105 protein-coding genes and 1 other RNA gene are annotated in these 108403 nt (G+C 67.3%); 54 read left to right on the forward strand and 52 right to left on the reverse strand.

Going from position 1 to position 108403, the window contains the following annotated elements; translation table 11 throughout:
• Positions 1-154: 154 nt before the first annotated feature.
• The 4 genes from ACP159_RS09545 to ACP159_RS09560 are packed head-to-tail and all read left to right on the forward strand — an operon-like array spanning position 155 to position 4653.
• Positions 155-1102: an ABC transporter permease gene (locus ACP159_RS09545; RefSeq protein ID WP_425099447.1), complete on the forward strand. Its 948-nt coding sequence runs from the start codon at positions 155-157 to the stop codon at positions 1100-1102.
• A complete protein-coding gene (locus ACP159_RS09550) occupies positions 1099-2967 on the forward strand; it encodes a dipeptide/oligopeptide/nickel ABC transporter permease/ATP-binding protein (protein ID WP_425099448.1) in 1869 nt (622 codons plus the stop codon). The genes ACP159_RS09545 and ACP159_RS09550 overlap by 4 nt, the downstream gene beginning before the upstream one ends.
• Positions 2964-3920 (forward strand): ABC transporter ATP-binding protein, encoded by a 957-nt coding sequence (locus tag ACP159_RS09555; RefSeq protein WP_425099449.1) that lies wholly within the window; start codon positions 2964-2966, stop codon positions 3918-3920. The genes ACP159_RS09550 and ACP159_RS09555 overlap by 4 nt, the downstream gene beginning before the upstream one ends.
• Complete coding sequence (locus ACP159_RS09560; protein WP_425099450.1) at positions 3889-4653, forward strand: FadR/GntR family transcriptional regulator; 765 nt, start codon at positions 3889-3891, stop codon at positions 4651-4653. Before ACP159_RS09555 ends, ACP159_RS09560 begins: the two co-directional genes overlap by 32 nt.
• Before the next feature lie 91 nt (positions 4654-4744).
• Here the strand turns inward: ACP159_RS09560 and ACP159_RS09565 are convergent, their stop codons facing one another.
• The 9 genes from ACP159_RS09565 to ACP159_RS09605 all read right to left on the reverse strand — a co-directional run bounded on the left by ACP159_RS09565 (position 4745) and on the right by ACP159_RS09605 (position 13493).
• Positions 4745-4870 (reverse strand): hypothetical protein, encoded by a 126-nt coding sequence (locus ACP159_RS09565; RefSeq protein WP_425099451.1) that lies wholly within the window; start codon positions 4868-4870, stop codon positions 4745-4747.
• 13 nt (positions 4871-4883) lie between these two features.
• Positions 4884-6152, reverse strand: coding sequence for a c-type cytochrome (locus ACP159_RS09570; protein WP_425099452.1), 1269 nt, complete (start codon positions 6150-6152; stop codon positions 4884-4886).
• Positions 6153-6156: 4 nt separating this feature from the next.
• The gene (locus tag ACP159_RS09575) at positions 6157-7377 is read right to left on the reverse strand and encodes a formate dehydrogenase subunit gamma (RefSeq protein ID WP_425099453.1); all 1221 of its coding nucleotides are present in this window, start codon (positions 7375-7377) and stop codon (positions 6157-6159) included.
• Positions 7378-7517: 140 nt separating this feature from the next.
• Positions 7518-8111 carry a formate dehydrogenase FDH3 subunit beta gene (fdh3B, locus tag ACP159_RS09580; protein WP_425099454.1) on the reverse strand — a complete coding sequence of 198 codons (594 nt, stop codon included), beginning with the start codon at positions 8109-8111 and terminating at the stop codon, positions 7518-7520.
• 12 nt (positions 8112-8123) lie between these two features.
• Positions 8124-11111, reverse strand: coding sequence for a formate dehydrogenase subunit alpha (locus tag ACP159_RS09585; RefSeq protein WP_425099455.1), 2988 nt, complete (start codon positions 11109-11111; stop codon positions 8124-8126).
• 146 nt (positions 11112-11257) lie between these two features.
• Positions 11258-11443: a twin-arginine translocation pathway signal protein gene (locus tag ACP159_RS09590; RefSeq protein WP_425099456.1), complete on the reverse strand. Its 186-nt coding sequence runs from the start codon at positions 11441-11443 to the stop codon at positions 11258-11260.
• A gap of 78 nt (positions 11444-11521) precedes the next feature.
• Complete coding sequence (locus tag ACP159_RS09595) at positions 11522-12130, reverse strand: TorD/DmsD family molecular chaperone (protein ID WP_425099678.1); 609 nt, start codon at positions 12128-12130, stop codon at positions 11522-11524.
• A 26-nt stretch (positions 12131-12156) separates the two neighbouring features.
• Positions 12157-12780, reverse strand: a complete 624-nt coding sequence (locus ACP159_RS09600; RefSeq protein ID WP_425099457.1) for a DUF3306 domain-containing protein — start codon at positions 12778-12780, stop codon at positions 12157-12159.
• A gap of 176 nt (positions 12781-12956) precedes the next feature.
• Positions 12957-13493, reverse strand: a complete 537-nt coding sequence (locus tag ACP159_RS09605; protein ID WP_425099679.1) for a DUF3305 domain-containing protein — start codon at positions 13491-13493, stop codon at positions 12957-12959.
• Positions 13494-13720: 227 nt separating this feature from the next.
• On the opposite strand from ACP159_RS09605, the gene ACP159_RS09610 reads away from it, so the two are divergent.
• The gene (locus ACP159_RS09610; RefSeq protein WP_425099458.1) at positions 13721-15655 is read left to right on the forward strand and encodes a 4Fe-4S binding protein; all 1935 of its coding nucleotides are present in this window, start codon (positions 13721-13723) and stop codon (positions 15653-15655) included.
• Positions 15656-15946: 291 nt separating this feature from the next.
• Here ACP159_RS09610 and scpA read toward each other — a convergent pair whose 3' ends face one another.
• Together scpA and ACP159_RS09620 are read right to left on the reverse strand one after the other, a co-directional pair.
• Positions 15947-18079: a methylmalonyl-CoA mutase gene (gene scpA / locus ACP159_RS09615; protein WP_425099459.1), complete on the reverse strand. Its 2133-nt coding sequence runs from the start codon at positions 18077-18079 to the stop codon at positions 15947-15949.
• A complete protein-coding gene (locus ACP159_RS09620) occupies positions 18042-18977 on the reverse strand; it encodes a hypothetical protein (RefSeq protein ID WP_425099460.1) in 936 nt (311 codons plus the stop codon). The genes scpA and ACP159_RS09620 overlap by 38 nt, the downstream gene beginning before the upstream one ends.
• A 166-nt stretch (positions 18978-19143) precedes the next feature.
• Between ACP159_RS09620 and ACP159_RS09625 the strand changes: the two genes are divergently transcribed.
• Positions 19144-19614: a DUF4174 domain-containing protein gene (locus ACP159_RS09625; RefSeq protein ID WP_425099461.1), complete on the forward strand. Its 471-nt coding sequence runs from the start codon at positions 19144-19146 to the stop codon at positions 19612-19614.
• A gap of 1 nt (position 19615) precedes the next feature.
• On the opposite strand, the gene ACP159_RS09630 is transcribed toward ACP159_RS09625, so the two are convergent.
• The 9 genes from ACP159_RS09630 to ACP159_RS09670 form a co-directional block, all read right to left on the reverse strand.
• Complete coding sequence (locus ACP159_RS09630) at positions 19616-20137, reverse strand: hypothetical protein (RefSeq protein WP_425099462.1); 522 nt, start codon at positions 20135-20137, stop codon at positions 19616-19618.
• Positions 20138-20212: 75 nt separating this feature from the next.
• Positions 20213-20608: a hypothetical protein gene (locus tag ACP159_RS09635; RefSeq protein WP_425099463.1), complete on the reverse strand. Its 396-nt coding sequence runs from the start codon at positions 20606-20608 to the stop codon at positions 20213-20215.
• Positions 20608-22611, reverse strand: a complete 2004-nt coding sequence (locus ACP159_RS09640) for an acetyl-CoA carboxylase biotin carboxylase subunit (protein ID WP_425099464.1) — start codon at positions 22609-22611, stop codon at positions 20608-20610. Before ACP159_RS09640 ends, ACP159_RS09635 begins: the two co-directional genes overlap by 1 nt.
• Before the next feature lie 143 nt (positions 22612-22754).
• Complete coding sequence (locus ACP159_RS09645) at positions 22755-22967, reverse strand: hypothetical protein (protein WP_425099465.1); 213 nt, start codon at positions 22965-22967, stop codon at positions 22755-22757.
• 355 nt (positions 22968-23322) lie between these two features.
• The gene (locus ACP159_RS09650; protein ID WP_425099466.1) at positions 23323-23733 is read right to left on the reverse strand and encodes a hypothetical protein; all 411 of its coding nucleotides are present in this window, start codon (positions 23731-23733) and stop codon (positions 23323-23325) included.
• Between the two features lie 111 nt (positions 23734-23844).
• Entirely contained in the window at positions 23845-23985 is a 141-nt protein-coding gene (locus tag ACP159_RS09655; RefSeq protein ID WP_425099467.1) for a hypothetical protein, read from the reverse strand.
• 214 nt (positions 23986-24199) lie between these two features.
• A complete protein-coding gene (locus ACP159_RS09660) occupies positions 24200-24565 on the reverse strand; it encodes a DUF6497 family protein (protein WP_425099469.1) in 366 nt (121 codons plus the stop codon).
• A gap of 110 nt (positions 24566-24675) precedes the next feature.
• Positions 24676-25074, reverse strand: a complete 399-nt coding sequence (locus ACP159_RS09665; protein ID WP_425099470.1) for a hypothetical protein — start codon at positions 25072-25074, stop codon at positions 24676-24678.
• A gap of 21 nt (positions 25075-25095) precedes the next feature.
• Positions 25096-26628 carry an acyl-CoA carboxylase subunit beta gene (locus ACP159_RS09670; RefSeq protein WP_425099471.1) on the reverse strand — a complete coding sequence of 511 codons (1533 nt, stop codon included), beginning with the start codon at positions 26626-26628 and terminating at the stop codon, positions 25096-25098.
• A gap of 272 nt (positions 26629-26900) precedes the next feature.
• On the opposite strand from ACP159_RS09670, the gene ACP159_RS09675 reads away from it, so the two are divergent.
• Together ACP159_RS09675 and ACP159_RS09680 are read left to right on the forward strand one after the other, a co-directional pair.
• Positions 26901-28127, forward strand: coding sequence for a multidrug effflux MFS transporter (locus ACP159_RS09675; protein ID WP_425099472.1), 1227 nt, complete (start codon positions 26901-26903; stop codon positions 28125-28127).
• Positions 28128-28178: 51 nt separating this feature from the next.
• Positions 28179-29579: a helix-turn-helix domain-containing protein gene (locus ACP159_RS09680; protein WP_425099473.1), complete on the forward strand. Its 1401-nt coding sequence runs from the start codon at positions 28179-28181 to the stop codon at positions 29577-29579.
• Positions 29580-29681: 102 nt separating this feature from the next.
• On the opposite strand, the gene ACP159_RS09685 is transcribed toward ACP159_RS09680, so the two are convergent.
• The 5 genes from ACP159_RS09685 to ACP159_RS09705 all read right to left on the reverse strand — a co-directional run bounded on the left by ACP159_RS09685 (position 29682) and on the right by ACP159_RS09705 (position 33808).
• The gene (locus ACP159_RS09685) at positions 29682-30356 is read right to left on the reverse strand and encodes an N-acetylmuramoyl-L-alanine amidase (RefSeq protein ID WP_425099474.1); all 675 of its coding nucleotides are present in this window, start codon (positions 30354-30356) and stop codon (positions 29682-29684) included.
• A gap of 7 nt (positions 30357-30363) precedes the next feature.
• Positions 30364-31041 carry a hypothetical protein gene (locus tag ACP159_RS09690; protein ID WP_425099475.1) on the reverse strand — a complete coding sequence of 226 codons (678 nt, stop codon included), beginning with the start codon at positions 31039-31041 and terminating at the stop codon, positions 30364-30366.
• Positions 31042-31073: 32 nt separating this feature from the next.
• Positions 31074-32561 (reverse strand): Asp-tRNA(Asn)/Glu-tRNA(Gln) amidotransferase subunit GatA, encoded by a 1488-nt coding sequence (gene gatA, locus ACP159_RS09695; protein ID WP_425099476.1) that lies wholly within the window; start codon positions 32559-32561, stop codon positions 31074-31076.
• Complete coding sequence (gatC, locus tag ACP159_RS09700; protein WP_425099477.1) at positions 32561-32848, reverse strand: Asp-tRNA(Asn)/Glu-tRNA(Gln) amidotransferase subunit GatC; 288 nt, start codon at positions 32846-32848, stop codon at positions 32561-32563. The genes gatA and gatC overlap by 1 nt, the downstream gene beginning before the upstream one ends.
• Positions 32849-33034: 186 nt before the next feature.
• Positions 33035-33808, reverse strand: coding sequence for a hypothetical protein (locus ACP159_RS09705; RefSeq protein ID WP_425099478.1), 774 nt, complete (start codon positions 33806-33808; stop codon positions 33035-33037).
• A 126-nt stretch (positions 33809-33934) separates the two neighbouring features.
• Between ACP159_RS09705 and ACP159_RS09710 the strand changes: the two genes are divergently transcribed.
• A complete protein-coding gene (locus ACP159_RS09710; protein ID WP_425099479.1) occupies positions 33935-34627 on the forward strand; it encodes a metal-dependent hydrolase in 693 nt (230 codons plus the stop codon).
• A gap of 191 nt (positions 34628-34818) precedes the next feature.
• Here the strand turns inward: ACP159_RS09710 and ACP159_RS09715 are convergent, their stop codons facing one another.
• On the reverse strand, positions 34819-36111 hold the full coding sequence (locus ACP159_RS09715) for an O-acetylhomoserine aminocarboxypropyltransferase/cysteine synthase family protein (RefSeq protein ID WP_425099480.1): 1293 nt from the start codon (positions 36109-36111) through the stop codon (positions 34819-34821).
• Positions 36112-36338: 227 nt separating this feature from the next.
• On the opposite strand from ACP159_RS09715, the gene ACP159_RS09720 reads away from it, so the two are divergent.
• Complete coding sequence (locus ACP159_RS09720) at positions 36339-37187, forward strand: hypothetical protein (protein ID WP_425099481.1); 849 nt, start codon at positions 36339-36341, stop codon at positions 37185-37187.
• 120 nt (positions 37188-37307) lie between these two features.
• On the opposite strand, the gene ACP159_RS09725 is transcribed toward ACP159_RS09720, so the two are convergent.
• Together ACP159_RS09725 and ACP159_RS09730 are read right to left on the reverse strand one after the other, a co-directional pair.
• Positions 37308-38459 (reverse strand): exo-alpha-sialidase, encoded by a 1152-nt coding sequence (locus ACP159_RS09725; protein WP_425099482.1) that lies wholly within the window; start codon positions 38457-38459, stop codon positions 37308-37310.
• Positions 38460-38635: 176 nt separating this feature from the next.
• Positions 38636-39661, reverse strand: a complete 1026-nt coding sequence (locus ACP159_RS09730) for a hypothetical protein (RefSeq protein ID WP_425099483.1) — start codon at positions 39659-39661, stop codon at positions 38636-38638.
• A gap of 80 nt (positions 39662-39741) precedes the next feature.
• Between ACP159_RS09730 and ACP159_RS09735 the strand changes: the two genes are divergently transcribed.
• Entirely contained in the window at positions 39742-40293 is a 552-nt protein-coding gene (locus tag ACP159_RS09735; protein ID WP_425099484.1) for a hypothetical protein, read from the forward strand.
• An 86-nt stretch (positions 40294-40379) separates the two neighbouring features.
• Complete coding sequence (locus ACP159_RS09740) at positions 40380-40913, forward strand: VPLPA-CTERM sorting domain-containing protein (protein WP_425099485.1); 534 nt, start codon at positions 40380-40382, stop codon at positions 40911-40913.
• Between the two features lie 76 nt (positions 40914-40989).
• Here ACP159_RS09740 and ACP159_RS09745 read toward each other — a convergent pair whose 3' ends face one another.
• Positions 40990-41736, reverse strand: coding sequence for a hypothetical protein (locus ACP159_RS09745; RefSeq protein ID WP_425099486.1), 747 nt, complete (start codon positions 41734-41736; stop codon positions 40990-40992).
• A gap of 59 nt (positions 41737-41795) precedes the next feature.
• Here ACP159_RS09745 and ACP159_RS09750 point away from each other — a divergent pair, with 59 nt between their 5' ends.
• From ACP159_RS09750 to ACP159_RS09785, 8 genes are all read left to right on the forward strand, one after another.
• Positions 41796-41987: a DUF6494 family protein gene (locus tag ACP159_RS09750; RefSeq protein ID WP_425099487.1), complete on the forward strand. Its 192-nt coding sequence runs from the start codon at positions 41796-41798 to the stop codon at positions 41985-41987.
• 3 nt (positions 41988-41990) lie between these two features.
• The gene (locus ACP159_RS09755) at positions 41991-43046 is read left to right on the forward strand and encodes a P-loop NTPase (RefSeq protein WP_425099488.1); all 1056 of its coding nucleotides are present in this window, start codon (positions 41991-41993) and stop codon (positions 43044-43046) included.
• The gene (locus tag ACP159_RS09760) at positions 43046-43768 is read left to right on the forward strand and encodes a DUF4444 domain-containing protein (RefSeq protein WP_425099489.1); all 723 of its coding nucleotides are present in this window, start codon (positions 43046-43048) and stop codon (positions 43766-43768) included. The genes ACP159_RS09755 and ACP159_RS09760 overlap by 1 nt, the downstream gene beginning before the upstream one ends.
• Positions 43765-44244 carry a DUF6505 family protein gene (locus ACP159_RS09765; protein ID WP_425099490.1) on the forward strand — a complete coding sequence of 160 codons (480 nt, stop codon included), beginning with the start codon at positions 43765-43767 and terminating at the stop codon, positions 44242-44244. Before ACP159_RS09760 ends, ACP159_RS09765 begins: the two co-directional genes overlap by 4 nt.
• Before the next feature lie 247 nt (positions 44245-44491).
• Positions 44492-45397, forward strand: a complete 906-nt coding sequence (gene yghX / locus ACP159_RS09770; protein WP_425099491.1) for a YghX family hydrolase — start codon at positions 44492-44494, stop codon at positions 45395-45397.
• Between the two features lie 108 nt (positions 45398-45505).
• Positions 45506-46321: an ABC transporter substrate-binding protein gene (locus ACP159_RS09775; RefSeq protein ID WP_425099492.1), complete on the forward strand. Its 816-nt coding sequence runs from the start codon at positions 45506-45508 to the stop codon at positions 46319-46321.
• Positions 46322-46436: 115 nt separating this feature from the next.
• On the forward strand, positions 46437-47255 hold the full coding sequence (locus ACP159_RS09780; RefSeq protein WP_425099493.1) for an amino acid ABC transporter permease: 819 nt from the start codon (positions 46437-46439) through the stop codon (positions 47253-47255).
• Positions 47255-48016 (forward strand): amino acid ABC transporter ATP-binding protein, encoded by a 762-nt coding sequence (locus ACP159_RS09785; protein ID WP_425099494.1) that lies wholly within the window; start codon positions 47255-47257, stop codon positions 48014-48016. Before ACP159_RS09780 ends, ACP159_RS09785 begins: the two co-directional genes overlap by 1 nt.
• 195 nt (positions 48017-48211) lie before the next feature.
• Here the strand turns inward: ACP159_RS09785 and ACP159_RS09790 are convergent, their stop codons facing one another.
• From ACP159_RS09790 to ACP159_RS09810, 5 genes are all read right to left on the reverse strand, one after another.
• The gene (locus tag ACP159_RS09790; RefSeq protein ID WP_425099495.1) at positions 48212-49609 is read right to left on the reverse strand and encodes an FAD-binding oxidoreductase; all 1398 of its coding nucleotides are present in this window, start codon (positions 49607-49609) and stop codon (positions 48212-48214) included.
• On the reverse strand, positions 49606-50409 hold the full coding sequence (locus ACP159_RS09795) for a DUF4198 domain-containing protein (RefSeq protein WP_425099496.1): 804 nt from the start codon (positions 50407-50409) through the stop codon (positions 49606-49608). The genes ACP159_RS09790 and ACP159_RS09795 overlap by 4 nt, the downstream gene beginning before the upstream one ends.
• Positions 50410-50822: 413 nt before the next feature.
• Entirely contained in the window at positions 50823-51332 is a 510-nt protein-coding gene (locus ACP159_RS09800) for a protein-tyrosine phosphatase family protein (protein ID WP_425099680.1), read from the reverse strand.
• Positions 51333-51336: 4 nt separating this feature from the next.
• On the reverse strand, positions 51337-52182 hold the full coding sequence (gene ypfJ / locus ACP159_RS09805; protein ID WP_425099497.1) for a KPN_02809 family neutral zinc metallopeptidase: 846 nt from the start codon (positions 52180-52182) through the stop codon (positions 51337-51339).
• 206 nt (positions 52183-52388) lie between these two features.
• The gene (locus tag ACP159_RS09810; protein WP_425099498.1) at positions 52389-53915 is read right to left on the reverse strand and encodes an ankyrin repeat domain-containing protein; all 1527 of its coding nucleotides are present in this window, start codon (positions 53913-53915) and stop codon (positions 52389-52391) included.
• A 367-nt stretch (positions 53916-54282) separates the two neighbouring features.
• On the opposite strand from ACP159_RS09810, the gene ACP159_RS09815 reads away from it, so the two are divergent.
• On the forward strand, positions 54283-56046 hold the full coding sequence (locus ACP159_RS09815) for a DNA polymerase III subunit gamma/tau (protein WP_425099499.1): 1764 nt from the start codon (positions 54283-54285) through the stop codon (positions 56044-56046).
• 76 nt (positions 56047-56122) lie between these two features.
• Here the strand turns inward: ACP159_RS09815 and ACP159_RS09820 are convergent, their stop codons facing one another.
• Positions 56123-56509 carry an MAPEG family protein gene (locus tag ACP159_RS09820; RefSeq protein ID WP_425099500.1) on the reverse strand — a complete coding sequence of 129 codons (387 nt, stop codon included), beginning with the start codon at positions 56507-56509 and terminating at the stop codon, positions 56123-56125.
• Between the two features lie 157 nt (positions 56510-56666).
• Between ACP159_RS09820 and ACP159_RS09825 the strand changes: the two genes are divergently transcribed.
• The 9 genes from ACP159_RS09825 to ACP159_RS09865 all read left to right on the forward strand — a co-directional run bounded on the left by ACP159_RS09825 (position 56667) and on the right by ACP159_RS09865 (position 63336).
• Complete coding sequence (locus ACP159_RS09825) at positions 56667-57011, forward strand: YbaB/EbfC family nucleoid-associated protein (protein ID WP_425099501.1); 345 nt, start codon at positions 56667-56669, stop codon at positions 57009-57011.
• A 253-nt stretch (positions 57012-57264) separates the two neighbouring features.
• Positions 57265-57861, forward strand: a complete 597-nt coding sequence (gene recR / locus ACP159_RS09830) for a recombination mediator RecR (RefSeq protein WP_425099502.1) — start codon at positions 57265-57267, stop codon at positions 57859-57861.
• Positions 57862-58079: 218 nt separating this feature from the next.
• Positions 58080-58421 (forward strand): Lin0512 family protein, encoded by a 342-nt coding sequence (locus tag ACP159_RS09835; protein ID WP_425099503.1) that lies wholly within the window; start codon positions 58080-58082, stop codon positions 58419-58421.
• 1 nt (position 58422) lies between these two features.
• Positions 58423-58761: a Lin0512 family protein gene (locus tag ACP159_RS09840; RefSeq protein WP_425099504.1), complete on the forward strand. Its 339-nt coding sequence runs from the start codon at positions 58423-58425 to the stop codon at positions 58759-58761.
• A 3-nt stretch (positions 58762-58764) separates the two neighbouring features.
• Positions 58765-59376, forward strand: a complete 612-nt coding sequence (locus ACP159_RS09845) for an HAD family hydrolase (RefSeq protein WP_425099505.1) — start codon at positions 58765-58767, stop codon at positions 59374-59376.
• Positions 59373-60821: a cobyric acid synthase gene (locus ACP159_RS09850; protein ID WP_425099506.1), complete on the forward strand. Its 1449-nt coding sequence runs from the start codon at positions 59373-59375 to the stop codon at positions 60819-60821. Before ACP159_RS09845 ends, ACP159_RS09850 begins: the two co-directional genes overlap by 4 nt.
• Positions 60822-61072: 251 nt before the next feature.
• Positions 61073-61957, forward strand: a complete 885-nt coding sequence (locus tag ACP159_RS09855) for a carbon-nitrogen hydrolase family protein (protein WP_425099507.1) — start codon at positions 61073-61075, stop codon at positions 61955-61957.
• A 98-nt stretch (positions 61958-62055) separates the two neighbouring features.
• A complete protein-coding gene (infA, locus tag ACP159_RS09860; protein ID WP_005978431.1) occupies positions 62056-62274 on the forward strand; it encodes a translation initiation factor IF-1 in 219 nt (72 codons plus the stop codon).
• A 372-nt stretch (positions 62275-62646) separates the two neighbouring features.
• A complete protein-coding gene (locus tag ACP159_RS09865) occupies positions 62647-63336 on the forward strand; it encodes a hypothetical protein (protein WP_425099511.1) in 690 nt (229 codons plus the stop codon).
• An 88-nt stretch (positions 63337-63424) separates the two neighbouring features.
• Here ACP159_RS09865 and ACP159_RS09870 read toward each other — a convergent pair whose 3' ends face one another.
• Positions 63425-65050, reverse strand: a complete 1626-nt coding sequence (locus ACP159_RS09870; RefSeq protein ID WP_425099512.1) for an AMP-binding protein — start codon at positions 65048-65050, stop codon at positions 63425-63427.
• Positions 65051-65133: 83 nt separating this feature from the next.
• Here ACP159_RS09870 and ACP159_RS09875 point away from each other — a divergent pair, with 83 nt between their 5' ends.
• Positions 65134-65781: a sulfotransferase family 2 domain-containing protein gene (locus ACP159_RS09875; RefSeq protein ID WP_425099513.1), complete on the forward strand. Its 648-nt coding sequence runs from the start codon at positions 65134-65136 to the stop codon at positions 65779-65781.
• 315 nt (positions 65782-66096) lie between these two features.
• Here ACP159_RS09875 and ACP159_RS09880 read toward each other — a convergent pair whose 3' ends face one another.
• Positions 66097-66732: a ribonuclease T2 family protein gene (locus ACP159_RS09880; RefSeq protein ID WP_425099514.1), complete on the reverse strand. Its 636-nt coding sequence runs from the start codon at positions 66730-66732 to the stop codon at positions 66097-66099.
• A gap of 165 nt (positions 66733-66897) precedes the next feature.
• Between ACP159_RS09880 and ACP159_RS09885 the strand changes: the two genes are divergently transcribed.
• Positions 66898-67671, forward strand: a complete 774-nt coding sequence (locus ACP159_RS09885; protein WP_425099515.1) for a DUF1013 domain-containing protein — start codon at positions 66898-66900, stop codon at positions 67669-67671.
• Between the two features lie 66 nt (positions 67672-67737).
• Here the strand turns inward: ACP159_RS09885 and ACP159_RS09890 are convergent, their stop codons facing one another.
• Together ACP159_RS09890 and ACP159_RS09895 are read right to left on the reverse strand one after the other, a co-directional pair.
• Complete coding sequence (locus tag ACP159_RS09890) at positions 67738-68184, reverse strand: hypothetical protein (protein ID WP_425099516.1); 447 nt, start codon at positions 68182-68184, stop codon at positions 67738-67740.
• Positions 68181-68477 (reverse strand): YrhB domain-containing protein, encoded by a 297-nt coding sequence (locus ACP159_RS09895; RefSeq protein ID WP_425099517.1) that lies wholly within the window; start codon positions 68475-68477, stop codon positions 68181-68183. Before ACP159_RS09895 ends, ACP159_RS09890 begins: the two co-directional genes overlap by 4 nt.
• Positions 68478-68597: 120 nt before the next feature.
• Here ACP159_RS09895 and ACP159_RS09900 point away from each other — a divergent pair, with 120 nt between their 5' ends.
• Positions 68598-69623: a hypothetical protein gene (locus ACP159_RS09900; protein WP_425099518.1), complete on the forward strand. Its 1026-nt coding sequence runs from the start codon at positions 68598-68600 to the stop codon at positions 69621-69623.
• Positions 69624-69678: 55 nt separating this feature from the next.
• On the opposite strand, the gene ACP159_RS09905 is transcribed toward ACP159_RS09900, so the two are convergent.
• Together ACP159_RS09905 and ffs are read right to left on the reverse strand one after the other, a co-directional pair.
• Positions 69679-70335 carry a hypothetical protein gene (locus ACP159_RS09905; protein ID WP_425099519.1) on the reverse strand — a complete coding sequence of 219 codons (657 nt, stop codon included), beginning with the start codon at positions 70333-70335 and terminating at the stop codon, positions 69679-69681.
• Positions 70336-70870: 535 nt separating this feature from the next.
• Positions 70871-70969, reverse strand: an RNA gene (ffs, locus tag ACP159_RS09910) — signal recognition particle sRNA small type.
• A 150-nt stretch (positions 70970-71119) separates the two neighbouring features.
• Between ffs and ACP159_RS09915 the strand changes: the two genes are divergently transcribed.
• The 4 genes from ACP159_RS09915 to ACP159_RS09930 all read left to right on the forward strand — a co-directional run bounded on the left by ACP159_RS09915 (position 71120) and on the right by ACP159_RS09930 (position 74895).
• On the forward strand, positions 71120-72106 hold the full coding sequence (locus tag ACP159_RS09915) for an OmpA family protein (protein WP_425099520.1): 987 nt from the start codon (positions 71120-71122) through the stop codon (positions 72104-72106).
• Between the two features lie 42 nt (positions 72107-72148).
• Positions 72149-73252 (forward strand): THUMP domain-containing class I SAM-dependent RNA methyltransferase, encoded by a 1104-nt coding sequence (locus tag ACP159_RS09920; protein WP_425099521.1) that lies wholly within the window; start codon positions 72149-72151, stop codon positions 73250-73252.
• 133 nt (positions 73253-73385) lie between these two features.
• A complete protein-coding gene (nudC, locus tag ACP159_RS09925; protein WP_425099522.1) occupies positions 73386-74354 on the forward strand; it encodes an NAD(+) diphosphatase in 969 nt (322 codons plus the stop codon).
• A 73-nt stretch (positions 74355-74427) separates the two neighbouring features.
• Positions 74428-74895 (forward strand): SRPBCC family protein, encoded by a 468-nt coding sequence (locus ACP159_RS09930; protein ID WP_425099523.1) that lies wholly within the window; start codon positions 74428-74430, stop codon positions 74893-74895.
• A 190-nt stretch (positions 74896-75085) separates the two neighbouring features.
• Here ACP159_RS09930 and ACP159_RS09935 read toward each other — a convergent pair whose 3' ends face one another.
• The 7 genes from ACP159_RS09935 to ACP159_RS09965 form a co-directional block, all read right to left on the reverse strand.
• Positions 75086-76381 carry an SPOR domain-containing protein gene (locus ACP159_RS09935; protein ID WP_425099524.1) on the reverse strand — a complete coding sequence of 432 codons (1296 nt, stop codon included), beginning with the start codon at positions 76379-76381 and terminating at the stop codon, positions 75086-75088.
• A gap of 240 nt (positions 76382-76621) precedes the next feature.
• Positions 76622-77254, reverse strand: coding sequence for a uracil phosphoribosyltransferase (gene upp / locus ACP159_RS09940; RefSeq protein ID WP_425099681.1), 633 nt, complete (start codon positions 77252-77254; stop codon positions 76622-76624).
• Positions 77255-77265: 11 nt separating this feature from the next.
• Positions 77266-78303 (reverse strand): adenosine deaminase, encoded by a 1038-nt coding sequence (locus tag ACP159_RS09945; RefSeq protein ID WP_425099525.1) that lies wholly within the window; start codon positions 78301-78303, stop codon positions 77266-77268.
• 238 nt (positions 78304-78541) lie between these two features.
• A complete protein-coding gene (locus ACP159_RS09950) occupies positions 78542-79744 on the reverse strand; it encodes a phosphopentomutase (protein ID WP_425099526.1) in 1203 nt (400 codons plus the stop codon).
• Positions 79741-81033: a thymidine phosphorylase gene (locus ACP159_RS09955; protein WP_425099527.1), complete on the reverse strand. Its 1293-nt coding sequence runs from the start codon at positions 81031-81033 to the stop codon at positions 79741-79743. Before ACP159_RS09955 ends, ACP159_RS09950 begins: the two co-directional genes overlap by 4 nt.
• Positions 81030-81422, reverse strand: a complete 393-nt coding sequence (locus tag ACP159_RS09960) for a cytidine deaminase (protein ID WP_425099529.1) — start codon at positions 81420-81422, stop codon at positions 81030-81032. Before ACP159_RS09960 ends, ACP159_RS09955 begins: the two co-directional genes overlap by 4 nt.
• A gap of 174 nt (positions 81423-81596) precedes the next feature.
• Entirely contained in the window at positions 81597-82622 is a 1026-nt protein-coding gene (locus ACP159_RS09965; protein WP_425099530.1) for a LacI family DNA-binding transcriptional regulator, read from the reverse strand.
• Positions 82623-82820: 198 nt separating this feature from the next.
• On the opposite strand from ACP159_RS09965, the gene ACP159_RS09970 reads away from it, so the two are divergent.
• From ACP159_RS09970 to ACP159_RS10025, 12 genes are all read left to right on the forward strand, one after another.
• Positions 82821-84053, forward strand: coding sequence for an ABC transporter substrate-binding protein (locus ACP159_RS09970; protein ID WP_425099531.1), 1233 nt, complete (start codon positions 82821-82823; stop codon positions 84051-84053).
• 84 nt (positions 84054-84137) lie between these two features.
• On the forward strand, positions 84138-85028 hold the full coding sequence (locus ACP159_RS09975) for a carbohydrate ABC transporter permease (RefSeq protein ID WP_425099534.1): 891 nt from the start codon (positions 84138-84140) through the stop codon (positions 85026-85028).
• A 22-nt stretch (positions 85029-85050) separates the two neighbouring features.
• A complete protein-coding gene (locus ACP159_RS09980; RefSeq protein ID WP_425099682.1) occupies positions 85051-85962 on the forward strand; it encodes a carbohydrate ABC transporter permease in 912 nt (303 codons plus the stop codon).
• A 305-nt stretch (positions 85963-86267) separates the two neighbouring features.
• Positions 86268-87353: an ABC transporter ATP-binding protein gene (locus tag ACP159_RS09985; RefSeq protein WP_425099535.1), complete on the forward strand. Its 1086-nt coding sequence runs from the start codon at positions 86268-86270 to the stop codon at positions 87351-87353.
• Between the two features lie 21 nt (positions 87354-87374).
• Entirely contained in the window at positions 87375-88118 is a 744-nt protein-coding gene (locus ACP159_RS09990) for a sugar phosphate isomerase/epimerase family protein (protein ID WP_425099536.1), read from the forward strand.
• Positions 88119-88121: 3 nt separating this feature from the next.
• Entirely contained in the window at positions 88122-89252 is a 1131-nt protein-coding gene (locus ACP159_RS09995) for a Gfo/Idh/MocA family protein (RefSeq protein ID WP_425099537.1), read from the forward strand.
• A gap of 114 nt (positions 89253-89366) precedes the next feature.
• A complete protein-coding gene (locus ACP159_RS10000) occupies positions 89367-90974 on the forward strand; it encodes a glycoside hydrolase family 43 protein (protein WP_425099538.1) in 1608 nt (535 codons plus the stop codon).
• A complete protein-coding gene (locus ACP159_RS10005) occupies positions 90971-91807 on the forward strand; it encodes a TolB family protein (RefSeq protein WP_425099539.1) in 837 nt (278 codons plus the stop codon). The genes ACP159_RS10000 and ACP159_RS10005 overlap by 4 nt, the downstream gene beginning before the upstream one ends.
• 3 nt (positions 91808-91810) lie before the next feature.
• Positions 91811-92872 (forward strand): sugar phosphate isomerase/epimerase family protein, encoded by a 1062-nt coding sequence (locus ACP159_RS10010; RefSeq protein WP_425099540.1) that lies wholly within the window; start codon positions 91811-91813, stop codon positions 92870-92872.
• Positions 92869-94008 (forward strand): Gfo/Idh/MocA family protein, encoded by a 1140-nt coding sequence (locus tag ACP159_RS10015; RefSeq protein WP_425099541.1) that lies wholly within the window; start codon positions 92869-92871, stop codon positions 94006-94008. The genes ACP159_RS10010 and ACP159_RS10015 overlap by 4 nt, the downstream gene beginning before the upstream one ends.
• Positions 94009-94198: 190 nt before the next feature.
• Positions 94199-96478 carry an NADP-dependent malic enzyme gene (locus tag ACP159_RS10020; protein ID WP_425099542.1) on the forward strand — a complete coding sequence of 760 codons (2280 nt, stop codon included), beginning with the start codon at positions 94199-94201 and terminating at the stop codon, positions 96476-96478.
• 94 nt (positions 96479-96572) lie between these two features.
• A complete protein-coding gene (locus ACP159_RS10025; RefSeq protein ID WP_425099543.1) occupies positions 96573-97187 on the forward strand; it encodes a VPLPA-CTERM sorting domain-containing protein in 615 nt (204 codons plus the stop codon).
• A gap of 59 nt (positions 97188-97246) precedes the next feature.
• Here the strand turns inward: ACP159_RS10025 and ACP159_RS10030 are convergent, their stop codons facing one another.
• Positions 97247-97918 carry a hypothetical protein gene (locus ACP159_RS10030; RefSeq protein ID WP_425099544.1) on the reverse strand — a complete coding sequence of 224 codons (672 nt, stop codon included), beginning with the start codon at positions 97916-97918 and terminating at the stop codon, positions 97247-97249.
• Between the two features lie 351 nt (positions 97919-98269).
• Here ACP159_RS10030 and prpE point away from each other — a divergent pair, with 351 nt between their 5' ends.
• Together prpE and ACP159_RS10040 are read left to right on the forward strand one after the other, a co-directional pair.
• On the forward strand, positions 98270-100162 hold the full coding sequence (prpE, locus tag ACP159_RS10035) for a propionate-CoA ligase PrpE (protein WP_425099545.1): 1893 nt from the start codon (positions 98270-98272) through the stop codon (positions 100160-100162).
• A 458-nt stretch (positions 100163-100620) separates the two neighbouring features.
• A complete protein-coding gene (locus tag ACP159_RS10040) occupies positions 100621-101316 on the forward strand; it encodes a Crp/Fnr family transcriptional regulator (protein ID WP_425099546.1) in 696 nt (231 codons plus the stop codon).
• Positions 101317-101322: 6 nt separating this feature from the next.
• Here ACP159_RS10040 and ACP159_RS10045 read toward each other — a convergent pair whose 3' ends face one another.
• The 3 genes from ACP159_RS10045 to ACP159_RS10055 all read right to left on the reverse strand — a co-directional run bounded on the left by ACP159_RS10045 (position 101323) and on the right by ACP159_RS10055 (position 103822).
• Complete coding sequence (locus ACP159_RS10045; protein ID WP_425099547.1) at positions 101323-102024, reverse strand: DUF4396 domain-containing protein; 702 nt, start codon at positions 102022-102024, stop codon at positions 101323-101325.
• A 75-nt stretch (positions 102025-102099) separates the two neighbouring features.
• Complete coding sequence (locus tag ACP159_RS10050; RefSeq protein WP_425099548.1) at positions 102100-102891, reverse strand: hypothetical protein; 792 nt, start codon at positions 102889-102891, stop codon at positions 102100-102102.
• Positions 102892-103060: 169 nt separating this feature from the next.
• Positions 103061-103822: an NAD kinase gene (locus tag ACP159_RS10055; protein ID WP_425099549.1), complete on the reverse strand. Its 762-nt coding sequence runs from the start codon at positions 103820-103822 to the stop codon at positions 103061-103063.
• Positions 103823-103987: 165 nt separating this feature from the next.
• Here ACP159_RS10055 and glyA point away from each other — a divergent pair, with 165 nt between their 5' ends.
• The 3 genes from glyA (at position 103988) to ACP159_RS10070 (ending at position 108295) form a co-directional block, all read left to right on the forward strand.
• Positions 103988-105283, forward strand: coding sequence for a serine hydroxymethyltransferase (gene glyA / locus ACP159_RS10060; RefSeq protein WP_425099550.1), 1296 nt, complete (start codon positions 103988-103990; stop codon positions 105281-105283).
• Between the two features lie 121 nt (positions 105284-105404).
• Positions 105405-106016, forward strand: a complete 612-nt coding sequence (locus ACP159_RS10065; protein WP_425099551.1) for a class I SAM-dependent DNA methyltransferase — start codon at positions 105405-105407, stop codon at positions 106014-106016.
• 320 nt (positions 106017-106336) lie between these two features.
• Entirely contained in the window at positions 106337-108295 is a 1959-nt protein-coding gene (locus ACP159_RS10070; RefSeq protein ID WP_425099552.1) for a bifunctional 2',3'-cyclic-nucleotide 2'-phosphodiesterase/3'-nucleotidase, read from the forward strand.
• Positions 108296-108403: the final 108 nt, after the last annotated feature.

Below are 108403 nucleotides of genomic sequence, written 5' to 3' on the forward strand. Positions count from 1 at the left end.
GTGTGGTCACCTCGTGCGGGTTGGGGGGCGCGGCCGCCCCCCCCCGTCCGGGGGTTTCACCCCCGGACCCCCAGGATATTTGGAGCAATTGGAAGATGGGGGCCTCGGCCCGGTCCGATGCCGATTGTCCTGACACGCCATCCGGAGGTGAGCAATGGGTGCGTATATTCTCAAACGCCTGATTTCGGCGATCCCGGTGCTGCTCGGGATCACTGTGATCGTGTTCCTGATCATGGCAATGATCCCGGGCGATCCGGCGACGGCCATCCTCGGCAGCTACGCGACGCCGGACAACGTGGCCAAGATCAACCGGGACCTCGGTTTGGACAAGCCTCTGGTGGCACGATACTTCATCTGGCTCGGCAACATGCTGACCGGGGATTTCGGCCGCTCGTTCAGCCTCAACAGGCCGGTGCTGGACGAGATCCTCGAGCGGTTCTCCGCCACGCTGGTGCTTGCCGGGACGGCCTTTGTCCTCTGCTCCGTGCTGGGCATCCTTGCCGGTGTGGTCTCCGCCGCGCGCCAGTACAGCTGGGCCGACAAGGCCATCACCTTCACGGTGCTGATCGGCATCTCCGTCCCGTCCTTCTTCCTCGGCATGATGATGATCCTGCTCTTCGCGGTGAACCTCAAATGGCTGCCGGTCTCCGGCATGTACGCGATCTACGGCGGTGGCGACCTGCCCGATCTGGCAAAACACCTCGTCATGCCGGCGCTGGCATTGGCCGCCGTGGCCACTGGCGTTGTCGCACGGCTCTCGCGCTCCGCCATGCTCGAAGTCCTCAGGCAGGATTTCATCCGCACCGCCCGCGCCAAGGGAGTGCCGGAACGGCGCGTGCTCTATGGCCATGCCCTCAGGGCCGCCATGGTCAGCATCATCCCGGTGCTGGGCATCCAGGCGGGGTTCGTGCTCTCCGGCGCGGTCTATATCGAGATGGTCTTCCAGTGGCCCGGTGTCGGGCGGATGCTCGTCGATGCGATCCTGAAACGCGACATCCTGCTGGTGCAGGGCGGCGTTGTCTTCGTCGCGGCCTGCTATGTGCTGTTCAACATCGCGGTGGACGTGGCGCAGAGCCTGCTCGACCCGAGGATCAAGACATGAGCTTCCTGCGTCTCCTCTTCCGCAACCGCCTGGCCGCGCTCGGCGCCGTGGTGCTCGCCGTCATCCTCCTGCTGGCCATCGTCACGCCGCTGCTGCCGCTGGCCGACCCGGACGTGACCGACACCGCGAACAAGTTCGCCCTGCCCTTCGCCGAGGCGGGCCTCCTCGGCACGGATCACCTTGGCCGCGACCTCCTCGCCCGCCTGCTTTACGGCACCCGCCTCAGCCTTGCGGTCGGCATTGCCGCCGCCGTCATCGCCGCCACCATCGGCAGCGCCATCGGCATCATCGCGGGCTACTACGGCGGACGCACCGACAACATCATCATGCGCATCGTGGACATGCTGATGGCCTTTCCCTACATCCTGCTGGCCCTCGCCATCGTCGCCGCCCTTGGCCCCGGCCTGATGAACGCGCTCATCGCCGTGGCCGCCGTCAATGTCCCGTTCTTTGCCCGCAACATCCGCGGCGTGACCGTGTCCCTGGCCGGCCGCGAGTTCGTCGATGCGGCGCGGCTGGCGGGCATGGGCAACACCCGGATCATCCTGTCGGAAGTCCTGCCCAACGTGCTTCCTGTCATCGTCATCGCCATGTCCACCACCGTCGGCTGGATGATCCTCGAAACCGCGGGCCTCTCCTTCCTCGGTCTCGGCTCGCAGCCGCCGCAGGCCGACCTCGGCTCCATGCTGGGCGAGGCCCGTGCCGCGATGATCCGCGCGCCGCACACCTCCATCGTGCCCGGCGTGATGATCTTCCTCATCGTCATGAGCGTGAACCTGCTGGGTGACGGCGTGCGCGACGCGCTCGACCCACGGCTGAAATCCGGGGCGCTCAGCCGCCCGCTGGCCACCACCCGCGTCGACCGGCGAGGCCCGGTACCGAACGCCCCGTCAAAGGGCCTGCTCGACATCCAGGAGCTGGAGACCCAGTTCCACGTCGGCCCGCGCGTCTACCTCGCCGTCGGCGGGGTCTCCCTGCACGTCAAACCGGGCGAATGCCTCGGCGTGATCGGCGAGAGCGGCTCGGGCAAATCCGTCACCGCGCTCTCCGTCATGGGCCTCGTCGCCTCGCCCCCCGGGGTGATCACCGGCGGCGCGGTGCGCTATGACGGGCAGGACCTGCTTGCGGCCTCCTACAGGGACCTGCGCAGGAAGCGCGGCGAGAATGTCGCCTATATCTTCCAGGACCCGCTCGCCACGCTGCACCCGCTCTACCGTGTCGGCGACCAGTTGATCGAAGCCATCTCCTCCCACCACAGGATCGGCAAGGCGGAAGGCCGGGCCCGCGCCCTAGACCTCCTGAAATCCGTCCGCATTCCGAACCCGGAAAGCCGGCTGAACGGTTTCCCGCACGAGATGTCCGGCGGCATGCGCCAGCGGGTCGGCATCGCCATGGCGCTGGCCAACGATCCCGATGTCATCATCGCCGACGAGCCGACCACGGCGCTCGACGTGACGGTGCAGGCGCAGATCCTCTCCCTGCTGAACGACCTCAGACGCGAGCGCGGGCTTGCCATCCTCTTCATCACCCACGACTTCGGCGTGGTGGCGCAACTCTGCGACCGGGTGGCGGTGATGTACGCGGGCCGCATCGTCGAGGAAGGGCCGACCGAGGCGGTGCTCGACGCCCCCGCGCACCCCTACACCAAACGCCTCATCGCCTGCGTGCCGGAACTCGGCGGCGGGCGGCGCGAACTGGCGGCGATCCCCGGCCTGCCGCCGGTGGTGGACAAGCTGCCCGACGGCTGCGCCTTTGCTCCGCGCTGCGACAAGGCGCAGGACGCCTGCACACGCGGCGAGATCGCGCTCGACGGCACGGGCCCCCGCGCCGTGCGCTGCCTCTTCCCCGAGGAGACCCTGACATGAAAGCCCTCTCGGTAGACGACCTCTCCAAGACCTTCCCGGTCAAGTCCGGCCTCTTCTCCAAAGCCCGCGCCGGTGTGCGCGCCGTGCGCCCCATGACCTTCGACGTGGACAAGGGCGAGACCCTCGGCATCGTCGGCGAAAGCGGCTGTGGCAAATCCACCCTCGCCCGGATGCTCGTCGGCCTTCTGCCGCCCACCACCGGCGGCATCGAGATCGCCGGAAAGGCCCTCGACAACGCCGACCCGGCAGCCTTCGGCAAGCTGATCCAATACGTGTTTCAGGACCCGATCAGCAGCCTGAACCCGCGGAAGACCATCCAGCAGATCATGGAAGCGCCGCTGAAACGGCTGCACGGCATGGGCAAGACCCAGCGCGATGCGCGGATCGCGGAAATCTTCGCCTCGGTGAACCTGCGCGAGGAATTTCTCACCCGCTACCCGCATGAATTCTCCGGCGGCCAGGCACAGCGCATCGGCATTGCCCGGGCGCTGGCCGCCGCGCCGGAAATCATCATCCTCGACGAGCCGGTCTCCGCCCTCGACGTCTCGGTGCAGGCGCAGGTCCTCAACCTGCTCGCGCGGCTCAAGGAGGAATTCGGCCTCACCTACCTCTTCATCAGCCACGACCTCGCGGTGGTAGAAGCGGTCTCGACCCGCGTCATGGTGCTCTACTTCGGTTCCGTGGTGGAGATCGGCCGCGCCGAGACCATCTTCAACGCGCCGAAACACCCCTACACCCGCCTGCTGGCCACCAGTGCCCCGGTTGTCGGCCGCCCCTTGACGCCGCCGGAGCAAAAAGGCACGGAACTGCCCGACCCGCTGAACCCGCCGCCGGGCTGCGCCTTTGCCTCGCGGTGCCCGAAGGCGACCGAGATCTGCCGCACGGAAACACCCCTGCTGGTCACCAGAGGAGAAGATCAGCTTGCTGCCTGTCACCATCCGCTCGAATCCTGACGCCCGGCTCAGCCGCCCGGCCCAGGTGGCCGAGGCGATCAAGGACTGGGTCGTCTCCGAAGGGCTGCGCGCTGGTGACCGCCTGCCCGGCGAGACCGAGTTGATCGCGCGTTTCGGCATGGCCAAGGGCACCATCCGCGAGGCCATGCGCATCCTCGAAGCGCAAGGCCTGATCAAGACGCGCACGGGCCCCGGCGGCGGCAGCTTCGTGCACGAGGTCAGCCGCGAAAGGGCCAAGGCGCTGCTCGGCAACTACTTCTACTTCAAGGACCTGACCATCGACGACATCTACCGAATGCGCGTCATCCTCGAGCCGGAAATGGTCGCGGACCTCGCGGGCAAGCTGTCCGAGGACACCCTCGCCATGCTCGAAGCCAACACCACCGCCTACGAGACACCCGCGCAATCGCCGGACGAGGAGCGCGAACAGCACATCGCCTCGCTGCGCTTCCACGCCATCCTCGCCGAACAGGTCGACAACCCGCTGCTGAGCTTCATCCTCGGCTTCATGGTCAAGCTGCTGTCGGACCTCACGGTCTACCGCCGCCTCTACGCGCCGCACAACGACGAACTCCGCGCCCGCGGCACCGATTATCAGAAACGGCTGATCGTTGCTTTACGGGAGGGCGACGCAGGCGCCGCGCGGGCGATCATGAAAGGCCACATGGACACCGCATGGTCGCTGATGCGCGGCCAGGAAGCCGAAATGGCGCGGCGCTTCATCTCGGAGTGACCCCCAGCTCTTCTTTGGTCCCCAAATACCTCTGGGGCTCCGGGGCAAAGCCCCGCTTGAAAATTTTGCGAAGACAAAATTTTCCCCCGCCTCAGTCGAGCCGCACCGCCGGACCCGACGCCTGTTCCGCACTGGAGAAACCAATCTCGTGCAGCCCGTAATACGCGCCGACGGCAATCAGCACCGCCGCCGCGAACCCTGCCAACATCGCCTTCATCCACCCGTTCCTTTCATTGCGTCGCCTCCTTCAGGAAGGCAATCAGATCCGCCCGGTCCTGCGCCTTCGCGATCACCTGCATCGGCATCTTCGATCCCGGAATGTAGTGATCCGGGCCGGTCTCGAACAGGGCGTCGATGGTCTCGTCCGTCCATTTGAAGCCGAGGCCCGCCACCGTCTCCGAGTAGACATAGCCCGGCACGCTACCGGCGTCCCGCCCGAACACGCCGTGCAGCGAAGGCCCGGCCTTCCGCGACGGCCCCGGCTCCAGCGCGTGGCAGATCGAGCACTTGCGCATGAACTGCCGCTCGCCGTTGCCCATCTCCTGCGGATCACGCAGGAAGCTGCGTTTCCCGTCGATCCCCGGCTCGAATTCATCGAGCAAAGCCACCGGCCAGCCATAGACCACGTCGTCCAGCCCCCCGGCCCAGATCGTCCCGCCATCGGTCGAAAACGCCAAAGCCCAGACCGGCCCCTGCCGCGTCGCCCGGAAATCCCGGGATATGCGCCACTCCGCGGTATCCACCACCATGATGTACCCCTCGCCGTCCCCCACGGCGAGCTGCCCCGTCCCGGCGTGATACGCCAGCGCAAGGATCGGCCGCCGGTCCAGCGTGAAATCGGCGACCTCCATCCCGTCGCGTCGCAGCACGCGCGTGCCGCCATCCACCGCGCCATAGGCGATCCAGTCCGGGGTGACCACGATCTCGTTCACGCCAAAGCCGTGCTGCACCAGAGGCAGAGCGTCGCCCGTCGCCAGATCATACCGCAGGAGCGCCCCCGTCGTCGTCCCGGCCAGCAGCCCGTCAGTGCCATCGAAGGCCACCACGTTCACCCCACCCGGTGCATCGAGCCGCGCGAGGGCGTCCTGCGGCACCGCGCCGTTCAGAGGCCAGAGGCCGATTGTTCCGTCCCAGCTGGCACTCGCGACGAGACCCAGCGGCTCCGAGACCGCAAGGTCCATCACCTTGCCCTTGTGCTGTCCCAGTACCCTCCCCGCATCGCCGTTCCAGACCCGCACGGTGAAATCGTCCCCCGCCGACACCATCCCGTCGGGGGCAAAGGCCACCGCATTCACCGCCGCCTCGTGCCCGTCGAGCCAGCGCGGCGCACGTCCGGACCACAGCCCGACCGCATTGTCGAAACTCGCCGTCGCCACCTGCCCGGCTTCGGACACCGCGATGTCCATGATCGGGCCGCCGTGGCCTTTCAAGGTAGTGAACTCCTGCGCCGCGACACCATCGGCGCAGGTCAGGGCAAGGGCAAGGACCAGCCCCCGCATCCCGCTACTCCGCCGGGGTGGCGCTGCCTTCGGGGGCCTTGGCCGCATCCTCTTTGACCTTGTCGTACCAGATCGAATGGTGCTGATGCGCCCAGGCCTCGTCGACCTCGCCCGAGCCCATGGCGTCGAAGGCGCCCTCCATGCCGATGGAGCCGATGTAGATATGCGCCAGGATGATCGCCATCATCACGAAGGCGACGATGGCATGCCACAGCTGCGCCAGCTGCATCTCCTCCTGCGGCGCAAGCGCCGTCGGAAGGGGCGCCATGTCGACCCAGCCGGGCACGCCGATGTCGTTCAGCACCGCGAAGGTCTTGGCAAAGAGCGGCAGCTCGAACGGAAAGAGCAGCGACAGCCCGGAGACCGAGAGCGAGGCCCCAAGCAGGACAACGGACCAGAAGATGATCTTCTGCCCGCCGTTGAACTTCTTCGCCGGCGGGTGCTTGTTGCCGATGATCCCGCCCGCCTGCGCGAACCACTTGAGGTCGGTCTTGTCCGGAATGTTGTGCCAGACCCAGAGCACGAAGACGAGCACCAGCCCGAGCATGAAGGCCCAGGCGATGTTGTTGTGGATCATCTTGGAGACCACCAGCAGCTGCGCGTTGGCCTCCTTGCCCAGATAGGGCGCGATATACATCCGGCCGAACAGCGTCAGCAGGCCGGTGATCCCGAGCAGGACGAAGGACCCCGCGAGCAGCCAGTGCGAGAAGCGCTCGAAGGCCTGAAAGCGGGTGACGGTGCGGCCGGTCTTCTCGCCGTCGATGCGGATGCGCCCGCGCAACAGGAAGAACACGGCCAGCAATACGATGGTACCGAGCAACAGCCAGCCACCGTAGGTCGCCAAAGGCCCCTGCCGGAAGTGATACCAGGCCATGCCGCCGTCCTGCACGAGCACCTTGCCCACGTCGCCCTGGGTGGTGACGGTCACGTCGGCCTTGTTGTATCGCAGTGCCCGCCAGAGGTCCGGGTCCGAAGACGTGCCCAAGGGGGCGAGGTTCGGCGGCGGCACCGCATCGCCGCCCACGTTATCGGAGCGGAAGCTGTCATCCACCGGAAGCCCCTGCTGGCGGCGCAGGATATCCTCCAGCGTCTGCGCGCCGCCGGTGGCGGAGCGGTCGACCGGGCTGATGACCGTCGCCGGATCGGTGAACACGTCCTGGGCCTGTGCGCCCATCGGAAGGGTCAGCAGGAGGACGGAAAGGAGGAGCGGAAGAAGGCGCAGCATGGGGAAGCTCCGGCATGTCGGGAGGACCGCGCCCCCGGAAGGAAGCGCGGGTCTTTCAAGGGGAATGCGGGGCAAAGCCCCGCCCTACAGGAGTGTAGTGCGCGGGGCGGGGTTATCGACCCCGCCCCACCCGAAGGGCGTCAGCCGCCCTTCTGATCGTAGGCCGTGCCCCAGCCCCAGGCGCCGGAGCCGAAGCCCCGCGCCACGACGCGCTCGCGATAGACGGCGGAGACCACGTCCCCGTCGCCCGCCAGCAGCGCCTTGGTCGAGCACATCTCGGCGCAGATCGGCAGCTTGCCTTCCGCGATCCGGTTGCGGCCGTACTTGGCGAACTCGGCGGTGGAGTTGTTCTCCTCCGGGCCACCGGCACAGAAGGTGCACTTGTCCATCTTGCCGCGCGAGCCGAAGTTGCCCGCCTGCGGGTACTGCGGCGCGCCGAAGGGGCACGCGTAGAAGCAGTAGCCGCAGCCGATGCACAGGTCCTTGGAGTGCAGGACGACGCCTTCCTCGTTCTGGTAGAAGCAGTCCACCGGGCAGACGGCCATGCAGGGCGCGTCCGAACAGTGCATGCAGGCCACCGAGATCGAGCGCTCGCCGGGCATGCCGTCCTGGATCGTCACCACGCGGCGGCGGTTGATCCCCCAGGGCACCTCGTGCTCGTTCTTGCAGGCGGTGACGCAGGCGTTGCATTCGATGCAGCGCTCGGCGTCGCAGAGAAATTTAGCTCTAGCCATTCTGTCTTCTCCTTATGCCGGCATGATCTTGCAGAGGGTGGCCTTGGTCTCCTGCATCTGCGTGACGGAGTCGTAGCCATAGGTCTGCGCGGTGTTGGTGCTCTCGCCCAGCACGATCGGATCGGCCCCGTCCGGGTACTTGGACCGCTGGTCCTCGCCCTGGAAATGGCCGCCGAAGTGGAAGGGCATGAAGGCCACGCCCGTGCCCACCCGTTCGGTGACCATGGCCTTGACCTTGACCTTGCCGCCCTCCGGCCCCTCGACCCAGCACATCGAGCCGTCCCGCACGCCGAGGTTGTTGGCGTCGCGCGGGTTGATCTCGATGAACATGTCCTGCTGCAGTTCGGCCAGCCAGGGGTTGGAGCGCGTCTCGTCGCCCCCGCCCTCGTATTCGACCAGGCGACCGGAGGTCAGGATGATCGGATAGTCCTGGCTGAAGTCGTTCTTCTGGATCGACGCATAGAGCGTCGGAACCCGCCAGAACGTCTTGTCCTCGTAGGTCGGATAATCCGCAACGAGGTCGCGCCGGTTGGTGTAGAGCGGTTCGCGGTGTACCGGGACCGGATCCGGGAAGGTCCAGACCACGGCCCGCGCCTTGGCGTTGCCGAAGGGGGCGCAGCCATGCTTGATCGCGACGCGCTGGATGCCGCCCGACAGGTCGGTCTTCCAGTTGACGCCGCCGATCTTCTCCTGCCAATCGGAAGGATAGGGCCCTTGCTGGTCCTGCTCGCCAACCTCGGCGCCTTCGCCGGTGCGGTTGCCATCGGCGTCACGGTAGCCCGCGACATATTCGATGGACGCCCGCTCTTCCGGGGTCAGGTCGCCGTCCCAGCCGAGATCCTGCAGCATCTGCATGGTGAACTCGGGGTAGCCGTCCTGGATCTCGGAGCCCACGGAATAGACCCCGTCCGCAAGAAGGTTGTCGCCATCCCGCTCCACGCCGAAGCGCGCGCGGAAGGTGAGGCCACCCTCGGCCACCGGCATCGACATGTCATAGAGGTTGGCGGTGCCCGGGTGCTTCATCTCGGGCGTACCCCAGCAGGGCCACGGCATCCCGTAGAAGTCGCCATCGGCGGGGCCACCCACGGCGCGCAGCGTGGTGCGGTCGAAGGTGTGCTGGTTCTCCATGTGCAGCTTCAGCCGTTCCGGGCTTTGCCCGGTGTAGCCCACCGTCCACATGCCGCGGTTGAACTCGCGGGTCAGGTCCTCGACGTTCGGCTCACCATTCTCCACCGCGATGTTGCGGAAGAGGCGGTCGGCAAAGCCGAACTTCTCCGCGAACTTCGCCATGATGACGTGATCCGGCAGCGACTCGAACAGCGGGTCGACCACCTGCTCGCGCCACTGGATCGAGCGGTTGGAGGCGGTCACCGAACCGCGGGTCTCGAACTGGGTCGAGGCCGGCAGCAGGTAGACGCCATCGGTGCGGTCATGCAGCACGGCGGAGACGGTCGGATACGGGTCCACCACGACAAGCATGTCGAGCTTCTCCATCGCGCCCTTCATCTCGACCATGCGGGTCTGCGAGTTGGGGGCGTGCCCCCAGAGCACCATGGCCCGGGTGTTGTCCGGCTGTTCGAGGTTCTCCTTCTTCTCGAGGACGCCGTCGATCCAGCGCGACACCGGGATGCCGGTGAGCTCCATCATCGCCTTGTCCTTGCCGTCCTTGCCTTTCATCGTGGCAAAGCGGCCCTTGAGCCAGTCGAGATCCTCTTCCCAGACCCGCGCCCAGTGGGCCCAGGAGCCCGCCGTCAGGCCGTAGTAGCCCGGCAGCGTATCGGCGAGGACGCCGAGGTCCGTGGCGCCCTGCACGTTGTCATGGCCGCGGAAGATGTTGGTGCCGCCACCGGCGGTGCCCATGTTCCCAAGCGCCAGCTGCAGGATGCAATAGGCCCGGGTGTTGTTGTTGCCGTTGGTGTGCTGCGTGCCGCCCATGCACCAGATCACGGTGCCCGGACGGTTGTTCGCCAGCGTGCGGGCGACGCGCTCCAGCTGCGAGCCCGGCGTGCCGGTGACGCGCTCGACCTCCTCGGGGGTCCACTTCGCGACCTCCTCGCGGATCTGGTCCATCCCCCAGACACGGGTGCGGATGAACTCGCGGTCCTCCCAGCCGTTCTCGAAGATGTGCCACAGGATGCCCCAGACCAGCGCCACGTCCGAACCGGGACGGAACCGCACGTACTCATCCGCGTGCGCGGCGGTGCGGGTAAAGCGCGGATCGCAGACGATCAGCGGCGCGTTGTTCTGCTCCTTGGCCCGCAGGACGTGCAGCAGGGAGACCGGGTGCGCCTCGGCGGGGTTGCCCCCGATGATGAAGATCGCCCGGCTGTTGTGGATGTCGTTGTACGAGTTGGTCATGGCGCCGTAGCCCCATGTGTTCGCAACCCCCGCAACGGTCGTCGAGTGGCAGATCCGCGCCTGGTGATCGACGTTGTTCGTGCCCCAGTAGGCGGCGAACTTGCGGAACAGGTAGGCCTGTTCATTGGAATGCTTGGCGGAGCCGAGCCAGTAGACGCTGTCCGGGCCGCTTTCTTCCCGGATCTTCATCATGCCGTCACCGATCTCGTTGATCGCCTGATCCCAGCTGATGCGCTTCCACTCGCCGCCCTCTTTCTTCATCGGGTACTTGAGGCGGCGCTCGCCGTGGGCGTGCTCGCGGACCGAGGCGCCCTTGGCGCAATGCGCCCCGAGGTTGAACGGGCTGTCCCAGCCGGGCTCCTGCCCGATCCAGACGCCGTCCGAGACCTCCGCGATCACGGTGCAGCCCACGGAACAGTGGGTGCAGACGGATTTCCTGAGTTCCACGGCCGCCTTTCCGGCGGCCTGTGCGCTGGCCTGCTGCACGGTGCCGCCCGTCGCGGCAATCGCCGCGAGGCCCCCGATGGCAAGGCCCGAGCCGCGCAGGAACGCGCGGCGGTCGACCGAAGCGTTCGCCGCCTCGGAAAGGATACTTGTCCGCTGGGGGCGTCGCGCAACCCCGTTGGTCTTTTTCCTGAGCATGGTTTCATCCTCCCCTGACACCGCCGGAGCATGCCACTCCGAAGCGCCTGGATGTTTCTTTGGCCTTTGGCAGTCGGGCGTCACGCAACCAGTCGCCGCAGGCTTTCGGCACGTCCGGGCTCATCCCCGGGCGCCCCGCAGGCGTGTCAGAAGCGCACGCTCTCGAGATAGGCGCGGGTGTGCGCCGTGTCCTGCATCTTGTCCGATGTCAGGTCCGGCTCCGCCGCCTCAGCGGCACCGCCGGAAGTCGCCACCGCCACCGCCGCAATCGGCGCCGTGGTCGCGGCAACTTTCAGAAAGTCACGGCGCGTGGCCCCGTCTTTCTTCTCCATGAGAGTCCTCCTCTCTCTGTTCGGACGGAAACGCCGCCCGGTCGTGCCCCGCCGGTTGCCCGGACAAGGCGGTGAACGTCACGTGCCGCTCAGGCGGAAGGCTTCCGCCTCGATTGCCACGAACAGCTTTCCGATGGTGCCGACCGGCGCGTAGAACACCGAGTTCTTCGCCCCTTCGAGATCGGAAAAGAAGTGACCGGCCCAAGGTCCGATATGCCGGTTAAAGAAGTCTTTCTGCTGGCCCAGCGTCGCGGGTGCGCCGAACCGCCCGACGATCATCGCGCCCATCATCTCCATCAGGCTCGCGATATTGTCCTCCGGCTCGAAGGTGTTCTCCGCCCGCGCCAGCCCCCGCGCCGTCATGTCCTGCCGCAGCAGCGCCAGCGGTTTCTCGTTCAGGAACCCGGTCAGGTAATAGCTCGCATAGGGCAGAAGCTCGCCGCGCCCGAGCCCGATGAACAGCCGGTTGTACTCGCTCTCCACCGTGGCGGGCCGCGTCAGCCGTGCCATCTTCGCCAACGTCGTGATCGCCTGGCCAAGCTCGCTGTCATCCCCGCTCAGCCCGGCGGTCTGATCGAGCAGGCCGCGATCCGGCGGCCGCGCGAGAATCACGCCCATGTAATTGTAGAGATCCGCGCGCAGGCGATCCTCCTCGGGAATCGCGGTCTGTCGGGCGCTGGCTGTCATCTCGGGCCTTTCCTCCGTGGCGCGGCTCATGTCGTCTCGGGTGCATCGAACCGGAACCGCATCCGCCGCGCGGTGCGCGCGGGTTCGTGATCAGCCTCGGCGACGGCCTCGGGCACGTCGGCATCCCCGTCGGGAGACCGCGGCGCGGTGTCGGCAACCGATGATTCTGGTATGCGGTCCGCCTCTGCCGGTGGCTCTTCGGCCTCTTCTCGCTTGGCGGGGACTTCTCCCAATATCTGTGCAGATTGCCCGGTTTCTCCTGTTTCGTCAAGAAGATGCGCCAGCATCCCCTTGCCCACCTGGTACACGGTCTGCACCGGGGGAAAGCCGCCCGCCGGGGTTGTGTAATCGTCGTCGTAGTCGTTCAGACCGTCGAGGTTCGCCAGCACCGGGTTCAGCGTCCAGAGCCGCCGCAGCGCCCGCCGCTTCAGCCGTTGCGGCAATTGCTCGGTCAGGAACCGCTTGATCAGGTCGGGATCGTCCACGGCCTCCGGCTCCGGCAGGCCAAGCTCCGCGAGAAGCTCCTCGTCCGGCCGATCCTGCAGCGCCTGCTCCCGCGCCGCCTGCTCCCGCAGGGCCACCGCCTCGGCATCCGCCTTTGCTTCGGCCTCCACAGCCGCCTTGCGCCTGGCCCAGAAGCCCTCCGCCATCACCGGTTCCCCCCGCAATCGCGGACGCAACACCGGGTCCCACTATTGGTGCGATGGCTCATGCTCTTTCTCCGCAATCGCGGACGCAAAACCGGTTCCCACTTTTGCTGCGATCGCTCATGCTCTTTCTCCGCAATCGCGGACGCAAAACCGGTTCCCACTTTTGCTGCGATCGCTCATTGCAGTCTCCGCTTCTTCAGCGTCGGCGAAGCATAGACATCCGCCGCCGTCCCGATGCGCGGATCGCCGATTCCGTCCTCCTTGAGGTCGATCCGGTCCTTCCGCCGCTGCCGCTTCACGAAGACCTCCTCCTCGTGGAACCTGTCCACGAAGGCCCGGACCCAGGCCGCCAGCCCCGGCGGCATCGGAACCTTCTCGACGATGTCCTCGCCACTGTCGGTGTAATCCTGCGCCTCGTAGGGCGAGGCGGTCACCAGCACCATGGAGAGCGGGCAATCGCCCGTCCCTTCCTTGCGCATCACAACATAGATGCTCGGCTCCGCCGCGCTCAGCCCGTGCAGGTAGGCCTCGGTCTCGGCCCCATGCAACTCCAGCGTCAGGGTGGCGGCGTGGTACTCCACGACCTCGCCCTCCTGCCGCAGCACCCGCCAGTCCGCGTCCGGTGCGCCCGGCACGACCGCCACGGCCTTCCACGCGTGCTTTGCCCAGCGGGTCACCCCGGGCGAGCGCCGCAGAACGATCCCGAGAGGCATGGTCTGATACATGGCCGGATTGTGATACACGCGTGCGGGTCCCTGACGATCTCGACTTGTCCGACATCCTGCGAAACCGGTCCGACAGACGTCAAGCCCGGTGACGACACATCTATGCGATGGAGGTATGCCGTTGCATGCGCCGACCATCTTTGATCACATGGTCAATAACAAGCACAAAGCCGCGACCGATACCTTTGGATGGGTCGCGAGAATCGGGGAAGTTCATGCCGACACGGATCATCACCTGCACCTGCGAAGGCTCGCAATCCATCGACGCGGACGCGCTCTCCCGCGCCCTCGGCGTCGAGGTGGCCGCGCCGTGCCACGCGCTCTGCATGGGCAACGTCGAGGCCGCCGCCGCGGCGATCGGCACCGGCGACGCGCTGCTGTGCTGCACCCAGGAACAGCGCCTGTTCGAAGCCCTCGCAGACGAACTGGGTGCCGAGATCCCGGGCTTCACCGACCTGCGCGACCGCGCCGGATGGAGCGATCAGGGCGCGGACGCGACGCCCAAGATGGCCGCCCTGCTGGCCGACGCCCTGCTCCCCGCCAGCCCGGGCAAGACGCTCGACGTGGTGAGCGAGGGGCTCTGCCTGATCCTCGGTGCACCGGACGTGGCGCTGCCCGCGGCGGAGGCCCTGAAGGATCACCTCGGCGTGACGGTCCTGCTGGAGCGCGCCGAGGACCTGCCGCTGACCCGGGCCTACGACGTGGTTGTCGGACAGCTGCGCTCCGCGACCGGGGCGCTCGGCGGCTTTTCCCTGCGCATCGACGCCCTGCAGATGCTGCAACCCGGCGGACGCGGCGGCTTTGCCCTGTCGGAGCCGCGCGACGGCGGGCGCACGGAGTGCGACATCCTCCTCGACCTGCGCGGCGCGGCGCCCCTGTTCTCCGCCCACGAGAAACGCGAGGGCTACCTGCGCGCCGACCCGAAATCGCCCGGGGCGGTGTCCGCCGCGATCCTCGCCGCCTCGCACCTCACCGGCACCTTCGAAAAGCCGCTCTTCGTCCGGATGGAACCCACCATCTGCGCCCACAGCCGCGCCGAACAGACCGGCTGCACCCGCTGCCTCGACCTCTGCCCCACCGGCGCGATCACCCCCGCAGGCGAGCACGTCACCGTCGATCCGATGATCTGCGCCGGCTGCGGCGCGTGCTCGGCGGCCTGCCCTTCCGGCGCGATCTCTTATGATGCGCCTCCCGTGGACCTGACCATGCGCCGGGTGCAGACCCTGGCGAAGACCTTCACCGAGGCGGGCGGCACCGTCCCGCGCCTGCTGGTGACGACAGAACACGGCTCGGAGATGATCCGCCTCGCCGCCCGCTTCGGCCGCGGCCTGCCCGCCGATGTGATCCCGCTGGAGGTGCCCGCGCTCAACCTCTTCGGCCATGCGGAAATGACCGCCGCCCTCTCCGCCGGCTTCGCCTCCGTCGCGCTGGTGCCCTCCCCCGGCACGGACCGGGACGCACTGGCCTTCCAGACCGCCCTGACAGAGGCCATAGGCGGCCCCGGCACGGCGGTGGTGCTTGACCTCACCGACCCGGAGGCCCTTTCGGAGGCACTTTACACGCAAACCGCTCCGCAGCCTTGCGCGAAACCCGTCCGCCCCATGGGCACCCGCCGCCAGATCACCCGGCAGGCCGCCCGCGCCCTGCACCCGGATCACGGCACCCTGCCGCTGCCCGAAGACGCCCCCTACGGCGCTGTGCTGGTGGATACACAGGCCTGTACGCTCTGCCTCAGCTGCGTCTCCCTCTGCCCCTCCGGTGCCTTGGGCGACAACCCGGACCGCCCGCAACTGCTGTTCCAGGAGGACGCCTGCCTGCAATGCGGCCTCTGCGCCAATATCTGCCCCGAGACGGCCATTACGCTGGAACCACGCCTCGACCTCTCCGACGCGGCGCTGTCCCAGCGCGTGCTGCACGAGGAAGAGCCCTTCGCCTGCATCGAATGCGGCGCATTGTTCGGCGTGAAATCCACCATCGACCGGATCACGGAGAAACTGGCGTCACATTCCATGTTCGCAGGAGGCGAGAAACTGCGGCTGATCCAGATGTGCGACACATGCCGGATCACTGCGCAGTACCATTCCGAGGACAACCCGTTCAAAGGCCCCGACCGGCCGAAACCGCGGTCGACGGACGATTACCTGAACTGAAAAGGCTCTGCTCGAGGGATTTCGACTCGCTCCAGCGCCTTCGGCGCCTGCGCGAGCCGACGAGCGCCCGCTGCGCGGGCGCGTCCGGGGCTCTGCCCCGTACCCCGAGGGTATTTGTGGACCAAAGAAGACGAGGCTCGCGCTCAGGATTTCTCTGGTCTTCAAATACCTCTATCCACCGCCTGCCTACCGCGCGGCGCCCGCGGACGTGTGGCAAGGGGGTTCGGGGGCGGAGCCCCCGCCGGTCGGATCGCAAGAGCGCCGAAGGCGCATGATGCGATCCGAAACACGTCAGCCCTGACGGGTCTCGCGAATGATTCTGAGGATATCCTGCGCCGCATCCGGGATGTTCGTCCCCGGGCCGAAGATCGCCTTCACGCCCGCCTTGTACAGGAACTCGTAATCCTGCTGCGGGATCACCCCGCCGCAGATCACGATGATGTCCCCCGCGCCCTGCGCCTTCAGTTCCTCGACCAGTTGCGGCGCCAGCGTCTTGTGCCCGGCCGCCTGCGACGAGATCCCGATCACATGCACGTCGTTGTCGATCGCATCCTGTGCCGCCTCCGCGGGCGTCTGGAACAGCGGACCCACGTCCACGTCGAATCCGATGTCGGCAAAGGCCGTCGCGATCACCTTCGCGCCGCGGTCGTGGCCGTCCTGGCCCATCTTGACCACCAGCATCCGCGGCCGGCGCCCTTCGTCCTCGGCGAAATCCTCCACCGCCTTCTGGATCGCGGCAAAGCCCGCGTCGCCCTCGTAGGCCGCGCCGTAGACGCCGGCCAGGGTCTTCACCTCGGCGCGGTGCCGCCCGAATTCCTTTTCCATCGCCATGCTGATCTCTCCAACAGAGGCCCGGGCCCGCGCTGCCTCCACAGCCGCCTCGAGCAGGTTCCCCCCTTCCTTCGCCCGCCGCGACAGCTCGTCCAGAGCCGCCTGGCAGACCGCTTCGTCCCGCGTCGCCCGCATCTTCTCCAACCGCGCCACCTGCGCCTCGCGCACCTTGGCATTGTCGATGTCGAGGATGTCGAGCGCGTCCTCCTTCGCCAGACGGTACTTGTTCACGCCCACGATCACATCCGTGCCCCGGTCGATGTCCGCCTGCCGCCGTGCCGCCGTCTCCTCGATCCGCAGCTTCGGCATGCCGCTCTCGACGGCGCGGGTCATGCCGCCCATCTCGTCGACCTCCTCGATGATCTTCCAGGCCGCCTCGGCCAGATCATGCGTCAGTTTTTCGACGTAGTAGGACCCCGCCAGCGGATCGACCACCTTGGTCACGCCGGTCTCCTCCTGCAGGATGAGTTGCGTGTTCCGCGCGATCCGCGCCGAGAATTCCGTCGGCAGGGCAATCGCCTCGTCCAAGGCATTCGTGTGCAGTGACTGTGTGCCGCCCAGCACCGCGCTCATCGCCTCATAGGCGGTGCGGATCACGTTGTTGTACGGGTCCTGCTCGGTCAGCGACACGCCGGAGGTCTGGCAGTGCGTGCGCAGCATCTTCGAGCGGTCGTTCTTCGCGCCAAGATCGGTCATGATCCGGTGCCAGAGCATCCGCGCCGCCCGCAACTTCGCCACCTCCATGAAGAAATTCTTGCCAATCGCGAAGAAGAACGACAGGCGCCCGGCGAACTTGTCCACGTCCATCCCGGCGTCCATCGCCGTCTTCACGTATTCCTTGCCATCCGCAAGCGTGAACGCGAGCTCCTGCACGAGGTTCGCACCCGCCTCCTGCATGTGGTAGCCGGAAATCGAGATGGAGTTGAACTTCGGCATCTCGTTCGAGGTGTACTCGATGATGTCCGCGATGATCCGCATCGAAGGCGCGGGCGGGTAGATATAGGTGTTGCGGACCATGAACTCCTTGAGAATGTCGTTCTGGATGGTCCCCGAGAGCACGGCGCGGTCGTGGCCCTGCTCCTCGCCGGTCACGATGAAATTCGCCAGCACCGGGATCACCGCGCCGTTCATCGTCATCGAGACGGAGACCTGATCGAGCGGAATGCCGTCGAAGAGGATCTTCATGTCCTCGACGCTGTCGATGGCCACACCGGCCTTGCCCACATCACCCACAACGCGCGGATGGTCGCTGTCATAGCCGCGGTGCGTGGCGAGGTCGAAGGCCACCGAGACCCCCTGCTGACCCGCCGCCAGCGCCTTGCGATAGAACGCATTCGATTCCTCGGCGGTCGAAAACCCCGCATACTGCCGGATCGTCCAGGGCCGCCCGGCGTACATCGTCGCCTTCACGCCCCGCGTGAACGGCGCAATCCCGGGCAGCGAGCCCATGTGCGGCAGCCCGTCCACGTCCTCGGCCGTGTAGAGCGGCTTGACCGGGATGCCTTCCAGCGTGTCCCAGGTCAGCGTATCGACGGATTTCCCCCGCAGCTCCTTCTCAGCGAGTTGGCGCCAGTCGTCGCGATTGTCTTTCATGTCGTCGTCCTCTCTTGTCGGGGCCCGCGACCAGCGTGTTCGCCGTTTTCGCGGGCTCAGGGTCCTCTGTCAGTCGGGCCAGACCGTCCGCCCCGGCCCTCAGCCAGAACAGATCGTCGGCATAGGCCTCGCGCAGCCGCGTGGCCTGGTCGTCGGTGAAGGGCATCCAGCGGCCGGTTCCGGCGGGCAGTTGCCCCGGGTCCTCGCCGCGCTCGTCCAGCAGCACCCGCAGTTGCGGCAGCGTCGGACGCTTGTTCAGCCAATAGTCATCGTGTACCGCCGCGAGAGGCCATTTGCGCCCGGTCATTTGTGCGAACAGCAGGTCCGGGCGAGGGCCGAAGGTCTCGAAGGGCGAAACGAGGATCTCGCTCTCCGGGCAGGCGCAGGCCAGATCGGCAATCACATGCCGCCAGCTGCGCGGCGACAGGCTGATCGCCTCGAGCAGCGCCTCGGACGGCAGGGAGCCGCCACGGGGCATCAGGTAGGCGAGGTTGGACGCCCACCATTGCTCCAGCGCGCGGATCTGCACGATCACCCGTTTCACCGGGAAGAAACTGGCGTGCAGCCGCGCGATGCGGATGCCCACGTCCGGATACAGCGCTTTTGCCCGCAGGCACTTGCGCGGCGTGCCCATCATGTTCTCGTCCGAGACGATCAGCACCCGCGCCCCGCGCCGCGCCGCGCCGTTCAGGTTCAGCTTCACCCGGCCCGCGCCGCGCCGCGCCTGCGCCGGGCTTTCCGGATCGTCGGCGATGCCATGCAGCAACCCCTTGCGCGTGCGCCCCGGCCCCCAGTAGCCAAACCCGTGCGCGGCCAGGGCGGTCGCATGGCTGCGCATGCAGTGCTGGAAACTGGTGGTGGCGGTGCGATGCGCGCCGATATGCAAGATGACGTCCATGGGCCTGCCCGTGCGCCATCCGCGCCGGACCCCCATGATCCGGCCGGCAGCGGCACCGCGGGATGATGCGCCGGTCCGTCTCACTGTGGGGTTAAAGTTAAAATTTTCGTGGATGCCGGTGCGACAGGCCTGTGCAGACCGCGCCTTGCACCCTATATCTGGGGACATGAAGCCCCTGTATGCCTTCGTTTTTTCGGCCTTGCTCTGGGCGCTTGCGCCCGCCGCGCAGGCCGCCGAAGATGCGCTCCCCGATCCGCCGGTGCTCACCGCGTCCGAGACCACGCTGGACGAGTGGCTCTGGCTGAAGCGGCCCGTGGTGGTCTTTGCCGACAACCCCGCCGATCCGCGATATGTCGAACAGATGCAGCTGATCCTCGAACGCATGGAGGCGCTGGTGTTGCGCGACGTGGTGGTCATCACCGACACCGATCCCGCCGCCCGCACGTCCGTGCGACAAACGCTGCGCCCGCGCGGTTTCATGCTGGTGGTGCTGGCCAAGGACGGCACCGTTGTGATCCGCAAGCCCGCCCCGTGGGATGTGCGCGAGATCAGCCGCTCCATCGACAAGCTGCCGCTGCGCCAGCAGGAGGTCAAGGACCGCCGCGACGCGCTGCGACGGCAGGGCATACTGGAGTGATCTAGCTCTTCGTCCTGACGAAGAAGGCCTTGTTCATCGGCCGGTACAGCAGCACCAGCGCATAGTTCTGCGGGTCGTAGATCATCGTCGTTTCCGTCGACATCAGCACCGTGAAGGCGTCCTGTGCGAAGACGTCGTCCATGCAGCGCTTGCCCGGGCCGATGAAGCTGCTCAGGAGGCCGAGGCCCTTGAACAGGTTGATCGACATCAGCTGTTCCGAAATCTGGTTCGGCGTCACCCCCGGCATGTCGAAGGCGACAGTGCGCTTCTCCTCCAGGAACGGCACGGCCTCCCGCACGCCGTGGACCACCTTCGGCCCCTTCGTGCCGCGCACCTGCGGCGAGATCGTCGCGAACCGCGCCACGGTGCAGTCCGTCTCGGAATGGAAGACCTCCGTCTCCGCGAGGAAGATCCAGGCCGACACCATGCGCCGCGCCTCCTCTTCCGAATCCAGCTTGCAGCCGACCAGCACCGCCAGGGCAGTCAGCAGCATCAGCAATCGGCGCAGGGCCAGCGGCACCATGAAGGCTCCCTTCGGGAAGGACGCCCAAAGACATAGCAGCCAATCCTTGCCAAACCGTATGCAGACCCCCGGCCGTCATCGGCCGGACCGCACGGCACGGGTGCAGAAGACGCCGCCCGCGATGAACAGCACGAGCGCCATGAGCACCAGCCCTTCGACCGGCGTCACCGTGCCCCGCACCGCCAGCCAGAGCCAGACCGCCGCCGCCGCCACGGCCACGACGACGAAGCCGATCCAGCCCCGTGCCCCGAACCGCAGGCCCAGCACCCGCCGCACCACCGCCGCGTAGGCCAGCATCCCCAGAGGCGCCGCCACGAGGATCAGCGCGAGCAGCTTGCCAAGGGCGCCGACCCAGTCGTCGCCCCCGGAAATCAGCATCTTCGACAACACCGCCAGCGCACCATAGGCCACCCCCGCCCCGGCCAGCATGGCCAGGGCGTGCGTCCCCCATATGCGCGCCAGCGACGGCATCACTCGAATTCCATGATGACGTCGTCGACCGCGAGGCTGTCGCCCGGGCCTGCGTTGATCCTGGACACCACGCCGGTCCTCTCGGCGCGCAGGATGTTCTCCATCTTCATCGCCTCGACCGTGCAGAGCGCCTGCCCCTCCTGAACCGTGTCGCCGACCTCGACGTTGACCTTCACGATCAGACCGGGCATCGGGCAGAGCAGCAGCTTCGACGTATCCGGCGGCAGCTTCTCCGGCATCAGCGCGGCCAGTTCCGCCTGACGCGGGGTGCGCACATGCACCTTGAGGTCCGCCCCGCGCGAGCGAATGCGGAAACCATGGGTGATCTTGTCCACCTTCAGCACCAGCGGCGCGCCGTTCACCGTCATCCGCGCGAGGCTGTCGCCCGGGGTCCAGTCGCCCTCGACGCGCAGCGTGGTGCCGTCCTCGAAGGTCACATCGGAGCCGCTCTTGTCCGCCTTGATGATCAGCGGCCAGGGGATTTCGCCGCCCGCCTGCACCACCCAGTTCTCGCCCACATGGCGCTCGTGGTTGTTGATCGTCCCGGAAATCCGCGCCCGGCGAATCTCGGCCACCCGGTTCATGGCCGCCGCCGCCGCCGCGATCCGCTTGAGCGCGTCCTCGCCCAGATCGACGCCTTCGAACCCCTCGGGATATTCCTCCGCGATGAAGGCGGTGGTCATGTCGCCGGAGATGAACTTCGGATGATCCATCACCGCCGCCACGAAGGGCAGGTTGTGGCCGATGCCTTCGACCTCGAACGAGTCCAGGGCGTTGCGCATGGTCTCGATGGCCTCGGCCCGGGTCTTGCCCCAGGTGCAGAGCTTGGCGATCATCGGGTCGTAATACATCGAGATCTCGCCGCCCTCGTAGACGCCGGTATCGTTGCGCACGATGCCATCCCCGAGCGCCCCTTCCACGGGCGGGCGGTAGCGGGTCAGGCGACCGATGGACGGCAGGAAGCCGCGATAGGGGTCCTCGGCATAGAGGCGGTTCTCGATGGCCCAACCGTTGATCTTCACATCGTCCTGCGTGATCGACAGCGGCTCGCCGTTCGCCACGCGGATCATCTGCTCCACCAGATCGACGCCGGTGATCAGCTCCGTCACCGGATGTTCCACCTGCAGGCGGGTGTTCATTTCGAGGAAGTAGAAGTTGCGCTCCCCGTCCACGATGAATTCCACAGTGCCCGCAGAGGTATAGCCCACCGCCTTCGCCAGCGCGACGGACTGCTCGCCCATCGCCTTGCGGGTCTCGGGATCGAGGAAGGGCGACGGCGCCTCTTCGACGACCTTCTGGTTCCGCCGCTGGATCGAGCATTCGCGCTCGTTGAGGTAGATGCCGTTGCCATGCGCGTCGCAGAGCACCTGGATCTCGATGTGGCGCGGCTGGGTGACGAATTTCTCGATGAAGATGCGGTCGTCGCCGAAGCTGTTCGCCGCCTCGTTCTTCGACGACTGGAAGCCCTCGCGGCATTCGGTGTCGTTCCAGGCGATCCGCATGCCCTTGCCGCCGCCGCCGGCGGAGGCCTTGATCATCACCGGATAACCGATCTCGTTCGAGATCTTCACCGCCTCGTCCGCGTCCACGATCAGCCCCATGTAGCCCGGAACCGTGGACACCCCCGCCTCCTGCGCGATCTTCTTGGAGGTGATCTTGTCGCCCATGGCTTCGATGGCGCCCTTCGGCGGCCCGATAAAGGCGACCTCGGCGCGCTCCAGCGCCTCGGCGAACTTCGCGTTCTCCGACAGGAAGCCATAGCCCGGATGCACCGCCTGCGCGCCGGTCTTCTTGATCGCATCCATGATCTTGTCGATCACGATGTAGGACTGGTTCGCCGGAGGCGGGCCGATGTGCACCGCCTCGTCCGCCATTTCCACATGCAGCGCGTGCTTGTCGGCGTCCGAGTAAACCGCCACGGTCTTGATACCCATCTTGCGGGCGGTCTTGATGACCCGGCAGGCAATCTCGCCCCGGTTGGCGATCAGGATCTTGTCGAACATGTCTGTCCTCTCTTCTTCTCTATTGGCCCTGCAGGGGCGTATGGCGGAGCGCATGCAAAAGCCGCCCGCGGGCAGGGCCCGGGGCGGCTTTGTCATGCTTGGTCAGGCAGGCGCGAAGGCCCGCCCGGTTCAGGTCGGAAAACTCAGCGGTTGGCGCAGACGCCCGGCGTGACGTCGTCGCAGACCACGCCAGCTGCGCCGCCGACGGCCGCGCCGGTGACCGGGTCCTTGCCAAGTGCGGACGCGGTTGCCGCGCCGACACCGGCGCCGATGACGCCGCGTTCGAGGTCACTGCCTTCACAGGCGGCCAGGCCGATGCTGGCGGCAAGGGCAAGGGTAAGGGTCGTGATACGCATGAGAAGGACTCCATCTGTCTCTGGGGTGCGTTATGCACCCTTGTCAGATGATCCAACGCACGCCCGCAAGCATTCGTTCCGCGCAAGGCCGCGCCTGCGCGGCTCCTTGCGCATCGACGGGGGAGGCTGAGCGGCAGTCTGCCTATGGCGCGGGAAAGAAGGGTGCCGGGCAGGCATTCAGGGGACAGAATGCACCGCCCGGCGAGGGATGGGCCTCGGGCGTTTACGCGTGACGCGGTCGGGGACACCCGGGACAAACCCACAGTGTCAAAGGATTTTTGCGCCGCAAGGCTCGGCAAGAAGCCGCGCAGGGTTTGAGCCTTTTTCTGCCCAAACCGGGGGAGACTCGGCAGGATCACGCCCAATCCTCCCCGTCGTCCTCGTCCTGGTGGTCCTCGTCCTCATCATCGAAGCCCTCATCCTCGAAAACCTCCGGATAGGACGCCCGCGCAACCCGCACGTCGATGACCAGCAAGGCCTCGTAATCGGTCGGATCGAAGCCGTCGGGGTCCACCGCCTTCACCTCGCGCCCGAACAGCCAGGACAGCCGCCCGGCGTCGAGATTGCCGCGCTCGAAGGGCTCCTCGCCGAAGTGCTCCCAGAGCGCCTTCATGAAACCCGCATCGGCGCGGCGGTCCGCCGGACGGCGGTCGCGGAACCGCTCGCGGGCGGTCAGCGGCGTGGCGCCCTTGGGATTGGCGCGGCGGAGGGTGAACTGGAAATCGGTGCCGGGCAGACGCCCGGGAAAGCCGCGATGCTTCAGCATGACGTGCCCTCCTGGCCGGATTGGAGGGAACGTGGGGCGCGGTGCTCCGCGCCCCCGCAGCGACAGGGCAATGACGGGACGGACGGCGGGGCCGCCCGTCCCGACGTCTGTTTACTTGTACTTGCCGGTGTAGACGGGTTCGACGCTGATCGGCTCGGGATTGACCACGACGTACTCTTCTTCTTGCTGGCCGCAGGCGGAAAGCGCTGCAAAGAAACCCAGCATGGCAAGAAGCTTGATGCTGTTAGACATGTCTTGCTCCTGTCAGTTATCGCGGGCGACCCGCGACGAGACCGCCGCGTGTAAACCCGCTTCGAGGTACCGATTGCTTGGGTGCAATCGCCGCTCACGATAGCCGCGCTCGCGGTCAAAAGATACGGGGGCGTTCCTATACGGATGGCCTGTGACTCGAAAGCCTCAAAAGCCTGTCCACATGAGGAGTGCGCCGCAAGATATTGTGGATGCATCAAAAAGCCTCCCAAATGCAGGCATTGTCCGCGACACTGAAACTCTCGAAGAACTGCGTGACGTCCGGGGTCATGACGCCGAACTCCACCGGCGCGGACATCAGCGTTATGACGATCCGGCCCGGTTGCGGGCCGATGTCGGCCAGCCGCGGCAGGGCATAGCCGGTGCACAGCGCTTCCATGTCTGCCATCATGGCGTCGAAATCGCCCTCGCCCTCGGCGATGGCCGGAGCGAGGAAGCGAAAGCGGTAGGTCAACCCGCCGCCCGGTTCGTCCCAGATCATGTCATGAAAGCTGACGTCCTGCCCGGAGGGCACCGGCACGGCCTCGTCGCTGCCCGCTTGCGCAGGCAGGGCAGACGTCAACAGAACTGTCAGAATGGTTGACGCGCAGCCCCGACCCCACCACGTGGGTCCTCCCGCCGGGGCCGCGCATGACCCGGGCGCACCCGGGTGATGAACTCGTGTGAGGGCGCTCATTGCACACCCTCCGCCGCCCAGCTGATCCAGCGCGCACGATGCGCCGGGTCGGACAGCAAGGCTTCGATGCGGGGCGCGGTCGTCTGCGGCAGCGGCGTGCCGGTCAGGCACCGTCCACCTGCGGTCAGACAGATTCCATCCCCAAGCGCGGCAACTTGTATCACCGGAGAAAATCCGCGCAACCCTTTTAACACCCTCCACAAATCCTGCCGCACCTGACGCGCCAGCCTGCCGCGGCGCAGCATCGGAAAACCCGCGCTTGCCGCAACGTCAAATCGCGGCGGCCAGTGCCGCGCGAGCACATAGCCGCGGGCACTCCGTGCCTCGTGCCAGCCGCCGCGCAGGGTGCGCACCGGCGCGTCCTCGCGCAGCATCTCTTGCAGACTGTCAGCCATGTGCTCCCCCGGCCCCTCGGCTCAAAGCGGAATGTTGTCGTGCTTCTTCCACGGGTTCTTCAACTGCTTGCCGCGCAGCATGGCAAAGGCCCGGCTCACCCGCTTGCGCGTGGATTTCGGCTGGATCACCTCGTCGATGAACCCGCGTTCCGCCGCCACAAAGGGGTTGGCGAAGCGGTCTTCATACTCCTTCGTATGCGCCGCGATCTTCTCCGCATCGCCCAGGTCGGCGCGGTGGATGATCTCTGTCGCCCCCTTCGCCCCCATCACGGCAATCTCCGCCGTCGGCCAGGCGTAGTTCAGATCGCCCCGCAGGTGCTTGGACGCCATCACGTCATAGGCCCCGCCATAGGCTTTCCGGGTGATCACCGTCACCTTCGGCACCGTCGCCTCGCCATAGGCGAACAGCAGCTTCGCGCCATGCTTGATGACGCCGCCGTATTCCTGGGACGTCCCCGGCAGGAAGCCCGGCACGTCCACGAAGGTCAGGATCGGAATTTCGAAGGCATCGCAGAAACGCACGAACCGCGCGGCCTTGCGCGAGCTGTCGATGTCGAGGCACCCGGCCAGAACCATCGGCTGGTTCGCCACCACGCCCACGGTCTGCCCTTCGAGACGGATGAAGCCGGTGATGATGTTCTTGGCGAAGTTTTCCTGGATCTCGTAGAAATCGCCCTCGTCCGCGACCTTCAGGATCAGTTCCTTCATGTCATAGGGCGTGTTGGCGTTCTCCGGGATCAACGTGTCGAGGCTGCTCTCGATGCGGTCCACGTCGTCGAAGAACGGGCGCACCGGCGGCTTCTGGCGGTTGTTGAGCGGCAGGAAGTCCACCAGACGCCGCACCTCCGCAAGCGCCTCCACGTCGTTCTCGAAGGCACCATCCGCCACGGAGGATTTCTTCGTATGGGTCGAGGCGCCGCCAAGCTCCTCCGCCGTCACCACCTCGTTGGTCACGGTCTTCACCACATCGGGGCCGGTGACGAACATGTAGGACGAATCCTTCACCATGAAGATGAAGTCGGTCATCGCGGGCGAGTAGACCGCGCCGCCAGCGCAGGGCCCCATGATGACGGAAATCTGCGGCACCACCCCGGAGGCCATGATGTTGCGCTGGAAGATCTCCGCGTAGCCCGCGAGCGCGTCCACGCCCTCCTGGATGCGGGCACCGCCGGAATCGTTCAGGCCGATCACCGGTGCCCCGTTCTGCACCGCCATGTCCATGATCTTGCAAATCTTCTGCGCGTGGGTTGCCGACACGGACCCGCCGAGCACGGTGAAGTCCTGGGAGAATACATAGACCATCCGGCCATTGATGGTGCCCCAGCCGGTCACCACGCCGTCGCCGTAGGGACGGTTGTCCTGCATGCCGAAATCGGTGCAGCGGTGGGAGACGAACATGTCGTATTCCTCGAAGCTGCCCTCGTCGAGCAGGAGGTCGATGCGCTCCCGCGCCGTCAGCTTGCCCTTGGCGTGCTGCGCGTCGATGCGCTTCTGCCCGCCACCCAGACGCGCGCCCTGGCGGCGCTCATGCAGTTCTGCAAGAATGTCTTTCATCGTCCATCCCTTCTCGTGTTCGGCTCCCCGCCCCTGTCGATCCGGCCTTTGCAGGTGCAGCATGTCAAGGGCACCTGGCAGTTTCCCGGCGAGTCATCGTCAGACGGGCGCTTTGCGGCGAAAATACAAAGCAAACCCGATCACTCAAGCGAATCTTGGCAAATTTGCAAATTCTGCATATGCATTGCACTGCAAATTGCGAAATCGCAAATTACGTGTCGTCGTCATGCATAATATGGACAAGCCCGCCTCGCAGGCGTACCGCTTTGCCCATGACCAGTCCCGCACCCGTCCGGTTCCTCGACCGCAGCACCCCGCCCCACATCGGCACCCTCGTCCTGCTCGCCGGCATGTCGGCGCTGGTGATGAACATTTTCATCCCAAGTCTGAACGCCATGGCCGATTGGTTCGGCACCGAATATGGCGTCATGCAGCTCGCCGTCGCCGGATATCTGGCGATGAACGCCGTGCTGCAGCTGTTCATCGGCCCGATGGCCGACAAGTTCGGGCGCAGGCCGGTGATCCTCGCGGGGCTCGCGATCTTCTGCGTGGCGACCGTCGGATGCATCGTCGCGCAGGACATCGTCACCTTCCTCGTGTTCCGGATGATCCAGTCCGCCATCGTCGTTGCCATGGTGCTCAGCCGCGCGGTGGTGCGCGACCTCTACCCGCCGGATCAGGCCGCCTCCATGATCGGCTATGTCACCATGGGCATGTCCGTGGTTCCGATGATCGCCCCCGCCATCGGCGGCGCCCTGTCGCAGATGTTCGACTGGCACGCGACCTTCTGGCTGATGCTGGCCCTGGGGCTGCTGACCCTCTGGCTCAGCTGGCGCGACCTGGGCGAGACCGCCACCCGCAGCACCCTCTCCCTCGGCCGCCAGTTCGCGGAATACCCCGAGCTCTTCGTCTCGCCGCGCTTCTGGGGCTATGCGCTCGCCTGCAGCTTCTCCTCCGGGGCGTTCTTCTCCTACGTCGGCGGCGCGTCGTTCGTCGGCACCGAAGTCTTCGGCCTGACGCAGTCCGAGCTTGGCTTCTACTTCGGCGCCCCGGCCATCGGCTATGCGCTCGGCAACTTCATCTCCGGACGCTACTCCGCCCGCGTCGGACTCAACCCGATGATGCTCTGGGGCGGGATGATTGTCACCGGCGGGATGCTGCTCTCCGTTCTCGTCTTCCTCGCGGGCTATGGCAGCGTCACCGCCTTCTTCGGCTTCATGACCCTTGTCGGCCTCGGCAACGGGCTGACCATACCCAACGCCACCGCCGGGATGCTCTCGGTGCGCCCGCACCTCGCCGGCACCGCGTCTGGCCTTGGCGGCGCGATCATGATCGGCGGCGGCGCGGCGCTGTCTGCCCTTGCGGGCGCGTTGCTGCAACCGGGCAGCGGCGCGATGCCGCTGCTGCTGCTGATGCTCGTCTCCGCCGCCTGCTCCGTCGTTGCGGCGATGATGGTCATTGCGCGGGCGAAGCGTCTCGGGGGGCTGGACGCGGCCTGAGCGGTCTGCAAAGTTGCAACCCATCAGGCGCAAACTTGCAAAGGCTCGACGATGGCTCCCCAGAAACTCTATGCCGGCGCCAAGCTGCGCGACATCCGGGGCCGGCTTGGTATCACGCAGAAGGACTTCGCCGCCAAGCTCGGGGTCTCCCTGCCCTACCTGAACCAGATGGAGAACAACAACCGCCCCGTCTCCACGACGGTGGTGCTGGCGCTGGCGCAGGAGTTCGGCTTCGACGTCACCGAGCTTGGACAGGGCGACAGCGAGCGGCTGGTGTCGGACATGCGCGAGGCGCTGGCCGATCCGATCTTCGCAGAGGCCGCGCCGCAGCTGGCGGACCTGCGCCTGACCGCCTCCAACGCGCCCGCGCTGGCCCGCGCCTTCCTCACCCTGCACCGCGCCTACAGCCAGACCCACGAGCGCCTCGCCTCGCTCGACGAGGCGCTTGGCCGCGAGGGGGCGCAGCTTCAGCCGAGCCCCTGGGAGGAGGTCCGCGACTTCTTCCACTACTGCGACAACTACATCGACGCGGTGGACCGCGCCGCCGAGCATTTCGCCCAGTTGCGGACGGGCGAAAGCGACATCCGGCAGGCGGCGATGGGCCGCCTCGCGCTGTCCGGCATCACCGTCCGCCGCGCCCGCGAAGCGCCGCTGCGGGCGTTCGACAAGGAGCGGCAGGAGCTGACGCTCTCCTCCCTCGCGCCGCCGGAAACCCAGACCTTCCAGCTGCTGGTGCAGGTCGCCCTGCTGCGCCAGAACCAGCTGCTGGACGCCACCCTGGACCTCGCCCGGTTCCACTCAGACGAAGCCCGCGCCATCGCCAAGCTCGGCCTTGCCAACTATTTCGCCGGGGCCGCGATGATGCCCTACACAGCGTTTCTGGACGCCGCGCAGGAGACGCGGCACGACCTCGAACTGCTCGCAGCCCGCTTCGGCGCGTCCATCGAACAGGTCGCGCACCGGCTCTCGACGCTGCAACGTCCCGGGGCGAAGGGCGTGCCCTTCTTCTTCGTCCGCGTCGATCAGGCGGGCACGATCACCAAGCGGCACAGCACCACGCGGCTGCAATTCGCCCGCTTCGGCGGGGCCTGCCCGCTGTGGAACGTCCACCGCGCCTTCGAGACGCCGGGCCGTTTCCTGCGCCAGCTTGCCGAAACCCCGGACGGGGTGCGCTACATCTCGCTTGCCATCGACGTGTCGAAAACCGGCGGCCACTTCGGCGCCCCGCGCCGCCGCTACGCCATCGCGCTCGGCTGCGAGGTGCGGCACGGCGCGGCGCTGGTCTATGCGGATGATCTCGACTTCACCCGCGCCTCGGCCTTCGAGCCGATCGGCATCTCCTGCCGCATCTGCGAGCGCGAGAACTGCCACCAGCGGTCCGTGCCGCCGCTGGAAAAGCGCCTGACCATCGACCCGACCCGGCGCGATACCCTGCCCTATCGGCTGGAGTGACCCTTCGGCGTGGAAAATTTTGCCGGGACAAAATTTTGGCTTCGGGGGCGCTGCCCCCGGACCCCCGAGGGTATTTTTGGACCAAAGAAGTACAGGGGCGTGTCACGGACGCGCCGGCCACCGCGCCGCGAGGTCGGCCATCAGCCCGCGGTCCACATCGTCCAGCGGACCCTGCGCCCAGGGCCGGAAACGCATCCGGAAAGCGTCCAGCAGATCCGCCTCGCCGCCCTCCGGCCAGCCGTAGCCGAAAACCCGCGCGTCCCGTGTGAACGCCCCCGGCTCGGCCATCTCCGGCCAGACGGCCAGCCCCTGCCGCGCCAGCCGCTTCCAGTCGAAGCGGCGTCCCGGGTCGATCTTGCGCCCCACCGCCGTGTCGGAATGGCCCAGCACCGCCTCCGGTCCAAGCTGCCAGCGTGCGAGAATGCCGCGCAGCAGCCGCTCCACGACGGCCATCTGCGGCTGCGGGAAAGGCTGCAGGCCGGTGTTGGCGATCTCGATGCCGATGGAACGCGAATTGACGTCCGGCAGGCCGCCCCAGCTGCCCGCCCCCGCGTGCCAGGCCCGCTGCCCCTCGCAGACCAGCTGCCAAAGACGGCCGTCGCGGGCGACCACGTAATGCGCGGAGACTTCCGCCTCCGGATTGCACAGCCAGTCGCGGGCCGCCTCGGCGCCCGCCATGGCGGTATAATGCAGCAGAACCAGCGAAGGGCGCAGGCCATCCCGGCGCTCCCCGCAATTCGGCGAAGGCCACCGTTCTGCCCCGGCCTCGCCGATCATGTCCGGATCAGCCGTTCCGCGCCGCGCGGAACGGGGCCGGATCCCACGAGCAGGCAAAGCCGTCGCCGTCCGGGTCCATGCCCTTGCGGTCCTTTTCCGGGCCGCCCATCACGAGGAAATCCTCCTGCGCGAGGTCGGGCGAGGGATAGGCCGCGCAGGCGCGCTGGGCCTTGGACTCGGAGCTGAAACTGGACCGGCTGTAGAGCGGCGTGCCCACCGGGTTGTTCGTCCGGAGCGCGTATTCCACGATGTTCGGGCGGTTGCTGCCCGGGCGGGTCGGCAGTTCGGTCGGCTGGATGATCTGGAACTGCGCCCGGTTCTGCGCGATCATCGCCGCGTCATCGGCGATGTCCCGTTCCGCCGACACCGCGCCGAAATCGTTCTCGTCCGAGATGCCCACCGCATTGGTCACCACCTGCGGCGCCGGGTTGGACGGGGAGGCCTGCACCGGGCCACCGCTGCCGCCACCATCGAGCGGCTGCGCCTGGACGTCCACCGGGCCGGGCACCGTGGTGGGACGTCCGCCGCCGGTCAGCGCGGCCTCGCGCTGCGCCTGGTATTCGCGGTAATCGCCGAAGCCGACGCCGCGGCCCGTGTCCACGACCCCCGCGCCGCTGTCCGGCACCGACGGGCCGCAACCCGCCACCACGGCCAGCGCCGCCAACCCCAAGAAACCGTTCCGCATCATCGCTCTGCCCCAGATATGGTCAACGCGCCTTACCACCATTTCCCCGGCTTGGCCACAAACCCGGCGGCCTGCTCCAGCGCATAGGCGGTATTCAGCAGATCGCCCTCTTCCCACGGCCGGCCAATCAGTTGCAGCCCCAGCGGCAGCCCCTGCTTGTTCACGCCCGCCGGAACCGCGATGCCCGGCAGACCGGCAAGGTTCACCGTCACGGTGAACACGTCGTTGAGGTACATCTGCACCGGGTCGGCCTCCGTCATCTCGCCAAGGCCGAAAGCGGCGGAGGGAGTCGCGGGGGTCAGGATCGCATCGACACCGGCGGCGAAGACGTCCTCGAAATCCTTCTTGATCAGCGTCCGCACCCGGCGAGCACGGTTGTAATAGGCGTCGTAGAAGCCCGCCGACAGCACATAGGTGCCGACCATGACGCGGCGCTGCACCTCGTGGCCGAAGCCCTCGGCGCGGGTCTTTTCGTACATCTCGGTGATGCCGTCGCCCTGCGCCAGTTTCGCCCGGTGGCCATAGCGCACACCGTCATAGCGGGCGAGGTTCGAGGAGGCCTCCGCCGGGGCGATGACGTAATAGGCCGGCAGCGCGTATTTCGTGTGCGGCAGGGAGATGTCGACGATCTTCGCGCCTGCGTCCTGCAGCATCCGGCGCCCCTCGGCCCAGAGCGACTCGATCTCCTCGGGCATGCCGTCCATGTGGTATTCCTTCGGAATACCGATGGTCTTGCCGCGGATGTCGCCGGTCAGCATGGCCTCAAAATCCGGCACCGCGAGGTCCGCAGAGGTCGAATCCTTCGGGTCGTGACCACACATCGCCTGCAGCATGATCGCCGCGTCGCGCACGTCCTTGGTCATCGGCCCGGCCTGATCCAGCGAGGAGGCGAAGGCGATGATGCCCCAACGCGAGCAGCGGCCATAGGTCGGCTTGATGCCGGTGATGCCGGTGAAGGCGGCGGGCTGGCGGATCGAGCCGCCGGTGTCGGTGCCGGTCGCCCCAAGGCAGAGGTCTGCCGCCACGGCCGCCGCCGAACCGCCCGACGAGCCGCCGGGGGTCAGCGCCGCGTCGTCATTGCCGCGCCGCCAGGGGTTGACCGCATTGCCATAGGCCGAGGTCTCGTTCGACGAGCCCATGGCGAATTCGTCCATGTTCAGCTTGCCGAGCATGACCGCACCCGCATCGAAGAGCTGCGTCGTGACGGTCGACTCATACTCGGGCCTGAAACCCTTGAGGATGTTGGAGGCGGCCTGCGACGGCACGCCCTTGGTGCAGAACAGGTCCTTGATCCCGAGCGGAATGCCGCAGAGGGCGGGCGCATCCCCGGCCTTGATCCGGGCATCGGCGGCCTTCGCCTGCTCCCGAGCGATCTCCGGCGTGTCATGCACGAAGGCGTTCAGCGCCTTCGCGCCCTCGATGGCCGAAAGGCAGGCCTCGGTCAGCTCGACGCTCGTCACCTCGCCCTTGCGCAGCGCGTCGCGCGCCTCGGCGATCTTCATCTTCGTCAAATCGGACATCATTCCACCACCTTCGGAACCGCGAAGAAACCTTCCCGCGCATCCGGCGCGTTCTTGAGCACCGCCGCCTGCTGGTTGCCGTCGGTGACGCCATCGACCCGGCGCTTGAGCCGCATCGGCGTGACGGAGGTCATCGGCTCGACGCCGGTCACGTCGACCTCGTTGAGCTGCTCGATGAAGCCAAGGATGGTGTTGAACTCCTCGGCCAGCGCCGGCAGCGCCTCCTCTTCCACCTTGATCCGGGCCAGCTTGGCCACGCGGGCGGCGGTCTCCTTGTCGATCGACATGGGCGTCCCTCTTCGCTTGGGTTTGACCCGGGCTTTACCGTTCCGCGCAGGGCGCTGCAAGCATCTGGGACGGGGAACCGGGGTTTGGTCGCGGACGGCCCGCGCTCCGCCTGCCAAAGCAGCGCGGCCCCGGACGGCGATCCGGGGCCTGAAAGCACGATGCGGAGGGGCAGCCCGGAGGGTCCGCTACTTCGACAGGCCTTCCATTTCCCGCAACGCGGTGGAGGAAAGCATCTGCAACTCCTCCGCCAGGGTCTTGAACTCGGAGGCAATGAACCCGATGCCGCGGCCGAGATCGCCGAGCTTGCTGGCCTCGATGGCGGCATTGATCGCCACGAGGCGGACATGCTTGGAGATCGTCTCCATCCGCTTGAGCGTCTGCTGCGTGGCCGCAACGGCCCCCGCCGCCGCCTCCACTTCCGCGTCGCGCCGCTCGTCGATGTCGCGCCAGACGGTGTCGCAGAACCGGGTCACGACGGGCATGAACTGGCCCCGGCGCAACTCGTAGTGCTCCTGCAAGGCCGTGCCGAGCTCCGCGCCGCCGCGGTCCGCTGCCTGCACCACCCGCTGCGAGCCACGCGCCATGGCATCGAGATGCGGCACGATCGCGGACTCGGCCTCGATGAACCGGCGCAGCCACTTGCAGGTCTCGTCGGAGTATTCCTCCCAGGGATCGTGCAGCGTGTTGACGATCTCATGCGCCCGGTCGAGCCAGCGTACCGTGTCCTTCAGAACCTTGAGGTTGTGCTCCCGGTCGGCATCACGCTCGCGGCCATCCGGGTCCGGACGATGCAGCAGGGTGCCGAACAGCGCGACCCGCACGGCCCGTGACCGCGATTCGGCGACGAGGTCGACCAGCGCACGGCGCTGGCGGCTGACCTCCATCATCGCCGCCCGCTCCCTCTCCCGGTCTCCTCCGGGCACGGATGCCAGTTCGATGCTGCGCCCATGGTAGGTCATTCGGGTCTCCGGTTGTGTGATGACACCCCCTTTCTTGCTCGAAAATGTTTATTAAACTGTGAAGGAAATTGGCGCGATCCGGAGGGCACGCGCCGGACCGGCAGCAATCCGACAGGGAGCAAGACCATGAACATCCTCTGGCTGGGCCACGGCTCATTCCGCATCGAAATCGGCGACCAGATCCTGCTGATCGACCCCTGGATCAACGGCAACCCGATGATGGAAGGCAGGGACACGGAGGCCGCCATCGCCGGCGCCACGCAGATCCTCGTGACCCATGGCCACTTCGACCACACGCAGGACATCGTCGAGGTGTCGGAGCGCACCGGCGCGCCGGTCTCGGCGATGTACGAACTGGCAAATTACCTGTTCTCAAAGGGCGCGAAACAGGGCAATGCCTTCAACAAGGGGGGCACGCTGACCTTCGGCGACGTCTCGGTGAACATGGTCCCGGCCTCGCATTCCTCGTCGATCGTCATCGACGGACGCGGCGCCTACATGGGGGCGGAAATCGGCTACGTGATCCGCGGCGAGGGCAAGACGCTGTATTTCTCGGGCGATACCACGATCATGGCGGACATGGCCTGGATCGGTGCCTATTTCAAACCCGACATCGGCATCCTGTCGGCGGGTGGGTATTACACGATGGACATGGATATGGCGGCCTGGGCGGCGAAAACCTACTTCGACTTCAAGACGGTGATACCGTGCCACTACCGCACCTTCCCGGCCCTTGCGCAATCGGCGGAAAAACTGGCGGCAGGCCTGCCGGGAGTGGACGTGATCGAGCCACAGGTCCTTGAGGCGATCACCCTCTAGGCAGGAAAGAATTTCCGGGGCGAAATTCTTGTTTCGGAGGCTTCGCCTCCGGACCTCCAGGTATTTGTGGACCAAAGAAGACCGGGGCGCCGCACCTGATTTCTCTGGTCTTCAAATACCCTCAGGGGAGTCCGAAGGACGGGGGCGGCGCCCCCATCCCAAAATTTTGTTCCGGCAAAATTTTCTCCGCCTCAGGCGGATGCCTTCGCCAGGGCCTGGTCGAGATCGGCGATCAGATCGTTCGCATCCTCGATGCCGATGGAGATCCGCACCACGTTCGGCGCCGCGCCCGCCGCGATCTGCTGCTCTTCGGTCAGCTGGCGGTGCGTCGTGGAGGCCGAGTGGATCACCAGGCTGCGGGTGTCGCCGAGGTTCGCCACATGGCTGAAGATCTCCAGCGAATCCACCAGTTTGACGCAGGATTCGTAGCCGCCTTTCAGGGCCACCGTAAACAGCCCGCCCGCGCCGTTCGGGCAGATGCGGGACACCCGGTCGTTGTAGGGCGAGGACGACAGGCCGGCGTAGGTGACCTGTTCCACCGCCGGGTGGTTCTCCAGCCAGCTGGCCACCCGCGTGGCGTTCTCCACGTGGCGCTGCATCCGCAGCGACAGCGTCTCGATCCCCATCAGCGTGTAATGCGCCGCCTGCGGGTTCAGCGTCATGCCGAGATCGCGCAGGCCGATGGCGATGCCGTGGAAGGTGAACGCCAGCGGGCCGAAGGTCTCGTGGAACTTCAGGCCATGGTAGGCCGGTTCCGGTGCCGAGAGCGACGGGAACTTGTCCGAGGCGGACCAGTCGAACTTGCCCGAATCCACCACCACGCCGCCGGTCACCGTGCCGTTGCCGGTCAGGTACTTGGTCATCGAGTGCACCACCAGCGTTGCGCCATGCTCGATCGGGCGGCAGAGGTAGGGCGTGGCCGAGGTGTTGTCGACGATCAGCGGCAGGCCAGCCGCATCCGCCACCTTCGCCGCCGCGTCGAGGTCCGTGATGTAGCCGCCCGGGTTGGCGATGCTCTCGCAGAACACGGCGCGGGTGTCCTCGTCGATGGCCGCCGCCACCGCGTCCATGTCATCGAAATCGACGAACTTCGCGGACCAGCCGAAGCGGGTGATGGTCTGGCTGAACTGGGTGATCGAGCCGCCGTAAAGCCGCGTCGAGACCACCACGTTGCGCCCCGGTGCCATCAGCGGGAACAGCGCCATGATCTGCGCCGCGTGCCCGGACGAGCAGCACACCGCCCCCGCGCCGCCTTCCAGCGTCGCGACCCGCTCCTGCAGCACCGCGACCGTCGGGTTGGTCAGGCGCGAGTAGATGTAACCGACTTCCTGCAGGTTGAAGAGCGCCGCCGCGTGTTCCGCGTCGCGGAAGACATAGGCCGTGGTCTGGTAGATCGGCGTCTGGCGGGCGCCGGTGGCCGGGTCGGGCCGTGCGCCCGCGTGGATCTGAAGCGTGTCGAAGCCGTAGCTGGGGCCGTCTGTCATGGAATCCTCCCTCCAATGTTCGCCCTAGGGGTATGCCATTGTGTCCCGCCCGGCAATCCGTGGCCGCGCCCCGTCCCGAGAATGCCGTCCCGAAGCACACGGACGGTGGCTCCTGCACAGGGTCCGCCCCGCCTTCGCCCGCAAGATTTGCGATTGCAGTCATACCCTTGCCCGATTTCCGGGCGAAACCGCAGGCAACCGCGGCAACGAACCGGACCAAGCCTGCCATGTATTCGCCCCGACGCCCCGCACGAGCGGCCTTCCCCACCGTCGAAGCCCTGCGCCGCCGGGTCATCGCCGGTCTGCACGCGGCCCTGGGCGATGCCGAGATCACCCTGGCGCAGGACGATCCCAACACGCTGTGCGTCGAAACCGCCGCCAGCGGCGCGAACATGGTGCACCTCGGCAACCTTGCCACCGAACTGGTCGGCCAGTTGCCCCGCCCGGCCGCCGAGGCGCGGGTCGAGGCCTTCATCGCCATGGTCCGGAGCCTCGCACGGGGCGGCCCGGCGCTGGCCGCCGATCGTCTCTACCCGGCCCTCCGGCACCGCGATTTTCCGGCCCGCAGCGGCTGTGACCCGCTGACCCGCCCCGGTCCCGGCGACTGCCTCGCGGTGCTGATGTCGGACGAGGGCGCGCATACGGCGATGGTCACCGAAGCGGGACTCGACGCCGCCGGGCTGGACAGCGCCGGGGCCTGGGACGCGGCGGAGGAGAACTTCGCCCGCATCCTGACGCGCCTTGTGCTCTTCGCGGGCCCGGGCGGCTTGCTGTCGCTGGAACTCGAGGATTACGACTGGCTCGGCAGCAGCCTGCTGCTCGCTCCTGCGGTGATCGCGCATGTCATGGCGGCGCAGGACACCGGGCCGGTCTACCTCGCCGCCCCCTCCCGGCACTCGGTCGAGATGATCCCGGTGGCGGCCCCGGGCGCGCTGACGACACTGGCCGCCTGGATGGCGGAGCGTCTGGCCGAACCGCACCCGCAATCGGACCTCGTGTTCCGCTATGCCGCCGATGCCCGCGCCCCGCGCCCGGCCTTTGCCTTCGAAAACGGCCGGCTCAGACCGCTGTCCTGATCTCGGGTCCGCCGCCACAGGACGAGGCTGTGCCCCCGCATCCCCCGGACGGGGCCCGCGCCGCAGGCACGGGCTACGGACCGTCCCGCGCGTCACTGCGCGGCCGCCCCGGATCGCCGATCACATCACGACGGTCTCGACGCAGAGCACCGTCGGCAGGTGCCGCGCGATCTCGGTGAAGCTGTCGCCCTCGTCGAAACTGGCGAAGACGGACCCGGAATTGGTCCCGAAGTACAGCCCCGGCGCCTCGGCCCGGTCCACCGCCATCGCCTGCCGGAGAACGGTGAAGTAACACGCGCCCTGTGGCAGCCCTTCGCGGCAGGCCTCCCAGCTCTCGCCGCCGTCCCGCGAGCGCCAGACCGCCGCCGACGCCTCCGGCGGGAAGCGCCCGGCCATGTCGCCGTTCAAGGGGAAGGTCCAGACCGTCTCCGGTTTGCCCGGATGCACCGCGATGGGAAAGCCGAAGTTCGAGGGCAGCCCCTCCGTGATGTCATCCCAGGACCGGCCGCCATCACGCGAGCGATACACTCCGTGGTGGTTCTGCTGGTACAGAACGTCCCCCCCGGTTCGCTGGATGTTGTGCACACAGTGGCCGGTGTCGCCGTCGCGCGGCCCCGCCGGGTGGTTGTGATGGGCGCAGGCTTCCGCGTTGGACAGCCGGTTGCGCCGGTCCCAGGTTTCGCCGCCGTCCTCCGTGGCAAACACCCCCGCCGCCGAGATCCCCAGCCACATCTTGCCCGGGTTTTCCGGCACCGGCACGATGGTGTGCAGCGTCAACCCCACCGCCCCCGGCTGCCAGCTGTCCGCCGACGGGTGGTTGGTCAGCCCTTCCACCTTCTCCCATGTCGCGCCATCGTCACCCGAGACGAAGAGCTTCGCCGGTTTCGAGCCCGCGTAAACCTTGCCGTCCACCCGCGCCAGCGACCACATGGCATCCGCCTCGCCGCTGAACGGTGCGGGCTCTGACGGCTCGATCCCCATCATCTTCGCCGTCTCCGGGTCATTGCGGACCCAGTGATCCATCTGCCCGTCCGCCAGCTTCGAGAGCACCCATGTCGCGCCGCCATCCGCTGACCGCCAGACCCCGGCGCCGAAGAACTCGCCGCCACCCGCAGCCCAGAGCATCCCGCTGTCCGGATCGCCCACCGCATGGTTGATACCCCATCCGCCGCAATGCGGCCCGGAGACGGCCCAATCCTGCCGCGCCGCGTCGGACGTCAGCAAAAACAACCCCTTGCTGGTCCCGGCCAGCACAATCACCTTGCCCACCATGGCAAAACTCCCTGTTTGCGCAAACGGGAGCGTAGCACGGGTTTCGGGAGGCACCTACAGCGCTGTGCGGCTGACCGCGCGCGGAACCGGGCGCCTTTCCCTCCCCCTTGGGGAGGGCCAGGGTGGGGGTGGGAAGGTCGGCGTGGGGGTGACAGGCCAGCATGGCGCAATGGGCCTCACCGCAACCAGAACCCCTCCTTCTTGATCCGGTTGCGGATCGCCTTCTCCCGCGCCGGCAGGTCGTCCTGATCGAACAGCGCCCGCACCTTGCGCCCCCGGCCCTGGTAGATCATCCGCTTGAAGGGGTCATACTGCTTCAGCACCTTCTTCACCCGGTTCGGCGCGGCGATCTCTTCCAGGAGATCCACCACCGCCTGTGCCTCCCGCGCATAGAGCAGCGGCAGGGTGCGGTAATGGCAGGTCACCGTGCCGTCGAGCAGCCCCTCCGGCAGCGTTCCCCGCCCGCCCCCCAGGGCATGGATCACCAAGGGCAGGGCGACCTGGTCGAGCCAGGGATCGAAGGACTGCAAGGACGCCGCCTCCGGCGGATCGTCCCGGATCGTCAGCGCATAGTCGAGGAACCGCTGCCCGAAGACCCGCGGGCAGCGGTAGAAGAAGAACCCGGCGTTGAAATAGAGATACCGCTGCCAGTATTCGTCCGGCTGGCTCAGATCGAGCGAGCTCTCGAAATCGAGGCCGAAGCGGTCATAGAGCGAGCGCCAGATCTCCGCGTACCCCGGCCCGTAGATCTCCAGCTCCGGCCAGGTCCCCTCGCGCCGCATCGACGCCGTGGGCCGGTCGAAATCGAACGGCACCTGCGACAGGTCGCCAAGCACCAGCGTGTCGGTATCGAAGAACACGAACGGCTCGCCCTCGGGCAGGACGAACAGCGCCTCGATCTTGTTGCCATAGGGATAGGCTTCACCGAAATGCACGCTTTCGAACGGCAGAAAGGTCGCCCCGAGCCGCTCCAGCAGCGCCCGCACTTCCGGGTCCCGCACCCCGGGATCGCGGCTCCAGAGCGGCCCGGGACGTGGCTCCGCCACCCAGAGGCGAATCCGCTCCGGCGTGCCGCTCCGCGCCAGCGAGGCCGCGAAGAGGACCGCCTCGCAGGACAGCCGCCCGGCCTGCCCGACGATCAGCAGGTTCACCGTTTGCGATTGTGAGGCGGACGGGTTTCGTGCCATTCTGAGGCTGCTCATTCAGGTTTTTCAGGGCACTATAGGCGTGATCGGCCCCGGTCAAAAGCGCCATGTGCACCGCATTTCAGGGACTTCTTCCGATGATCGACCTCCTGCTGATCCTCACCGCCATCGCCAATGGCGCACCGCCTGCGCAGCCTGCCGCACAAGCCGCTGCCGCTCCGGTTGCCGCTGCCGCCACCGCCGCCCCGCCCCCGGCCATGACCGCCAGCAGCGGCCAGATGGCTCCCGCCCCGGCTGACGCGCCCAAGTACCGCGCGGAAAGCCAGGTGCCCACGGGCAAGTTCACCACCGCCACCGAGGTCCGCCCGATCCTCGACGCCACCCGCGCCAACTGGGTCGCGGTGCGCGAATACGACGGCAAGGACCTCGTGTACCTGACACATCTGCTGTCCTGGCGCTGCGGACTGGTGGCGATCCAGGTCGGGCTGAACGGCGGGCCGCTGGAAGACTGGCCGATGGAAGAGTGTCATGAAGGCACCGGCTCCCCGAACGCGCTCACCGGCGATGCGACACTGATCTACCACAGCTATCCGCCAAGCTCGGTGCAGACCATCACGGTGGAGATCACCTACGACGACCTCACCGCCGACACGGCCACCTTTGACCGCAACGGCGCGATGATTCCGTAAGGCCCCATCCGGCATTCTTGTCCGGATTTGACACAAGCCCACGCGCCCCGCACACTCCCTGGACATTCGTACCCAAGGAGAGTCCCATGCGTTTTGCAAAAGCTGCCCGTACCACGTTGCTTGCCCTTGTTGTCTCGACCGTCTCGGCGGTCTCGGCCCAGGCGGTTGTCGTTCACCAGTATTCCGGCACATCGGACAGTGATCCGCTCGTGACGCTGTCGGGCTGGTTCACCATCTCCGAAAGCACCGTGCTCGAGTCGGGCGTCTATCTCGCCAATTCCGACATCCTCGACCTCAGTTTCGTGCACAGCGAAGATGGCACGGCTGGCATGGCTGGCCTCGTGACCGCAGATCGCACGAGCCTGTCCGCCGTCGACGGCACCGTGACCGGCGGTCAGGGCGGATTCCTGTCCATCCTTGCGCCGTACAACGCGCCGTTCCAGATGACGCTCTACGGAGGCGGCCTTGTCCGCTCCACAGGCGGGTTCTACAGCGGAACATGGACCTCCTATATCGGTGCGCCGCCCAACGCGTCCGCCGTGCCCCTGCCCGCCGGTTTCCTGCTCCTGTCCACCGCGCTCGGGCTTGCGGGCGTCCTGTCGCGCCGCCGCCGGACCTGATCCGGCGCGTCTCCCCGGTTGCCGGGCGCATCGCTCCCGTAGGGCGGGGCTGTGCCCCGCCCCCCCCTGCGGACCATCACCGGCTTTCGACGGGGGCGCCCATGTCCGCCGGGGCCAGCCCCTGCACATAGGCGAGGACCGCCTCGACCTCGTCCAGCGTCATCGTGATCGGGGCGATCGGCGACGGGCGGTCTTCCGGGAACGGCTCGGAGACGCCGTCGATCAGGGTGAAGGCCGGGTGCGGGTTCAGGACGTAGAAGGCCTGGAACCGCTCCGACCAGTCCGGCATTGCCCGCAGGATCATGAAACTCGGCGTCGAGCCGATGGAGCCGAAGCGCTCCTCCGGGCGCACCACGTGGCAGCGCTTGCAATGCAGCTGCGCCGCCCGCAGGCCAAGGTCCGCATCGCCGTCGAAGGTTACCTCCCGCACCACCCGCGCCTTCGCCTCCGGCAGGGTGAACAGCGGCTCGCCCTCCGGAGCAAAGCCCGTCACGGTGTTGCGCCCCACCTCCGAGCGCAGCCACTCGGCAAAGCGCTGCGCCCCGGTGTGGTCTTCGGAGAGCACCGCAAGGTGCCAGACCTGCCCCGCGCCCTCGAACAGCGCCGTGCCATCGTCGCCCAGGGCCACCTCCGCCGCCTCCCCCGGCGCGACCCGGGTGACACGCACTTGGGTCTTGAGGGTGAAGCGCGGAAGGATATGGTGCAGCAATCCGGATTGCTCCAGCACCTCCGGTGCGGCCAGCCGCACGTGCCGTTGGTCTTGCGCCCGCGCGGCAAGCGGGGCAAGCAGGAGCATCAGAACCGTGATCCAGCGCGTGAGCATGACCCCATGCTAGGCCCCGGCCCCCGCCCGGATCAAGAAAAACAGGGAAGGAGAGCGCCATGAGCGACGATTTCAACATGTCGATGCGGAAGTTCCTCAAGCAGGTCGGCGTGACCTCGCAGCAGGCCATCGAAGAGGCGATGCGGAACGCCGACACCGCCGGAAAGACCTTTGCGGTCAAAGCCGTCGTGACCATCGAGGCGCTTGACCTGACGCATGAGGTCAGCGGCGAAATCAAGGGGCAGGAGTAAGCCTTGCCGCTCTCTCGTGACGCCGTTCTTTCGCTTCTCAAGACCATCGCGGACCCGGCCGGGGGCGACATCGTCTCCTCCGGTCTGATGCGGGCGCTGAACGTCTCGGACGACGGCTCGGTCCGCTTCGTGATGGAAATCGCCGGCCCCTCGCCCGCCCTCGACGCCGTGAAGGCCGAGGCCGAGGCCGCGCTGAAGGCCGCCGGGGCCCCCGCCGTGACCATCGTGATGACCGCGCATCAGGACAAGGCCCCGCCACAGCTCAAGCCCGCCGCGCCGAAGCCGCAGGGCCCGCAGGCCATTCCCGGCGTCGACCGGGTGCTCGCCATCGCCTCCGGCAAGGGTGGCGTCGGCAAGAGCACCGTTTCCGCCAACCTCGCCTGCGCCCTCGCGCAGCAGGGGCGGCGCGTGGGCCTGCTCGATGCGGATGTCTACGGGCCGTCGCAGCCCCGGATGCTCGGCGTCTCGGGTCGTCCCGCCTCGCCCGATGGCAAGACCATCCTGCCGCTGCGCAACCACGGCGTGACTATGATGTCCATCGGTCTGATGACCAACGAGGGGCAGGCGGTGGTCTGGCGCGGGCCGATGCTCATGGGCGCCTTGCAACAGATGATGATGCAGGTGCAGTGGGGTGCGCTCGACGTTCTGATCGTCGACCTGCCCCCCGGCACCGGCGACGTGCAGATGACGCTGGCGCAGAAGACGGACGTCACCGGCGCGATCATCGTCAGCACGCCGCAGGATGTGGCGCTGCTCGACGCCCGCAAGGGCATCGACATGTTCCAGCAGCTCAAGGTGCCGATCGTCGGCATGATCGAGAACATGAGCACGCATATCTGCTCGCAATGCGGCCATGAGGAGCACGTTTTCGGCCATGGCGGCGTGGCGGCGGAGGCGGCGAAACTCGGTGTGCCGCTGCTGGCGGAGATCCCGCTGCACCTCGACATCCGGCTGGCCGCCGACGGCGGCGCGCCCATCGTGGTCAGCGCTCCGGACTCGGCGCAGGCGAAGGCCTTCCAGGACGTGGCGGCGCAACTCGTCAAGGCCGGGGTCGCCTGATGTCCGGGCTGGATCATCCCGAAACGCTGGCCTTCCCGCCGCTCATGGCGGGCGAGGAGGTCACCGGGCGGCAGGACCCGGCGGAGATCGCCTGCCTGCGGGCGGCGCAGGGCTGCGACGCCGGGCTGGTGGTCTACCGGCTCGGCGGCGCCTCGGTGGAGGCGGCCATCGTCTTCGCGCCCGAAGTGCCGCTGCGGCAGGCCATGGCGATGCTCCCGGCCTGCGGTGTCGGCTTCCAGAACGCCCTCGGCGCACTGGCCCCGCCGGAGGTCGCCGTGCATCTCGAATGGAACGGCGCGATCCGGGTGAACGGCGCGACATGCGGCCGCCTGCGGGCCTTCGTCTCGGATGAGACCCCGGAGACCGTGCCCGACTGGCTGGTCATCGCGCTGAGCGTGCCGCTGCTGCCGCCCTCGGACGACGGCGGGCTGACCCCGGAGGACACCGCGCTCTACGCCGAGGGCTGTTCGGAAGTCGAGGCGCCCCGGCTGGTCGAAGCCTGGGCGCGGCACACGCTGGTCTGGATCAACCGCTGGGAAACCGAGGGCAATGCGCCGCTGCACGCCGAATGGCAGGGGCTGGCGCAGGGCATCGGCGAGGTGATGACACAGGGCGGCGTCACAGGCACCGCGCTCGGCCTCGACGAGGACTTCGGCCTTCTGCTGCGCGACGGCGAGACCACCCACCTGATCCCCCTGACGACGCTTCTGGAGACGCCATGAACCTCGCCCGCGCCATCCATTTCGACGAATCCGACACCTTTGTCTTTGCCCAGCCTGCCCGGACCGGCGAATGGTGCATCCCCGGCGGCTTCGAGTTCTCCGACTGGACGGAAGGCGATCTGACCGGCAAGGCCCGGCAGGCGTTCGCCAACGGCTGGCTGGGGCTGGAGACCGGCGGGCGGGTGACCTTCGTGGCCGTCACGCGCGCGGAACCGGCGGAGGTCGCGGCGCTGACCGAGAGCCTCGCCCGGCACTTCGTCACCTATTACGGCGCCCCGTCGGAAGAGGCCGCCCGGCCCGTCGCCGAAGCCGAGCTCGCCCATATGGCCGATCTCTGCGAGGACTTCGCCCCGAACACCCTGCTGACCGTGGCGCGGGAGCTGACCGAGGCCGGGGTCCGCGAGAGCTTCCGGGTGATCGAAGCCCCGGAGGCCGGGCTGGATCAGTTCGCCATCCATGGCTCGCTCGACGAGTAGGCAACGCCCCCCACCCAAACCCTCCCCACGGGGGAGGGCTTCCCGGCACCGCAATCGCGCCTCCCTCCCCCATGGTGAGGGTCAGGGTGGGGGAAGAAAGGGCTGTGGGGGAGAAAGACGAATGGGGCAAATCCCCCACCGTCCTGACGCAACCGTGACCGCCCTGCGCGAACAAGCTGATCCGAACTCCCCCGAATCGTCGTACGCTCTCTACCGGCCAGCCAAGGCCCAACAGGGAGGACAACCCATGAACGACCAATCGCCCCAGCGCCGCCTGACGGCCGCCGACTTCGATCAGGAACTGCTCGACCTCTACGACTTCTACGCCCACGGCAAGATCACCAAGCGCGAGTTCCTCGACCGCGCGGGCAAGTTCGCCGTCGGCACGGTGACCGCCGCGGCGCTGCTGAACATGCTCTCGCCCAACTACGCTCTCGCCGAGCAGGTCAGCTTCAACGATCCCGACATCACGCCCGAGTACATCACCTACCCCTCCCCCAACGGCCACGGAGAGGTGCGCGGCTACCTGGTGACCCCCGCGAATGCCACCGGCCCACTGCCCGCCGTGGTGGTGGTCCACGAGAATCGCGGCCTCAACCCCTACATCGAAGACGTCGCCCGCCGCGTGGCCAAGGCCGGCTTCATCGCCCTCGCCCCCGATGGGCTGACCAGCGTCGGCGGCTACCCCGGCAACGACACCGAGGGCCGGGCGTTGCAGCAGACCGTCGATGGCGAGAAGCTGATGAACGACTTCTTCGCCGCCTACGAATTCCTCGCCGCGCACGAGGCCACCACGGGCAAGGTCGGCGTCACCGGTTTCTGCTACGGCGGCGGCGTGTGCAATGCCATGGCCGTGGCCTACCCCGAGCTGTCGGCCGCCGTGCCTTTCTACGGCCGCCAGGCAAAGGCCGAGGACGTCCCGCGCATCGAGGCCCCGCTGCTCCTGCATTACGCCGAACTCGACGAGCGCATCAACGAGGGCTGGCCCGCCTACGAGGCCGCGCTCAAGGAGCACGGCAAGACCTACACGGCCCATATCTACCCCGGCGTAAACCACGGATTCCACAACGATTCGACGCCGCGTTACGATGAGGCCACCGCCGAGCTCGCCTGGCAGCGCACCATCGACTTCTTCAAACAGCACCTGGGCTGACCGGAACGCCCGCCCTGCGACCGGCAGGGCGGGCACCCCGCGCGATTCCGCTGGACAAGCGGCAGGCAGAGGGCAACTCTGGGCAAAAATCCAACCGGGAGCCTGCCCATGAAACTCTGGATCACCACCGCCGCCGCCCTCTGCCTCGCCACCGCCGCCACCGCGCAGAACGCCTGCGCCACCGGCAAGACCCTGACGGACGGAACCCTCACCATCGCCACCGGCAACCCGGCCTATTACCCCTGGGTGATGGACGACAACCCCGAGAGCGGCGAGGGTTTCGAGGCCGCCGTCGCCTATGCGCTGGCCGCGGAGATGGGCTTCTCCGAAGAGCAGGTCACCTGGACCCGCACCTCCTTCGATCAGGCGATCCAGCCCGGCGCGAAGGACTTCGACCTCAACATGCAGCAGTTCTCCATCACCGAGGACCGCGAGAAGATGGTCGACTTTTCCGACCCCTACTACAGCTCCGCCATGGCGATCCTGACGACGCAGAAGGTCGTCGACGCTGGCGCCACCACCAGCCCCGAAAGCCTCAAGGCGCTGATCTGGGGCGCGGATGCGAACACCACCGCCGTGCCGATGCTGACCGCGCTGATCCAGCCCGACAAGGACCCGATGCTCTACGGCGACAACGCCGACGTCACCGCCGCCCTGCAAGCGGGCCAGATCGACGCCGCGCTGTTCGACCTGCCCACCGCGCTCTATCTTGCGGGCGTGGTGGTGGACGGCGGCACGCTCCTTGGCCAGTTCCCGGCGGAGCGCACCGAGAACCCGGACGAATTCGGCATCCTGATGGAGGACGGCAGCGCCCTGAAGGACTGCGTGAACGCGGCACTCGCCACGCTGAAGGAGAACGGCACGCTGGCCGCCATCGAAGCCAAATGGCTCTCCGAAGCCACCGCAGTGCCGGTCATCGAGTGACCTGAGCTTCTTTGGTCCGAAAAATACCCTTGGGGAGTCGTGGCCCGGCGGGCCACGGCGGGGCAAAGCCCCGACCAAAAAATTTCCCCCGAGAAATTTTTCTCCCTGACGCGCCATGACCCAACCCACCCGTCGCCAGGCCTTCGAGGCCCGCCAGCGCAACCGCGCCACGCTCATCGCCGCCGCCTCCACCGGCGCGGTGCTGCTGGCGCTCGTCACGCTCATCCCGCTCGCCCCCGGATGGGAGGCCGTCAAACGCAGCTTCTTCAACGCCGAGGTCTTCACGAAGACCTTCCCGGGCCTCCTGCAGGCCTTCCTCATGGACATCGCGATCTTCGCCTGGTGCGCGCCGCTCATCGCCGCGCTCGGCCTGATCGTTGCCCTGATGCGCGACATCCGCTCGCCCGCGCTCTACCCGCTGCGGCTACTGGCCATCCTCTACACGGACATCTTCCGCGGCCTGCCGGTGATCCTGGTGATCTACCTGATCGGCTTCGGCATCCCAGGCCTCGGCCTGCCGCGCCCGTGGAACTCGCCCTACCTCTGGGGCAGCCTCGCGCTGATCGTGGTCTACGCCGCCTATGTCGCCGAGGTCATCCGCTCCGGCATCGAGTCGATCCACCAGAGCCAGCGCGCCGCGGCGCTCTCCCTCGGCCTCTCGCAATCGGACACCATGCGCTTCGTCATCCTGCCGCAGGCCCTGCGCCGCGTCGTGCCCGCCAACATGAACCTCTTCGTCGCCCTGCAGAAGGACGTGGCCCTCCTGAGCTTCATCGGCCCGGTGGAAATCTTCCGGCAGGCGGGCGTCTACAAGTCCCTCATGGCCAATTTCACCCCCTACGTCGGCGCGGCGCTGATCTTCCTCGCCATCACCATCCCCGCCACCCGCTACGCCGACCACCTGATGAACCGGCAGCAGAAGGCGCGCTCGTGATGGACCGGCTCACGCTTGAACAGGTGCAGAAGAGCTTCGGCACCAACACCGTCCTGAACGGCATCGACCTGACCATCGAGCCGGGACAGATGGTCTGCCTGATCGGCGCGTCGGGGTCCGGCAAATCGACGCTGCTGCGCTGCATGAACCTGCTCGAACCAATCGACGATGGCCGCATCCTGCTGGGCGAGGAGGACATCTCCGAGCCGGGCCGCGATCCTCAGCCCGTGCGCCAGCGCATCGGCATGGTCTTCCAGAGCTACAACCTTTTCCCGCACATGAGCGCAGAGGAAAACGTGATGCTCGCCCCCCGCCGCATCCGCGGCCTGACCCGCGAGGCCTTGCGCCCGGAGGTCACGGCGCTGTTCCGGCGCTTCGGCCTCGAAGACCGGATGCGGCATTACCCGGACCAGCTGTCGGGCGGCCAGCAGCAACGCGTCGCGATCATCCGCGCACTGGCGATGCGCCCGGACATCATGCTCTTCGACGAGATCACGTCGGCGCTCGATCCGGAACTCGTCGGCGAAGTCCTCGACGTGCTGCGGCAGCTGCAAGTCGACGGCATGACCATGGTGCTCGCCACGCACGAGATGGCCTTCGCCCGGGAACTGGCGGATGTGGTCTGCTTTCTCGACGGCGGGCGCATCTGCGAGATGGGCCCGCCGGAGCAACTGTTCGGCGCCCCGAGGGAGGCGCGCACGCGGACGTTCCTGTCCCGGGTGCTGCCCGGACCGGCGCGCGCGCCATCGTCGCCGGAGTGACACGCAGCGTCTTCCCCCCACCCCCAACTCTCCCCGCAGGGGAGGGCGCACGGCAGCGCAGGCCAAACCGTCGCCCTGCCCCGGGCACCGACGGGTCTCCCCTCCCCGACGGGGAGGGGCTGGGGGTGGGGGTCGGTGATGTGGAGTGGGGTGGGGGTCGGTCGGTGATGTTGAGTCGGGAAAGATCCGCCAGACCTACGGGATCACCTTCCCCGGGTTCAGGATGCCCTTCGGATCGAGCGCCGCCTTGACCGACCGCATCACCTCCAGCGCCACCGGGTCCTTGAACCGCGCCATCGCCGGGCGCTTGGCGAGACCGATGCCATGCTCCGCCGAGAAGCTGCCGCCCAGCGCCAGCGCCTCCTCCTCCACCGCTTCCATGATGGCATTGCGCGCCGCCCCGGTGGTTTCCGTCCAGACCGAATAGTGCACGTTGCCATCCCCGAGGTGGGCAACGACCATCGCCACGGCCTCCGGGTCCATCTCCGCCAGCCGGCGGTCGGCCTGACCGAGGAACAGGGCGACCCGGTCAAGCGGCACCGCCACGTCGCAGATGATCACCGGACGGGAGGTGCAGACCTCCGCCGCCGCCTCCCGCAGCGCCCAGAAGTCGCGCCGCTGGGCCTCGCTGTGCGCCACCACGGCATCGGCGAGATCACCGGCCTCCAGCATCTCGCCCAGCGCCGTCTCCAGCAGCCCGGCAATCGGCGGCTGACCGTCCGGACCCGGCACCACGTCGCGCGGCGCGGTCGCGCCCAGTTCCACGAGGATCGTCACGTCATGGCCTTCCTCGAACGGAAGCCGCGCGTCCGGATGCAGCCGGGCGTATGCCTCGACGTACCGCCGCGGCATGTATTCGAAGGCCTCCACCTGCCCGCCGGTCACCGCCTGCAGCCGGTTGAGCAGGTCCAGCGACGCCTCCAGATCGCGCATCCCGAGGAGCGCCGTCGCATAGGCCTTCGGCTGCGCCACCAGCTTGACCACCGCCGCGGTGATCACCCCGAGGATGCCCTCCGAGCCGATCATCAGGGTCCGCAGGTTCAGCCCGGTGTTGTCCTTGTGCAGCGCGCCCATGAGATCGACGATCCGGCCATCGGCGAGCACCACCTCCAGCCCGAGCACCAGATCGCGGGTGTTGCCGTAGCGCAGGACGTTGGAGCCGCCGGCGTTGGTCGCCAGAATGCCGCCCATGGTACAGGACCCTTTCGCGCCGAAGGTCATCGGGAAGGACAGCCCCTCCGCCTCCGCCGCCGCGTGGAGAGCGCCCAGGATCACCCCGGCCTCGACCACCGCGACCCGCGCCTCCGGGCGGATCTCGCGGATCCGGTTCATCCGGTCCAGCGAGAGCATCACCGCGCCGTCGCCGCACGTGCCGCCCGACAGCCCGGTGTTGCCGCCCACCGGCACCACCGCCTGCCCCGCCTGATGCGCGATGCGCAGCACCGCCGAAACCTCCTCCGCCGTCCCGGGTCGCGCCACGCAGAGCGGCGCCCAGCGATAGCCGCCGGTCCAGTCCCGGCACCAGGGCGCCATGTCCTCACCGGTCAGGACGAACCGGTCCCCCAGCGCCCCGCGCAGCGCCGCGACGGTCATCGGGCGCTCCCCGGAACACCGAAGGTCAGCGAGGCCCAGAGGCTCTCCCAGACCGGATCGTTCGGCCCCTCCGGCTCCAGTTCGCGCATGACGACGTGATCGACGAGGTAGTCATGTCCCGGCTTCACCTCCAGAACCGCCCGCCCGTCCGCGTCGGTGCGGTAGGTGCGGATGTCGATGGTGCCGTCCGGAGCTTCCTCGAACAGCTCCACCTGCACGTCCGCCCGCGGTGCGCCCTGATAGAGCGCCCGCACCGGGAGACCCTGCGAGAGATCGTCGGTATAGGGGTTGGCCAGCGCCACGATCTCGATGGCCAGCCCCATCTCCCGGTCCGCGCCCCGGGCCTCCCCGACGCCGATCAGGCTCTTGGCGTGGCGCGAATAGCGCTCGCGCACGAGGTCCTTCGTATAGCCGCGCTCCAGGTGGCGCTCCAGCGCCCAGGGGAAATCCTTGTGATTGCAGAAGGTCTCGAACTTGTCCCAGCCGTCGTAGGTCAGCAGGTAGTCGCGGGTGACATGCACCACGACCGCCAGACCTTCCTCCGGTGCCGGCATGTTCAGCGCGGGCTTGTCCCCCGCCCGGCCCGGCACCGCCGTGACGCTCTCGCCCATGACCACGTCGAAGCGGGTGAAATTGGGCGGCACGTAGGAATAGACCGAGCCCTTGAACTCCGAGCCGACCCGCAGGTCCGCCTGCAACGCCGCCCCGGGGGCGACCTGGGACAGCACGGGGTCGATCCAGAATTCATGGGCCGAGAGCGGCGAAGCCAGCAACAGGGCGGCGAGGGTCAATACGCGCATGGGGGTCTCCTTTCGGCGGCACCGTACAGGGGTTGGCATGGCTATGGTAGGTGGGGTTTGACGGAAATCCCGCGGGCACGCGCGGCCCTGACCCTCTGCCCTTGCCTTGGGCCTCCTCCCCCCACCCTGACCCTCCCCACGGGGGAGGGACATCCGCTCCGCCCTGACCGGTTGGCACGGAGACGGGGCCTCCCGCCATCCCGGCCCTTCCCGATTCCGCGGCGTGATCTCCCCTGCGGTCAGCGCGCGGCGCGGACTCCCTCCCCCGTGGGGAGGGTTGGGGTGGGGGAGGACAACGCGTGGGGGAGGACAACGCGTGGGGGAGGACAACGCGTGGGGGAGGACAACGCGTGCGCTTGGACAGGGCATGAGGATGGACAATGCACCAAGGCCCTTTCAGGCCGCCCAGCCGCTCAATCGTTGTGGCGCACGAAGACCGCCGGTTGCCGCTGTGCCTTCAGGGCCCACTCCATCTGCCCGTCGGTCTCGATCGCGCAGGGCCGCACCGCGCGCAGCCGGGCCAGCGCCTCGTCCGGGGCCTCCCCGGCCTCGATCATCAGCCGCAGCGCGACCATCCCGGACCGCCCGCAGCCGCCCCGGCAGTGCACCAGCACCCGGCCGCCGCCCATCAGTGCCCGCCGCGCCCGGGCCGACACATCCGGCCAGTCGTTCTCGAAATTGGCGTTCGGCACGTCGAAATCCCGCACCGGCAGATGCACCCAGCGGGTGCCGTGATCGACGATGTCCGCCCCGAGCTTCTGCGCCCCCGCCTCGAACAGCTCGACGTTGGTGACGAGCGAGATCACGAAGGCCGGGGTCCAGCTGGCGATATGCGTCAGGTCGCCCTTGTAGTCGCCCCCGGCCCCCGGCAGGGGCGAGAGCGCGAGGATGCCTCCGCCGACCGGCAGGGCGTGGATCACGATAGTCTCAGAGATCGCGCGCTCCGAAGGTATCGCAGGCCTCGACCTGCCCGCTCTTGTAGCCGGTGGCGAACCAGCGTTCGCGCTGGTCGGAGGTGCCATGGGTGAAGGTATGCGGATTGGGCACGCGGCCCGCCCGCTTCTGCAGGTAGTCGTCGCCGATCTTGCGCGCCGCGTTCAGCGCTTCCTTGAGATCGCCCGGCTCCAGCAGCCCCTGCACGTTGGACGCCCAGACCCCGCTGAGGCAATCGGCCTGCAGTTCGAGCCGCACGGTCAGCCCGTTGGCCTCCGTCTGGCTGGCGGCGTGCCGCGCCTGGTTGACCTCGCCGAGGATGCCCAGCTCGTTCTGCACGTGGTGGGCGACCTCATGAGCAATGACATAAGCGGCGGCGAAATCGCCCCCCGCGCCCAGTTGCTGTGAAAGGGTGGCGAAGAATTCCGTGTCGAGATAGGCCTTCTCGTCCGCCGGGCAGTAGAACGGCCCGGTCGCGCCGGAGGCATTGCCGCAGGGCGAGGCGGTCTGCCCGGCAAAGAGCACCAGCACCGGCGGGTTGTACTCCAGTCCCAGCTGCTCGGGGAAGATCGCGCCCCAGACCTCCTCGGTGGTGCCGAGCACCCCGGCGGAGAAATCCGCGGCCCGCTGTTCGGCCGCGGTCAGCTCGCGCGGGGCGCTCTGCTGCTGCGTCTGGCCCGCGCCTTCGAGCAGGGGCGTCACGTCGATCCCGGTGAAATAGCCGATGGCCAACACCACCAGCAGCCCGACCCCGCCGATCCCGGCGGTGCCGCCACCACGGAATCCGGACCGGCGCCGGTCCTCGATATTGCTGCTCCTGCGCACACCCCTGAGCTTCATTTCTCCCCCGAACCCGTCTTACGACGTCAGATGTTACACGAACGGGCCGATCTGCCCATAGGGATAAAGGGCGGTATGCGAAAGAAAGTTCCGGGCCGCTGTTCGGCACGTCCGGCGGGGCCGCGCCGGATCGCGCCGGATCGCCTCTGCCCGCCGGACCGCCAGGGGCGCAGCCGCGCACCGCAGGCCCCGATGCGCGGCCAGGTTCAGACCACCTGCCCCGGATGCGCCTCCGCCCAGGCTTCGAGGAACGCCGCCACATCCGCCCGCCCCGCGCCGCGCAGCGCCGCCTCCGGAAGGGCAACACCCGCCTCCAGCGCCAGCGTCAGGCAGGCGAGGTAATCGCGGCCTTCCCGCGCCGGGTTGTTCTCCGAGCCGTGGATGATCGTCGACAGCAGCGTACCGCCATAGGCGTTGACGTGGCTCAGGTCCGGGCGCAGCCCGATCAGCCAGCCCAGCACCTCCGGCAGGCCCGACCAGCCCGCGATATGGGTGGGCGTGACCTTCTCGTGGGCGTCCGGCTGATCGTAGGGCAGCCCCCGCGCCACCAGCGCCTGCATCTGCGGCAGGCGGTCCGCCATGTGCACCATCTCGCGCAGCAGATGGGCGAAGGCCTCGGGCAGCTTGGCCGGGTCGATGAACGGCCCGTCGCGGCCTTCGACGGCGGCGACCAGCGGCTCTGTCTGCGGCGAAACCGATGTCTCGCCCCCGGCCTCGCGGATCGCCTCCGCCACCGCATCGCTGCCGAAGACCACCGCCATTTCATAGGCCGTGACGCCCTTCCAGCGCAGCGCCGGGTCCGCCCCGGCCTCCAGCACCATCCGCGCCATCGCCCCGTCACAGCCGCGCCGCGCCACCTGGTGCAGCGCCGGAATGACAACGGGGGCCTCGCCGCCGACCGGCGCCGCGTTGTAATCGTCCACCCGTGCGCCGTGATCCAGCAGCAGCCGCACCGCGCCGTGGTCGTTGAAGTCCATCGCCCGGAACAGCGCGTTGGTGCCCTTCGGGTCCGCGCCGGCCTCCAGCAGCATCCGCAAGCCCGCGTGATGGCCCAGCTCCGTCGCATGATACAGCGACTCGCCATCGTTCGGATCCGCGCCATGCTCCATCAGCCAGCGCCCGAGCACCATGTTGTCCGCATGGCCGATCGCGCCATAGAGCGCGGAGAGCAGGTGATCCTCCCCCGGCTGGTACGGGTAGCCGTCGTTCACGTCCGCGCCATGGTCCAGCAGCATCTGCGCCACCGCCAGCATGTCGGCCTCCAGATCGGGCCGGGCGTGAATCCACTTCGAAAAGGCCAGATGCAGGATCGGCGTGCGCGGCCCCAGCCGCTCCACCGCCAGCCCGGGCTTTGCCGCCAGCGCCGCCGCCACCGCCTCGCGCTGGTAGAGCGCGCATTGCAGGCCAAAGAGCCCGTCCGCAAGGTCCGGGAACCGCGCCAGTAGCGCCTCGGTGCGGGCGTTCTGGCCATGGAACAGCGCGATCTTCAGCTGTTGCTGCGCCGCCGCCCGGTCGAGGCCGAGCGTTTCAGCCGCCAGCTTCAGCTTCGGCCAGCTGGCAAAGCCGTGCTCCTGCGCGATCACATGCAGGAAATCCGCCCGCGTCAGCGCCTCCGGCGGCTTGCCGGGCGGATGCTGCGCAAGGCGCTCCACCGCCCATGGCGCACGGGCGATGTACGCGTGGTGGAGGCGTTTGGCCGCGAAACGCAGCCCGTCAAGGGAGAGATCGGTCATGATCCGGGTTCCTCTGTCCAAAGGCCCGCGATCCGCCGAGTCGGGCAAGAGAAAACCGAATAGGTCGTCGGTCTGTCGTCAACGGCAGGTGCGGGCGCTTTCCGCGGATCAGGAGGCCCCCTGCGACCGGGCCCTGCGGCGAGGGTAGCGGATTGTCGGGGCGGTTTCCAGTGGCGGCTGCACTCGGCCCCGGCACCCCTGCCGCCGATCCGAAGACCGTCCCCTGTTTCTTCTCTTTCACAAATACTCACCGCCAACGCCGCCTCGCGCGGCACCGGGCCGGAAGACGAACCGCGGGTGTATCCCCTGGTGGACGCCGACCGCCGCAGGCCTTACCCTGCCGCCGACTCCCATCGAAGGCCGCCGAATGACCGAGACCGACACCCCGAAGCCGTACCAGGTGCTTGCCCGCAAGTACCGCCCCGAGACCTTCGCCGATCTCGTCGGGCAGGACGCCATGGTGCGCACGCTGCGCAATGCCTTCAAGGCCGACCGCATCGCGCAGGCCTTCATCATGACCGGCATCCGCGGCACCGGGAAGACCACCACGGCGCGGATCATCGCCAAGGGCATGAACTGCATCGGGCCGGATGGCACCGGCGGGCCGACCACGGACCCCTGCGGGCAATGCGAACACTGCGTGGCGATCATGGAAGGCCGCCACGTCGACGTGATGGAGATGGACGCCGCGTCCCGGACGGGCGTGAACGACATCCGCGAGATCATCGACTCCGTGCACTACCGGGCCGCCTCCGCCCGCTACAAGATCTACATCATCGACGAGGTGCACATGCTCAGCACCTCCGCCTTCAACGCACTTCTCAAGACGCTGGAGGAGCCGCCGGCGCATGTGAAGTTCATCTTCGCCACGACGGAGATCCGCAAGGTCCCCGTCACGGTCCTGTCCCGCTGCCAGCGCTTCGACCTGCGCCGCATCGAGCCGGAGGTGATGCTGGCCCTGCTGCGCCGGATCGCCGCCACCGAGGGCGCGGAGATCACCGACGACGCCCTCGCGCTGATCTGCCGCGCCGCCGAAGGCTCAGCCCGCGATGCCACCTCCCTGCTCGATCAGGCGATCAGCCACGGCGCAGGCGAGACCGGCGCGGATCAGGTCCGCGCCATGCTCGGCCTCGCCGACCGGGGCCGCACCATGGACCTGTTCGAGCGCATCATGCGCGGCGATGCAGCGGGCGCCCTGACCGAGCTGTCGGCGCAATATTCCGACGGCGCCGACCCGCTCGCCGTGCTGCGCGACCTGGCGGAGCTGACCCATTGGGTCAGCGTGGTCAAGATCACGCCGGACGCCGCCGAGGACCCGACGATCTCGCCGGACGAACGCGCCCGCGGCCTCGCCTTTGCCGACGGTCTCGGGATGCGACCACTGACCCGTGCCTGGCAGATGCTGCTGAAAGCCATCGAGGAAGTCTCGCACGCACCCAATGCCATGATGGCCGCCGAGATGGCGCTGATCCGGCTGACCCATGTGGCCGAGCTGCCCTCGCCGGAGGAGCTGATGCGCAAGCTGCAGGAGAGCGCGCCACCCCCGGGGCCGGGGCCTTCGGGGGGGGGCCTGTCGCATCAGGGCGGCGGCCAGACCCACGCGCAGGGCCTGCCCGCGCCGACCCATCGCGGCCCCGCCGGTCCCTCCGCCGCGCAGGGCAACACGGTGGTCGCCCTTTCGCCGCAGAGCGCGCTGGCACATTACCCGACCTGGGAGCACGTGATCGAGCTGATCCGCGCCAGCCGGGACGGCAAGTTGCTGATCGACATCGAAAGCGGCGTGCGGCTCGCTGCCTACCAGCCGGGCCGGATCGAGTTCACCCCCGCCGAGCGCACCCCCGGCGATCTCGCCCAGAGGCTCGGCACGACGCTGCAACGGCTGACCGGCAACCGCTGGGCGGTGACGGTGGTGAACGGCTGCGACGCCGAAACCATCACCGAGAAGCGCGACGCCGCCCGCCGCGCCCTGCACGCCGAGGCCGCCGGACACCCGCTTGTCCAGGCCGCGCTGGCCGCCTTTCCCAAGGCGGAGATCACCGCGGTGAAGAGCGCACAGGAGGTGGCGAACAAGGCGCTGGAGGAGGCCCTGCCCGAGGTCGAGGACGAGTGGGACCCCTTCGAGGAGGAGTGACGGCACGGCGCCGCGCGGCAAGACCCTTCGCAGGGTCTTGCAAATCTCTTTGAAGAGATTTGCCGCCCGCTTCGGCCTAAGCCCAGATCACGGCCAGCAGCCACAGCCCCATGAGCGAGCCCGGCAGCAGCGTGACGACCATCGCCACGCCCCGCTTTCCGCTGTCGTAGAGCCTGTAGTGCAGCACCCGTCCGAAGACGAATACCGCCACGGCCGCCCAGAGCCAGCCCTGCCCCAGCCCGGCGCTCTCCGCCGCGGCCAGCGTCAGGGCAAAGACCGGCGCGGTTTCCAGCAGGTTGCCGTGGATCCGGATGCGCCTGAACAGCTCGGGATCGCCGCCGTCCCCGCGCAGGGTGCGGGTCTGCCCGCGCCGGACGCCGACCCATCCGGTCAGGGGCGACAGCACGATGGCCAGCAGGCCGATGAAGGTGAAACTGACGGGGAGAACGGCGGGATCGGGCATGTCGGGTCCGGGATGGCAGGCAGTCGCGCCGACAGTCGGGCACGGACGGGAGCGCGGTCAAGCCCCCGTGGGGCCTCCCCGGAAACGAAGGCTTGCGGCGCGGGGCCCCGGGTCCTATCTGAGGGCGAACCGCAAGCGATGCAAAGGAACAGGGGCAATGCTCAAGGGACTGGGACAGCTTGGCGACATGGCCAAGATGATGAAGCAAGCGCAGGAGATGCAGGGCAAGGTCCAGCAGCTGCAGGAAGACCTGAACACCATGATGGTGACGGGTGAGAGCGGCGCCGGGCTGGTCAAGGCCACCGCCACCGCCAAGGGCGAGCTGAAGGCGCTGGACATCGACCCGTCGATCTTCGATCCGAACGAGAAGGAAGTGGTCGAGGACCTGATCCTCGCCGCGATCAAGGACGCGCAGGCGAAGGCCAGCGACCGCGCCCAGCGCGAGATGAGCAAGCTGACCGAGAGCCTCGGCCTGCCGGCGGACATGAAGCTGCCGTTCTGATCCGGGCCGCGGCGGCGCCGTCCTCGCGCCGCCTTCGAGGCCACTGTCGTCCCGGGCCTGACCCGGGGCCTCCCGACGCCGGGATCCGGTGTTCCTGCAACTCAGCGCGGAGGTCCCGGGTCAAGCCCGGGACTGCGTGGCGCGCACCCGCCGCGCACCGTCTGGCCCGGCAGGAACCCCCTTGCCATCCCGGCGGGGCTGCCTATCCTGCCGCGAACATTCCGCAAACATCCTCGCGAGCCTGCCTCCTGCCATGATCCGCCGCAACGATCCCATCGAAGCCCTGATCGAGCTGATGGCCCGCCTGCCCGGCCTCGGCCCGCGCTCCGCCCGCCGCGCGGTGCTCTACCTGATCCGCAAGCGCGCGCAGGTGTTGCAGCCCCTGGCCGAAGCGATGATGGCGGTGGCGCAGAGTGCCCGCGAGTGCCTGAACTGCGGCAATGTCGGCACCACGGAGGTCTGCGACATCTGCGAGGACGAGCGCCGGGCGAACGGTCTTCTGTGCGTGGTGGAGGACGTCTCCGATCTCTGGGCGATGGAGCGCTCCGGCGTGTTCCGGGGCCGCTATCACGTGCTTGGCGGCACCCTCTCCGCGCTGGAGGGCGTCGGGCCGGAGGACCTGCGCATTCCGGGACTGGTGCACCGGCTTGACGCGGAGGCGATCACCGAGGTCATCCTCGCGTTGAATGCCACCGTCGACGGGGCGACCACCGCGCATTACATCGCCGATCAGTTGGAAGGCCGCGTGGCGGTGACGACGCTGGCGCAGGGGGTGCCGATCGGCGGAGAGCTGGATTACCTCGACGATGGGACCATCTCGGCGGCGCTGAACGCGCGGAAGCGGTTCTGAGTCCCGGCAAGGGGGACGGGTGCCGACCGGTAGCCCGATCCGGCCGTCTGGCGCATCGCAAGTCAACCGCGGCACGGCGATTTCTTGAAAAGAAATCGGTCCGGAAACTTCAAAAGTTTCCGGCGCCCGCCTCCCCGCGCCCGCACCCCATCGGTTTGACACGCCGCGCCATTGCTGCTTCACCTTGGCGGCACAGCAACCCGGACCCGGACCCCGCCATGCCCAGACGCCTGCTCACCGAATTCGGCATGGGAACCTCCCTGCGCCGCCAGGATTACACCCAGGCCGCCTGCCGGGCAGTGGAGAATGCGCTGTGGCACAACTCCATCAACCTCGCGGAGCTGTTCGGCAAGGACAAGGCCGAGATGCACATCACCGTGGACGTGGGCGTACAGGAGCCGGACCGCGTCGACACCGCGCAGGTCGCGGCGGTCTTTCCCTATGGGCAGGTCACGGTCCATGTGACCAAGGGCGGCCTCGACGTGCCGCGCCCGGAGGGTGACGGCAACCCGACCGTGATGGCCAATGTCGCCATTTCCGTCGCGCTGGAGGGGATCTGAGATGCAGCGGTTCATCATCGAAATGGGCATGGGCAACGATCTGCACGGCAGGGATTACCAGAAGGCCGCCGGGCGGGCGATCGAGGACGCGCTGCGGCATTCGTCCATTCCGTTGTTCGGAGCGCTGGGGCTCCCGCACGATCAGATGGAGGTGCGCGTGACGGTGGGCGTCCAGCAGCCCGACCGGCTCGATTGCGCCGCGCTGGCGGCGGCCCTGCCCCGGGGCAAGGCGACGGTCACGGCGGTGCAGGGCGGGCTCGACATCACCAACCCGGACAGCGGCGAGGTCACCGTCATCGCGCAGGCGGCGGTGGAGGCGTTCCTGCCGAAGCAGGGCTGAGCCATGTCCGACCAACCTGACCTGATCGTCTGGGATTTCGACGGAGTCCTGAACGCCAACATGCGGAACGGCCGGATCTTCTGGGCCGATGACATGAAAGCCGATCTCGGCATCGACCCGGCGGTCTTCACCCGCGAGATGTTCACCACCGATGACTTCAAGGCGATCCTCCGGGGCCGCATCGACCTGCTTGCGCATGTCTCGGACTGGCTTGCCCGGAACGGCTATGCGCTCGGCGGGGAAGCCTTCCTGCGCTACTGGTTCGAGAAGGACGCCCACCCGGACGCGCAGATGCTCGGGCTGATCGGGGCCCACCCGGCGCGGCACGTGATCGGGACGAACAACGAGCATCACCGCTGCCGGTTCATCGAGGAGGAGATGGGCTATGCGGCGGTGGTGGAGCGCGTCTTCTCCTCCGGGCGCATGGGCGCGGCGAAACCGGATGCCGGGTTCTTTGCCCAGATCGAGCGCTGGTCCGGGTTGGCGCCCTCCCGCATCCTGCTGGTGGACGACGTGGCCGCCAACATCGCCGCCGCAAGGGCGCGGGGCTGGATGGGGTTCCATTTCACCGACGCGACGCGCGACGCGTTGCCGGAGCGGCTGGGGCTGGCATGAGCCGCGCCTTGATGATCCAGGGCACCGGCTCCAACGTCGGAAAGTCCATGCTGGTGGCGGGGCTGTGCCGGGCGGCGCGGCGGCGCGGGCTGTCGGTCGCGCCGTTCAAGCCGCAGAACATGTCCAACAACGCCGCCGTGACGGTGGATGGCGGCGAGATCGGCCGGGCGCAGGCCTTGCAGGCGCTGGCCGCCGGGGTGGCCCTGCACACCGACATGAACCCGGTGCTGCTCAAGCCCGAGACCGACACCGGCGCACAGGTGATCGTGCAAGGCAAACGCCTGACCGCCACCTCCGCAGCCGGGTATTACAACCTCAAGCCGGTGCTGATCACGCGGGTCATGGAGAGTTTCGAGCGGCTGAAGGCGCGGTACGATCTGGTGATCGTCGAAGGCGCGGGCAGTCCGGCGGAGATCAACCTGCGCGCCCGGGACATCGCCAACATGGGGTTCGCCGTGCCCGCGAAGGTGCCGGTGGTGCTGGCCGGGGACATCGACCGGGGCGGCGTGATCGCGCAGATCGTCGGCACGCAGGCGGTGTTGGCCCCGGAGGACGCAGCGCAGGTGAAGGGCTTTTTGATCAACAAGTTCCGGGGCGATCCGCGGCTGTTCGACGACGGCTATGCCGCCATCGAGGCGCGGACTGGCTGGCGCGGGTTTGGCGTGGCGCCCTGGTTCCGCGATGCCTGGAAGCTGCCCGCGGAGGATGCGCTGGACGTGGATGCGCCGAAGCGCGAGACGGGTCTGCACGTGGTCTGCCTCGCCCTGTCGCGGATCGCGAATTTCGACGACCTCGACCCGTTGGCGCAGGAGCCGGGCGTGCGGCTGACCATGCTTGGCCCGGGGCGGGCGATCCCGGGCGACGCGGATGTGGTGATCCTGCCGGGGACGAAGTCGACGCGCGGCGATCTCGGCTTCCTGCGGGCCATGGGCTGGGACGTGGACCTCGCCGCGCATGTGCGGCGCGGCGGCCATGTGCTGGGGATCTGCGGGGGATACCAGATGCTTGGCGCGTCGGTCTCGGACCCGGAGGGGATCGAGGGGGCGGCGGGGACGGATGCCGGGCTCGGGCTGTTGCAGGTGGACACGGTGATGACGCCGGACAAGCGGCTGACCGAGGTGCGGGCGGAGCACGCCGCCACCGGCGCGGCGTTCAGCGGCTACGAGATCCACATCGGCCGCAGCGACGGCGCGGACCGGGCGCGGCCTTTTGCCTTTGTCGGCGGGGAGCCGGAGGGGGCGGTCTCGGCGGACGGGCGCATCGCCGGCAGTTACCTGCACGGCATGTTCCGCGACGACGCCTTCCGCGCCGCTTGGCTCGCCGGCTTCGGCGTGACGGCGGCACAGGTCTCCTATGACGCGGGGGTGGAGACGGTGCTGGACGGGCTGGCGGATCATCTGGAGACGCATCTGGACGTGCCGGGGCTGCTTGCGCTGGCGGAGTGAAGGAGCGCTCGCCTCCCGGGGCTTCGCCCGCCCCTCGCTGAAAATTATCCGCCGGACGGTTTTCTCCGGCGCCGCCCCCCACCCCAACCCTCCCCAATGGGGAGGGAGTTTCGGCACGCCCCCCTCCCCGGAGGCTTCGCCCGTCCCTCCCCACAGGGGAGTGAGTTCCCGGCAACCCGGCTCAAACCGCTGGCCCATCGGCGCAAACCTTGTCACAACGCGTCATGCCCGAAGCCACAGGGAACACCGCCATGAAAATCGCGACCGCCGCCTATCCCGCCACTTTCCTCACCTCCTGGAAGGACTATGCCGAGAAGCTCACCGACTGGACCCGCCGGGCGGCGGAGGACGGTGCGGAGCTTCTGGTCTATCCCGAATACGGGGCGCTGGAACTGGCGACGCTGGACGGAGCAGAAGCGGCGAAGGACCTCGAACGCTGCATCATGGCCACCAACGCCCGCGTGGCGGAGGCGGACAGCCTGCATGCGGACCTCGCGGCGCGGTACAAGGTCCACATCCTCGCCGCCTCTGCCCCGGTGATCGACGAGAGCCTCGCGCCAAGGCCGGTCAACCGTGCAAGGCTGTTCACCCCGACCGGCGCCATGGGCGTGCAGGACAAGCAGATCATGACCCGCTTCGAGCGCGAGGCCTGGGACATCGCCCCCGGCGGGCCGCTCCGGCTGTTCGACACCGCGCTTGGCCGGATCGGCGTGCTGATCTGCTACGACTGCGAGTTCCCGCTGCTGGGCCGGGCATTGGCAGACGCGGACGTGATCCTGATCCCCTCCGTCACCGAAGCGCTCTCCGGGCATTCCCGCGTGCGCATCGGGGCGCGGGCGCGGGCGTTGGAGAACCAGTGTGTCACCGCCATGGCCTCGCTGGTCGGCGTGGCGGACTGGTCCGAGGTGATCGACGTCTCCTGCGGGCGCGGCGGCCTCTTCGGCCCGCCGGACACCGGCTTTCCGCCGACCGGGGTGATCGCCTCGGGCGAACTCGACAAACCCGGCTGGACCATGGCAGAGATCGACCCGGAGGCGGTGCGCCGGGTGCGCCGCGACGGCGTGGTGCTGAACCACGCGCATTGGGCCGAGCAGACGGGCCGCGACGCGCCGGTTCAGGCCACCCGGCTGCGCTGACGGCACGGCCTCAAATTGTGGACTTGAACTTAACGCGCATTAAGACCATATACACGCTCGCCCGATACTATCCCGGGCAATGCAACTCAGGAGAGACCATGGCCAAGGAAGACACCCTCGAATTCCCCGGCGTCGTGAAGGAACTCCTGCCGAATGCGACATTCCGGGTCGAACTCGAGAACGGCCATGAAATCATCGCACATACGGCAGGCAAGATGCGCAAGAACCGAATCCGTGTTCTCGCAGGCGACAAGGTTCAGGTGGAAATGACCCCGTACGATCTGACCAAGGGGCGGATCAACTACCGCTTCAAGTAAGCGGGTACAGGGATCGACGATGCGATGCGCCGGGCGGAAGTCCGGCGTTTTTCGTTTGGGCGGGACAGACCGTAGGGCGGGGCTGCGCCCCGCGGCCCGGCTGATTGGACGGGGTCACGCCCGCCGCCCCTGCACGGCCCAGGGTCCGGGGCGATGGTTACCGAGCGCCGCCATCGAGGCCGGCCCCGACTAAAGCGCCCCGCCTTAAACTTGAGACGCCGATACCCTGCCATGCCTTCGGCATTCTCGGGACATCGGCGTCACTGGATGATTCAAGTTAAAAGCGGGACGCTGTAGCGCCGTCCGCCCGTCGCCGCGATTGACCTTCCTTTCGTCCCGTTCCAGACTTGGCCGCACCCCGCGCCCGTCAGAATGACCGCCAAGGACCAGATCTTGCACAGATACGCCCTCGCCTGCCTCGCAGTTTTCCTCGCCTCCCCCGCTGTCGCCGGCTGTGTCGATTTCACCGAGGACAGCGCCGCCCCCCGCGCCCGCATCTGCTTCAACGACACCTGCGAGGAGACGACGCAGGCCTACCTGTGCTCCAACGACACCCAGGCGTCGGCGGGCTATGCCAACGGCATCCACGTGCAGGAGGACGTGCAGGGCGGCAGGAGCACGATCACGATCCTGGTCAACGACGTCGTCCTGCCGAAGGAGCGCCACGCGGGCATCACCTGCAACACCCTGCCGGACGGGCTGCCCTGCGATTTCTTCCCGACATCGAACATGAACGCGGTCAGCCTGAACTGGCTGTCGAGCGCCAGCCCGCTGGACGGGATGTGCGTGCAGCGCAAGGCCGAGGGCTGCGACGCCGGGACCGCGCCGTTCCAGGGCGGGCGGTTGGCGATCTGCGGATCGACCTGTCGCCTCAGCAACCCGGTGAACGTGCGCAACATGGACGCGACGCTCTACGACCTCGCCTGCAGCACGCCGGAGAGCGCGCCGGTGACGCTGACCTCCGACCGGGTCATGGTCATCAAGCAGACCGGCCCCTCGGGCACCGCCTCGCTGTCCTTCGTGACGGAGAACTGGTCGGCGCCGATCGTGCCCTGTCCGTGAGGCGGGGCGGTGGGTTGGAACCCCACCCTACCCCGGAGGCAGACGGCGCGGGCAATCCGTAGGGTGGGTTTTCAACCCACCGCCCCTCTCACAAGCCCTTCGCCACGCCGCGCAATTCGAACTTCTGGATCTTGCCCGTCGAGGTCTTCGGCAGCTCCATGAAGACCACCTTCTTCGGAGTCTTGAACCCGGCAAGCCGCTCGCGGGCATAGGCGATCAGGTCAGCCTCCGTCACCTCATGGCCATCCTTCAACTCGACAAAGGCGCAGGGCACCTCACCCCATTTCTCGTCCGGCTTCGCCACCACGGCGCAGAGCAGCACGGCGTCGTGGCCCATCAGGCAGCCTTCCACCTCCACCGAGGAAATATTCTCGCCGCCGGAGATGATGATGTCCTTGGCCCGGTCGGCGATCTGCACGTAGCTGTCCGGATGCTGCACCGCGATGTCGCCGGAGTGGAAATAGCCGCCCGCGAAGGCCTCCTCCGTCGCCTTCGGATTCTTCAGATAGCCCTTCATCACGCCATTGCCGCGGAACAGGATCTCGCCCTTCTCCACCCCGTCACGCGGGATCGGGGCAAGCGCCTCATCGGTGACGATCACCTCCTCCATGAAGGGCATCGCCACCCCCTGCCGCGCCTTGATCGCGGCCCGCTCGGCGCCCTGCAGCGGCTCCCATTCGGCTTTCCAGGTGCATTCGGTAGCCGGGCCATAGACCTCCGTCAGGCCATAGACCTGCGTGACGTTGAAGCCCATCGGCTCGATCTTCGCCAGGGTTGCCGGTGCGGGCGGGGCCCCGGCGGTGAAGACCTCGACGATATGGGAGAACTCCCGCTTCTGCTCCGCAGGCGCGTTGACCAGCGTGTTGAGCACGATCGGCGCCCCGCCGAAATGCGTCACGCCCTCGTCCGCGATGGCGTCGAAGATCGCCTTCGCGGTGATGTCCCGGCAACAGACCACCGTGCCGCCCAGCGCCGGCATCATCCAAGTGTGGCACCAGCCGTTGCAGTGGAACAGCGGCACGATGGTCAGGTACTTCGGATGCAGCGTCATGCGCCAGCTCAGCACCTGCCCCATGGCGTTCAGATACGCCCCCCGGTGATGGTAGACCACGCCCTTGGGACGCCCGGTGGTGCCGGAGGTGTAGTTGAGCGCGATGCTCTCCCACTCGTCCTGCGGCATGATCCAGTCGAAGGACGGATCGCCCGAGGCCAGCAGCGCCTCGTATTCGGTGTAATGCCCGTGGCCATGCACCCCGGCCTGATCGTCCGCCACCTCGATGACCTGCGGCGCGGGGCCGTCCATGCGGTCCAGCGCCTCCGCCAGCATCGGCAGGAACTGCGGATCGCAGAGCACCACCTTCGCCTCGCCGTGATCGAGGATATAGGCGACCGTATCGGGATCGAGCCGTGTGTTGATGGCATTGAGCACCGCCCCGCAGGCGGGCACGCCGAAATGCGCCTCCGCCTGCGCCGGGATGTTGGGCAGGATCGTCGCCACCACCTCGCCCGGTTTCACACCCAGCCCCGCCAGGGCCGAGGCCAGCCGCGTCACCCGCTCCACATACTCGGCATAGGTCTTGCGATGACCGCCATAGACCACGGCGAGGTGATCCGGCCAGATCCCCACCGCCCGCTTGAGGAAGGACAAGGGCGTCAAGGGGACGTAATTCGCCGCCGTCTTCTCCAGCCCCGTCTCGTCGCGCATCCAGCCCATGGTTCGTGCTCCCTGTCGGTTTTCCGCGATAATGGCGAGGCTTGGGGCTGGTGAAAAGCCGGTTTTCGGGTAGGAGTTGTCGCATGATCCTCTCCCCCGGCCGCAACTACATCTTCGTGCATATCCCCAAGACCGGCGGCACCTCGCTGGCTCAGGCGCTGGAAAGCCGCGCGATGAAGGACGACATCCTGATCGGCGATACGCCGAAGGCGATGAAGCGGCGGGGGCGATTAAAGGCGCTGACGGCGGCGGGGCGGCTGTGGAAGCATTCCACGCTGGCCGACATTGACGGGCTGATGACCCCGGAGGAAATTGCCGCGATGAGGGTGGTCACGCTGGTGCGCAACCCGTGGGACCGGATGGTCAGCTACTACCATTGGCTCGGGCAGCAGGTCTTCGACCACGAGGCCGTGCGGCTGGCCCGGACGCTGGACTTCGCGGCCTTCCTGCACCACCCGCACACCGCCCGGTCGATTTCCGGCTGGCCGGTCCGTCGGTATCTGACGGATGCGACGGGCCGCGAGCACAAGGCGCTGTGTCTCCGGCTGGAACATCTGGAGGCAGACGCCGAGCCGCTCTGGGCGCACCTCGGCTTCCGGCTGGAGATCCCGCACGAGAACCTCTCCCTGCGCAGGCCGTATCGGGAGTATTACGACGCGGCGCTGAGGGACCATGTCGCAGACCTCTGCGCCGAGGATGTCGCCCGGTTTGGCTACAGCTTCGACGGCTGATCCCGGCCTTGCGACACCTGCGCAAACGACGGGTTCGGATGCCTCCGGCGGGGATATTTAAATGCAATTGGAAACAGGGAGCGGGTGGACAGCACGCGGGCACACAAATCCAAGCGCACTGTCCGAAAGCTGGTCGCTTCCACTTGCACGGTCATCGGCGTCCCCGCCTGTACCGTGGACCCAGGTTCGCCGATCAACCTTAATTTTGTGTTTCCAATTGCCCAAAATATCCTGGGGGGCCCGAAGGGCGGGGCGAAGCCCCCGGAAAGAAGAAGAAGAAGCGTGCCGAAGGCACTCCTTTTGACAACAGCCACCCTACGGGATCGGATCGAACAGCGCATCCTTCAGGGAACAATCCTTCACCACGTCGCGCCCGCAGGGCACCGGCTCCAGCGTCTTCGACAGGCACAGCCGCGCCTCCTGGATGCGGCCCGCCTGGCAGGTGATGGTCAGCATGTCCGGCGTGAGGCCCGGGTTCTCCTTGAGGAAGGCCTCCTCCACCAGCGTGGCGGGCAGGCGCACCGGCTTGTCGAGCTTGCGGAACACCGCCGGGCGGGTGACCGAGGCATAGGCGCGGCGGGCAAGGTCGAAATAGGCCTCCGGGGTCAGTCCCGAGCAGACCCCGTGTTTCTTCCACTGGTACCAGGCCAGCCCCGGCGAGCCCATGATGTCCTCCATCGAGGCGGTCAGGGCCCGCGAGGGTTGGCGGGCGTCGGTCCGGCAGTAGGACGGCCAGCCGCGGTGGTACTGCGGCCAGAGCCCGTGCATGACCCAGCCGAAATCCGCCTCCGCGTCGCATTGCGGCGAGCCGCGTCCCTCGCCTTCCAGCGCGCACCATGTCGGCGACCAGCTGAGCGAGAGCACGTAGTAATCGAACTGCCCGGCCTTCTCCCCCTCGGCGGAGACCATGCCCGCGAGCATCGTCAAGACCCAGATCACCAGAATACGCATTTTCTCTTCCCTCTTTGCCCCGGAGCGACTATAGAGCCGCCAGGTTTCCCTACAACGGCAACTTGTCCCGGAACAGCGGGACCGCCCTGGTCCGGCCCTCCGGATCGCGGCGAAGCGAAGAATATTGCCGTTCGGGATGGTCGAGATTTCGCAAGGAGGCACATGATGGCCAAACTTCTGCACCCCAAGGCGACCGCCGTCTGGCTGGTCGACAACACCACGCTGAGCTTCAAGCAGATCGCCGATTTCACCGGCTTTCACGAGTTGGAGATCCAGGGCATCGCCGATGGCGACGTGGCCACCGGCGTCAAGGGCTTCGATCCCGTCGCCAACAACCAGCTTCTCCAGGCCGAGATCGACCAGGCGGAAAAGAATCCGCTCTACAAGATGAAGCTGAAGTACAACGCCGCCGCCCAGGACGAGGAAAAGCGCCGCGGGCCGCGCTACACGCCGCTGTCGAAGCGTCAGGACCGGCCGAACGCGATCCTGTGGCTGGTCAAGTTCCACCCGGAACTCGCCGACAGCCAGATCTCCAAGCTGGTGGGCACCACCAAGCCGACGATCCAGTCGATCCGCGAGCGCACCCACTGGAACATCCAGAACATGCAACCGATCGACCCGGTGGCGCTTGGCCTGTGCAAGCAGTCCGAGCTTGACGCCGCCGTGGCCAAGGCCGCGAAGAACAAGGACGCGGTGATGACCGACGACGAGCGCCGCAAGCTGGTCTCCACCGAGCAGAGCCTCGGGATGGACAACGAGCCGCGCCTGCCGACCGCCATCGAGGGGCTGGAGACCTTCAGCCTGTCCGACCCGCGCGGCGACGATGACGAGGAGGACAACCGCAAGGCCAGCGATTTCTCCGACGCCGACAGCTTCTTCAACCTGCCCTCCGGCGGGGACGATGAGGACGACGAGGACGACGACGATCCGCGCCGCTGAGGCCCGGTCTTTGGTTTTTGGTCTGACAGGAGAGCCTCGGACGCATCCGTCCGGGGCTTTTTCTTGTCATAGGGGGGAAGCGTCCATGGGCTCCAGCGTCAGGGACAGGCCCTGCCCTTCCACACTTCCCCAGATCCCCCAGCTGCTGTCCCAGACGACGCGGTGACCGGAGCCGTCTTCGAGGCGCGAGAGGGTGAGGCTTCCGACGATGCCCGGTGTCTCGGCGTCCTCCAGCTCAAGGCGCGTGACCTGCGCGAAGGTCAGGGTGACGACGGCATGCCTGTCGGTGATGTAGAAGCCCTTCGGGTCCACACGGCCCGTCATGCGCCATGTGCGCAGTTTGAGGTGGCCGTGTCTGCCGGTCTCAAGGTCATGCTCGCAGACTTCAGCGTCATGAAAGCGCGGCATGCGGCCAAGGCCGAACCAGTCGATGACAGCGCCTGCGCCCGGCAACGCGCCTTGCATGGCCATGTGGTCCTGACCGTCGCGCCGATCCGCGCTGCCATGTGTCATGTGTCCATCTCCTCCCGTCCTGCGACATCTCGGAGGTACGCGTCCACAAAGTACCCGACAGAATGCGCCGTGCCCAGTTGCGTGAGGGTCGCGCGGTGTCGGTCCACCAACAGGGGGCCATTGCCCGCAAGGGCATCGGAGAGAGCCCCGCTGCGCAGAAATTGCCTGCTCCGGAAGACGAAGACCCAACCGAAGTCGCCCGACGCCACCGGCTCCGGGATCAGGACGAGGTCTCCATCCCAATCCGCGATGAAGGCTTCGGCCAGGGCACGCGCCTCTTCCAGTGTCAGCATCCTTGCGCCTTGCTCCCTTTCTTTGCCCAAGTGTAGCCCCCCGCACCGCAACACGCCAGATTGCCCGCTCCCCTGCCCCATGCTAACCATGATGCGAAAGCGAGGCAGAGCAGCCCCCACATGACGGCCCTGAAGGAATTCGACCGGCTCGAAGCCACCGGCCTCTGGCGTGCCACGCCGGAGGAGCAGCGGCGCGAGGTCATCGTTTCGCTGGGCGAGGCGACGCTGACCATCGCCTCGACGCGGGGCGACATTCTCGGGCATTGGTCGCTGGCGGCGGTGAACCGGTTGAACGGCAGCGCCATCCCCGCCATCTACCACCCCGACGGCGATCCCGGCGAGACGCTGGAACTGCCCGAGGGCGAAGAGGTGATGATCGCCGGAATCGACCGCCTGCTGAAGGCCATCGAGCGGCGGCGCCCGCGTCCGGGCAAGCTGCGCCTCGTGCTCAACCTCGGCTTTGCCGCGGCGCTGGCGGCAGGGGCGGTGTTCTGGCTGCCCGATGCGCTGGAGCGCTACGCCGTCACCGTCGTGCCGCCGGTCAAACGGGCGGAGATCGGGCGCGATCTGTTCGAGCACATGACCCGCGTGACCGGAACGCCTTGCCGTGCGCCGGATGCGGTGCGCCCGCTGGACCGGCTGGCGGTGCGGCTGCTGGGCCCCGGGACCGAGGGCAAGGTCATCGTGGTGCCGCAGGGGGTGGCCTCGAGTGCGCATCTGCCCGGCGGGCTGACGCTTCTGGGGCGCTCGGTGGTGGAGGATCACGAGGACCCGGACGTGGCGGCGGGTTACATCCTCGCCGAGCACGTGCGGCGGACCGCGAGCGATCCGTTGGCGGACCTGCTGGACCACGCAGGGCTCGTGGCGATCCTGACCTTGATCACCACGGGTTCGCTGCCCGACGATGTGCTGTCCTCCTATGCGGAGGTGCTGCTGAAGTCCGGGCAGACGGAGCCGAAGGTGCCGGACCTGCTCGCCGCCTTTGCCCGCGCCGAGGTGCGCAGCACGCCCTACGCCTATGCCCGCGACATCACCGGCGAGACGACCTTGCCGCTGATCGAGGGCGATCCGATGTCCGGGCAGGCCAGCCGTCCGGTGCTGAGCGACGCGGACTGGGTTCGGTTGCAGGGGATCTGCGGAGCCTGAGGGCCGCGCCCCGGGCGGTGGGCCGCGCCCTCCACTGCGCGGCGCGTGCCCGACGTCAGGACCGGCTGCCCGCCGTCTTGCGGCGGCGGCGGCAGGCCATCGCCGAGGCGAGGCCGAAGACCAGCAGCGGCAGGCTGGCCGGGAGCGGCACCGCAGCGGTGGCGACAGCCCCTCCAAAGGCGACTTCCTGCAGTCTGACAGTACCGGTGGACCCGAAATTCGATGTGATGCTCATCCTGATCCCGCGCAGGTCGGCCGCGCCGAATGTGAAGACCTGGCCATCGTTGCCATGAACGGCCGAATAGCTGCCGAGCGACACAAGGTCGTCAAAAGCCCCGGATGCGGAACCGAGGAGAGTGAATGCCTGGACGGAGGCGCCCCCGGTCTGGTTCCACAATGCAAGACGGCTCAGGGACAGAAGCTGGCTGAAACCGAAATCGAGGTTCACCGGGAGGGGGAGTGCGAAACTTCCATATTGCGTGGTACCACCTGTGGCCGAGGTGGACGCGACGAAGCTGTCGAAATCGGTGACGCCACTGACGAACGGTGTGGAGAAACTCCCCTGATCGATCAATTGCGCCGTATAGCCGAAGGATGACGGCGTGTGGTGCCCGGCTGTCGTGGTGGCGGTGTCTGCGGAAAACAACGTGGCAGCGGAGGCACAGCCGGCACCGAGCACCAATGCCGCGGCAAGGAAAACGGATCGGATCATTGGATTGTCCTTATTATTTATCAATCTGATTGGATGGCGAAATGTCCGCCATGGTGTGATCACATTAAGGAAAGGGTCGGACAAATCAACGCGCGGGGTTTCCGGACCGAACCCGAGCCCTACGTCACGGGACCGCCGGCACCGGAGCGATGCGACGCCCTGCGCCCGCCAGCGGCCTGTCAAAGCCGGACGGGGAAGGCGTTTCCTGCGATGGAAGGCGTGTTCTGAAAGAGGCGGCCGCCAGAGTGCGGATCACGGAAACAGGGGTGCCAGACCCTGCGTCCCTTGCCCGGGGTGTCAGCCCGCGCTGCCCTTGGAATCGCGATCCCGAGGAGTCGGGACATGATCCTGTCTTCAGTTGGTCAACCGGGGGTGAAGATGCCCTCTGCCGGTTAAGGAGGCGTTGCGGCACCGTGCGGTGCGCTGCATTCCCGACGGTGCGGGGCACAGCCCCGCCCTACGGTCCGTCGCGCCGAGTCCCGCAAGCACGAAGGCCGCACCCGGGGGGCGCGGCCTGTGTCATGCCGAATGGCAGAGGTGAGAGGCTGGACATCGACCCAAGCGGGGCTCGTTGTGGCTGCTTCCTTCCGGACCTGACCAGGTTGGCGAGGCGCCTGCCCGCGCCAACCTCTCGACTCGTCATTTAGGACAGGTTGCGGCGGGTTTCAACCGCCCGCGTGCGGCAAATCCGGCCATCCGGCGCCCGGAGGCCTGCAAATCCGGACTTGAGTGACGCGCAAGGCCGCCCCTACCCTGCCCATGATTTCAGAACGGAGTTTGATCCATGCGCGCCTTGCTTCCGGGCCTTGCCCTGACTTTTGCCCTGACCTATGCCAACCCGCTGCCTGCCGAAGACATCGCGGAGGCCATCGAACACCCGATGGTGCAGCGCTATCCCGGCAGCGAGATCCGCTGGCAGACCATCGAGAACTACCGCCCCTACCGCGTCGCCACCGGGCCCGTGACCGGCTACCGTACCATTGGAGACTGGGCCGATACCGAAGGCCGGGTGACGCGGACCTTCTACCGCTACCAGGGCACGGAGCGGGACTTTGCGGAAATTTACCTGAATTACCTCAAGGCTTTCGAGGACGAGGGGTTCGAGATCCTCGGCAAGGGGCTGTCCGATGACCGCAAGGGTGTGGAGATCGGCACGCGCCAGTGGCTGGAGGTCTACCTCGCGGAGAACCCCTTCACCAAGCAGGGCGAGGCCGGCACCATGGCCGCCGGCACCTCCTCCTCCGGCGGCGCGGGGGCTTTCGTGGCCACGAAGGACCGCGCGGCGGGGCGGGTCTGGGTCGTGGTCAATGTCGAGCAGCACGCGGAGGATTACGTCGGCACGCTGATCGACATCGTCGAGGTCGAAGCGGCGCAGACCGGGCTGGTCTCCGTCGATGCAGAGGCGATCGGGCGCGACCTGACGGAAAAGGGCCGCGTGGTGCTGGACGGGATCGAATTCGGCTTCGACAGTGCCGATTTGCTGCCCTCCTCCGACGCGGCGTTGCAGGCGGTGGTCACGCATATGATGGCGCATCCGGAACAGAATTTCTACGTCGTCGGCCATACGGATGCGAAGGGGTCCTTCGACTACAACGCGCGGCTGTCTACGGATCGCGCGGGCGCGGTGGTCGAGGCGCTGGTGACTCGGTTTGGCGTGGCGCGGGAGCGGCTTCAATCGCATGGCGTCGGACCGCTGGTGCCGGTCTTCTCCAACGTCAGCGAGGCCGGGCGCGACCGCAATCGGCGGGTGGAGCTGGTCGAGCGCCCCTGAATCCCCCTCGCCCTTGCGCCGCGAAGCGGGTAAGCGGGGCGGATGGAGCCTTTCGACATCTTCCTCGCCGCCCTGCCCGGGCTTGAACCTGCGCTGAAAGCGGAGGCATCGGCCCTGGGCCTGCCGTCGCCCGAGGTGGTGCCGGGGGGCGTGACGATCCGGGGCGACTGGCGGACGGTCTGGCAGGCGAACCTGCATCTGCGCGGCGCGAGCCGCGTTCTGGCGCGGATCGGCAGTTTTCGCGCCTTCCACCTCGCGCAGCTCGACAAGCGCGCCCGCAAGTTCGACTGGGCGGCGCATCTGCGCCCGGACGTGCCGGTGCGGGTCGAAGTGACCTGCAAGGCGTCGAAGATCTACCACGACCGGGCGGCGAAGCAGCGGATCGAGACGGCCCTGCGCGAAAGCCTTGGCGTAACGATTGCCGAGGATGCCGCGCTGCGGCTGATGGCGCGGATCGAGGACGATCTGGTGACCTTCAGCCTCGACACATCCGGCGAGCCGCTGCACCGGCGCGGCCACAAGGAGGCGGTGAACAAGGCGCCGCTGCGCGAGACGCTGGCGGCGCTGTTCCTGCGCGAATGCGGCTATGACGGCTCCGAGCCGGTGCTCGACCCGATGTGCGGCTCCGGAACCTTCGTGCTGGAGGCGGCGGAGATCGCGCTGGGGCTGGCCCCGGGGCGGTCGCGGCGCTTTGCCTTCGAGGATTTCGCCAGCTTCGATGCGGCGGCGTGGGACGCGATGAAAACGGCGGTCGCGCCCCGGGCTACGGCGTCGCGGTTTTACGGCTCGGACCGGGACGACGGCGCGGTGCGCATGAGCGCGGCGAACGCGGCGCGGGCGGGGGTCTCGGAAATCTGCACGTTCACGCGCTGCCCGGTCAGCGAGGTGCAGCGTCCGGAGGGGCCGCCGGGGCTGATCATGGTCAACCCGCCCTACGGCGCGCGGATCGGCAACCGCAACCTGCTGTTCGCGCTCTACGGGGCGCTTGGGCAGGTCGCGAAGGAGCGGTTCCGGGGCTGGCGGCTTGGCATGGTGACGGCGGACGCGGGGCTGGCGAAGGCGACGGGGCTGACGTTTGCGACCACCTCGCCGCCGGTGCCGCATGGCGGGTTGAAGATCAAGCTGTACCGGACCGGGGTGCTGTGAGGGCAGCCGGCTGGCGCCGATTTCTTGAAAAGAAATCGGTCCGGATTCTTTGCAAGAATCCGGCACCTCTCGCCTCCGATTGCCATTCCCCTCCCGGCCGGGCAAGGTGCCGCCAAACCACCGGAGACACAGCATGAAGATCGCGGAAACGGTTACCTTTGGTGGCTCCGGCCTCGACCGGGCGGCGGAGATCCGGGGCAATATCCCGGCGCTGGCCGAGGCGATGCAGGACCCGCGCGCCCGCTGCATCCTGACCTGGCGCGGCAAGCTGCTGATTTCCGGCGAGACGATGTTCGACCTCGTGCGCCTGCCGATGACCCACCCCGTGCTGCGGGCGGCGGAGACCGAGCCGCTGCTGCTGGGCCGCGAGGACGGCGCGGCGGTCTTTGCCCATGACATCTCTGCCTTCACGCCCGAGGGCTATGACAGCGCCGGGGCGGGCAGTTTTCTCGATACGAGCGAGCAGACCCACCCGGACCTTGCCGACGGAATGCGGTTCCGTGAGCTGCGCTCCATGCTGACGCGCCTGACCCCGCGTGACGCGGAACTGGCCACCACCGCAAAGGCACTGCGCAACTGGCACGCCAGCCACGGCTTCTGCGCCAAATGCGGCGCGGCGAGCGTGATGCACCAGGCGGGGTGGGAGCGGATCTGTCCGGTGTGCGGCGCACATCACTTCCCGCGCACGGACCCGGTGGTGATCATGCTGATCACCCACGGCAACACATGCCTGCTCGGCCGCTCGCACGGCTGGCCGGAGGGGATGTACTCCTGCCTGGCGGGTTTCGTCGAGCCGGGGGAGCCGATCGAAGCGGCGGTGCGGCGCGAGGTCTTCGAGGAGGCGGGCGTGCGCGTCGGGCGGGTGCGCTACCTGTCGAGCCAGCCCTGGGCCTTCCCGTCGTCCCTGATGTTCGGCTGCCATGGCGAGGCGGTGACGGAGGAGATCAAGGTCGATCCGGTGGAACTCGACGATGCCCGCTGGATCAGCCGCGAAGAGCTGGCGGACGTGTTTGCCGGGCAACGCACGGACATGCTGCCCGCCCGCAGCGGGGCCATTGCGCATTTCCTCCTGCGCAACTGGCTTGCGGATCGGCTCGACTGACGCCAGACTCTCGCCAAAATTGCGGTGTATGACCGCGGCAGGCAGAGACCGGAAGGGCAGAGGGCAGAGGCACATGGAACTCAAGGCAAGCGAAGACATCGAGGCCCCGATCGAACGGGTGTTTGCGGAACTGGCCGATTTCGAGGCCATCGAACGGCAGGCCATGCGGCGTGGCGTCAGCGTGCAGCGCAAGGGCGCGGCAGGCGCACCCGCGCCGGGCCTGTCCTGGACGGCGGGATTCACGTTTCGCGGCAAGGGCCGGGATGCGGAGATCACGCTGACCGATTACGCCGAGCCGGAGCAGATGGCCTTCCACTCGGTTTCCGGCGGGCTGGAGGCGGCGACGCGGATCGAGACGGTGGCGCTGTCGCGCGGGCGCACGCGCATCACCTTTGTCACGGAGCTGATGCCGAAGACGTTGTCGGCGCGGCTGCTGGTGCAGTCGATGAAGCTGGCCAAGGGCGGGATCGAGAAGCGGTTCCGGCACAAGATGGCCGGCTTCGCGAAGGATCTCGAACTGAAGCTTAAGGGGATCGGGTAGAGCCGCCCCCGGCCGCCGGGCACTCCTGGAACGTCGCCGCCGCGGGAGCGCAGACGCGTTGCCTTTTCGACAGGCGAGGCTGGTGGACGTGGCTCTGACAAGCCCCCTGCGACCCCGGATCAAAAGACAACGCCCCGCGTCCTGCGACCGGGGCGTTGTCGGTTTTCCGGAACGGGCCGGTGCCGTGCGGTTATTGCAGGTAAGCTTGCACGTAACCCGCCGATTTCGTCCGCTGCAGCCCCGCGTTCAGCGCGGCCACGGAGGTGTAGGGACCGACCATGACGCGGCGCATTGCCTGGCCGTTCTTCGTGTAGCTGCCGAAGCGCACCGGCAGACCGGCGGCGGAGAGGCGGGCGGCGGCGGCCTGCGCCTTGGCCTCGGTGGTGAAGACCCCGATCTGCACGTAGCGCGGTGCGCTCGCGGCCTCCGGTGCGGAGCGGGTCGAGACCACCGGCGTCCGCGCGGTGCTGCCGCTGGTGGAGACGATGGCCACGGGATACCGCGCCGTGGTGCCGACATAAGCGATGGTCGGCTCCTTGAGACGGTGATGGCGCACCTCGGAGGTCAGACGCCGCGGCACACGATTGGTCCAGACCTGCTGCGTGTCGCGGTAGCCCTGCACGGTCTGATAGGCGCGGTAGGGGTTCAGGCGGTCATCGGACCAGGCCGGGCGGTAGCCTTCGGGCACGTTGTTCACAAGCACCTGCTGCTGGCGCTGGTAGATCTTGCGCGGGACGATGCGGGTTTCGGGGGCGAGCACCGGCGCGGCGCTGCTGTCCTTCCAGCCGCGGCGCACGGTGGAGACCTGCGGCGCCTTCTGCGGGCCACAGGCGGAGACATAGCTGCGCCCGCCGGCGGTGCGGGTGCGCGAGCCGTTGATGCAGGGGCCATAGCCGGTGGAGGGCGGTGCCGCGCGGGCGGCGCGCGGGGCGGGCACCGGCTCGGGCGCGGGCACCGGGGTGACGACGATCGGCGGCGGCACCCGGCGTACCATGCGCGGCGGCTGCGCCCCCGCGGGCTTGGAGGCGGGCGCCCGGCTGAGCGAGGTTTCCGGGGTGCGCGAGACGGTCAGCGTGCCGGAGCCGCCGTCCATGACGCGGATGTTGCCGGAGGGAGCGGAAACGGTGATGCCGGTCCGGGCCGGCGCCGCCGGCGCCTCGGGCGGCGTGTCGACGGTGATCTGCACCGGGGCCGGACCAGGGCGCGGGGCGGCGGCGGTGACGGAACTCGCGGCGCTGCCGAAGGTGGGGGTCTGGCCGCAGATCTGCTGGCGCGTGCGGGTCATGCGCGGCACCCAGGTGACCGCCCCGTCGAACCCGGCGCGCACGAAGACGCAGCCGTTGTTGTCCACGAATTGCCGCCCGTTGAAGTCCTCCGGCGGGAAATTCGCGGGGATCGCCCCGAGCCCCTGCGCCATCGCGGGCCCGGAGGCCAGGCCGAGACCAGCCGCAAAGATTGCCAGAATTGTCAAGGATTTCAAAGTCATGTCTGCCCCCACAGATGCTGCTTGTACATTGCACCAAGGAATCCCCCCTGTAAAGCAGCGAAACCTTGAGATTTGGTGTGTTTCACAAGCGGCAGGCGGGTTTTTCGCTCCGGCGGGTCTCCCCCACCCTGCCTTTCCCCCACCCTGACCCTCCCCAGAGGGGAGGGAACCGGCGCGTGCGGCGGGGGGCGCCCTCCCCCTTGGGGAGGGTTGGGGTGGGGGCGCGACGGCCCCCGGCCATCACCGCGTGCCGAACATCCGGTCCCCGGCGTCGCCAAGTCCCGGTACGATATAGCCTTTCTCGTTCAGCCGCTCGTCCAGCGCGGCGGTGATCACCGGCACGTCCGGGTGCGCCGCCTTCATCCGTGCAACGCCCTCCGGCGCGGCCAGCAGGCACAGGAAGCGGATGTTGTTGGCGCCTGACTTCTTCACGAGGTCGATGGCGGCGACGGAGCTGTTGCCGGTGGCAAGCATCGGGTCGACGACGATGGTCAGGCGCTCCTCCATGCTTGAGGGCAGCTTGTTGTAATACTCGACCGGCTGCAGGGTTTCCTCGTCGCGGTAGAGCCCGACGAAGCCGACCCGCGCCGAGGGGATCAGCTCCAGAATGCCGTCGAGCAGCCCGTTGCCTGCCCGCAGGATCGACACCAGCGCCAGCTTCTTGCCGGAGATCACCGGCGCGTCCATCGGGCAGAGCGGCGTGTCGATGGCCTCCGTGGTCATCTCCATGTTGCGTGTCACCTCGTAGGCGAGCAGCAGGCTGATCTCGCGCAGCAGCTGGCGGAACTTGCCGGTGGAGCAGTCCACCTTGCGCATCTGCGTCAGTTTGTGCTGCACCAGCGGGTGGTCGACGATGGTCAGGTGATCGGTCATGGATGGGTCCCTCATGCCCCCTTCGGGGGTTTGATTTTCTTCAGGATGGCCTCGCGGGTGTCCGCGGTGCAGAAGGCCGCGGTCATGGCGGTCTTGTTCAGCTCTGTAAAGGTCTGCGCGTCCCAGCGGAACGTCCGCGCCAGGTCCGCGTATTCGCGGCGCATCGTGGTGTGGAAGAACGGCGGGTCGTCGGTGGAGACGGTGACCTTGACGCCGCGCGCGCGCAGCTGGTCGATGGGGTGTTCGTCCAGCGAGGGGAACACGCCGAGGAACACATTGGAACCGGGGCAGACTTCGAGGGTGATCCCGCGCTCCGCCAGCATGTCCACCGTGGCGAGGTCGGCGATGGCGCGCACGCCGTGGCCGATGCGGCTGACGCCGAGATCCTCCACCGCGTCGCGCACCTCCCTTGGCCCGCGCCATTCGCAGGCGTGGGAGGTCAGGTGCAGCCCCGCCTCCCGCGCCATGTCGAAGCTGTAGGCGAAATCGCGTTGCTGCCCCTTGTTCTCGTCCCCCGCCATGCCGAAGCCGCAGAGCCAGTCGCCCGCGGTCTCGGCGGCGCAGAGCGCGGCGGTCTTCGCCTGTTCGGGGCCGAAGTGGCGGATGCAGGTGACGATCCCGCGCAGGGTGATGCCGTGGGTCGTCTCGGCGGCCTCGGCGGCTTCACGGATGGCGTGCAGGTATTCCTTCCAGGCCGACACATCGCCGCCACCGCAGAAGTCCGGGGAGAGGAAGGTTTCGGAATAGACCACGTCGTTCGCCGCGCTCTCCTCCAGCACGGCGGTGCAGAGCCGGGCGAAGTCCTCCGGCGTTTGCAGCACCGAGGTGGCGGCCTCGTAGACCGACAGGAAATGCACGAAGTCGCGGTAGGCATAGGAGCCGTCTTCGTTGAAGATCTTCGAAAGGTCGACCTTCTTTTCCTTCGCCAGCCCCCGGATGAAGGCGGGCGGGGCGGCGCCCTCGAAGTGCAGGTGCAGTTCGGCTTTGGGCAGGCGGGAGATGGCGTCGATCGCCTCCTCGTCCAGCGGCTCGCGGTCTTGGAGTTTCATGGGGTGGGTCTTTCGGAACGGTGGCAGGACATCACGGAGGGCAGCGCCTGCCTGGGTAGGCGCAGTGGCGCTCTGTGGATTGGTGAGGCAGCTTCCGTGGAGCCACAGCGTCGAGACCGGACGCGCGGTTTGAAGCGCCTGCCGGGGGGCAGGCAGGCGCTGCCCGGCCTTACGTCCGGGCGAGACCGATCGAAGGATATCGCGAGGGTCTTACCCGCGTTTGCCGACTTTCGCAGAGTCACAAAAAGCTCCTCCCCGGCCCCTGCCCCGGCACGCCGAGGTGCGCGGCAACACTGGCGGCGATGTCGGAGAAGCCGGCAAGGCCGATTTCCCCTGCCCCGAGCCCGGCGATGAGCACCGGAACCTGCTCGCGGGTGTGGTCCGTGCCGTGCCATGTCGGATCGTTGCCGTGGTCGGCGGTGATCAGCAGCATGTCCCCCTCGCGGAGCATCGGCAGCAGCTTGCCCAGTTCCGTGTCGAACCATTCGAGGTGCCGCGCATAGCCGGAGACGTCGCGGCGGTGGCCGTAGACGCTGTCGAACTCGACGAAGTTGGCGAAGGTCAGGCTGCCGTCCTCCGCCTCCCGCACGAGGTCTGCAAGGTGCTGCATCAAGGTAACATCCGTCCCGCGCCGCACCTCGTCGATGCCTTCCATGGAGAAGATGTCGCCGATCTTGCCGATGGCATGGACGGCGCAGCCCGCGTCCTGCACCCAGTTGGTCAGAACAGGCTGCGGCGGGCGGATGGCGTAATCGTGGCGGTTCGGCGTGCGCTCGAAATGGCCGACCTCCCCGACGAAGGGACGCGCGATGACGCGGCCGACCTTCATGTCGTGCAGGATCGGGGCGAGTTTTTCGCACAGGTCATAAAGGCGGTCGAGGCCGAACGCTTGCTCATGCGCGGCGATCTGGAAGACGCTGTCGATGGAGGTGTAGCAGATCGGTTTGCCGGTCCGGACGTGCGCCTCGCCCAAATCGTCGATGATGTTGGTGCCGGAGGCGTGGCAGTTGCCGAGGATGCCGTCGGTGCCCGCAATCTCGCAGACCTTTTGCACGAGATCTTCGGGGAAGGCCGGATCGGTCTTCGGGAAGTAGGTCCAGTCCCAGGGCACCGGCAGACCGGCGATTTCCCAATGGCCGGAGGGGGTGTCCTTGCCCTTCGATATCTCGCGGGCGACGCCCCAGCGGCCTTTGCTGGCCAGTCCCGGCAAGGGCTTTCCGGTCGAGAGCGCTTCGGCGTCGAAGAGGCCGAGCGAGGCCATGACCGGCAGGTGAAGCGGGCCGGAGCGGCCCTGCTCCGCCTCTCCCGACGCGCAGGCTGCAGCGATATGGCCAAGGGTGTTCGAGCCGGTGTCCGGCAGGTCCCCGTTGAAATACTGGTCCGCGTCGGGGGCGCCGCCGATGCCGACACTGTCCATGACGACGAGGAAGGCGCGACTCAAGAGATACGCTCCCTGACAAGCGGTTGTGCCTTTGGCGCGGTGCCGAAGGTGATGGCGGCGCGGATGGCCGCCTCCGCCGCGTCGGCCTCCTCGACCCGGGCGGCATGGATGCGGCAAAGCACGTCGCCCTTCTCCAGCCTGCTGCCGAGCCGGATGACTTCGGAGAGGCCCACCATGGGATTGATCTGATCCGTCTCCACCTGCCGCCCGCCGCCGAGCGAGACCACCGCAAGGCCCAGCGCCTCGCCGTCGATGCTGGCCACGGTGCCGGGTTCGACCGCCTCGACCGCGCGGATCACCGGCGCCTCGGGCATGTAGCGCCGCCAGTCCTCGACGAAGCCGATGGGGCCGCCGAGGCCATGGACCATCTTGCCGAAGCGCTCCGCTGCCGCGCCCGACGCAATGGCGCCCTGCAGCTTCGCCTCTCCGTCTTCGATGCCGACCGAATGCAGCACCTCCGCGCCGAGGGCGACGGAGAGGTCGTAGAGCGGGCCCTTGTCCTTGCCCGCGAGCACACGCATGGCGGCGTCGACTTCGAGGGCATTGCCGAGCGCGGGCGCCAAGGGCTCGTCCATGCCGGTGACCAGCACGGTGGTCTTGCAGCCCGCCCCGTTCGCGGTGTCGACCATGGCGCGGCTCAGCGCTTCGGCTTCCTTGACGGTCTTGAGAAAGGCGCCCGAGCCGGTCTTGACGTCGAGCACCAGCGCCTCCAGCCCGGCCGCGAGCTTCTTCGACAGGATGGAGGCGCAGATGAGGTCGAGGCTTTCGACGGTCGCCGTCACGTCGCGGATGGCGTAGAGCTTCTTGTCCGCCGGCGCGATGGCGGCGGAGGCGCTGACGATGGCGCAGCCGGCGTCCTTCACGACCTGCCGGAAGCGGCGCTCGTCGGGGGCGGTGGCGTAGCCGGGGATCGCGTCGAGCTTGTCGAGTGTGCCGCCGGTATGGCCAAGCCCGCGCCCCGAGATCATCGGGACATAGACGCCGCAGGCGGCAAGCGCGGGGGCGAGCACGAGGCTGGTGCAGTCTCCGACGCCGCCGGTGGAATGCTTGTCCGCCACGGGTCCGGGCAGGTCCCACTGCATGACATGGCCCGAGTCGCGCATGGCCAGCGTCAGGGCGACGCGGCCCTCCTCGGACAGGCCGCGCAGGCAGACGCCCATGGCGAAGGCCCCGGCCTGCGCATCGGAAACGCTGCCGTCGGCGAGACCCTTCGCGAACCAGCGCAGGTCATCCGGCGAGACCGCCTCGCCCTTGCGCAGATGGGCGATGATCCGGCGGGCGTCGGTCATGTGCGCTCCATCTGGCGCGGGTTGAAGGCACCGGGCAGCAGGTCCGCAACCGTGGTTTCGAACTCGTCGCCGTCGGTCGTGGCGAGCGTGACCTTCACCGCGCCGTCGGCGAATTCGGCGATCTTCTGACGGCAGCCGCCGCAGGGAGAAACCGGCGTCGGACTGTCGGCGATCACGTAGACCTCCGCGATCTCGGTCTCACCGGCCGCGACCATGGCGGCAATCGCCCCGGCCTCGGCGCAGGTCCCCTCGGGATAGGCGGCGTTCTCGACGTTGCAGCCGGCATGGATCGCGCCGGAAGGCGTACGGACGGCGGCGCCGACCTTGAATTTCGAATAGGGAACATACGCGTTTTCGCGCACCGCGCGGGCAGCGTCGGACAGGGACATGAGGGACTCTCCATCGGCAGGTCCGCCCATGTTGCGAAGCGGGGGGGCCGATTGCAAGGGGGCTTGCGCCAGAGAGTTTCCCCCGTGGCGGGAACGTCGGGGCAAGGGGGGAGGACAGCGGCGGGGTGACCCGAAGGGGATGCGGGGCGCAGCCCCGCCCTACGCACGGACGCGCTAGACCGGCGCCGTGCTCGCCCGTTCGATGAGCTGCACGCCGACCAGCTCCACGACGCCGTCGCGCGGCTCCTGTCCCGGCTCCGCTGCGAGGCGGTCCAGCAGGAGTTCGGTCGCCCGCACCCCGAGGCGGCGGCGGTCCTGGCGGATGGTGGTCAGCGGCGGGCGGTAGAACTGTGTCATCTCGATATCGTCGAAGCCCACGACGGAGATGTCCTCCGGCACCCGGACGCCGGCCTCCGCCAGCGTCGCGATGAGGCCGAAGGCGACCATGTCGGAGGCGCAGAACACCGCCGTGGGGCGCTCCTGCATGGCGATGATCCGCCGTGCCGCCGCCTGCCCCGACTCCATGGAGAAGTCGCCGCGCATGATCCATTCGGCCCGCGACGGAAGCCCGAGGCGGTCGCGCTCGGCCACCATGCCTTCGCGCCGCGCGGCGGTCAGCACGTTGCCCTCCGGCCCGGTCACATGGGCGATGCGGTGGTGGCCCAACGCGTGCAGGTGCTGCACCGCGAGGCGCGCGCCCATCACGTTGTCCGACCGCACCGACGGCAACGCCGAACCGTGCACCCATTCGCAGGCAAAGACCACGCGGCCATCGACACCATGCGCGGTGAAACCGGTCATCTGCGCCGCGCTGAGGTTGCCGTCGAGCGAGATCAGACCGTCGACCCGCGAATCGAGGAAGTAGTCGACCAGCGCGGTGTCGTCCTGCAGACCCTCCGTGTCCCGGATCAGCACGGCGTAGTCGGTGCCGGAGAACCGGGCGCTGATGCCCGCGAGGATCTGGGAGAAGAACGGGTTGCCGAGGTTGGGCACCAGCACCAGCACCGCCCCGGCACGCTGCTTGCGCAGGTTCCGCGCCGCCTGATTCACCCGGTACCCGGTCTGGCGAATCGCCTCCTGAACCGCATTGCGTGTGGCTTCGGTCAGAATGCCGGGGTTCGAAAGCGCCCGGCTGACCGTCGCCGTGGACACCCCGGCGGCGCGGGCAACATCCTGAATCCGGACCGTTTTCTGAACCATCTTGGCATCCTCCCTACAGGCTGCCCGTTTCTCGCGAAAGCTGTCTCTTGACAAGAGCGGCGTTCCCGGACGAACATACTTGTAATCGTTTTCACACGGCCATGCTGCCGCGAAATGTAAACGATTACAAGAGCGGCAGACAAAGCAGCCGCGTTGTAACAGATCGGCCGTGGGGAGACGGCCCTAGGGAGGACTACAATGAACATCCTGCGCACGATTCTTGCGGGTTCCACGGCGCTTTGCGTCGCGGGCGCCGCCCATGCCGCCGAGCTGGAAGTCACCCATTGGTGGACTTCGGGCGGTGAAGCCGCCGCCGTGGCCGAGCTGGCCAAGGCCTTCGACGCCACCGGCAACACCTGGGTCGACGGCGCCATCGCCGGTTCCGGCTCCACCGCCCGCCCGATCATGATTTCCCGCATCACCGGCGGCGATCCCATGGGCGCTACCCAGTTCAACCATGGCCGTCAGGCCGAGGAACTGGTCGAAGCCGGGCTGATGCGCGACCTGACCGACATCGCCGAGGCGAACAACTGGCGCGCGGTCATCAACCCGCCCTCGATCCTCGATGCCTGCACCGTCGACGGCAAGGTCTACTGCGCGCCGCTGAACATCCACGCCCAGCAGTGGCTGTGGCTCTCGGATGCCGCCTACAAGCAGGTCGGCCTGCCGGTCCCGACCACCTGGGACGAATTCGTCGCCGCCGCGCCGAAGCTGCGCGAGGCAGGCATCGTGCCGCTGGCCATGGGTCAGCAGGGCTGGCAGCAGAACCTCGCGTTCACGACACTGGTTCTGACGCTGCTGCCGAACGACGTGTACCTGAAGGTCTACCAGGACAAGGACGCCGGAGCTGCTGCCGGTCCGGAGGTGACGCGCGTCTTCGAAGCCGCCGCGATCGCCCGCGACCTGTCCAAGGACTCCAACGTCCAGGACTGGAACCAGGCCACCAACATGGTGATCACCGGCAAGGCCGGCGGCCAGATCATGGGCGACTGGGCGCAGGGCGAATTCGCCGTCGCGAACCAGGTCGCAGGCACCGATTATCACTGCCTGCCGGGTCTGGGCATGAAGGACGTGCTGCTCGCCGGTGGTGACGCCTTCTACTTCCCGGTCGTGGAAGACGAGGAAACCCAGAAGGCCCAGGCCGAACTGGCGGCCCTGATCCTCGATCCGGACGTGCAGGTTGCCTTCAACCTCAAGAAAGGCTCGATGCCGGTGCGCGGGGACGTCAACCTCGACGCCGCCAACGAGTGCATGAAGAAGGGCCTCGCGATCCTCGCCAATGGCCAGACCGTGCCGGACGTGAACATCCTGCTCACCTCTGACACCCGGACCCAGCTCGAAGACCTCTTCAAGGAGTTCTTCGCCGATCCCAGCATGACCGCCGAAACCGCCCAGGCGCGCTTCGTCTCGATCATCGAAAGCGCCGATTAATCCGCGCACCACCGGCCCGGGACGCGCTTCGGCGGTCCCGGGTCACCTTCCTAGACATCTCACACGACAAGAACGGGGGGCACCATGGCGGCTTCACGCCCGAACGGGTTGTTGCGCAATCTGAATGCCAAGATCGCGGCAATCCCGATGATCCTGACGGCCCTGGTCGTCTTCCTTGGCGGCACGATCTGGACGATGGTTTACAGCTTCACCAATTCCAAGCTGTTGCCGAAGTGGAAACTGGTCGGCCTCGATCAGTACGAGCGGCTCTGGGGCACGAGCCGCTGGGTGCAGTCGATCGAGAACCTGCTGATCTACGGTGTCTGCGTGCTGGTGTTCAGCTTTACCATCGGCTTCCTGCTCGCCGCGCTCATGGATCAGAAGATCCGCTTCGAGAACACCTTCCGCACCGTCATCCTCTACCCCTTCGCGCTTTCCTTCATCGTCACCGGCCTCGTCTGGCAGTGGATCCTGAACCCCGATTTCGGCATTCAGAGCATCCTGCAAAGCATCGGTTTCACCGGCGCCGAGTTCGACCCCCTCTACAACCCCGACATCGCCATCTACGGGCTGCTGATCGCGGGGCTGTGGCAGGGGACAGGCCTGATCATGGTGCTGATGCTGGCAGGCCTGCGCGGCATCGACCAGGATATCTGGAAAGCCTCGAAGATCGACGGCATCCCGAGTTGGAAGACCTACCTCTACGTCGTCATTCCGATGATGCGACCGGTGTTCATCACCACGCTGGTGATCGTCGCCAGCGGCATCGTGCGGGTGTACGACCTCGTCGTGGCGCTGACCGGCGGCGGTCCCGGCAACGCCACGGAGATGCCCGCGAAATACGTCTATGACTACATGTTCGGCGGCCAGAACCTCGGCCAGGGCTTTGCGGCCTCGACCATGATGCTGCTCGCCGTGCTGATCGTCGTGATCCCCTGGGCGATGCTCGAATTCGGAGGGAAGAAACGTGGCTAATCCGGCAACCCTGTCTGCAACCGTGGCCGGCGCCGATGCCGCCTCCGGCGTGCTCTCCGGCCCGCGTGGCCCGCGTCCGGTCAAGCGCTTCTCTCGCGCCAACATCTTCATCTACGGCACGCTGATCGTCGTGTCGCTGTACTACCTGCTGCCGCTCTACGTGATGATCGTCACATCGCTCAAGGGCATGCCCGAAGTCCGCCTCGGCAACATCTTCAGCCCGCCGGTCGAGATCACCTTCGAGCCCTGGGTGAAGGCCTGGTCCGGGGCCTGCACCGGCCTCAACTGCGATGGCCTGAGCCGGGGTTTCTGGAACTCGGTGAAGATCACCATCCCCTCGGTGATCGTCTCCATCGCCATCGCCTCGGTGAACGGCTACGCGCTGGCCAACTGGAAGTTCAAGGGGGCGGACGCCTTCTTCACCATCCTGATCTTCGGGGCCTTCATCCCTTACCAGGTGATGCTCTACCCCATCGTGATCCTGCTGCGCGAGATGGGTCTCTACGGCTCGCTGAGCGGCCTCGTGCTGGTGCACTCGGTATTCGGCATGCCGATCCTGACGCTGCTGTTCCGCAACTACTTCACCTCGCTGCCCGAAGAACTGTTCAAGGCCGCGCGGGTCGACGGGGCGGGTTTCTGGCAGATCTACTTCCAGATCATGCTGCCGATGTCGCTGCCGATCTTCGTGGTGGCGATGATCCTGCAGGTTACCGGCATCTGGAACGACTTCCTCTTCGGCGTGATCTTCACCAAGCCGGACCTCTATCCGATGACGGTGCAGCTCAACAACATCGTCAACTCCGTGCAGGGCGTGAAGGAATACAACGTCAACATGGCCGCGACGCTGCTGACCGGGCTGGTGCCGCTGATCATCTACTTCGTCTCCGGCAAGCTTTTCGTACGCGGCATCGCCGCGGGGGCGGTGAAGGGATGAGGGCCGGTTCGCCGAAGGCGATGAAAGGTCCGGGGGACCTTTCAAGGCCCGAATGCGCGGAGCGCCGGGGGAGGGCCGGTTTTGCGCAGCAAAACGCAAGGCTCCGGGGGACCTTTCAAGGCCCGAATGCCCCGAGCGGCAGCGAGGGGCCGGGACGAGGGCCGGTTCGCCGAACGCGCGGGGCAGCCGCACCGCGCCGGGACAGCCACACACGCAACAGACCGTAGGGCGGGGCTACGCCCCGCATCCCTGCCCAAAGACACACACGCGCGCACAGTCCGCGCCACACACATGGGGCCGACCGCATGACCACCAGTGATCCAAGCATCTCCATCAAGGACCTCAAGCTCAGCTTCGGCGCGGTGGAAGTCCTCAAGAACCTCAACCTCGACATTGCACAGGGCGAGTTCGTCGTGCTGCTGGGCAGTTCCGGCTGCGGCAAGTCCACGCTGCTCAATTGCATCGCGGGGCTTCTGGACGTCACCGACGGGCAGATCCACATCGGCGGGCGGAACGTCACCTGGGAGGAGCCGTCGAAGCGCGGCATCGGGATGGTGTTCCAGTCCTACGCGCTCTATCCGCAGATGACTGTCGAGGGGAACCTCGCCTTCGGTCTCAAGAACGCGGGTGTGCCGAAGGCGGAAATCGCGGCGAAGATCGCCAAGGCGGCGGAAGTTCTCCAGATCGAGCCCCTGCTCAAGCGCAAGCCCGCCGCGCTCTCCGGCGGCCAGCGGCAACGCGTGGCCATCGGGCGGGCGCTGGTGCGGGACGTGGACGTGTTCCTCTTCGACGAGCCGCTGTCGAACCTTGACGCCAAGCTGCGGGCCGACCTGCGGGTCGAGATCAAGCAGCTGCACGCGACGCTCGGCAACACCATGATCTATGTCACCCATGACCAGATCGAGGCCATGACGCTGGCGGATCGCATCGCCATCATGAAGGGCGGGCATGTGCTGCAGTTCGCCACGCCCTACGAGATCTACAACCGGCCCAACTGCCTCTATGTCGCCGAGTTCATCGGCTCACCCTCGATGAACTTCATCGAAGGCACGGCGAGCGACGCGGGCTTTGCCTGCGATCTCGGGACCCTGCCCCTGACCGGCTACGATTTCGCCGCCAACCCGGGCAGTCGACCGGCGGTGTTCGGCATCCGTCCGGAGCACATCGCCGCCGGGGCCGAGGCCGCGACCATGCCGATCACGCTCGACAGCACCGTGGAGCTGGTTGAACCGCTCGGCTCCGACACGCTGGTGCGCGTGCGCGTCGGCGCCCATGCCATGTGGGTCCGCCTCGACGGGCAGGCCGCCGTGCACCCCCGTGAATCCCTGCCGCTCGGCTTCTCCGCCGAGCGTGCCCACCTGTTCGACAAATCAACCGAAAGCCGCCTGTAAGCGGCACAGAAGGACAAGACCATGGATGTATCTTTCCAACTCTATTCCGCCCGCGATGCCGGGCCGTGGGACCAGACGCTGAAAACGCTCGCGGACCTCGGCTACACGCAGGTCGAGGGCTACGGCGGCGTCTACGAGGACCCCGCCGCGTTCAAGGCGCTGCTGGAGGCCAACGGGCTGACCATGCCCTCCGGCCATTTCTTCCCCATCGGCTCCTTCGAGGACGGGCTGGAGAAGACCCTCGCGGCGGCGAAGGCCCTTGGCATGAACCGCATCTTCTGCCCCGCGCCCGAGGGTGACCTGCGGGCCGACACGCCGGACCCGGACGCGTGGAAGGCTCTGGCGAAGCGTGTCGATGCGGCGTCGAAGAAGGTCCGCGATGCGGGCTATGCCTTCGGCTGGCACAACCACCACTGGGAGTTCTTCGGCGGCGCGATCGGCATGGAGATTCTGCTGAACGAGGCACCGGAGATCGACTGGGAGATGGATGTGGCCTGGGTCGTGCGCGGCGGCGGCGATCCGCTGGCCTGGATCGAGAAATACAAGGACCGCATCACCACGGCGCATATCAAGGACATCGCGCCTGAAGGGAAGTGCGCGGACGAGGACGGCTGGGCCGATGTGGGGGAAGGCACGATGGACTGGGCCGGACTCACCACGGCGCTGCGCGGCGCGGGGGTGGATCTGTTTGTCATGGAGCATGACAAGCCGTCCGACGTGACCCGCTTCGCCACCCGCTCCATCAACAACTTCAAGGGATACTGAGCCATGAAAACGCTTGGCGTTGGCGTGATCGGCTGCGGAAACATCTCCGCCGCCTACATGAAACTCGCGCCCCTGTTCAAAGGCATCGAAATGCGCGCCTGTGCCGACCTCAACGAGGCGGCGGCAAAGGCGCGGGCGGAGGAGTTTGGGCTTCGGGCCTGTACCGTGGACGAACTCCTCGCCGCCGATGACATCGACATCATCGTCAACCTGACCATCCCGGCAGCGCATTACGCTGTGTCGAAGCGCATTCTCGAAGCGGGCAAGCATTCCTATTCGGAGAAGCCCTTCGTCCTGACGCTCGAAGAGGGCGAGAGCCTGCGGAAGCTGGCGGCGGAGAAAGGTCTGCGGGTCGGCTCGGCCCCCGATACCTTCATGGGCGGCGCGCATCAGCTGGCGCGGGCGGTGCTGGACGAGGGCTGTACCGGGGCGATCCGGGGCGGCACCTGCCATGTCATGTCCTTCGGCATGGAGCATTGGCATCCGAACCCGGACTTCTTCTTCCTGCCGGGCGGCGGGCCGATCCTCGACCTCGGGCCGTATTACATCACCAACCTCGTGCAGCTGATCGGGCCGGTGAAGGCCGTCGCCGCGATGACCGGCAAGGGGCGCGAGACCCGCACCATCTCCAACGGGCCGCGCAATGGCGAGGAAATCCCGGTGGAGACGCCGACGACGATTCAGGCCCTGCTGGAGTTCGAGAACGGCGCGATCATCAACTTCGGCGCAAGCTGGGATGTGAAGGCGCACCGGCACAAGAACATGGAGCTGTATGGCCTCGAGGCCTCTCTCTACGTGCCCGATCCGAACTTCTTCGGCGGTGAGGTGATCCTCGCCACGCCGGACGGAGAGCAGAGCATCGCGGAGCGCGGCCATCCCTTCGGCAAGGCGAACATGAAGGACGGGCGCGGCAACGATCAGGCGAACTATCGTTGCGCGGGTCTTGCGGACATGGCGCTGGCCATTCTGGAAGACCGCCCGCACCGCTGTTCGCAGGAGCTTGCCACCCATGTGGTCGAGGTGATGACCGCGATCCTCAAGGCCGGGGACGACCGGGCCTGGGTCACGATGCAGACCACCTGCGAGCGCCCTGCCGCGCTCAGCCCGGAGGAGGCGCAGGCGCTGCTGGCGTAACGGCCTTCACACAAGACACCGCGCCCCGGGCCTGACCCGGGGCCTCCTGGTCCGAAAAGCCAAGAGGTCCCGGGGCAAGCCCGGGACGCGATCCCCCAGAACACAGGTCATGCCATGATCCGCAATCCGATCCTGCCCGGTTTCAACCCCGACCCGTCGATCTGTCGGCGGGGGAGCGAGTATTTCATCGCCACCTCGACCTTCGAGTGGTATCCCGGCGTGCAGATCCACCGCTCCACCGATATGGCGAACTGGACGCTGGCCTGCCGCCCGCTGAACCGCGCCAGCCAGCTCGACATGCGTGGCAACCCGGACAGCTGCGGCATCTGGGCACCCTGCCTGTCGTACGCGGACGGGCGGTTCTGGCTCGTCTACACGGACGTCAAGCGCTACGACGGCAACTTCAAGGATGCGCCAAACTACATCGTCTGGGCGGAGGACATCGACGGGCCGTGGAGCGATCCGGTTTACGTCAATTCCTCCGGTTTCGATCCCTCGCTGTTCCATGACGAGGACGGGCGCAAGTATTTCATCAACATGCAGTGGAACCACCGCTCCGACAGCATCGGCGGCAGTCCGAAGCATCGCGCCTTCGACGGCATCCTGTGTCAGGAATGGTCGCCCGAGCAGGGCCTGACCGGCCCGGTGCGCAACATCTTCCCCGGCACGGCGCATGGCCTCGTCGAAGCGCCGCATCTGTACAAGAGGAACGGCTGGTACTACCTGACCACCGCCGAGGGCGGCACGAGTTATGACCATGTCGTGACCATGGCGCGGTCGCGCGATCTCTGGGGGCCGTATGAGCTGCACCCGGATGTGCATCCGCTGACCGCGAAGGACTCGCCGGACAGCCCGTTGCAACGGGTCGGCCATGGCCAGATCGTGGAGACGGCGGAGGGCGAGACCTGGCATACCTTCCTGTGCTCGCGCCCGATCGACATGGAGGGCAAGCGCGTGGGACGGGGTTACTCGCCGCTGGGCCGTGAGACCGGCATCGACCGTTGCGTCTGGCGGGACGACTGGCTCTATCTCGAAGGCGGCGGCGTGGTGCCCCGACTGGAGGTGCCTTGCGCCGCGTCCAACACCCCTGCCCCGGCGCTGAACCGGGTGTTCAACGGCGCGGCCCTGCCCCCCGAGTTTCAATGGCTGCGCACGCCGGAGCCGGAGCGCATCTTCACCCTGACCGGCAAGGCCCTGCGCCTGTTTGGCCGGGAGAGCATCGGGTCATGGTTCGAACAGGCCCTCGTCGCCCGCAGGCAGGAGCATCTGTCGTATCACGCCGAGACCACCCTCTCCGCCTTCGATCCGACGACCTACCAGCAGAACGCGGGTCTCGTGACCTACTACAACCGCTTCAAGTTCCACTTCCTCGCCGTCACGCAGGAGCCGGGCATCGGGCGGGCGCTGACGATCCTCTCCTGTCCCGGCGACTACCCGGACGGCAAGCTGACCTTCCCGGTCAAACCCCAGCCCATCGGCCCCGGTCCCATCGACCTCGCGGTGGCGACGGACCGCGCTTGGCAGCAATTCTGGTATCGGCAGGGCGGCGACTGGACCGCCTTCGGGCCGAAGCTGGATGCCGCCGTGCTCTCCGACGAGGGCGGGCGCGGGGCGCATGGCAGCTTCACCGGGAATTTCGTGGGCGTCGCAGCCTTTGACCTGACCGGACAAGGCATCCCCGCCGACTTCACCCATTTCGACTATGCGCCGGGGGCGGAATGACAGCCTTTCTGGAGATCATGGACATCGAGACCGGCGATGTGCAGACGCTGCTGGAGACGGAGCGGCACATCGAGGCGCCGAACTGGGCGCCGTCCGGGGCGTACCTGATCGTCAATGCAGGCGGGCGGGTTTATCGGGTTTCGCTGGACGACCCGAGGCTCGACGAGATCGACGTCGGCTTCACGGAACTGAACAATGACAAGGGCTTGTCGCCGGACGGCACTCTCTTGGCGTTCAGTGACAAGACCGAGACGGGCAAGTCCGCCATCTACACCGTACCTTCGGGCGGCGGCGTGCCGGTGCGGGTGACGGAGAAGGTCCCGAGCTGGTGGCACGGCTTCTCGCCCGATGGACAAAAGCACACCTACCCCTGCGTGCGCGACGGGCAATTCGCCATTGCCACCTGCGCGCTCGACGGCGCGGACGAGCGGTTGCTCATCACCAGCCCGCATCACTACGACGGCCCGGATTACACGCCGGACGGCGCGTACATCTGGTTCAACTCGGACCGCGCCGGGTCCATGGACCTCTGGCGGATGAAGGCCGACGGGAGCGATCCCGAGCGCATGACGGAGGGGCCGGAGGTGGACTGGTTCCCGCACCCGTCCCCGGACGGCCGGCATGTCGTGTACCTCTCCTATCCTGCGGGCACGACCGGCCATCCCTTCGGCCTGTCCGTGACCCTCAACCTCATGCCGAGCGCAGGTGGCCCCGCCCGCCGGCTCGGACATGTCTTCGGCGGACAAGGCGCGCTGAACGTGCCCCCCTGGGCCCCGGACAGCCGCCGCTTTGCCTATGTCCGCTATTCTGAAAACCATGCAACGGAGACCTGACCCATGGCTGGATTGATCAAGGGACCGGCGCTTTTCCTCGCCCAGTTCGCGGGCGATGCCGCGCCTTTCAACTCATTGGAAAACATCACGAAGTGGGCCGCCGGGCTGGGCTACAAAGGCGTCCAGATCCCGACCTTCGACGCCCGGCTGTTCGACCTGGACAAGGCCGCCGGGAGCGAGACCTACTGCGACGAGGTCAAGGGCATCTGCGCCGACGCGGGCGTGGAGATCACAGAGTTGTCGACCCACCTGCAGGGCCAGCTCATCGCGGTGAACCCGGCCTATGACCGGGCCTTCGACGCCTTCGCCCCGGCGTCGGTGCATGGCAACCCGAAGGCGCGGCAGGCCTGGGCCGTCGATCAGATGAAGAAGACGGCGGTTGCCGCACGGCGGCTCGGCCTCGATGCGACCGTGAGCTTCACCGGCTCCCTCGCCTTCCCCTATCTCTACCCGTGGCCGCAGCGGCCTGCCGGTCTGATCGAGGAAGCCTTCGCCGAACTGGCCCGCCGCTGGGTGCCGATCTTCGATCATTACGAGGAACACGGCGTCGACATCGGCTTCGAAATCCACCCCGGCGAGGACGTCTTCGACGGCGCGACCTGGGAGATGTTCCTCGATGCCTGCAAGGAGCACAATCGCTGCCGGATCAACTACGATCCCTCGCATTTCCTGCTGCAGGCCATGGATTACCTGCAGTTCATCGACCTCTACCACGACCGCATCTGCGCCTTCCACGTCAAGGACGCGGAGTTCAATCCGGACGGGCGGCAGGGGGTCTACTCGGGCTATCAAAGCTGGGTCAACCGCGCCGGACGATTCCGCTCCCTGGGCGACGGGCAGGTCGATTTCTCCGGCATCTTCTCCAAGCTGGCGCAGTATGACTATGACAGCTGGGCGGTTCTCGAATGGGAATGCTGCCTCAAGTCGCCCGAACAGGGCGCGGCGGAGGGCGCTCCCTTCATCGCGCAGCACATCATCGAGGTGACGGACAAGGCGTTCGACGACTTCGCCGGGGGTGAGACGGACATGGACGCGATCCGGGCAATGCTGGGGACAAGCGCATGAAACCGTTGAAACTTGGCATGGTCGGCGGCGGTCAGGGCGCCTTTATCGGCGGCGTACACCGCATCGCCAGCCGGATCGACGGTCAGTGGCAACTGGTCGCCGGAGCGCTTTCCTCCGATCCCGACAGGGCGAAGGCCTCGGCGGCGGAGCTGAACATTGCAGAGGATCGCGCCTATACCTCCTTCGAGGAGATGGCGCAGGCAGAGGCCGCCCGCGAGGACGGCATCGACGCCGTGGCCATCGTCACGCCCAACCACATGCACGCCGCGCCCGCCATTGCCTTCCTGCGTGCCGGCATCCACGTCATCTGCGACAAGCCGCTCGCCGCGACGCGCGAGCAGGCGGAAGCGATTGCCGAGGCCGTGAAGGACACCGGAAAGCTCTTCATCCTGACGCACAACTACACCGGCTATCCGCTGATCCGGCAGGCGCGCGAGATGGTGGCGAACGGCGATCTCGGCGAGATCCGCGTGGTGCAGGTCGAATACGTGCAGGACTGGCTCAGCGAGGCTCCGGCCCCGGACAACAAGCAGGCGGACTGGCGCACCGATCCCGCCCGCTCCGGCGCGGGTGGCTGCATCGGAGACATCGGCACCCATGCCTTCAACCTTGCCAGCTTCGTGACCGGCCTGAAGACCCGCGAGGTCGCCGCCGATCTCGACGCCTTCGTGCCGGGGCGGCAGGTCGACGACAACGTGCATGTGATGCTGCGGTATCATGGCGGGGCGAAAGGGATGCTCTGGGCCTCGCAGGTTGCCGTCGGCAACGAGAACGCCCTGACCCTGCGCGTGCATGGCACCAAGGGCGGCCTCGTCTGGGCGCAGGAGAACCCCAACGTGATGACCTTCACGAAGCTGGGCGAGCCGAAGCAGATCCTGACGCGGAGCGGCGCGGGGGCGTCCGGCGCCGCCAACCGGGTGAGCCGTACGCCGGGCGGGCACCCGGAGGGTTACCTCGAAGGCTTCGCCACGATCTACAACGAGGCGGCGGCGCTGGTGCGGCATGCGCAGGACGGCACGCCCCTGCCAGACGGGCTGCATGTGCCGGACATCGAGGATGGCCTCGACGGGATGCGCTTCATCGGATCGTGCATTGAGTCGTCAAAGGCGAACGGCGTCTGGACGCCCTTCGCCTGACGCAAGCACGGGGTGGCACCAGCAGCGTGCCACCCCGTTAACGCCAACAGGCGCAACACCGCTCACAGACAGCGGTTTTTTCGTGTTATAGGATTTGTCAAAGGGAGAAGGACCGGCTATGCGCGGAGAGCGCCCCGCCGGGCTGCAAAATGGTTTAACATTAAACCAAATCGGATTTCGGGAGGACCCCATGGACGAGACCGCCAAGGAAACCCTGCGTCAGGCAGCGCTGTTCTATCACGAGCACCCCAAGCCGGGTAAGCTGGAGATCCGCGCCACGAAGCCCCTCGCCAATGGCCGCGACCTCTCCCGCGCCTATTCTCCCGGGGTTGCCGAAGCCTGTCTCGAAATCAAGGCCAACCCCGAAGACGCGGCCCGTTACACCGCCAAGGGCAACCTCGTCGCGGTGGTCTCGAACGGCACAGCGGTGCTGGGCCTCGGCAATATCGGTGCGCTGGCCTCCAAGCCGGTGATGGAAGGCAAGGCGGTCCTGTTCAAGAAGTTCGCCAACATCGACTGCTTCGACATCGAGGTGAACGAGCCGGACCCGCACAAGCTCGCCGACATCGTCTGCGCGCTGGAGCCGACCTTCGGCGCGATCAACCTCGAAGACATCAAGGCACCGGATTGCTTCATCGTTGAACAATTGTGCCGCGAGCGCATGAACATCCCCGTCTTCCACGACGACCAGCACGGCACCGCCATCGTCGTCGGCGCGGCGGCGACCAACGCGCTGCACGTGGCCAAGAAGGCCTGGGGCGACATCAAGGTGGTCTCGACCGGCGGCGGCGCGGCGGGGATCGCCTGCCTCAACATGCTGGTGAAGCTCGGCGTGAAGCGCGAGAACATCTGGCTCTGCGACATCCACGGGCTGGTCTACGAGGGCCGCACCGAGGACATGAACCCGCAGAAGGCCGCCTTTGCCCAGCCCTCCGACCTGCGCACCCTCTCCGATGTGATCGAGGGCGCGGACCTCTTCCTCGGCCTCTCCGGTCCCGGTGTGCTCACGCCCGAGCACGTGGCGAAAATGGCCGCCCGCCCGATCATCTTCGCCCTCGCCAACCCGACGCCGGAAATCATGCCGGACGCCGCCCGCGCGGTTGCTCCCGATGCGATCATCGCCACGGGCCGCAGCGATTTTCCCAATCAGGTCAACAACGTGCTCTGCTTCCCCTTCATCTTCCGGGGCGCGCTGGACGTCGGTGCGACGGAGATCAACGACGAAATGGAAGTGGCCTGCGTCGAGGGTATCGCGGCCCTCGCCCGCGCGACGACAAGCGCCGAAGCCGCAGCCGCCTACTCCGGCGAACAGCTGACCTTCGGGGCCGAGTATCTCATTCCGAAACCCTTCGATCCGCGGCTCTCCGGCGTCGTCTCGACCGCTGTGGCGCAGGCCGCGATGCAGACCGGCGTGGCGAAGCGCCCGCTGCCCGACCTGCACGCCTACAAGCAGAAGCTCGACGCGAGCGTCTACAAATCCGCCCTGCTCATGCGCCCGGTCTTCAACGCAGCACGGACCGCCAGCAGAAAGATCGTCTTTGCCGAGGGCGAGGACGAGCGCGTGCTGCGGGCCGCGCAGGCAATCCTCGAAGAGACCACGGAGCAGCCCATCCTGATCGGCCGTCCCGAGGTCATCGCCCAGCGCTGTGAGCGCATGGGTCTGAACATTTCCCCGGACAAGGGACTCGAGATCGTCAACCCGGAGAACGATCCGCGCTATCGCGATTACTGGGGCACCTATCACGAACTGATGGCCCGGCGCGGCGTGACGCCGGACCTCGCCCGCGCGATCATGCGCACCAACACCACCGCCATCGGCGCGGTCATGGTGCATCGCGGCGAGGCGGATTCTCTGATCTGCGGCACCTTCGGCGAATTCCGCTGGCATCTGAACTATGTCACGCAGGTGCTGGGCAGCGACCGGCACCGCCCGGACGGCGCACTCTCGATGATGATCCTCGAGGATGGCCCGCTGTTCATCGCCGACACGCATGTCTGGTCCCTGCCGACGCCGGAGCAGCTGGCGCAGACTGCCATCGGCGCGGCGCGGCATTGCCGCCGCTTCGGGGTCGAACCGCGCGTCGCCTTCTGCTCGCAGTCGTCCTTCGGCAACCAGCCGGAAGGTTCGGGCAAGCGGCTGCGCGAGGCCATCGCCATCCTCGACGCCAAGCAGACCGATTTCCAGTATGAGGGCGAGATGAACGTCGACGCGGCGCTCGATCCGGAGCTGCGCGCGCGGCAACTGCCCGGCGGGCGGATGGACGGGGCGGCGAACGTGCTGATCTTCGGCCATGCGGATGCGGCCTCGGCGACGCGCAACATCCTGAAGATGAAGGCCGGCGGGCTGGAGGTGGGCCCGATCCTCATGGGCATGGGCAACCGCGCCCACGTCGTGACACCGGGCATCACCCCGCGCGGCCTGCTGAACATGGCGGCCATCGCAGGCACGCCGGTGGCGCAATACGGCTGAGCAAAAACAGCGCCGAACCTTGACGCAAGGGGGCCATCATGCTCCCCTTGCTTTGCCATTTGTCTATCGTATCGATTCCGGAAAGGCCTGCCCGATGAAGGTTATGCTCTCTCTCACCGCCGCGTTGCTCCTCGGAACCGGGGCCTCGGCCGCCACCACGGGTTTCTCCCTCGGCATCGCCGGGGACAACAACGTGCCGACCCTGACGTTGACGAACACCGGCGATCTGGGCGAGATCGTCGGGTTCGACGTCACGATGGGCGTCAGCGGATACAACTTCGACGGGGTCGGCGCGGAATATCCGACATCCGGCGTTGTCGCGACGCTGGTAACGGGTGACTACAACACCACCGGCGGCAACACAGCCGCGGGCCGATACACGACGATCAGCTACACCAGCACCGGCTTTGTCAGCGGCAAGAATTTTGCCTACACGGTGGACGTCGACAGCAACTATGCCAACAACATCCAGGACTACCAGACGCGGATGCTGCCCGGCGGGTCGTTTACCGTGCACTTCTCCGGCGGCCTGACCAACCTGCTCACCATCGACCTGAGCCCGACCACCGGCAACGACAGCGAGCCGTATTTCTATTCCGCCAGCGTTACCGACGTCGCGGCTGTGCCGCTGCCCGCGGGACTGCCGCTGTTGATCGCCGCCCTGGGCGGGGCCGTGGCGCTGACCCGGAAACGGCGCACGGCGGCCTGACCCGGGCGGCCAAACGTCGTCAACGGTTTTTCAAAGTCCTTGCAAGGACTTTGCCGAGCCTACCGGCGGCGGCGTGCCAGGCCCAGACCGCCGAGCGCCGCCAGCAGGAGCACGCCGCCACCGGGCAGCGGCACCGGGGTGGTGTTCGACGTGATCAGCAGGCTGTCGATGGCCCAGCTTTCGTCCGCCCCGCCCTGCCAGCCGGCCCCTTCCGCGTAGAAGGACAGCACCAGCGACGAGGCCACGTGCCCGAAGGTCACGGAGACGACGCCGCCATTGTCCGCCGGGGCGCCGAAGCCATAGGCCGCCGTGGCAAAGCTCTGCGTCACCGTGGGCGGCACCGGCGCGAAGCCGGTCACCTCGTCCCAGGACAGGGTCAGGACGTCGACGCCATCCGCCTCCACCGAGAAGTAGTCCGGCCCATAGGCCACATTGCCGACCGAATCCCAGCTGTCGATCAACGCGAGCGAGAAGCTGAGCGTGATGCTGCCATGGCTGGCCAGCCCGCCGAGGCTGACGGTGGTTGCCACCGCCGGGTTGCCCCCGCTGCTGTTCTGCCAGAACGAACCGCTCATGCCGGTCTGCCCGGCATAGCCCTGCACTCCGGTCACGCCGCCCGCCCCGCCGATGGCGCCCGACACGATGCCGTCGAAATTCTCGCTCAGCAGCGTCGCCGCCGATACCGGACCGGCCAGCGCCAGCACGCCCGCCACCGCGATCGTTTTCATCATTCCTGTCACTCCCTGCCCCAAACGGTCCGACCGCGACTGTGGCATGGGATCCGCCCAACCCAAAGCAGAACTTTCGCCATCGACTCCGCTTTGACCCGAGCGCCCGGTCTTCCCCTCCTCGGTGTGAGTCGCGATACGAAATTTGCAAGCCGGACATTTGCAGTTTTGCAATTTTGGCCGAACTTTGCAGGTTACCGGCAAAAATCACTTTGGTTTGCAAAAATTCGCAAGGCAATTCCGCCGGATTTCGCAAATCTGCTGCGGTAATCTGTCCTGTCATGCGCCAACAGACTTGCCGGTATGCGTCCCGAGCCCCTAAGCCATTGCCCAAGCATCCAGAGGAGGACCATCATGGGCTACAAGCAGGTTTACGACAGCTGGAAGACCGACCCCGAAGGCTTCTGGATGGAAGCCGCCAAGGCCATCGACTGGGTCGAGGCCCCGAGGCAGGCGCTCTTCGACCGGGGCGACAATCTCTATGAATGGTTTGCCGATGCCAAGGTGAACACCTGCTGGAACGCCGTGGACCGGCATGTGGAGGCGGGGCGCGGCGAGCAGACCGCGATCATCTACGACAGCCCGATCACCCACACCAAGCGCGAAATCTCCTACGTCGAGTTGCGCAACCGGGTGGCGACGCTGGCGGGCGCGCTCCGCGCCAAGGGCGTCGAGAAAGGCGACCGCGTCATCATCTACATGCCGATGATTCCCGAGGCGCTGGAGGCGATGCTGGCCTGTGCCCGCCTTGGTGCGATCCACTCCGTGGTGTTCGGCGGCTTTGCCGCGAACGAGCTTGCGGTGCGCATCGACGATGCCACGCCGAAGGCGATCATCGCCGCCTCCTGCGGCATGGAGCCGGGGCGCGTGGTGCATTACAAGCCGCTGCTCGACGGGGCCATCGAGCAGGCGAAGCACAAGCCGGATTTCTGCGTGATCTTCCAGCGCGAGCAGGAAGTGGCGCAGCTCATCGAAGGCCGCGACTACAACTGGCACGGCTTCCAATATGGCGTCGAGCCCGCCGAATGCGTGCCGGTCGAGGGCAACCATCCGGCCTACATCCTCTACACCTCCGGCACCACCGGCCAGCCCAAGGGCGTGGTGCGGCACACCGCGGGCCATCTCGTCGCGCTCAACTGGACGATGAAGAACCTCTACAACGTCGAGCCGGGCGAGGTCTTCTGGGCGGCCTCGGACGTGGGCTGGGTCGTGGGGCATTCCTACATCTGCTACGGCCCGCTGATCCACGGCAACACCACCATCGTCTTCGAGGGCAAGCCTGTCGGCACCCCGGACGCCGGGACCTTCTGGCGGGTGATCTCGGAGCATAAGGTGAAGAGCTTCTTCACCGCGCCGACCGCCTTCCGCGCGGTGAAGCGCGAGGACCCGAAGGGCGAGTTCGTCAAGAAATACGACCTTTCCGGCCTGCGCGCGGTCTATCTCGCGGGCGAGCGGGCGGACCCGGCGACCATCGAATGGGCGCAGGAGCAGCTCAAGGTGCCGGTGGTGGACCACTGGTGGCAGACGGAGACCGGCTGGGCGATCTGCGCCAACCCGGTCGGCATCGAGGAGCTGCCGATCAAGCTCGGCTCGCCCACCGTACCGATGCCCGGCTATGACGTGCAGATCCTCGACGAGGCGGGCCATCCGATGAAGCCGGGCGAGCTTGGCGCCATCGCGGTGAAGCTCCCCCTGCCCCCGGGCACCCTGCCGACGCTGTGGAACGCCGAAGGCCGCTTCCGCAAGTCCTACCTCGACCACTTCCCCGGCTATTACGAAACCGGCGACGCGGGCATGATCGACGAGGACGGTTACGTCTCGATCATGGCGCGGACCGATGACGTCATCAACGTCGCCGGGCACCGCCTCTCGACCGGCGCGATGGAGGAGGTCCTGGCCTCGCATCCGGACGTCGCCGAATGCGCCGTCATCGGCGTGACGGACGACCTCAAGGGCCAGCTGCCGCTCGGCTTCCTGTGCCTGTCGAAAGGCACGAACCGCCCGCATGACGAGATCGTCAAGGAAAGCGTCAAGCTCGTGCGCGAGAAGATCGGGCCGGTTGCCGCCTTCAAGCTCGCCTGCGTCGTGGACCGCCTGCCGAAGACCCGCTCGGGCAAGATCCTGCGCGCCACCATGGTGAAGATCGCCGACAGCGAGGCGTACAAGCTGCCCGCGACCATCGACGATCCGGCGATTCTCGACGAGATCAGGACCGCCCTGCAGGGCCTCGGCTACGCCAAGGGTTGAGCCAGATCCGCAGGACCGATCACAAGGCCCGGCCCACGCCGGGCCTTTCGTGTTTCACGTCCGAAAAAACCGAAGAACGGCGCGCCCGCTCAGGCACGCCGTTCCGGTCCCCAAAATCCTTTTGGGAAGCCGTGCCTTGCGGGTCCACCAGAGACATGGGGACGACGGACCCGTTCGGTACGGCGGGAATGTGTGACCTGCGACCCAATCCGGAAACCGCTTAACAGCCCGCGCGCCACTCAACACGCGGACCCTGCAAGTCAACACGGACCGGGACGCGGAAATGTCGCCCCGCCGTGCATACCATCCCGTTTCCAGTCACCGGAATTCCCGGGCACGGAAAAACCCCGCGCCGTTCCGAAGATTGGCAACGCCCCTACTAAACCGCCAAATTCTGTGCCAGCATGTGACTCACATCACAGGATGATGCAGATTCATCAATTTCGGCAGTAAATTCAATGACTCCACCCGACGGCCCCGACCGGCACGGTCAATCCAGCATTCTTTTCGAGGCCCTGCGTCCCGCCGACGCCAGCGCCCTGCGCGCCCTCGCACGACCGGTTCACTATCCGGCACACGCCCAGATCTGCGCCGAGGGGGCCGATGACCAGTCCATGTTGCTGATCGAGACCGGGCGGGTGGAAATCTCGCTCACCTCGGTGGATGGCCGCCGCTCGATTCTCGCCCAGCTTGGTCCCGGCGACGTGGTCGGTGAAATGGCCGCCCTGGACGGCCGCCCGCGCAGCGCCGATGCGGAGGCGGCGGGGCATGTCACCGGCCTGCTGCTGACCCGGGCGCAGGTGCAGACCTTCCTGCACGAGCACCCGGAGGCGGCGCTTTCGGTGATCCAGACGCTGTGCGAGCGGCTGCGGCGCACCAACGCCCGGCTGGCGACACAGGTGCTGACAGACGGGCCAACGCGGCTGGCGCGGCTGCTGAGCCAGCTGTTCCGGGACTGGGGTGAGATGATGCCGGACGGCCAGGTCCACCTGACCGAGAGCTTTTCGCAGTCCGACTTCGGCGACATGACCGGCCTCACGCGCGAAACGGTAAACCGGAATATCCGGGCCTGGGAAAGCCGGGGCGTGCTGAAACGCGCAAACTCCGTGCTGATCCTGCTCGATCCGGAGGCCCTCGACCGGCTGGCGCAGTAGCGCAGGTCAGCCGGTCTGCGGCGCTCCCGCCCCGTGCGCGTCATGGTCCTCGGCGTGATGGGTGTGGCGCGGGTCCATCATGCCCTCCTTCACGCCGAAGTGGATCAGCGCCACGTTCACCGGGTAGGCCGCGACGAGGCCGAGTGTCAGCGACACGATCATCGACGACCAGAACAGCGGCTCGCCCATGCCGGCCTTGCCCGACACGGCCAGATCGACCGAGATCGCCACGATTTCCATGACCGCGATGGAGGGGGTCTCGGACAGCACCGCGTCCCAGAGCGCCGTTCGGAACGGCACCCCGTCCTGCACCAGCGGCCCCACGGTCAGCGCGTAGCCCGCGACATAGGCCATGACGAAGGTCAGCGCCGCGATGCCGATGTTGCCCAGCCCGAGCAGGCCGACGGCGATCAGCAGCCCGACGATCTCCCCCGCCCCGCAGCCGGAATAGCAATGCGCGACGGAGCGGAAGCCGCGCCGCCAAAGCGTGTCGCGCGGGATCTCCTTCCGCCCGCAACTGCGGTAGATCAGCAGCCCGAGCGGGCCGGAATAGAGCACTGTCAGCACCCAGACCACCTTCATCAGGCTCATCAGGTGGGCGTTTTTCGTGGCAAGATCGCGGATCACCCAGAGCACGCAGGGCACCATGAGCGCGGCCCAGGCAACCAGGAACCACGGCGAGGAGAGGAGGGAGAGCACTGTCTGCATGAAACCCCAACGCAGCCGCGCCGCGCCGGGTTCCTGCAAAATCCGCGCCGGGGTCAGGCCCGGGTCACGCTCCGATCAGGCCAGCATCGCCTGGCTGAGGTTCACATGCGCCACCTTGCGCAGCATGAACGTCGCCCGGGCCTTTTGCTTGTCGTTGCGGTCGGAGACATGCCGCAGCACCACCCTTTGCTGGTCGATCAGCCCCTGCAGTCGGACCGTCCGGCCCATCTGTGTCAGGATCAGCCCATCCTGCGGCGTGACATCGAGGTTCCACTGGTGCAACCCCTTGTACTTGCCGTGTTCGGCCTCGTTCGGACAGAAGCTGAAGATCAGCCCGCCGCCGATGCGGATCACGCTCAACAGGTTGAACAGGCCGATTATCGGGTCGATCGAATGGTCGAGCGAGTTGAAACACCAGACCAGATCGAAAGCCTCGGGGCCGAAATCCGCCAGCGCGGTCTCGAAATACCCCGGCTGCGTGCGCGGCACGCCGGTGATGCCGACGCTGTCCAGCAGGCGGTTGTACTCCTGCGACAGCGGGTCCACCACGGTCAGGTCGATCTCGTACTCGGGGTGGGTGTAACCGACGTAGGACAGCGGGCCGGAGCCGATGTCGAGCATCTTCACCGGGCGGCTCCGATCCAGGTCGAGATGCGGCAGCAGGTCCAGAACCAGCGGCGTCAGCGGCGCGTCCGGATCGGTGCGGCGACGGAAATCGCCCGGCCACTTGTCGCCCCTGCCGGTGATCCAGCGGTCCCAGAAGCCCACTTCGGCGGGCGCCCGCAGGTTCCAGTTGTCGATGTCCCATGTGACCGCCGCCTTCAGCGCGTCGGTCTGCATGTCTGCAGTTTCGATGAATTCGCTCATTGCAATGCCTCATGATCTGCTCGTCATGCCCGTTCTTCGCCCGCCCGAAAAATGGCGCGCGCGCAGGCTTTTGGTTGTACCGGAACGATAATCGCGCTCCGGCTGTTCGGCAAGAAAAGAGCGCCCGGATCAGGCGACTGGCTCACGAAACAGACGAATTGCCCGCAGATCAGACGAATTGCTCGCGGATCAGCCGTTCTTCGAGGCCATGGCCCGGATCGAAGAGCACCCGGTGGGCGATCCTCGGCTCGGACCGGATGTGCACCTGCCGCACGTCGCGCACGGAGCGGCTGTCGGCTTCCGCCATCACCGGGCGCTTCTCCGGCTCCAGCACGTCGAAACTCACCTCCGCCCCCTTCGGCAGCAGCGCCCCGCGCCAACGCCTCGGCCGAAAGGCCGCCACGGCGGTCAAGGCGAGCACATCCGCACCGATTGGCAGGATGGGGCCATGAGCGCTGTAATTGTAGGCGGTCGATCCGGCGGGCGTCGCCAGCAGTGCCCCGTCGCAAACCAGTTCCGGCATCCGCACCTTGCCATCCACCGAGATCCGCAGCTTCGCCGCCTGCGGCCCCATGCGCAGCAGCGAGACCTCGTTGATCGCCAACGCCCGATGCGCCTCGCCGGTGCCGGTGACGCAGCGCATGGCCAGCGGGTTGATCACCGCCTCCTCCGCCGCCTCCAGACGCTCGACGAGGCCGTGCTCGGAATATTCGTTCATCAGGAAGCCGACCGTGCCCCGGTTCATGCCGTAGACCGGCGCCGGGTTGTCTTCGCATCGGTGCAGCGTCTGCAGCATGAAGCCATCGCCGCCCAGGGCGACGATCACGTCCGCGCCGTCCTCCGCGTGATCGCCATAGCGCCGGGTCAGCCCGGCCAGGGCGGCCTGCGCGATGTCGGCGAGGGAGGCGCAAAAGGCGATCCGGAGTGTCATGGGTTTCCTGTTGTGACCAATTCGCGCCAAAAGAAGCACAAAGGCGTCCGCTTGCCCAGAGAGGCCGCAAGATTAATGCCGCATGTCGGTTTAGAACCTTTGCCCCCCGCAGGCTTTCCGTTACATGGGCGTCAAATTCCCGGAATCTCCAAAGGAGCAAGGACGATGAACGCATCCATCCGCGACAGTGGTTTCTTCACCGAGAGCCTGTCTTCCCGTGACCCGGAGCTGTTCGGCTCGATCACCGGCGAGCTGGGCCGCCAGCGTGACGAGATCGAACTGATCGCCTCCGAGAACATCGTCTCCCGTGCCGTCATGGAGGCCCAGGGCTCCGTGATGACCAACAAATACGCCGAAGGCTACCCGGGCAAGCGCTACTACGGCGGCTGCGACTGGGTGGACGTGGCGGAAAACCTCGCCATCGAACGCGCCTGCAAGCTGTTCGACTGCGCCTTTGCCAACGTCCAGCCCAACTCCGGCTCGCAGGCCAACCAGGGCGTGTTCAACGCGCTTCTGAAACCGGGTGACACCATCCTCGGCATGTCTCTCGACGCCGGCGGCCACCTGACCCACGGCGCCCGCCCGAACCAGTCCGGCAAGTGGTTCAACGCCATCCAGTACGGCGTGCGCCGGCAGGACAACACGCTCGATTACGATCAGGTCGCGGACCTGGCGAAGGAACATCAGCCGAAGCTGATCATCGCCGGCGGCTCCGCCATCCCGCGCCAGATCGACTTCGCCAGGATGCGCGAGATCGCCGACAGCGTCGGCGCCCTGCTGCACGTCGACATGGCGCACTTCGCCGGTCTCGTGGCGGCGGGCGAGCATCCCTCGCCCTTCCCGCACGCCCATGTGGCGACGACCACCACCCACAAGACCCTGCGCGGCCCGCGCGGCGGCATGATCCTCACCAACGACGAGGACATCGCCAAGAAGGTCAACAGCGCGATCTTCCCGGGCATCCAGGGCGGCCCGCTGATGCACGTCATCGCCGCCAAGGCCGTGGCCTTCGGCGAGGCGCTGCGCCCCGAGTTCAAGACCTACGCGCAGCAGGTGATCAAGAACGCGCAGGCGCTCTCCGATCAGCTGATCAAGGGCGGCCTGGACACCGTGACCCACGGCACCGACACCCATGTCGTGCTCGTCGACCTGCGCCCCAAGGGCGTGAAGGGCAACGCGACCGAGAAGGCATTGGGACGCGCCCATATCACCTGCAACAAGAACGGCGTGCCGTTCGACCCGGAAAAGCCGACCATCACCTCCGGCATCCGCCTCGGCTCCCCGGCGGGCACCACGCGCGGCTTCGGTGAGACCGAATTCCGCCAGATCGCCGACTGGATCATCGAAGTGGTCGACGGTCTCGCCGCGAACGGCGAGGACGGCAACGGCGAGGTCGAGGCCAAGGTGAAGGCCGAGGTCGAGGCCCTCTGCAAACGCTTCCCGATCTACCCGGAGCTCTGATCCCGCTGGACAAGCCAGACCAGAGGCCCATGCATCCCTGCATGGGCCTTTCTCGTTTTTGGGCAATTCGCAGCCGGTTCGGCATGGGCTAGACCCCGGGAACCCTTGAAGGAGACCTGCCATGACCACCGACACCGCCCCGTTCTGGGACCGGATCGCCGACACATACGCCGCCCGGGCGGTGGACAACCCCGCTGCCTGGGAGACGACTCTGGAGCGCTGCCGCCACTGGCTGCGCCCGGAGGCCACCGCGCTGGAACTCGGCTGCGGCACCGGCTCCACGGCGCTGAAGCTGGCCGATGCCGTAGCGGACTACACCGGCACGGATGTCTCCGGTGCGATGATCCGCATCGCGCAGGGCAAGGACGCGCCCGGCCACCTGCGCTTCGTCCGCGCCGAGGCCGAGGCGGCGCTGGCCCCCGGGGTGGACGTGGTGCTGGCCTTCAACCTCCTGCACCTGATCGCGGACCTGCCGCCGCTGCTAGGGCAGGTGTACGACGCCCTGCCCTCCGGCGGCCTGTTCCTGTCGAAGACCCCCTGCCTCGGCCACAAACCCTGGCTGCGTCCGGTGATCTGGGCCATGCGCTGCTTCGGCAAGGCCCCTCCAGGCGTGCGCTATGTCACCGTCGGCCAACTCGAGGCGATGATCCGCGCGGCGGGGTTCGAGGTCCTGGAAACCGGCGGCTACCCGGCCAGCCTGCCGAACCAGTTCATCGTGGCGCGCAAGCCCTGAGAGGGAGGAAAATTTCCGGGGCGAAATTTTTGATTGGGGTCGTCCTTGGTTGTGCCATTGGTCCAAGCAACCAATGGACGACGCCCCGGACCCCGAGGGTATTTTCAGACCAGAGAAGACCGGGCGCTGCGCTCCGATCCCGGGGAAAGCCCCTCCTGAAAGGGGGGGCTGCGCGGTAGCGCGGGGGGGCGAGTGAGCGCGAAACGCGCGTGCCCTTAAGTCAGCCGGACAATCGCGGCGCGATTCCATTGCAGTCGTGTTACACTCGGTGCTTACTGCTCGTTCAAAGACCGTTTCCTGGCACGAAAGGACACTCTCCCATGCGCCCGTTCCACCCCAGCCGCCGCGCCTTCATTGCCGGTTCCGCCTCGCTCATTGCGCTCCACCCGTTCTCGGCCCGGGCGCAGGGCGCGCAGGCGCACCTGCGGATCATGGAGACCACGGACCTGCACGTCCACGTCTTCCCGTATGACTATTACTCCGACAAGCCGGTCGATACCGTCGGCCTCGCCCGCACCGCATCGCACATCAACGCCATCCGCGCCGAGGCGACCAACACGCTGCTGGTGGACAACGGCGACTTCCTGCAGGGCAACCCGATGGGCGATTACATCGCCTACGAGCGCGGCATGAAGGAGGGCGACCTGCACCCGGTCATCAAAGCGATGAACACCGTGGGCTTCGATGCCGCGACCATCGGCAACCACGAGTTCAACTACGGTCTCGATTTCCTGATGAAATCCGCCGCCGGGGCGGAGTTCCCCATCGTGCTGGCCAACATTGCCAAGACGAAGGGCGCCAGCCCGCGCGAGGATGAGACGCTGTTCAAGCCCTATGTCATCCTCGAACGCCAGTTGACCACCGGCTCGGGCGAGACGCACCCGATCAAGGTCGGCATCATCGGCTTCACCCCGCCGCAGGTGATGAACTGGGACCGCAAGCATCTCGAAGGCAATGTCGAGGCGCGGGACATCGTCGAGACCGCCAAAGCCTATGTGCCGCAGATGCGCGAGGAAGGCGCGGACATCATCCTGGCCCTGTCGCACTCCGGCATCGGCTCTGCCGATCATGAGGACGGCATGGAGAACGCCTCCGTGCCGCTGGCCGCCGTCGACGGGGTCGATGCGCTGATGACCGGGCATTCGCACCTCGTCTTCCCCTCCCCGACCTACGCCGATTACGCGGCCGTGGATGCAGAGAAGGGGCTGATCCACGGCAAGCCCGCGGTCATGGGCGGCTTCTGGGGCTCGCACCTCGGCGTCATCGACCTGATGCTCGAGCGCGACGGCAACGGCTGGCGCGTGGTGACGACCGAAACCGCCACCCGCCCGATCTCCGAGCGCAAGGAGGACCGCTCCATCGTCGCGCTCGTCGAGAGCGATCCGGCGGTTCTGGCGTCGGTGCAGCAGGAGCATGACGAGACCCTCGCCTACGTCCGCCGCGCCGTGGGCAAGACCGACGCGCCGCTGCACAGCTACTTCGCGCTGGTGGCGGACGATCCGTCGGTGCAGATCGTCTCCATCGCGCAGACCTGGTACATCAAGCAGATGCTGGCGGGGACCGAGTACGAGGGCCTGCCGGTCCTCTCCGCCGCCGCGCCGTTCAAGGCGGGCGGGCGCGGTGGCCCCGACTATTACACCGACGTGCCGGTGGGGGATGTGGCGATCAAGAACGTCGCCGACCTCTACCTTTATCCCAACACCGTGCGGGCAGTGAAGGTGACCGGTGCTCAGGTGAAGGACTGGCTGGAGCGCTCCGCCGGGATGTTCAACACGGTGGAGCCCGGCAAGGCCGACCAGGTGCTGCTGAACCCCGACTTCCCCTCCTACAACTTCGACGTGATCGACGGGGTGACCTATCAGATCGACCTCTCGCAGCCGTCGAAGTTCGGCCCGAAAGGTGAGCTGGAGAACCCGGAGGCGAACCGCATCGTCAATCTCGCCTACAATGGCCAACCGATTGATCCGGATGCCGAATTCGTGATTGCGACGAACAACTACCGCGCCTCGGGCGGCGGCAGTTTCCCGGGTACCGGGGACACGATCATCTTCGAAGGGCCTGACACCAACCGGGACGTCATCGTGCGCTACATCGTCGAGCAAGGCACCATCGACCCGAAGGCCGACGCCAACTGGGGCTTCGCGCCGCTGCCGGGCACGTCGGTGCTGTTCGACACCGGCCCGAAGGCGAAGGAGTTCGCCGGGAGCGTGCAGGGCGTGACGATCGAGGAAGCCGGGGATGGCGCGGACGGCTTCGCCCGGTTCCGCATCGACCTCTGAGCCTGTGAGAGGGTTTGCGCCGCGCTGACGCGCGTCGCCCGGCGGGGGGGGGGCCCCCCGGGGGGGGGGGGCGGCGGCCCCGGCGGGGGGGGGGCGGCGAGTGGCGGT

This window comes from Tropicibacter sp. S64, from assembly GCF_049803835.1.
In the GTDB taxonomy this organism is placed as follows: domain Bacteria; phylum Pseudomonadota; class Alphaproteobacteria; order Rhodobacterales; family Rhodobacteraceae; genus Pacificoceanicola.

Excerpts from the sequence above, each read along its gene's own strand:
- ACP159_RS09710 (WP_425099479.1), top strand. The coding sequence starts at position 33,935 with ATGAACATCCTCTGGCTGGGCCACGGCTCATTCCGCATCGAAATCGGC.
- ACP159_RS09935 (WP_425099524.1), bottom strand. The coding sequence starts at position 76,381 with ATGACTTTGAAATCCTTGACAATTCTGGCAATCTTTGCGGCTGGTCTC.
- ACP159_RS10070 (WP_425099552.1), top strand. The coding sequence starts at position 106,337 with ATGCGCCCGTTCCACCCCAGCCGCCGCGCCTTCATTGCCGGTTCCGCC.
- ACP159_RS09890 (WP_425099516.1), bottom strand. The coding sequence starts at position 68,184 with ATGACACATGGCAGCGCGGATCGGCGCGACGGTCAGGACCACATGGCC.
- ACP159_RS09785 (WP_425099494.1), top strand. The coding sequence starts at position 47,255 with ATGGACCGGCTCACGCTTGAACAGGTGCAGAAGAGCTTCGGCACCAAC.
- ACP159_RS09725 (WP_425099482.1), bottom strand. The coding sequence starts at position 38,459 with ATGGTGGGCAAGGTGATTGTGCTGGCCGGGACCAGCAAGGGGTTGTTT.
- ACP159_RS09840 (WP_425099504.1), top strand. The coding sequence starts at position 58,423 with ATGCAGCGGTTCATCATCGAAATGGGCATGGGCAACGATCTGCACGGC.
- ACP159_RS09900 (WP_425099518.1), top strand. The coding sequence starts at position 68,598 with ATGACGGCCCTGAAGGAATTCGACCGGCTCGAAGCCACCGGCCTCTGG.
- ACP159_RS10040 (WP_425099546.1), top strand. The coding sequence starts at position 100,621 with ATGACTCCACCCGACGGCCCCGACCGGCACGGTCAATCCAGCATTCTT.
- ACP159_RS09850 (WP_425099506.1), top strand. The coding sequence starts at position 59,373 with ATGAGCCGCGCCTTGATGATCCAGGGCACCGGCTCCAACGTCGGAAAG.
- ACP159_RS09610 (WP_425099458.1), top strand. The coding sequence starts at position 13,721 with ATGCCGACACGGATCATCACCTGCACCTGCGAAGGCTCGCAATCCATC.
- ACP159_RS09690 (WP_425099475.1), bottom strand. The coding sequence starts at position 31,041 with ATGCGGAACGGTTTCTTGGGGTTGGCGGCGCTGGCCGTGGTGGCGGGT.
- ACP159_RS09605 (WP_425099679.1), bottom strand. The coding sequence starts at position 13,493 with ATGCCTCTCGGGATCGTTCTGCGGCGCTCGCCCGGGGTGACCCGCTGG.
- ACP159_RS09720 (WP_425099481.1), top strand. The coding sequence starts at position 36,339 with ATGTATTCGCCCCGACGCCCCGCACGAGCGGCCTTCCCCACCGTCGAA.
- ACP159_RS09565 (WP_425099451.1), bottom strand. The coding sequence starts at position 4,870 with ATGAAGGCGATGTTGGCAGGGTTCGCGGCGGCGGTGCTGATTGCCGTC.
- ACP159_RS09975 (WP_425099534.1), top strand. The coding sequence starts at position 84,138 with ATGGCGGCTTCACGCCCGAACGGGTTGTTGCGCAATCTGAATGCCAAG.
- upp (WP_425099681.1), bottom strand. The coding sequence starts at position 77,254 with ATGACCGATCACCTGACCATCGTCGACCACCCGCTGGTGCAGCACAAA.
- ACP159_RS09600 (WP_425099457.1), bottom strand. The coding sequence starts at position 12,780 with ATGGCGGAGGGCTTCTGGGCCAGGCGCAAGGCGGCTGTGGAGGCCGAA.
- ACP159_RS09870 (WP_425099512.1), bottom strand. The coding sequence starts at position 65,050 with ATGGGCTGGATGCGCGACGAGACGGGGCTGGAGAAGACGGCGGCGAAT.
- ACP159_RS09795 (WP_425099496.1), bottom strand. The coding sequence starts at position 50,409 with ATGCGCGTATTGACCCTCGCCGCCCTGTTGCTGGCTTCGCCGCTCTCG.
- ACP159_RS09550 (WP_425099448.1), top strand. The coding sequence starts at position 1,099 with ATGAGCTTCCTGCGTCTCCTCTTCCGCAACCGCCTGGCCGCGCTCGGC.
- ACP159_RS09545 (WP_425099447.1), top strand. The coding sequence starts at position 155 with ATGGGTGCGTATATTCTCAAACGCCTGATTTCGGCGATCCCGGTGCTG.
- nudC (WP_425099522.1), top strand. The coding sequence starts at position 73,386 with ATGAAGATCGCGGAAACGGTTACCTTTGGTGGCTCCGGCCTCGACCGG.
- ACP159_RS09945 (WP_425099525.1), bottom strand. The coding sequence starts at position 78,303 with ATGAAACTCCAAGACCGCGAGCCGCTGGACGAGGAGGCGATCGACGCC.
- ACP159_RS09555 (WP_425099449.1), top strand. The coding sequence starts at position 2,964 with ATGAAAGCCCTCTCGGTAGACGACCTCTCCAAGACCTTCCCGGTCAAG.
- ACP159_RS09845 (WP_425099505.1), top strand. The coding sequence starts at position 58,765 with ATGTCCGACCAACCTGACCTGATCGTCTGGGATTTCGACGGAGTCCTG.
- ACP159_RS09630 (WP_425099462.1), bottom strand. The coding sequence starts at position 20,137 with ATGGTGCCGCTGGCCCTGCGCCGATTGCTGATGCTGCTGACTGCCCTG.
- ACP159_RS09575 (WP_425099453.1), bottom strand. The coding sequence starts at position 7,377 with ATGCTGCGCCTTCTTCCGCTCCTCCTTTCCGTCCTCCTGCTGACCCTT.
- ACP159_RS09895 (WP_425099517.1), bottom strand. The coding sequence starts at position 68,477 with ATGCTGACACTGGAAGAGGCGCGTGCCCTGGCCGAAGCCTTCATCGCG.
- ACP159_RS09865 (WP_425099511.1), top strand. The coding sequence starts at position 62,647 with ATGACCGCCAAGGACCAGATCTTGCACAGATACGCCCTCGCCTGCCTC.
- ACP159_RS09965 (WP_425099530.1), bottom strand. The coding sequence starts at position 82,622 with ATGGTTCAGAAAACGGTCCGGATTCAGGATGTTGCCCGCGCCGCCGGG.
- ACP159_RS09650 (WP_425099466.1), bottom strand. The coding sequence starts at position 23,733 with ATGCTGAAGCATCGCGGCTTTCCCGGGCGTCTGCCCGGCACCGATTTC.
- fdh3B (WP_425099454.1), bottom strand. The coding sequence starts at position 8,111 with ATGGCTAGAGCTAAATTTCTCTGCGACGCCGAGCGCTGCATCGAATGC.
- ACP159_RS09685 (WP_425099474.1), bottom strand. The coding sequence starts at position 30,356 with ATGATCGGCGAGGCCGGGGCAGAACGGTGGCCTTCGCCGAATTGCGGG.
- ACP159_RS09880 (WP_425099514.1), bottom strand. The coding sequence starts at position 66,732 with ATGCGTATTCTGGTGATCTGGGTCTTGACGATGCTCGCGGGCATGGTC.
- ACP159_RS09665 (WP_425099470.1), bottom strand. The coding sequence starts at position 25,074 with ATGGCTGACAGTCTGCAAGAGATGCTGCGCGAGGACGCGCCGGTGCGC.
- ACP159_RS09995 (WP_425099537.1), top strand. The coding sequence starts at position 88,122 with ATGAAAACGCTTGGCGTTGGCGTGATCGGCTGCGGAAACATCTCCGCC.
- ACP159_RS10010 (WP_425099540.1), top strand. The coding sequence starts at position 91,811 with ATGGCTGGATTGATCAAGGGACCGGCGCTTTTCCTCGCCCAGTTCGCG.
- gatC (WP_425099477.1), bottom strand. The coding sequence starts at position 32,848 with ATGTCGATCGACAAGGAGACCGCCGCCCGCGTGGCCAAGCTGGCCCGG.
- ACP159_RS09920 (WP_425099521.1), top strand. The coding sequence starts at position 72,149 with ATGGAGCCTTTCGACATCTTCCTCGCCGCCCTGCCCGGGCTTGAACCT.
- ACP159_RS09765 (WP_425099490.1), top strand. The coding sequence starts at position 43,765 with ATGAACCTCGCCCGCGCCATCCATTTCGACGAATCCGACACCTTTGTC.
- ACP159_RS10015 (WP_425099541.1), top strand. The coding sequence starts at position 92,869 with ATGAAACCGTTGAAACTTGGCATGGTCGGCGGCGGTCAGGGCGCCTTT.
- ACP159_RS09835 (WP_425099503.1), top strand. The coding sequence starts at position 58,080 with ATGCCCAGACGCCTGCTCACCGAATTCGGCATGGGAACCTCCCTGCGC.
- ACP159_RS09715 (WP_425099480.1), bottom strand. The coding sequence starts at position 36,111 with ATGACAGACGGCCCCAGCTACGGCTTCGACACGCTTCAGATCCACGCG.
- ACP159_RS09885 (WP_425099515.1), top strand. The coding sequence starts at position 66,898 with ATGGCCAAACTTCTGCACCCCAAGGCGACCGCCGTCTGGCTGGTCGAC.
- ACP159_RS09905 (WP_425099519.1), bottom strand. The coding sequence starts at position 70,335 with ATGATCCGATCCGTTTTCCTTGCCGCGGCATTGGTGCTCGGTGCCGGC.
- prpE (WP_425099545.1), top strand. The coding sequence starts at position 98,270 with ATGGGCTACAAGCAGGTTTACGACAGCTGGAAGACCGACCCCGAAGGC.
- ACP159_RS10005 (WP_425099539.1), top strand. The coding sequence starts at position 90,971 with ATGACAGCCTTTCTGGAGATCATGGACATCGAGACCGGCGATGTGCAG.
- ACP159_RS10025 (WP_425099543.1), top strand. The coding sequence starts at position 96,573 with ATGAAGGTTATGCTCTCTCTCACCGCCGCGTTGCTCCTCGGAACCGGG.
- ACP159_RS10055 (WP_425099549.1), bottom strand. The coding sequence starts at position 103,822 with ATGACACTCCGGATCGCCTTTTGCGCCTCCCTCGCCGACATCGCGCAG.
- ACP159_RS09625 (WP_425099461.1), top strand. The coding sequence starts at position 19,144 with ATGAAGCCCCTGTATGCCTTCGTTTTTTCGGCCTTGCTCTGGGCGCTT.
- scpA (WP_425099459.1), bottom strand. The coding sequence starts at position 18,079 with ATGAAAGACAATCGCGACGACTGGCGCCAACTCGCTGAGAAGGAGCTG.
- ACP159_RS09875 (WP_425099513.1), top strand. The coding sequence starts at position 65,134 with ATGATCCTCTCCCCCGGCCGCAACTACATCTTCGTGCATATCCCCAAG.
- ACP159_RS10050 (WP_425099548.1), bottom strand. The coding sequence starts at position 102,891 with ATGAGCGAATTCATCGAAACTGCAGACATGCAGACCGACGCGCTGAAG.
- ACP159_RS09680 (WP_425099473.1), top strand. The coding sequence starts at position 28,179 with ATGGCTCCCCAGAAACTCTATGCCGGCGCCAAGCTGCGCGACATCCGG.
- ACP159_RS09645 (WP_425099465.1), bottom strand. The coding sequence starts at position 22,967 with ATGCGTATCACGACCCTTACCCTTGCCCTTGCCGCCAGCATCGGCCTG.
- ACP159_RS09590 (WP_425099456.1), bottom strand. The coding sequence starts at position 11,443 with ATGGAGAAGAAAGACGGGGCCACGCGCCGTGACTTTCTGAAAGTTGCC.
- recR (WP_425099502.1), top strand. The coding sequence starts at position 57,265 with ATGATCCGCCGCAACGATCCCATCGAAGCCCTGATCGAGCTGATGGCC.
- ACP159_RS09670 (WP_425099471.1), bottom strand. The coding sequence starts at position 26,628 with ATGAAAGACATTCTTGCAGAACTGCATGAGCGCCGCCAGGGCGCGCGT.
- ACP159_RS10020 (WP_425099542.1), top strand. The coding sequence starts at position 94,199 with ATGGACGAGACCGCCAAGGAAACCCTGCGTCAGGCAGCGCTGTTCTAT.
- ACP159_RS09730 (WP_425099483.1), bottom strand. The coding sequence starts at position 39,661 with ATGAGCAGCCTCAGAATGGCACGAAACCCGTCCGCCTCACAATCGCAA.
- ACP159_RS09585 (WP_425099455.1), bottom strand. The coding sequence starts at position 11,111 with ATGCTCAGGAAAAAGACCAACGGGGTTGCGCGACGCCCCCAGCGGACA.
- ACP159_RS09745 (WP_425099486.1), bottom strand. The coding sequence starts at position 41,736 with ATGCTCACGCGCTGGATCACGGTTCTGATGCTCCTGCTTGCCCCGCTT.
- ACP159_RS10065 (WP_425099551.1), top strand. The coding sequence starts at position 105,405 with ATGACCACCGACACCGCCCCGTTCTGGGACCGGATCGCCGACACATAC.
- ACP159_RS09735 (WP_425099484.1), top strand. The coding sequence starts at position 39,742 with ATGATCGACCTCCTGCTGATCCTCACCGCCATCGCCAATGGCGCACCG.
- ACP159_RS09620 (WP_425099460.1), bottom strand. The coding sequence starts at position 18,977 with ATGGACGTCATCTTGCATATCGGCGCGCATCGCACCGCCACCACCAGT.
- infA (WP_005978431.1), top strand. The coding sequence starts at position 62,056 with ATGGCCAAGGAAGACACCCTCGAATTCCCCGGCGTCGTGAAGGAACTC.
- ACP159_RS09640 (WP_425099464.1), bottom strand. The coding sequence starts at position 22,611 with ATGTTCGACAAGATCCTGATCGCCAACCGGGGCGAGATTGCCTGCCGG.
- ACP159_RS09705 (WP_425099478.1), bottom strand. The coding sequence starts at position 33,808 with ATGACCTACCATGGGCGCAGCATCGAACTGGCATCCGTGCCCGGAGGA.
- ACP159_RS10000 (WP_425099538.1), top strand. The coding sequence starts at position 89,367 with ATGATCCGCAATCCGATCCTGCCCGGTTTCAACCCCGACCCGTCGATC.
- ACP159_RS10045 (WP_425099547.1), bottom strand. The coding sequence starts at position 102,024 with ATGCAGACAGTGCTCTCCCTCCTCTCCTCGCCGTGGTTCCTGGTTGCC.
- ACP159_RS09915 (WP_425099520.1), top strand. The coding sequence starts at position 71,120 with ATGCGCGCCTTGCTTCCGGGCCTTGCCCTGACTTTTGCCCTGACCTAT.
- ACP159_RS09655 (WP_425099467.1), bottom strand. The coding sequence starts at position 23,985 with ATGTCTAACAGCATCAAGCTTCTTGCCATGCTGGGTTTCTTTGCAGCG.
- ACP159_RS09635 (WP_425099463.1), bottom strand. The coding sequence starts at position 20,608 with ATGCCGTCGCTGGCGCGCATATGGGGGACGCACGCCCTGGCCATGCTG.
- ACP159_RS09595 (WP_425099678.1), bottom strand. The coding sequence starts at position 12,130 with ATGACAGCCAGCGCCCGACAGACCGCGATTCCCGAGGAGGATCGCCTG.
- glyA (WP_425099550.1), top strand. The coding sequence starts at position 103,988 with ATGAACGCATCCATCCGCGACAGTGGTTTCTTCACCGAGAGCCTGTCT.
- ACP159_RS09675 (WP_425099472.1), top strand. The coding sequence starts at position 26,901 with ATGACCAGTCCCGCACCCGTCCGGTTCCTCGACCGCAGCACCCCGCCC.
- ACP159_RS09970 (WP_425099531.1), top strand. The coding sequence starts at position 82,821 with ATGAACATCCTGCGCACGATTCTTGCGGGTTCCACGGCGCTTTGCGTC.
- ACP159_RS09955 (WP_425099527.1), bottom strand. The coding sequence starts at position 81,033 with ATGACCGACGCCCGCCGGATCATCGCCCATCTGCGCAAGGGCGAGGCG.
- ACP159_RS10030 (WP_425099544.1), bottom strand. The coding sequence starts at position 97,918 with ATGATGAAAACGATCGCGGTGGCGGGCGTGCTGGCGCTGGCCGGTCCG.
- ACP159_RS09855 (WP_425099507.1), top strand. The coding sequence starts at position 61,073 with ATGAAAATCGCGACCGCCGCCTATCCCGCCACTTTCCTCACCTCCTGG.
- ACP159_RS09790 (WP_425099495.1), bottom strand. The coding sequence starts at position 49,609 with ATGACCGTCGCGGCGCTGCGCGGGGCGCTGGGGGACCGGTTCGTCCTG.
- gatA (WP_425099476.1), bottom strand. The coding sequence starts at position 32,561 with ATGTCCGATTTGACGAAGATGAAGATCGCCGAGGCGCGCGACGCGCTG.
- ACP159_RS09930 (WP_425099523.1), top strand. The coding sequence starts at position 74,428 with ATGGAACTCAAGGCAAGCGAAGACATCGAGGCCCCGATCGAACGGGTG.
- ACP159_RS09820 (WP_425099500.1), bottom strand. The coding sequence starts at position 56,509 with ATGCCCGATCCCGCCGTTCTCCCCGTCAGTTTCACCTTCATCGGCCTG.
- ACP159_RS09985 (WP_425099535.1), top strand. The coding sequence starts at position 86,268 with ATGACCACCAGTGATCCAAGCATCTCCATCAAGGACCTCAAGCTCAGC.
- ypfJ (WP_425099497.1), bottom strand. The coding sequence starts at position 52,182 with ATGAAGCTCAGGGGTGTGCGCAGGAGCAGCAATATCGAGGACCGGCGC.
- ACP159_RS09570 (WP_425099452.1), bottom strand. The coding sequence starts at position 6,152 with ATGCGGGGGCTGGTCCTTGCCCTTGCCCTGACCTGCGCCGATGGTGTC.
- ACP159_RS09780 (WP_425099493.1), top strand. The coding sequence starts at position 46,437 with ATGACCCAACCCACCCGTCGCCAGGCCTTCGAGGCCCGCCAGCGCAAC.
- ACP159_RS09740 (WP_425099485.1), top strand. The coding sequence starts at position 40,380 with ATGCGTTTTGCAAAAGCTGCCCGTACCACGTTGCTTGCCCTTGTTGTC.
- ACP159_RS09775 (WP_425099492.1), top strand. The coding sequence starts at position 45,506 with ATGAAACTCTGGATCACCACCGCCGCCGCCCTCTGCCTCGCCACCGCC.
- ACP159_RS09990 (WP_425099536.1), top strand. The coding sequence starts at position 87,375 with ATGGATGTATCTTTCCAACTCTATTCCGCCCGCGATGCCGGGCCGTGG.
- ACP159_RS09810 (WP_425099498.1), bottom strand. The coding sequence starts at position 53,915 with ATGACCGATCTCTCCCTTGACGGGCTGCGTTTCGCGGCCAAACGCCTC.
- ACP159_RS09750 (WP_425099487.1), top strand. The coding sequence starts at position 41,796 with ATGAGCGACGATTTCAACATGTCGATGCGGAAGTTCCTCAAGCAGGTC.
- ACP159_RS09815 (WP_425099499.1), top strand. The coding sequence starts at position 54,283 with ATGACCGAGACCGACACCCCGAAGCCGTACCAGGTGCTTGCCCGCAAG.
- ACP159_RS09760 (WP_425099489.1), top strand. The coding sequence starts at position 43,046 with ATGTCCGGGCTGGATCATCCCGAAACGCTGGCCTTCCCGCCGCTCATG.
- ACP159_RS09825 (WP_425099501.1), top strand. The coding sequence starts at position 56,667 with ATGCTCAAGGGACTGGGACAGCTTGGCGACATGGCCAAGATGATGAAG.
- ACP159_RS09960 (WP_425099529.1), bottom strand. The coding sequence starts at position 81,422 with ATGTCCCTGTCCGACGCTGCCCGCGCGGTGCGCGAAAACGCGTATGTT.
- yghX (WP_425099491.1), top strand. The coding sequence starts at position 44,492 with ATGAACGACCAATCGCCCCAGCGCCGCCTGACGGCCGCCGACTTCGAT.